The 100,749-nt window shown below is 67.2% G+C and carries 87 protein-coding genes and 4 pseudogenes; 58 read left to right on the top strand and 33 right to left on the bottom strand.

Features of this window, described 5'->3' with window-relative positions:
* Positions 1–232 precede the first annotated feature (232 nt).
* From WS89_RS29585 to WS89_RS29575, 3 genes are all read left to right on the top strand, one after another.
* Positions 233–973 carry a 3-ketoacyl-ACP reductase gene (locus tag WS89_RS29585; protein ID WP_034207422.1) on the top strand — a complete coding sequence of 247 codons (741 nt, stop codon included), beginning with the start codon at positions 233–235 and terminating at the stop codon, positions 971–973.
* Positions 974–1,092: 119 nt separating this feature from the next.
* A complete protein-coding gene (gene phaR / locus WS89_RS29580) occupies positions 1,093–1,659 on the top strand; it encodes a polyhydroxyalkanoate synthesis repressor PhaR (protein WP_006485265.1) in 567 nt (188 codons plus the stop codon).
* Between the two features lie 406 nt (positions 1,660–2,065).
* Entirely contained in the window at positions 2,066–2,914 is an 849-nt protein-coding gene (locus WS89_RS29575) for a lysozyme inhibitor LprI family protein (RefSeq protein WP_059795627.1), read from the top strand.
* 123 nt (positions 2,915–3,037) lie between these two features.
* Here WS89_RS29575 and WS89_RS29570 read toward each other — a convergent pair whose 3' ends face one another.
* Positions 3,038–3,292, bottom strand: coding sequence for a hypothetical protein (locus WS89_RS29570; RefSeq protein ID WP_059498821.1), 255 nt, complete (start codon positions 3,290–3,292; stop codon positions 3,038–3,040).
* Between the two features lie 302 nt (positions 3,293–3,594).
* Here WS89_RS29570 and rimO point away from each other — a divergent pair, with 302 nt between their 5' ends.
* From rimO to WS89_RS29550, 4 genes are all read left to right on the top strand, one after another.
* Positions 3,595–4,956: a 30S ribosomal protein S12 methylthiotransferase RimO gene (gene rimO / locus WS89_RS29565; protein ID WP_059795626.1), complete on the top strand. Its 1,362-nt coding sequence runs from the start codon at positions 3,595–3,597 to the stop codon at positions 4,954–4,956.
* A gap of 3 nt (positions 4,957–4,959) precedes the next feature.
* Positions 4,960–5,886, top strand: a complete 927-nt coding sequence (locus WS89_RS29560; RefSeq protein WP_059795624.1) for a sugar kinase — start codon at positions 4,960–4,962, stop codon at positions 5,884–5,886.
* Between the two features lie 122 nt (positions 5,887–6,008).
* Positions 6,009–6,551, top strand: a complete 543-nt coding sequence (locus WS89_RS29555; RefSeq protein WP_059498824.1) for a hypothetical protein — start codon at positions 6,009–6,011, stop codon at positions 6,549–6,551.
* Positions 6,552–6,664: 113 nt separating this feature from the next.
* Positions 6,665–7,846 carry a cystathionine beta-lyase gene (locus tag WS89_RS29550; RefSeq protein WP_059795623.1) on the top strand — a complete coding sequence of 394 codons (1,182 nt, stop codon included), beginning with the start codon at positions 6,665–6,667 and terminating at the stop codon, positions 7,844–7,846.
* An 87-nt stretch (positions 7,847–7,933) separates the two neighbouring features.
* Here the strand turns inward: WS89_RS29550 and serB are convergent, their stop codons facing one another.
* A complete protein-coding gene (gene serB, locus WS89_RS29545) occupies positions 7,934–8,779 on the bottom strand; it encodes a phosphoserine phosphatase SerB (RefSeq protein WP_059498826.1) in 846 nt (281 codons plus the stop codon).
* Between the two features lie 200 nt (positions 8,780–8,979).
* On the bottom strand, positions 8,980–9,921 hold the full coding sequence (locus WS89_RS29540; RefSeq protein ID WP_059498827.1) for a LysR family transcriptional regulator: 942 nt from the start codon (positions 9,919–9,921) through the stop codon (positions 8,980–8,982).
* Positions 9,922–10,045: 124 nt separating this feature from the next.
* Between WS89_RS29540 and WS89_RS29535 the strand changes: the two genes are divergently transcribed.
* Positions 10,046–11,062, top strand: coding sequence for a zinc-binding alcohol dehydrogenase family protein (locus WS89_RS29535; protein ID WP_059795621.1), 1,017 nt, complete (start codon positions 10,046–10,048; stop codon positions 11,060–11,062).
* 159 nt (positions 11,063–11,221) lie between these two features.
* Positions 11,222–11,773, top strand: a complete 552-nt coding sequence (locus WS89_RS29530) for a DUF6013 family protein (RefSeq protein ID WP_059499079.1) — start codon at positions 11,222–11,224, stop codon at positions 11,771–11,773.
* Positions 11,774–12,029: 256 nt separating this feature from the next.
* Here WS89_RS29530 and WS89_RS29525 read toward each other — a convergent pair whose 3' ends face one another.
* Both WS89_RS29525 and WS89_RS29520 read right to left on the bottom strand, forming a co-directional pair.
* Positions 12,030–12,833, bottom strand: a complete 804-nt coding sequence (locus WS89_RS29525; RefSeq protein ID WP_059795619.1) for an ABC transporter permease — start codon at positions 12,831–12,833, stop codon at positions 12,030–12,032.
* The gene (locus tag WS89_RS29520) at positions 12,830–13,531 is read right to left on the bottom strand and encodes an ABC transporter ATP-binding protein (RefSeq protein ID WP_059498829.1); all 702 of its coding nucleotides are present in this window, start codon (positions 13,529–13,531) and stop codon (positions 12,830–12,832) included. Before WS89_RS29520 ends, WS89_RS29525 begins: the two co-directional genes overlap by 4 nt.
* Positions 13,532–13,683: 152 nt before the next feature.
* On the opposite strand from WS89_RS29520, the gene WS89_RS29515 reads away from it, so the two are divergent.
* Entirely contained in the window at positions 13,684–15,960 is a 2,277-nt protein-coding gene (locus WS89_RS29515) for an AsmA family protein (protein WP_059795618.1), read from the top strand.
* A 6-nt stretch (positions 15,961–15,966) separates the two neighbouring features.
* On the opposite strand, the gene WS89_RS29510 is transcribed toward WS89_RS29515, so the two are convergent.
* Complete coding sequence (locus tag WS89_RS29510) at positions 15,967–16,419, bottom strand: lipocalin-like domain-containing protein (protein ID WP_059795616.1); 453 nt, start codon at positions 16,417–16,419, stop codon at positions 15,967–15,969.
* 170 nt (positions 16,420–16,589) lie between these two features.
* Between WS89_RS29510 and WS89_RS29505 the strand changes: the two genes are divergently transcribed.
* From WS89_RS29505 to WS89_RS29480, 6 genes are all read left to right on the top strand, one after another.
* Positions 16,590–18,182, top strand: coding sequence for an ABC-F family ATPase (locus tag WS89_RS29505; RefSeq protein WP_059498832.1), 1,593 nt, complete (start codon positions 16,590–16,592; stop codon positions 18,180–18,182).
* Positions 18,183–18,416: 234 nt separating this feature from the next.
* Positions 18,417–19,166: an FkbM family methyltransferase gene (locus tag WS89_RS29500; RefSeq protein ID WP_059498833.1), complete on the top strand. Its 750-nt coding sequence runs from the start codon at positions 18,417–18,419 to the stop codon at positions 19,164–19,166.
* Positions 19,167–20,165, top strand: a complete 999-nt coding sequence (locus WS89_RS29495; RefSeq protein ID WP_059795614.1) for a phosphotransferase enzyme family protein — start codon at positions 19,167–19,169, stop codon at positions 20,163–20,165.
* A 1-nt stretch (position 20,166) separates the two neighbouring features.
* The gene (locus tag WS89_RS29490) at positions 20,167–21,045 is read left to right on the top strand and encodes a 4Fe-4S cluster-binding domain-containing protein (protein ID WP_059795612.1); all 879 of its coding nucleotides are present in this window, start codon (positions 20,167–20,169) and stop codon (positions 21,043–21,045) included.
* Positions 21,042–22,109, top strand: coding sequence for an asparagine synthase-related protein (locus WS89_RS29485; RefSeq protein WP_059795610.1), 1,068 nt, complete (start codon positions 21,042–21,044; stop codon positions 22,107–22,109). The genes WS89_RS29490 and WS89_RS29485 overlap by 4 nt, the downstream gene beginning before the upstream one ends.
* Before the next feature lie 7 nt (positions 22,110–22,116).
* Entirely contained in the window at positions 22,117–23,325 is a 1,209-nt protein-coding gene (locus WS89_RS29480; RefSeq protein ID WP_059795608.1) for a glycosyltransferase, read from the top strand.
* Here WS89_RS29480 and WS89_RS29475 read toward each other — a convergent pair.
* A complete protein-coding gene (locus tag WS89_RS29475) occupies positions 23,282–23,971 on the bottom strand; it encodes a cephalosporin hydroxylase family protein (RefSeq protein ID WP_059795605.1) in 690 nt (229 codons plus the stop codon). The two genes, WS89_RS29480 and WS89_RS29475, sit on opposite strands and share 44 nt — an antisense overlap.
* A 25-nt stretch (positions 23,972–23,996) precedes the next feature.
* Here WS89_RS29475 and WS89_RS29470 point away from each other — a divergent pair, with 25 nt between their 5' ends.
* Positions 23,997–24,962, top strand: a complete 966-nt coding sequence (locus tag WS89_RS29470; RefSeq protein ID WP_059795603.1) for a phosphotransferase — start codon at positions 23,997–23,999, stop codon at positions 24,960–24,962.
* A gap of 12 nt (positions 24,963–24,974) precedes the next feature.
* On the opposite strand, the gene WS89_RS29465 is transcribed toward WS89_RS29470, so the two are convergent.
* Both WS89_RS29465 and WS89_RS29460 read right to left on the bottom strand, forming a co-directional pair.
* Positions 24,975–25,553: a polysaccharide deacetylase family protein gene (locus WS89_RS29465; RefSeq protein ID WP_059795601.1), complete on the bottom strand. Its 579-nt coding sequence runs from the start codon at positions 25,551–25,553 to the stop codon at positions 24,975–24,977.
* A 16-nt stretch (positions 25,554–25,569) separates the two neighbouring features.
* Positions 25,570–26,125, bottom strand: a pseudogene (locus WS89_RS29460) (hypothetical protein).
* A 283-nt stretch (positions 26,126–26,408) separates the two neighbouring features.
* Here WS89_RS29460 and WS89_RS29455 point away from each other — a divergent pair.
* Positions 26,409–26,891, top strand: a complete 483-nt coding sequence (locus tag WS89_RS29455; protein WP_059498841.1) for a DUF2501 domain-containing protein — start codon at positions 26,409–26,411, stop codon at positions 26,889–26,891.
* A gap of 151 nt (positions 26,892–27,042) precedes the next feature.
* Here WS89_RS29455 and WS89_RS29450 read toward each other — a convergent pair whose 3' ends face one another.
* Positions 27,043–27,408, bottom strand: coding sequence for a hypothetical protein (locus tag WS89_RS29450; protein ID WP_027784520.1), 366 nt, complete (start codon positions 27,406–27,408; stop codon positions 27,043–27,045).
* A 318-nt stretch (positions 27,409–27,726) separates the two neighbouring features.
* Between WS89_RS29450 and WS89_RS29445 the strand changes: the two genes are divergently transcribed.
* From WS89_RS29445 to WS89_RS29435, 3 genes are all read left to right on the top strand, one after another.
* Complete coding sequence (locus WS89_RS29445; protein ID WP_059795599.1) at positions 27,727–29,163, top strand: aldehyde dehydrogenase family protein; 1,437 nt, start codon at positions 27,727–27,729, stop codon at positions 29,161–29,163.
* A gap of 123 nt (positions 29,164–29,286) precedes the next feature.
* Positions 29,287–30,477, top strand: coding sequence for an NAD(P)H-dependent flavin oxidoreductase (locus WS89_RS29440; protein ID WP_059795597.1), 1,191 nt, complete (start codon positions 29,287–29,289; stop codon positions 30,475–30,477).
* Between the two features lie 65 nt (positions 30,478–30,542).
* Positions 30,543–31,184 carry an OmpW/AlkL family protein gene (locus WS89_RS29435; RefSeq protein ID WP_059498844.1) on the top strand — a complete coding sequence of 214 codons (642 nt, stop codon included), beginning with the start codon at positions 30,543–30,545 and terminating at the stop codon, positions 31,182–31,184.
* Between the two features lie 73 nt (positions 31,185–31,257).
* Here WS89_RS29435 and WS89_RS29430 read toward each other — a convergent pair whose 3' ends face one another.
* Positions 31,258–31,461 carry a DUF1289 domain-containing protein gene (locus WS89_RS29430; RefSeq protein WP_059498845.1) on the bottom strand — a complete coding sequence of 68 codons (204 nt, stop codon included), beginning with the start codon at positions 31,459–31,461 and terminating at the stop codon, positions 31,258–31,260.
* A 418-nt stretch (positions 31,462–31,879) separates the two neighbouring features.
* On the opposite strand from WS89_RS29430, the gene WS89_RS29425 reads away from it, so the two are divergent.
* From WS89_RS29425 to WS89_RS29410, 4 genes are all read left to right on the top strand, one after another.
* Entirely contained in the window at positions 31,880–32,974 is a 1,095-nt protein-coding gene (locus tag WS89_RS29425) for a polyamine ABC transporter substrate-binding protein (protein WP_059498846.1), read from the top strand.
* Positions 32,975–33,060: 86 nt separating this feature from the next.
* The gene (locus tag WS89_RS29420) at positions 33,061–34,221 is read left to right on the top strand and encodes an ABC transporter ATP-binding protein (protein ID WP_059498847.1); all 1,161 of its coding nucleotides are present in this window, start codon (positions 33,061–33,063) and stop codon (positions 34,219–34,221) included.
* The gene (locus WS89_RS29415) at positions 34,218–35,144 is read left to right on the top strand and encodes an ABC transporter permease subunit (protein ID WP_059498848.1); all 927 of its coding nucleotides are present in this window, start codon (positions 34,218–34,220) and stop codon (positions 35,142–35,144) included. Before WS89_RS29420 ends, WS89_RS29415 begins: the two co-directional genes overlap by 4 nt.
* On the top strand, positions 35,141–35,962 hold the full coding sequence (locus tag WS89_RS29410; protein WP_059498849.1) for an ABC transporter permease subunit: 822 nt from the start codon (positions 35,141–35,143) through the stop codon (positions 35,960–35,962). The genes WS89_RS29415 and WS89_RS29410 overlap by 4 nt, the downstream gene beginning before the upstream one ends.
* 103 nt (positions 35,963–36,065) lie before the next feature.
* Here WS89_RS29410 and WS89_RS29405 read toward each other — a convergent pair whose 3' ends face one another.
* The 3 genes and pseudogenes from WS89_RS29405 to WS89_RS29395 all read right to left on the bottom strand — a co-directional run bounded on the left by WS89_RS29405 (position 36,066) and on the right by WS89_RS29395 (position 39,146).
* Positions 36,066–36,872 carry a sulfite exporter TauE/SafE family protein gene (locus tag WS89_RS29405; RefSeq protein ID WP_059795595.1) on the bottom strand — a complete coding sequence of 269 codons (807 nt, stop codon included), beginning with the start codon at positions 36,870–36,872 and terminating at the stop codon, positions 36,066–36,068.
* 18 nt (positions 36,873–36,890) lie between these two features.
* Positions 36,891–38,123: pseudogene (locus tag WS89_RS29400) on the bottom strand (NAD(P)/FAD-dependent oxidoreductase); the annotation flags it as partial.
* A gap of 138 nt (positions 38,124–38,261) precedes the next feature.
* Entirely contained in the window at positions 38,262–39,146 is an 885-nt protein-coding gene (locus WS89_RS29395; RefSeq protein ID WP_059795592.1) for an MBL fold metallo-hydrolase, read from the bottom strand.
* Between the two features lie 253 nt (positions 39,147–39,399).
* Between WS89_RS29395 and WS89_RS29390 the strand changes: the two genes are divergently transcribed.
* Entirely contained in the window at positions 39,400–40,797 is a 1,398-nt protein-coding gene (locus WS89_RS29390) for a sigma-54 interaction domain-containing protein (RefSeq protein ID WP_059498853.1), read from the top strand.
* Between the two features lie 153 nt (positions 40,798–40,950).
* Here the strand turns inward: WS89_RS29390 and WS89_RS29385 are convergent, their stop codons facing one another.
* The 4 genes from WS89_RS29385 to WS89_RS29370 all read right to left on the bottom strand — a co-directional run bounded on the left by WS89_RS29385 (position 40,951) and on the right by WS89_RS29370 (position 47,913).
* Positions 40,951–41,979 (bottom strand): MerR family transcriptional regulator, encoded by a 1,029-nt coding sequence (locus WS89_RS29385; RefSeq protein WP_059795590.1) that lies wholly within the window; start codon positions 41,977–41,979, stop codon positions 40,951–40,953.
* A gap of 122 nt (positions 41,980–42,101) precedes the next feature.
* Complete coding sequence (locus WS89_RS29380; protein ID WP_059795589.1) at positions 42,102–43,655, bottom strand: efflux transporter outer membrane subunit; 1,554 nt, start codon at positions 43,653–43,655, stop codon at positions 42,102–42,104.
* A 2-nt stretch (positions 43,656–43,657) separates the two neighbouring features.
* Positions 43,658–46,807: an efflux RND transporter permease subunit gene (locus WS89_RS29375; RefSeq protein ID WP_059795587.1), complete on the bottom strand. Its 3,150-nt coding sequence runs from the start codon at positions 46,805–46,807 to the stop codon at positions 43,658–43,660.
* Positions 46,804–47,913 (bottom strand): efflux RND transporter periplasmic adaptor subunit, encoded by a 1,110-nt coding sequence (locus WS89_RS29370; RefSeq protein WP_059795585.1) that lies wholly within the window; start codon positions 47,911–47,913, stop codon positions 46,804–46,806. Before WS89_RS29370 ends, WS89_RS29375 begins: the two co-directional genes overlap by 4 nt.
* A gap of 188 nt (positions 47,914–48,101) precedes the next feature.
* Here WS89_RS29370 and WS89_RS29365 point away from each other — a divergent pair, with 188 nt between their 5' ends.
* A complete protein-coding gene (locus tag WS89_RS29365) occupies positions 48,102–48,722 on the top strand; it encodes a TetR/AcrR family transcriptional regulator (RefSeq protein WP_059498858.1) in 621 nt (206 codons plus the stop codon).
* A gap of 33 nt (positions 48,723–48,755) precedes the next feature.
* Here the strand turns inward: WS89_RS29365 and WS89_RS29360 are convergent, their stop codons facing one another.
* The 4 genes from WS89_RS29360 to WS89_RS29345 all read right to left on the bottom strand — a co-directional run bounded on the left by WS89_RS29360 (position 48,756) and on the right by WS89_RS29345 (position 54,926).
* Positions 48,756–50,675 (bottom strand): acyl-CoA dehydrogenase, encoded by a 1,920-nt coding sequence (locus WS89_RS29360; RefSeq protein WP_082742011.1) that lies wholly within the window; start codon positions 50,673–50,675, stop codon positions 48,756–48,758.
* The gene (locus tag WS89_RS29355) at positions 50,672–51,742 is read right to left on the bottom strand and encodes an ACP S-malonyltransferase (protein WP_156440625.1); all 1,071 of its coding nucleotides are present in this window, start codon (positions 51,740–51,742) and stop codon (positions 50,672–50,674) included. The genes WS89_RS29360 and WS89_RS29355 overlap by 4 nt, the downstream gene beginning before the upstream one ends.
* Positions 51,743–52,012: 270 nt before the next feature.
* The gene (locus WS89_RS29350) at positions 52,013–53,746 is read right to left on the bottom strand and encodes a ClcB-like voltage-gated chloride channel protein (protein ID WP_218919449.1); all 1,734 of its coding nucleotides are present in this window, start codon (positions 53,744–53,746) and stop codon (positions 52,013–52,015) included.
* Positions 53,747–53,849: 103 nt separating this feature from the next.
* The gene (locus WS89_RS29345) at positions 53,850–54,926 is read right to left on the bottom strand and encodes a YeiH family protein (RefSeq protein WP_059795580.1); all 1,077 of its coding nucleotides are present in this window, start codon (positions 54,924–54,926) and stop codon (positions 53,850–53,852) included.
* Positions 54,927–55,038: 112 nt separating this feature from the next.
* Here WS89_RS29345 and WS89_RS29340 point away from each other — a divergent pair, with 112 nt between their 5' ends.
* From WS89_RS29340 to WS89_RS29305, 8 genes are all read left to right on the top strand, one after another.
* On the top strand, positions 55,039–55,932 hold the full coding sequence (locus tag WS89_RS29340) for a LysR family transcriptional regulator (RefSeq protein WP_059795579.1): 894 nt from the start codon (positions 55,039–55,041) through the stop codon (positions 55,930–55,932).
* Positions 55,933–56,094: 162 nt separating this feature from the next.
* A complete protein-coding gene (locus WS89_RS29335) occupies positions 56,095–56,859 on the top strand; it encodes a sugar phosphate isomerase/epimerase family protein (RefSeq protein WP_059795578.1) in 765 nt (254 codons plus the stop codon).
* A gap of 28 nt (positions 56,860–56,887) precedes the next feature.
* Positions 56,888–57,880 (top strand): sugar kinase, encoded by a 993-nt coding sequence (locus WS89_RS29330; RefSeq protein WP_059795576.1) that lies wholly within the window; start codon positions 56,888–56,890, stop codon positions 57,878–57,880.
* Positions 57,881–57,993: 113 nt separating this feature from the next.
* Positions 57,994–59,274, top strand: coding sequence for an MFS transporter (locus WS89_RS29325; RefSeq protein WP_059795575.1), 1,281 nt, complete (start codon positions 57,994–57,996; stop codon positions 59,272–59,274).
* A gap of 4 nt (positions 59,275–59,278) precedes the next feature.
* Positions 59,279–60,244, top strand: a complete 966-nt coding sequence (locus WS89_RS29320; protein ID WP_059795631.1) for an NAD(P)-dependent oxidoreductase — start codon at positions 59,279–59,281, stop codon at positions 60,242–60,244.
* Positions 60,245–60,576: 332 nt separating this feature from the next.
* Positions 60,577–61,620 carry a LacI family DNA-binding transcriptional regulator gene (locus WS89_RS29315; RefSeq protein ID WP_059795573.1) on the top strand — a complete coding sequence of 348 codons (1,044 nt, stop codon included), beginning with the start codon at positions 60,577–60,579 and terminating at the stop codon, positions 61,618–61,620.
* A 55-nt stretch (positions 61,621–61,675) separates the two neighbouring features.
* Entirely contained in the window at positions 61,676–62,464 is a 789-nt protein-coding gene (locus tag WS89_RS29310; protein WP_059795572.1) for a YhfC family intramembrane metalloprotease, read from the top strand.
* A gap of 13 nt (positions 62,465–62,477) precedes the next feature.
* On the top strand, positions 62,478–62,840 hold the full coding sequence (locus WS89_RS29305) for a DUF3022 domain-containing protein (RefSeq protein WP_059795570.1): 363 nt from the start codon (positions 62,478–62,480) through the stop codon (positions 62,838–62,840).
* 46 nt (positions 62,841–62,886) lie between these two features.
* Here the strand turns inward: WS89_RS29305 and WS89_RS29300 are convergent, their stop codons facing one another.
* Complete coding sequence (locus WS89_RS29300; RefSeq protein WP_059795569.1) at positions 62,887–63,318, bottom strand: PGDYG domain-containing protein; 432 nt, start codon at positions 63,316–63,318, stop codon at positions 62,887–62,889.
* A gap of 135 nt (positions 63,319–63,453) precedes the next feature.
* The gene (locus WS89_RS29295) at positions 63,454–64,005 is read right to left on the bottom strand and encodes a Spy/CpxP family protein refolding chaperone (RefSeq protein ID WP_059498871.1); all 552 of its coding nucleotides are present in this window, start codon (positions 64,003–64,005) and stop codon (positions 63,454–63,456) included.
* A 249-nt stretch (positions 64,006–64,254) separates the two neighbouring features.
* On the opposite strand from WS89_RS29295, the gene WS89_RS29290 reads away from it, so the two are divergent.
* On the top strand, positions 64,255–64,719 hold the full coding sequence (locus tag WS89_RS29290) for an Lrp/AsnC family transcriptional regulator (protein ID WP_006481526.1): 465 nt from the start codon (positions 64,255–64,257) through the stop codon (positions 64,717–64,719).
* Between the two features lie 501 nt (positions 64,720–65,220).
* The gene (locus tag WS89_RS29285) at positions 65,221–66,321 is read left to right on the top strand and encodes a saccharopine dehydrogenase family protein (protein ID WP_006481527.1); all 1,101 of its coding nucleotides are present in this window, start codon (positions 65,221–65,223) and stop codon (positions 66,319–66,321) included.
* 115 nt (positions 66,322–66,436) lie between these two features.
* Here WS89_RS29285 and WS89_RS29280 read toward each other — a convergent pair whose 3' ends face one another.
* Both WS89_RS29280 and cydX read right to left on the bottom strand, forming a co-directional pair.
* Positions 66,437–67,054 (bottom strand): AAA family ATPase, encoded by a 618-nt coding sequence (locus WS89_RS29280; RefSeq protein ID WP_059498872.1) that lies wholly within the window; start codon positions 67,052–67,054, stop codon positions 66,437–66,439.
* Entirely contained in the window at positions 67,051–67,197 is a 147-nt protein-coding gene (cydX, locus tag WS89_RS33355) for a cytochrome bd-I oxidase subunit CydX (protein ID WP_082742009.1), read from the bottom strand. The genes WS89_RS29280 and cydX overlap by 4 nt, the downstream gene beginning before the upstream one ends.
* Before the next feature lie 201 nt (positions 67,198–67,398).
* On the opposite strand from cydX, the gene corA reads away from it, so the two are divergent.
* Positions 67,399–68,376, top strand: a complete 978-nt coding sequence (gene corA / locus WS89_RS29275) for a magnesium/cobalt transporter CorA (protein WP_059795567.1) — start codon at positions 67,399–67,401, stop codon at positions 68,374–68,376.
* Between the two features lie 7 nt (positions 68,377–68,383).
* Here the strand turns inward: corA and WS89_RS29270 are convergent, their stop codons facing one another.
* Entirely contained in the window at positions 68,384–68,677 is a 294-nt protein-coding gene (locus WS89_RS29270) for a YciI-like protein (protein ID WP_059498874.1), read from the bottom strand.
* A gap of 458 nt (positions 68,678–69,135) precedes the next feature.
* On the opposite strand from WS89_RS29270, the gene WS89_RS29265 reads away from it, so the two are divergent.
* The 13 genes from WS89_RS29265 to WS89_RS29205 all read left to right on the top strand — a co-directional run bounded on the left by WS89_RS29265 (position 69,136) and on the right by WS89_RS29205 (position 87,978).
* Positions 69,136–69,624, top strand: a complete 489-nt coding sequence (locus tag WS89_RS29265; RefSeq protein ID WP_059498875.1) for an aminoacyl-tRNA deacylase — start codon at positions 69,136–69,138, stop codon at positions 69,622–69,624.
* Positions 69,625–70,473: 849 nt separating this feature from the next.
* Positions 70,474–71,178 carry an energy transducer TonB gene (locus tag WS89_RS29260; protein WP_059498876.1) on the top strand — a complete coding sequence of 235 codons (705 nt, stop codon included), beginning with the start codon at positions 70,474–70,476 and terminating at the stop codon, positions 71,176–71,178.
* A gap of 86 nt (positions 71,179–71,264) precedes the next feature.
* On the top strand, positions 71,265–72,164 hold the full coding sequence (locus WS89_RS29255) for a MotA/TolQ/ExbB proton channel family protein (RefSeq protein ID WP_059795565.1): 900 nt from the start codon (positions 71,265–71,267) through the stop codon (positions 72,162–72,164).
* 20 nt (positions 72,165–72,184) lie between these two features.
* Positions 72,185–72,607, top strand: coding sequence for an ExbD/TolR family protein (locus tag WS89_RS29250; protein ID WP_034207364.1), 423 nt, complete (start codon positions 72,185–72,187; stop codon positions 72,605–72,607).
* Positions 72,608–72,688: 81 nt separating this feature from the next.
* Entirely contained in the window at positions 72,689–73,120 is a 432-nt protein-coding gene (locus WS89_RS29245; protein ID WP_059498878.1) for an ExbD/TolR family protein, read from the top strand.
* Between the two features lie 16 nt (positions 73,121–73,136).
* Entirely contained in the window at positions 73,137–74,327 is a 1,191-nt protein-coding gene (locus WS89_RS29240) for a tetratricopeptide repeat protein (protein ID WP_059795562.1), read from the top strand.
* Between the two features lie 307 nt (positions 74,328–74,634).
* Positions 74,635–75,210, top strand: a complete 576-nt coding sequence (locus tag WS89_RS29235; protein WP_059498880.1) for a helix-turn-helix domain-containing protein — start codon at positions 74,635–74,637, stop codon at positions 75,208–75,210.
* Positions 75,211–75,560: 350 nt separating this feature from the next.
* Complete coding sequence (locus WS89_RS29230; protein ID WP_059795561.1) at positions 75,561–77,429, top strand: extracellular solute-binding protein; 1,869 nt, start codon at positions 75,561–75,563, stop codon at positions 77,427–77,429.
* Between the two features lie 12 nt (positions 77,430–77,441).
* Positions 77,442–78,494, top strand: a complete 1,053-nt coding sequence (locus WS89_RS29225) for a microcin C ABC transporter permease YejB (RefSeq protein WP_059498882.1) — start codon at positions 77,442–77,444, stop codon at positions 78,492–78,494.
* A complete protein-coding gene (locus tag WS89_RS29220) occupies positions 78,448–79,563 on the top strand; it encodes an ABC transporter permease (protein ID WP_059795559.1) in 1,116 nt (371 codons plus the stop codon). Before WS89_RS29225 ends, WS89_RS29220 begins: the two co-directional genes overlap by 47 nt.
* Positions 79,560–81,203, top strand: a complete 1,644-nt coding sequence (locus WS89_RS29215; protein ID WP_059795557.1) for an ABC transporter ATP-binding protein — start codon at positions 79,560–79,562, stop codon at positions 81,201–81,203. Before WS89_RS29220 ends, WS89_RS29215 begins: the two co-directional genes overlap by 4 nt.
* Positions 81,204–81,249: 46 nt before the next feature.
* Complete coding sequence (locus tag WS89_RS29210) at positions 81,250–84,411, top strand: multidrug efflux RND transporter permease subunit (protein WP_059795555.1); 3,162 nt, start codon at positions 81,250–81,252, stop codon at positions 84,409–84,411.
* Positions 84,412–85,257: 846 nt separating this feature from the next.
* The gene (locus WS89_RS29205) at positions 85,258–87,978 is read left to right on the top strand and encodes a TonB-dependent receptor plug domain-containing protein (protein ID WP_059498886.1); all 2,721 of its coding nucleotides are present in this window, start codon (positions 85,258–85,260) and stop codon (positions 87,976–87,978) included.
* 360 nt (positions 87,979–88,338) lie between these two features.
* Here the strand turns inward: WS89_RS29205 and WS89_RS34055 are convergent.
* A pseudogene (locus WS89_RS34055) lies at positions 88,339–88,462 on the bottom strand (transposase); the annotation flags it as partial.
* 176 nt (positions 88,463–88,638) lie between these two features.
* Here WS89_RS34055 and WS89_RS29200 point away from each other — a divergent pair.
* The 7 genes and pseudogenes from WS89_RS29200 to WS89_RS29170 form a co-directional block, all read left to right on the top strand.
* Positions 88,639–89,031, top strand: a pseudogene (locus tag WS89_RS29200) (helix-turn-helix domain-containing protein); the annotation flags it as partial.
* A gap of 414 nt (positions 89,032–89,445) precedes the next feature.
* The gene (locus tag WS89_RS29195) at positions 89,446–90,588 is read left to right on the top strand and encodes an acyl-CoA dehydrogenase family protein (protein ID WP_059795554.1); all 1,143 of its coding nucleotides are present in this window, start codon (positions 89,446–89,448) and stop codon (positions 90,586–90,588) included.
* A gap of 49 nt (positions 90,589–90,637) precedes the next feature.
* The gene (locus WS89_RS29190) at positions 90,638–91,540 is read left to right on the top strand and encodes an HpcH/HpaI aldolase/citrate lyase family protein (RefSeq protein ID WP_059785824.1); all 903 of its coding nucleotides are present in this window, start codon (positions 90,638–90,640) and stop codon (positions 91,538–91,540) included.
* 8 nt (positions 91,541–91,548) lie between these two features.
* Positions 91,549–92,202 carry a pyridoxine/pyridoxamine 5'-phosphate oxidase gene (locus tag WS89_RS29185; RefSeq protein WP_059795552.1) on the top strand — a complete coding sequence of 218 codons (654 nt, stop codon included), beginning with the start codon at positions 91,549–91,551 and terminating at the stop codon, positions 92,200–92,202.
* Positions 92,202–93,431, top strand: a complete 1,230-nt coding sequence (metC, locus tag WS89_RS29180) for a cystathionine beta-lyase (protein ID WP_373558401.1) — start codon at positions 92,202–92,204, stop codon at positions 93,429–93,431. Before WS89_RS29185 ends, metC begins: the two co-directional genes overlap by 1 nt.
* Entirely contained in the window at positions 93,425–94,069 is a 645-nt protein-coding gene (locus tag WS89_RS29175; protein WP_082742012.1) for a glutathione S-transferase family protein, read from the top strand. Before metC ends, WS89_RS29175 begins: the two co-directional genes overlap by 7 nt.
* 20 nt (positions 94,070–94,089) lie before the next feature.
* Positions 94,090–94,872: a glutamine amidotransferase gene (locus tag WS89_RS29170; RefSeq protein ID WP_082742008.1), complete on the top strand. Its 783-nt coding sequence runs from the start codon at positions 94,090–94,092 to the stop codon at positions 94,870–94,872.
* Here WS89_RS29170 and WS89_RS29165 read toward each other — a convergent pair.
* The 5 genes from WS89_RS29165 to WS89_RS29145 all read right to left on the bottom strand — a co-directional run bounded on the left by WS89_RS29165 (position 94,795) and on the right by WS89_RS29145 (position 100,514).
* Positions 94,795–95,529, bottom strand: a complete 735-nt coding sequence (locus tag WS89_RS29165) for an autoinducer binding domain-containing protein (protein ID WP_059498898.1) — start codon at positions 95,527–95,529, stop codon at positions 94,795–94,797. The genes WS89_RS29170 and WS89_RS29165 overlap by 78 nt on opposite strands.
* Before the next feature lie 85 nt (positions 95,530–95,614).
* Complete coding sequence (locus tag WS89_RS29160) at positions 95,615–96,154, bottom strand: hypothetical protein (protein WP_257128258.1); 540 nt, start codon at positions 96,152–96,154, stop codon at positions 95,615–95,617.
* Complete coding sequence (locus tag WS89_RS29155) at positions 96,106–97,644, bottom strand: DHA2 family efflux MFS transporter permease subunit (protein ID WP_034207345.1); 1,539 nt, start codon at positions 97,642–97,644, stop codon at positions 96,106–96,108. Before WS89_RS29155 ends, WS89_RS29160 begins: the two co-directional genes overlap by 49 nt.
* A complete protein-coding gene (locus WS89_RS29150) occupies positions 97,641–99,005 on the bottom strand; it encodes an efflux RND transporter periplasmic adaptor subunit (RefSeq protein ID WP_059795546.1) in 1,365 nt (454 codons plus the stop codon). The genes WS89_RS29155 and WS89_RS29150 overlap by 4 nt, the downstream gene beginning before the upstream one ends.
* A gap of 9 nt (positions 99,006–99,014) precedes the next feature.
* Positions 99,015–100,514 carry an efflux transporter outer membrane subunit gene (locus WS89_RS29145; protein ID WP_059795544.1) on the bottom strand — a complete coding sequence of 500 codons (1,500 nt, stop codon included), beginning with the start codon at positions 100,512–100,514 and terminating at the stop codon, positions 99,015–99,017.
* Positions 100,515–100,749: the final 235 nt, after the last annotated feature.

Genomic DNA, 100,749 nt, shown 5'->3' with positions numbered 1-100,749 from the left:
GTCAAGCGCGATGCGAAGCGCGGGCTGGCGTCGCTGTGCATCGGCGGCGGGATGGGCGTCGCGCTCGCGGTCGAGCGTCCGTGATCGGCCAACCGTGATCGGCGGTTCGTAACCGGCCGTTCGCCACAGGCGAACCGGATCCGTGCGCCGGCCGATTGCAGCTTCGGCCGGCGTCACGTGAAGTCAGAGGGGGCCTTCGGCAGCTCTCGAAACCAAAAATGGAGTGAGATTTATGTCTCAGCGAATTGCGTACGTAACGGGCGGGATGGGCGGCATCGGCACCAGCATCTGCCAGCGCCTGTCGAAAGACGGCTTCAAGGTGGTCGCCGGGTGTGGCCCGAACTCGCCGCGCCGGGTGAAATGGCTCGAGGACCAGAAGGCGCTCGGGTACGACTTCATCGCGTCGGAAGGCAACGTCGGCGACTGGGACTCGACCAAGGAAGCGTTCGACAAGGTCAAGGCGGAAGTCGGCGAGATCGACGTGCTGGTCAACAACGCGGGCATCACGCGCGACGTCGTGTTCCGCAAGATGACGCATGAAGACTGGACCGCCGTGATCGACACCAACCTGACGAGCCTGTTCAACGTGACGAAGCAGGTGATCGACGGAATGGTCGAACGTGGCTGGGGCCGCATCATCAACATTTCGTCGGTGAACGGCCAGAAGGGGCAGTTCGGCCAGACCAACTATTCGACCGCGAAGGCCGGCATTCACGGCTTCACGATGGCGCTCGCGCAGGAAGTCGCGACGAAGGGCGTGACGGTCAATACCGTGTCGCCCGGCTACATCGGCACCGACATGGTGAAGGCGATCCGTCCGGACGTGCTCGAGAAGATCGTCGCGACGATTCCGGTGCGGCGTCTCGGCGCGCCGGAGGAAATCGGCTCGATCGTCGCGTGGCTCGCATCGAACGATTCGGGCTTCGCGACGGGCGCCGACTTCTCGTTGAACGGCGGCCTGCACATGGGCTGAGCGCCCGGGCTGCGCGGGCCGGATGGCCGCGCAGCCGGGCGTTTTCCGAAGGCCCCCGCCTCCCGGACCCGGGAGGCGGGGATTCGTCACTTGCGCTACGCTGCACTCAAAGGCGTTACATGACTACTACAAAGAAGACGGCCGAACGGCTCATCAAGAAGTACCCGAACCGCCGGCTCTACGATACCGAGACAAGCACGTACATTACGCTCACCGACGTGAAGCAGCTCGTGCTCGAGCAGGAGGATTTCAAGGTCGTCGACGCGAAATCCAACGAAGACCTGACGCGCAGCATCCTCCTGCAGATCATCCTCGAGGAGGAGAGCGGTGGCGTGCCGATGTTCTCGTCGTCGATGCTGTCGCAGATCATCCGTTTCTACGGTCATGCGATGCAGGGCATGATGGGCACGTACCTGGAAAAGAACATCCAGGCATTCATCGACATCCAGAACAAGCTCGCGGATCAATCGAAGAACCTCTACGAAGGCAACGCGATGAATCCGGAAGTCTGGTCGCAGTTCATGAACATGCAGGCGCCGATGATGCAAGGGATGATGACGAGCTACATCGAGCAGTCGAAGAACATGTTCGTGCAGATGCAGGAGCAGATGCAGAACCAGGCGAAGTCGATGTTCAGCACGTTCCCGTTCAAGCAGCCCGGCGCATCGGAGCCCGAAAAGAAGTAACGGAATCGCGGCAGGCCGGCCGGGGCGGCGCGAGCCGTCGGGGCGTCGGCGCCGCGAAGCGGGCGGCCGGTCGCTATCGTGCATTCGGCCAGGACGAAGCGTGGCTGCCGCTTGCCGGAAAAGATGGCCGACGGTCGTCCGGGATCGTCGGCACCGAATGCCCGTGCCGGGCAGGCACGGACATCGTCGTCGTCCAGTCGCTCGAGATCCCGTCCATACGAATGAAAGCCAGGTCGCACCGCGCGTGACGGTGCGCGTTCGTGCCCGCGCGGACGCTTGCCTGGCGTACCATAAGCGGCGCTGCACGGCGATGCGCGAAATGCGCTGGCGGTTCCCGCGCATGGCGAGAGGTCCGATGCCGCATCGATGCGGGCGGCCGAGAAAAACAAACCGACTGAGAGAGAGCATGCGAGGGATTCGAACGGCATCGACCGGCAGGCTGGCCGGTCTTGCTGCGATGTTCATGATGGGTGTCGGCCTGGCCGTGCCGGGCTTTGCGATGGATTGCTCGAAAGCCGTCCAGCCGATCGAGAAGCGCATTTGCGCGAGCCCGGCGCTGCGCGCGGCCGATGCGCGGATGAATGCGGCCTATGCGGGCGTGCTACAGGCCGCGCCGGACGCCGCCGTCCGCGACATGCTGGTGCGCAGCCAGCGCCGCTGGCTCGCCGCGCGCAACAAACGACTCGATACCGATTACGACGGCCATCGGCTGGCCGTCGACGAAGTGCGCAAGGCCTTCGATCGGCGCACCGCCGTGCTGGCCGACCGATCGGATGAAGGGCTGATCGCGCGCGCACTGGCCGAGCGGCAGTGGCTCGCGAAATACAGCGGCGGCCCGCTGGCCGGCTTCGATGCCAACTGCGATTTCATTCCCGACGATGCGAGCGGCGCGCATGTTTCTTATGCGTGTTTCGGCGCGATTCATGTGCAACATCATGCGCGGGTGTGCAGCCAAAGCGAGGACTGGGCGACCGGCGCGGTCTATCAGTACCGCCTGGTGAGCGCGGCCGACGGCGGGAAGGTGCATCCGGTGGCGTTCTGCGAAGCGCAAGGCACGCATGCATGCGACAGCGGCAGCGCGCAGGCGGGATGGGTGCGGGCTGCGGCGTCCGGTGGCGAGAACCGTACGCCGGCGCCGGTGGCGGGCTTGCCGCAGCTCGACGCCGAATTGTGGCCGCTCGGAGAGGGCGGCGATGCCGCGTGGTTCGATCGGTGTCTGAAGGCGCCGGTGTTTCCGGATGCGGATGCGCACTGACGCGCGGCGTTTCGAGTTCGGGCACGACCTGCCATCCGAATCGACGGGCTGGGGTGCTGCGGCGCCGGGGACTGGCGCCGCAGGGTCATCGGTGCGGGTGACCGCGACGCGTTCCGTCGTTGCTCAGTGTGCCGAACCGAAATCCTGATCGTCATCCGACGGAGGAAGGTCGAGCACGAGCTTGACGGCACTGTAGTTCGCTTTGAGCGAAAACACGCGACCGATCACGAGAAAGGTCTGGCGCGAGTTATCGAGTTCGACGAAATCGCCGGGTTGCGGCACGTGTGCACCTTGGTCGTAGGAAAAGCTGGTGCTGGTCTGCTCGCCGATGGCTTCTGCGGCGTGCTCGGTGAATTCGATCGTGATGTGGGTGGTCATGCGAGGCCCGTTGGGTCGATTGGAGAGAGCGGATGCCGCATTTTCGCATAGCGGCTGCGCTAATTCGGGGCGATTCTTGTAGGACTGCGCGCGCGCCCCTCTCCGACGTGCCGCCGATGGTAAGCAGACGGCCGGTCGGCCCGGAGTGAAAGGGACGCATCAAGCGCCCCGGCTTCGTCGGCTGTCCATCGCGCTGCATGCTCGAACTGCCGATCGACGTTGCCCGCCGGTCGCTCATTTTGGCTCGCCGCCCCTAAATCGCTGTAAACTCACGCTTTTGCTGCCACGCCCCCACATTCCAGATGTCCCAATCCCCCAAAGTAGGGTTCGTATCCCTCGGGTGCCCGAAAGCGCTCGTCGATTCCGAACAGATCATCACGCAACTGCGCGCCGAAGGTTATGAAATCTCCGGCACCTACGACGGCGCCGACCTCGTCGTCGTGAACACCTGCGGCTTCATCGACGAAGCGGTGCAGGAAAGCCTCGACGCGATCGGCGAAGCGCTGACCGAGAACGGCAAGGTGATCGTCACCGGCTGCCTCGGCGCGAAGTCGAGTGCCAGCGGCTCGAACCTGATCGAGGAAGTCCACCCGAAGGTGCTCGCCGTCACCGGCCCGCACGCGGTGGGCGAAGTGATGCAGGCCGTGCATTCGCACCTGCCGAAGCCGCACGACCCGTTCGTCGACCTCGTGCCCGCGGCCGGCATCAAGCTCACGCCGCGTCACTACGCATACCTGAAGATCTCCGAAGGCTGCAACCACCGTTGCACGTTCTGCATCATCCCGTCGATGCGCGGCGACCTCGTGTCGCGCCCGGTCGCCGAAGTGATGCTGGAAGCCGAGAACCTGTTCAAGTCGGGCGTGAAGGAACTGCTCGTGATCTCGCAGGACACGAGCGCATACGGCGTCGACGTGAAGTACCGCACGGGCTTCTGGAACGGCAAGCCGATCAAGACGCGCATGACCGACCTGGTCGCCGCGCTCGGCGAACTCGCCGCGCAGTACGGCGCGTGGGTGCGCCTGCACTACGTGTATCCGTATCCGAGCGTCGACGAAGTGATTCCGCTGATGGCCGAAGGTCCGTTCAAGGGCCACGTGCTGCCGTATCTCGACGTGCCGTTCCAGCACGCGCACCCGGAAGTGCTGAAGCGCATGAAGCGTCCGGCGAACGCCGAGAAGGTGCTCGAGCGCGTGCAGAAGTGGCGCGAGATCTGCCCGGACCTGACGATCCGCAGCACGTTCATCGCGGGCTTCCCCGGCGAGACGGAAGCGCAGTTCGAGACGCTGCTCGACTTCGTCCGCGAAGCGGAACTCGATCGCGTCGGCTGTTTCGCGTATTCGCCGGTCGAAGGCGCGACCGCGAACGACCTGGACGGCGCGTTGCCGGACGAGGTCCGCGAGGAACGTCGCGCGCGCTTCATGGAAGTGGCCGAGGAAGTGTCGGCGAACCGCATGCAGCGCAAGGTCGGCAAGACGCTCAAGGTGCTGATCGACGAAGTCGGCGAAGAAGGCGGCATCGGCCGTACGGCAGCCGATGCGCCGGAGATCGACGGTGTCGTCTATGTCGAGCCGGCGGCGAAGGCATCGAAGCGCTATAAGGTCGGCGATTTCGTGTCCGTGAAGATCACGGGCGCCGACGGCCACGATCTGTGGGGCGAGGTGTAAGCGATGGCCGCTGTATTTCCGGAGATCCTCGCGCTCGGCGAGGCGATGATCGAATTCAACCAGTCGCAGCCGGGGCGCCCTGAATTCCTGCAGGGCTTCGGCGGCGACACGTCGAACTTCTGCATCGCGGCTGCGCGCCAGGGCGCGTCGACGGGCTTCGTGTCGGCGATCGGCGACGATCCGTTCGGCCGCCTGCTGGCCGACATGTGGGCGGCGGAGCAGGTCGACACGACGTACGTACGCATCGACCGCACGGCGCCGACCGGCGTGTATTTCGTCACGCACGGCATCGATGGCCACCAGTTCGACTATCTGCGTGCGGGCTCGGCTGCGAGCCGCTATGCGGCGGGCGACCTGCCGCTCGACGCGCTCGCGGCCGCGAAGGCCGTGCACTTGTCGGGCATCAGTCTTGCGATCGGCACGGCCCCGTGCGACGCGGCATTCGCGGCGATCGACCACGCGCGTCGCCACGGCGCGAAGGTTAGCTTCGACACGAACCTGCGCCTGAAGCTGTGGCCGCTGCCGCGTGCCCGCGCGGTGATGCGCGAGGCGCTGCGCCAGACGGACATCTGTCTGCCGAGCTGGGACGACGTCACGGCGCTCACGGGCGCGAACGATCGCGACGCGATCGTCGACGCGATGCTCGAGCACGGGCCGCAGGTCGTCGCGCTGAAGCTCGGCAAGGAAGGCGCGTATGTCGCGACGCCGCATGAGCGGCGCGTCGTGCCGGGCTTCGCGGTCGATGCCGTCGACGCGACCGGCGCCGGTGACTGTTTCGGCGGCGCGTTCGTCGCGCGGATCGTCGCCGGCGACGATCCGTTCGCGGCCGCGCGTTATGCGAACGCGGCGGCGGCGCTGTCGACGACCGGTTACGGCGCGGTCGCGCCGATTCCGCACCGCGCTGCGGTGGAAAGCCTGATGCAGGGCTGACGCGAAACGCGTACGCCGACGACGCAGTCGCAGCGCAGGCTTGCGCGGCGACGCAAGAGCCGGGTTGCGACCTGGCACGGTCCGCGATGGTCGGGCGAATCTGAAGCAAGGAGCAACACAAGGTGGGTCGATATTCGGAATGGCAACGGGCGCTCGTCGTCGCGGGTGCGCTGTTAGCGGGCATCGCGATGCCGGCGGCGGTCGAAGCGCAGGGGGTTGCACCCGGCGTGCAGCAGGATGAACCGGCGCCGGCGCGGCCGCTGAAGCCGAATCCCGAGTTCGCCCGCCTGCCGCGCTACGAAGGCACGCTCGGCGACCGGCCGATCGTCGTGCATCTCGGCCCCAAGACGGACGAGGAAGGCGTGCACGGCGAATACCAGTTCGCCGACACGGGCGAGGTCGTGCTGCTCGCGGGCGACCGCGACGGCGATACGCTCGAGATCGAGGAGTCGAACGACGGCACGAACATCACCGGCGTGTGGATCGGCCGTTTCGACGCGACGGGCGACCTGAAGGCCGACCGGATGAATTCGGACGAATCGGATCCGCAACCGGTCGTGCTGCGTCTGGCGCCGGGCAAGCGCGCGGCGCTGCAGGTGCGCGACGGCCGCGTGCACGAAATCGAGACGGTGGGCGGCATCGTCAATCTGCGCACCGACGACTGAGCGCACGCTGGCTTGGTGTGCGCGGCGCGCACTGTACCGGGCCAAGCGCGCCGATTTTGGCTACTCTAGCGACATATTCCGCAACCGAACGGCCTCGTGCCCGGCCTCCAGTCATGACCGCATCCACTCCCAAGCGCGCGCTGCAAACCCGCATCGTTCAACCCGACGACGTCATTCCGGAAGGCTTTCGTTCGTTCGTGCCGCCGGTCGCGCGCGCGTCGACGGTCGTGTTCCCCGATCTCGCGACGATGCGCGCGCTGGTCTGGCACGACGACAACCAGTGGCGCTACGGGCTGCACGCGACGCCGACGTCGCTCGCGCTCGCGCAGCGGCTCGCCGAGATCGAGGGCGGCACGCACGCGCTGCTGCAGCCGTCGGGCCTCGCGGCGATCATGAACGTCTATTTCGGGATCGTGAAAGCGGGCGACGATGTGCTGATTCCGCACAATGTGTACGGCCCGAACGCCGATTTCGGCAAGTGGCTGGCGAACGACTTCGGCATCACCGCACGTTTTTACGATCCGTTGATCGGCGCCGGCATCGCCGAGCTGATCCAGCCGAACACGCGGCTGATCTGGATCGAGGCGCCGGGCTCGGTGACGATGGAAGTGCCCGACGTGCAGGCGATCACGGCGGCCGCGAAGGCGCGCGGCATCGTCACCGCGATCGACAACACCTTTTCCGCGGGCCTTGCGTTCAAGCCGTTCGAGCACGGCGTCGACATTTCGGTGCAGGCGCTGACCAAGTACCAGTCGGGCGGCAGCGACGTGCTGATGGGCGCGACGGTCACCGCGAACGCGGAGCTGCACGCAAAGCTGAAGCTCGCGCGGATGCGCTGCGGGATCGGCGTGTCGGTCGACGATTGCTCGCTCGTGCTGCGCAGCCTGCCGAGCATGCAGGTGCGCTTCGACGCGCACGGCAAGAGCGCGCTCGCGCTCGCGCAATGGCTGAAGGCGCGGCCGGAGATTGCGGCGGTGCTGCATCCGCAGATCGCCGACTGCCCGGGGCATGCGTCGTTCATGCGCGATTTCACCGGCGCGGGCGGGCTGTTCTCGGTGGTGTTCGACGCACGCTACAGCGCGGAGCAGGTCGACCGTTTCGTCGAGTCGCTCGAGCTGTTCGCGATCGGCTGGAGCTGGGGCGGCGCGTGCAGCCTCGCGATGCCTTACGACGTCGCGTCGATGCGTCCGGACTGGCCGCATCGCGGCACGCTGGTGCGTTTCTACGTCGGTCTGGAAGACGAAGCCGATTTGCGTGCGGACATCGAGCGCGCGATGCAGGTCGCACTCGGCTGATCGCCGGCCGGCAACGTCCGGCGCAAAAACGAAACGCCGGCGCGATGCCTTGTCGCGCCGGCGTTTCTCATTGACGGTGCGGCCGGATCAGAACAGTCGCAGCAGCCCGTCGAGGCCGACATGGTCGAACGCGACCGTCGCCGCATCGCGCACGACGGGCTTCGCGTGGAACGCGACCGACAGCCCGGCTTCGGCCATCATCTTCAGATCGTTCGAGCCGTCGCCCATCGCGATCGCGCGGCGCGGCTCGAGGCCGAGCGACGCGCACGTCTCGCGCAGCAGGCGCGCCTTCACGTCGGCGTTGACGATCTCGCCGAGCACCTTGCCGGTGAGCTTGCCGTCGACGATCTCGAGCGTGTTCGCATGCGCGTAGTCGATGCCGAGGCGCGCCTTCAGCCGCTCGGTGAAGAACGTGAAGCCGCCCGACACGAGCAGCGTCTTCATGCCGGCGGCCTTCACGCCGGCCAGCATCGTCTCGGCGCCCGGCGACAGTTGCAGCCGTTCTTCGTACACGCGCTCGAGCGCGTGCGCGTCGAGCCCGGCCAGCAGCGCGACGCGGCGCGTGAGGCTTTCGTTGAAATCGCGGATCTCGCCGCGCATCGACGCTTCGGTGATCTCCGCGACCTGCGTTTTCAGCCCGCAGAAATCGGCGATCTCGTCGATGCATTCGATCGTGATCAGCGTCGAATCCATGTCCATCACCGCGAGCCCGAAATCGCCGAGCGTGAGGCCGGCCTCGACGAACCCGAAGTCGAGCGCATGCGTGCCGCAGTACGCGTCGATGTCGAGGCGCTGTGCCGGGCTCGCGTTTTCGACGCGCAACGCGTGATCGTCGGTCTGCACGATGCGGGTGCCGCGCGACAGCGCGAGCAGCGGTTTGTGATGGGCGTCCGACAGCGGCGCAAGACTCTGGATGACGAGATTGTGGGTCATGACGAGTGGTTGGAAGACGAATGAATGACGTGCGCGGCCCGCGGGCGGCCGCCTGCGAACGCGGCCCCGTGCGGCTGCAGGCCGTTGCGTCGCGAACGCGCCATTGTAGCCGGTTGGCCCGGACGGGCGATCGCAGCAGGGACGAATCCTGAGGCCGGACTAGAACCGGCACGCCCGCAGCGCGAACCGGACGCCGCCGACTATCGTCCGTTCGCGCGATCCCAGTACGGCGGATCGCCGAAATGCTCGGCCAGGAATGCGATGAACGCGAGCGTTTTCAGCGGCACGTGTGCGCGGCTCGGATAGACGGCCCAGATCGCGACGTCTTCCGCGAACGGGTAATCGTCGAGCACGGTGACGAGCACGCCGTTCGCGAGCAGCGGGCCGACGTCCCAGGTCGACTTGATCGCGATCCCGAAGCCGTCGACGAGCGCTTCGCGGATCGCTTCGCCGTTGCTCGCGGCGAGCCGGCCGCCGACCCGCACCGTGAGCGGGCCTTGCGGCGTCGCGAACGACCAGTCGCGCTGGTCGCCGAGGATCACGCATTCGTGCTGCGTCAGGTCGGTCGGGTGGCGCGGCGTGCCGCGTTCGGCGAGATAGGCGGGCGAGCAGCACAGCACGCGGCGGTTGGCGGCGAGCTTGCGGGCGACGAGCGTCGAATCCTTCAGCGCGCCGAGGCGGACCGCGACGTCGTAGCCGTCGTCGACCAGATCGACGATCTCGTCGGACAGCCGCAGATCGAGCGACACGGACGGATAGCGGCGCAGGAACGCCGGAATCACCGGCGCGACGTGCTGGCGGCCGAACGACGACGACATCGACACCTTCAGCCGCCCGTACGGCTCGCTGCGGCCGCGGCCGACCGACGCACGCGCGGCATCGGCGGCCGCGAGCAGCGCGTCGGCGCGCGCCATGAAGACTTCGCCGTCCTGCGTGAGGCTGATGCGGCGCGTGGTGCGGTGCAGCAGCCGCGCACCGAGCTGGCGTTCGAGCTGCGCGATGCGTGCGCTCGCGACCGCGGCCGACACGCCGAATTCGCGCCCGGCCGCGCTGACGTTCGCGAGCAGTGCCGCGCGCACGAACAGCGCGACGTCGAGCAGGTCGAGCGGCTTGTCGGGCGCCGAAATGGGAGCAGACGTCATTATTCTGGAATTCCTGAAAATGTTTCAGGAAATATAGCGGTTTTCTCGAATGATCGGGTTGCCTACGATGGCACGCATGGAGGTTGCGCCGCAGCCTGCCGGATTCCCTGAAAGGAGTATCGAGATGAAAGCCGTTGGATTGACCCGTTATCTGCCGATCGACGACCCGCAAGCGTTGCTCGACGTCGAACTGCCGCAGCCCGTGCCGGGCCCGCGCGATCTGCTCGTGAAGGTCGAGGCGATTTCCGTGAACCCGGTCGACACCAAGGTGCGTGCGCCGAAGCCGCAGATCGAGGAGACGCCGCGCGTGCTCGGCTGGGATGCGGCCGGCACGGTCGTCACGGTCGGCGCCGACGTCACGCTGTTCCGGCCCGGCGATGAAGTGTTCTACGCGGGCAGCATCACGCGGCCCGGCGCGAACAGCGAATTTCACGCGGTCGACGAACGGATCGCCGCGCTGAAGCCGCGCACGCTCGACTTCGCGGCGGCGGCCGCGCTGCCGCTCACCGCACTGACCGCGTGGGAAGCGCTGTTCGACCGGTTGCGCGTGTCGCCGCAGGGCGCGGACGCGGGCAAGTCGGTGCTGATCATCGGCGGCGCGGGCGGTGTGGGCTCGATTGCGATCCAGCTCGCGAAGACGCTCGGCAAGCTGCACGTGATCGCGACCGCTTCGCGGCCGGCGTCGGCCGAATGGGTGCGCGCGCTGGGCGCGGACGCGGTGGTCGACCATTTCGGCGATCTGCCGGCGCAATTGCGCGAGGTCGGCCATCCGAGCGTCGACTACGTGCTGATCTTCAACGACACCGACCATCATTTCCCGGCCGCCGCGGAAGTCATCCGGCCGCAGGGCGGCATTTGCACGATCGTCGAGAACGCGAAGCCGGTGCCGGTCGAATTGCTGAAGGCGAAAAGCGCCGCGTTTCACTGGGAATTCATGTTCACGCGTGCGATGTTCGAGACGCCGGACATGATCGAGCAGCACAAGATCCTGAGCGAGGTGGCGCGGCTCGTCGACGGCGGCACGCTGCGCACGACGCTCGGCGAACAGCTCGGCACGATCAATGCCGAGAACGTGCGGCGCGCGCACCGGATGCTCGAGGGCGGGCGCGCGATCGGCAAGCTCGTATTGAGCGGGTTCTGAGCCGGCGGGACGCGTAAGGTTGCGGCGCCGCGAACGCAAGCGGGGTAACACCCGATGCGTTTGCGGCGCATTGCATCCCGCTTGGCGGTAGACTGGCAGCGCATCATGCATCGAAAACCGCGCGGCACGCGCGTGCCGCCGCATTACAAGGAGGTCAGCATGAGCCAACGCAGCTTGTCGGTTGCCGCATCGTGGTCGGTCGTGTTCGCGGCGGCGTGCGTCAGCGCGAGCGTATTCGCGGCGCCGCCGGTCAAGGGCAGCCTGAAGGGCGGCGGTACGGGACAGCTCGAATACACCGTCAAGGTCGACTCGAAGACCTTCGGCAATACGCAGGAGACCCGCAAGATCCGCTCGGGCGAGACGGACGATTTCAACTGGAAGTCGGTGCCGCCGAGCGGTGCCGTTGCGATGCCGGACGGCTGCCCGAACGCCGACAACCTGCCGCGCGACGCGAACGGCGCGATGGTGCGGCAGACCCAGGTGCGGCTCGCGCCGTCGGTCGACGCAAAGGGTGTCGCCAACGTGCAGTTGAGCTTCCAGGCGGCCGCGCCGAAGGGCACGCGCAGCGTGACGGCCGGCGGTAAGTCGCTGCAGTGCCCGGACGTCGCGTCGGTGAGCCAGGTGAAGTGGGTGTCGATTCCGACCAATGGCGGGTCGAAGTCCGTGACGATGAGCGACGGCACCAAGGTGACGGTGTCGATCAAGCATTGAGCGGCGCGCGCGGGCCGGCGTTTCGTCCGGTGCGCGCGCAACCGGTTCGACGGGCGGAACGAGCAGGGCGGCACGCGGGCAGCTCCGCCGTGCCGCCGTTGCAATGCATCCGCTGCCGGCTCCGAGGCGCGGCGCCGCGACCGTGCAACGGCGACGCGTGGCGTCATGCGGATGTCACGTCATGCTCGCGCGCATCCTGTCCGTCCGGCCATGACATCCCGGTGAAAACTTCGCATGCGCGCGCTGCCGCCGCGCGTCAGTGCGTGCGCTCTTCGAGCCGCGACGCGAGAAAGCGGTGATCGGCCGAGAACAGCCGGCGATAGGTCATCAGCACCGCGCCGACGGTGCCGAGCGCGGACGCCGCGGCGATCAGGAACATGATCACGATCTGGTAGCGCACGGCCTGCAGCGGCGACTGGCCGGCCAGCACCTGGCCCGTCATCATGCCCGGCAGGCTCACGACGCCGACCACCGCCATCTGGTTCAGCGTCGGCAGCATGCCCGCGCGCACGGCCTGGCGGGCGGCGTCCTGCGCGGCTTCCCAGCGCGTCGCGCCCAGCGCGAGCGCGGTTTCGACACGATCGCGGCGCGCGGTGAGTTCCTCCATCATCCGCTCGACGCCGAGCGAGACGCCCGTCAGCGTATTGCCGAGAATCATCCCGAGGATTGGGATCGCGTATTGCGGCGCGAACCACGGATGGATGCGGATCACGACGAACAGGCCGACCGCCGCGACGAACCAGCTGCTGAACCAGATCGACGCGATGCTGTCGATGCGTTGGCCGCAGTACGTGCGCTTGCCGCGCCCCGCGCCGGCGAAACCGGCGATCAGCGTCATCAGCGCGGTGAGCGGCAGCACGACGTACCAGTGCGGATGGCCGAACACCCAGCCGAGCACGTAGCCGATCGCGAGCAACTGCACGACGGTGCGCACCGCCGCGAGCGCGAGCTTGCGGCCGAGGCCGAGCGACAGCGCCGCCGAGATCGCGCCGTTGACGGCGACGAGCGCGGCGGCGATGCCGACGTCCACCAGACTCAGGTCCTGAAGTGCGGGGCTCATCGCGCGATCTCCGTCGGGTTGGCCGCGTGCAATACGCCGGCCTGCATCACGAGCCGTGTCGTGCCGATCCGCGCGGCTTGGGCCGGATCGTGCGAGATCCACATGTATGCGCGTGCGTCGGGCGCCGCGTCGAACCACGCGCCGACGAGCGCTTCGATCGCGCGTGCCGATTCGGGATCGAGCGCGGAGGTCGGCTCGTCGAGCAGCAGCACGTCGGGATCGAGCTGCAGCACGCGCAACAGCGCGGCGATCTGCGCCTCGCCGCCGGACAGGTCGCTCGCGCGCTTGTCGAGAAAGCCGGCGCCGCGGCCGGCCTGCGCGGCGAGCGCTTCGGCGCGCGCGCGATCGAACGCGACGTCGCGATAGATCGCGAGCGAGTACGGGTAGCGCAACTGCGACTCGACGGTGCCGTCCATTTGCGCGGGGCGCTGGCGGACATAGGCGACGCTGCGCCGGTAGCGCGGAATCGCGCTGCGCCGGATCCGGCGGCCACGCCACAGGAGGTGGCCGCCGTCGAGCGGATCGAGTAGCGCGAGGGCGCGCAGCAACACGCTCTTGCCCGATCCGGAGGGTCCGGTGACAGCAATTCGCGATCCCGCGGCGAGGCTGAGATCGGTGGGGGCGAGCAGCGTCTTGCCGCTGCTGGCGTCGCGCCGCGTGATGTGCTGCGCGTCGATGAGGCCGGTGGGGGAGGTCATGTCACAAATGAAAAAAAGCGTTAATGGCGCCGAAAGGCCGCCATGTCGTGCGTCATAATACCGATCGAAAAGCCGCAGCTGTCGTGCGCCGTTCGTCCACGCAAGCGGCCCGGCATGGTGTGGCAACACTTCAGAACAACAACGGAACCGCCATGACGCTAACCCGAGCCATCGGCAAATCGGCTGCATGGGTCGTCGGTATCGTCGCGGTGCTCATCGCGGCGGCCGGCGTCTTTCTTTTCACGTTCGACTGGAACCGCGCGAAACCGTGGGTCAACGAACAGGTGAGTGCCGCACTCGGCCGCCCGTTCGCGATCAACGGCGACCTCAAGGTCGGCTGGCGTCGCCCCGATGGCGAAACCGGCTGGCGCGCATGGGTGCCCTGGCCGAGCTTCTCCGCCACGCAACTCGAGATCGGTAATCCCGACTGGGCGAAGGCGCCCAAGTTCGTCACGCTCGATGCCGCGCACTTCGATCTCGCGATCCTGCCGCTGCTTGCGCATCAAATCGTCATCCCGTCGATCGACGTCGTGAATCCCGCCGTCGATCTCGAGCGGCGCGCGGACGGCAGCAATACGTGGACCTTCCAGTTCAAGCAATCGTCGCAGCCTTCGCGGTGGAAGGTGCGGCTCGACAGCTTCGGGTTCGCGAAGGGCACCGTCACGTATCGCGACGCGATCACGAAGGCCGATCTGACCGTCGCGATCGATACGCTCGGCCAGCCGATCCCGCTCGGCGACGTGCTGAAGGAACAGGAGCAGACGTCGCGTGCGGCGTCGGCGCAGCGCGTCGGCAAGCATGGCGCGGCGCAACTGGGCGCGAAGGCCGATGCGCAAGCCGCGTCGGGGGCGAGCGCGGCCGCGGCCTCGGGCGCGTCGGCCGCTTCCGGTTCGTCGGGGTTGCCCGCTGCGTCCGTGCCTGCCACGCCTTCCGCTTCGGCGGCCGCTGCCGCGTCCGGCGCCAGCGGCGCGACGGCGCCCGCGAAGCCGTCCGGCCCGACCTATGCCTTCGGGCTGAAGGTCGACGGCCGTTACAAGAACGTGCCGATCAGCGGCACCGGCAAGGTCGGCGGCGTGCTCGCGATCCAGGATGCGTCGCGGCCGTTCCCGCTGCAGGCCGACGTGAAGGCCGGCGATACGCGGCTCGCGATCGTCGGCACACTGACCGATCCGATGCATCTCGCGGCGCTCGACCTGCGGCTGTGGCTGCAGGGCACGTCGATGTCGCATCTTTATCAGCTCACCGGCATCACGCTGCCCGATACGCCGCCTTATGCGACCGAAGGGCGCTTGATCGGCAACTTCAAGCCGCATGCGAGCACCTTCCGCTACGAGAACTTCAACGGCCGCGTCGGCGGCAGCGACCTCGGCGGCACGCTCGTCTGGGCGCAGCGCGCGCCGCGGCCGAAGCTGTCGGGCGAACTCGTGTCGAACCTGCTGCAGTTCTCCGATCTCGCGCCGGTGATCGGTGCGGATACGGCCGCGAGCAAGGCGAAGCGCGGCGACACGACGCGCCAGCCGCCCGATCGCGTGCTGCCGGTGGAGACGTTCCGCACCGAACGCTGGAGCGCGATCGATGCGGACGTGAAGTTCACCGGCCGCAAGCTGATCAAGAGCCCGCAGTTGCCGATCACCAATCTGTACACGCACATCCTGATGCAGGACGGCGTGCTGTCGTTCGAGCCGCTGCAGTTCGGCGTCGCGGGCGGCACACTCGAGACGAACGCGCATCTCGACGGCAGTCGCACGCCGCTCAAGGGCCGCTTCAAGCTGGTCGCACGGCATCTGAAGCTCAAGCAGCTGTTCCCGACGCAGAAGGTGATGCAGACGGCGTTCGGCGAAATCAACGGCGACGCGTCGCTGTCGGCAACCGGCAATTCGCCGGCCGCGCTCGCGGCGACGTCGAACGGCGAAGTGAAGGCGCTGATCACCAACGGCCGCATCAGCCGCTTGCTGATGGAGGCGGCGGGGTTGAACGTCGCGAACGTCGTCTACGAGAAGCTGTTCGGCAACCGCGACGTCAACATCAATTGCGCGGCGATCGATTTCGTGGCGACCGACGGCATGCTCGACCCGAAGGTCTTCGCGCTCGATACCGACGATGCGCTGATCAACGTCGACGGCCCGATCAACCTGCGCGACGAATCGCTCGACCTGAAGGTCCATCCGCACACGAAGGGCTTCCGGATCTTCTCGCTGCGCTCGCCGTTGTATGCGAAGGGCACGTTCAAGAACCCGAAGGTCGGCGTCGATGCGGGCGCGCTCGCGCTGCGCGCCGGCGCGATGGTCGGGCTCGGGCTGATCAACCCGTTCGCGGCGCTGATCCCGCTGATCGCGCCGAGCAACAACCGCGACGTGCCGTGCTCGGAACTGTTCGGGCAGATGAAGGCGCAGGCGGCGCAGAGGGCGGCCAGCAAGGCCGGCAAGTGACGCGCGTCAGCGGCCCGCGCGCGCCCACAGCAACACGGCGTCGACCTCGCGGCCGTCGATCCGCACCGGCGCGACGGTGCCGAGCTGCAGACGATCGCCGTCGAGCATGACGGCCCGCTGCTGGACGTCGCCGATCCAGTTCGGGAACAGGCTGACGTCCATTTCGTGGGTCAGCGTGCCGTCGTCGGCGACCTGAAAGGGGCCGGAGTAGGCGATATAGCCGCGCGCGGCGGCCGCGCATTCGTCGTCGGTGCCGCCCTGAAGATCGCCGTTTGTGTAGCGCGGCCGGCCGGCGGCCATGAGCTGGGCCGACATGTAGCCGTCCGGCGTATAGAGGATCCAGCCGCGCACGTCGCGGCCGAGCGGATAGGCGGACGGGCTGCCGTCGCACGGGCGGATTTCGTAGGACACGAGGCGCCATGCGCCTACGAGTCGTTCGCGAAGCTGGCTGGCGAGCATGCGGGATTCCGGTGAGACGGCGGTGAGGCGCGTGCCGTCGTGTGGATGGGCCGCCGGGCGGCGAGGCGGAGGGCCTGGAAAGGGCCGCCGGGGCGGTGCGGTCGGCAGTTTCGCCGACACCTGCTAAAATACACGGTTTTCCGTCGATTTCTCTCTTAACGGGACCTGCCGTGCTTTCTACTGCCAACATCACGATGCAATTCGGGCCGAAGCCCTTGTTCGAGAATATCTCGGTCAAATTCGGCGAGGGCAACCGCTACGGTCTGATCGGCGCGAACGGCTGTGGCAAGTCGACCTTCATGAAGATCCTCGGCGGCGACCTCGAGCCGAGCGCCGGCAACGTCGCGCTGGAGCCGAACGTCCGCCTGGGCAAGCTGCGCCAGGACCAGTTCGCGTACGAAGACGTGCGCGTGCTCGACGTCGTGATGATGGGCCACACCGAGATGTGGGCCGCGATGACCGAGCGCGACGCGATCTACGCGAACCCGGAAGCGACCGACGACGACTACATGCACGCGGCCGAGCTCGAAGGCAAGTTCGCCGAATACGGCGGCTACGACGCCGAGGCGCGCGCGGGCGCGCTGCTGCTCGGCATCGGCATCGAGGAGAAGTTCCACAACGGCACGATGGCCGACGTCGCGCCGGGCTGGAAGCTGCGCGTGCTGCTCGCGCAGGCGCTGTTCTCGAAGCCGGACGTGCTGCTGCTCGACGAACCGACCAACAACCTCGACATCAACTCGATCCGTTGGCTCGAGCACACGCTCAACGAGTACAACTCGACGATGATCATCATCTCGCACGATCGTCACTTCCTGAACTCGGTGTGCACGCACATGGCCGACATGGACTACGGCACGCTGAAGGTCTGGCCGGGCAACTACGACGACTACATGCTCGCATCGGCGCAGGCGCGCGAGCGCCAGGCTGCGGCGAACGCACGTGCGAAGGAGCGCGTGGCCGAACTGCAGGATTTCGTGCGCCGCTTCTCGGCGAACAAGTCGAAGGCGCGCCAGGCCACCAGTCGCGCGAAGCAAATCGACAAGATCAAGATCGAGGAATTCAAGCCGTCGTCGCGGCAGAACCCGTTCATCCGCTTCGAGTTCGAGAAGAAGCTGCACAACGTCGCGGTGGTCGCCGAAGAGATCACGAAGAAGTACGAGCGCACGATCTTCCAGAACTTCAACCTGTCGGTGCAGCCGGGCGAGCGCATCGCGATCATCGGCGAGAACGGCGCGGGCAAGACGACGCTGCTGCGCTCGCTGCTCGGCGCGCTGCCGCTCGATCACGGCACGGTGAAGTGGTCCGAGAACGCGAACGTCGGCTACATGCCGCAGGACACGTACGAGGAATTTCCGGACGACATCACGCTGATGGACTGGATCGACCAGTACCGCAAGGACGGCGACGACGAAACGATGGTGCGCGGCACGCTGGGCCGTCTGCTGTTCTCGTCGGACGACATCAAGAAGTCGGTGAAGGTGCTGTCGGGCGGCGAGAAGGGCCGCATGATCTGGGGCAAGCTGATGCTCGGCCGCCACAACGTGCTGCTGATGGACGAGCCGACCAACCACATGGACATGGAATCGATCGAGTCGCTGCAGATCGCGCTCGAGCAGTTCGAAGGCACGCTGATTTTCGTGTCGCACGACCGCGAATTCGTGAGCGGGCTGGCGAACCGGATCATCGAAGTGCGTACGGACGGCACGCTGTTCGACTTCGGCGGGAATTACGAGGAGTTCCTGACGAGTCAGGGGCAGGAGTAAGTGTCCTGAGGTCTCGTCCGGCCGTGGGCCCAGGTTAGGAGTCGCTGCACCCGGCGAACCGCCAGAAGCGCGACAGGCCCGCATCGACAGCAATGTCGATGCGGGCTTTTTCATATCCGCTGCGGCAAAACCTGCCACGCCGCGCATTCCCGTTTCCTCTGTTCAATCGACTTCAGGTAAATTACCCACCCGACACCGCCCATCATTCCCCATTTCGCCCCGGAGCCGCTCTCGATGCAGGACCATCCTCTCCCGCTCGACCTGTCCGGCCTTGCGCCCAGCCTCTACGCGCAGGGCACCGAGGAGGGCATCCTGTCGCGTCTGATGGAGCGGATTGCGCCGACCAACCGCTTCTGCGTCGATATCGGCGCGAGCGACGGCCTGCGCAACAGCAATACCGCGCGCTTGCTGCGCGAGCAGGATTGGTCCGGCGTACTCGTGGAAGGCAGCGCATACCGGTTCGGCAAGCTTGCCGCGCACTACGCGGGCGTGGAGCGCGTTCGTCTGCATCACGATCGCGTGCAGCCCGACACGGTTGACCCACTGCTCGCCGATGCGAACGTACCGACCGACTTCGATCTGCTGTCGATCGACATCGACGGCAACGATTACTGGGTGTGGCGCGGCCTGCAATCGTTCCGGCCGCGCATCGTCGTGATCGAATACAACCCGTACTACACGCCGCCCGAGCGCTGGGTCATGTGCTTCAATCCCGATCACGAATGGGACGGTTCGACCTATTACGGCGCGAGCCTCGAATCGCTCGTTCGTCTCGGCAGGCAGAAGGGCTATGAACTCGTCTGCTGCGACGACATGGGCAACAACGCGTTCTTCGTGCGGCACGACCTGTATCCGCTGCTCGGCATCGAGAACAACGATCCGTCGGTGTTGTTCCGGCCGGCGATGTACAAGCTGCGCTACGTCGGACACAACACGTTTCTGACCGGTCATCCGTATCGGCACGGGCCGGCCGAGCACATCTGAATGGATTCGCTCGCCGTCACCTTCGACGAGATTCGCGATGCCTATGGGCTCGGTCGCGGCGGGGAGCCGACGCAGGTCAGCGAGCGGGTATGGCACCTGCCGACCAGCGGCGGCGCGGGCGTGGCAGTCAAGCTTTATGCATGCGAACACCATGCGCGTGCGGTCAAGGAAGCCGCTGTCCTCGCACATCTGCAAGCGCATGGCGATGCGCGTTTCCATGTGCAGACGCTCGAGCGCACGACGTCCGGCGCATTGCTGTGGTCGGGGCAGCATTCGCACGCGATGCTGACGCGCTGGGAAGCCGGGCAATTCAAAACCTACGATACGTTCTCGCCAACCGAATGGGACGCACTCGGCGCGAGTCTGGCCGCGTTGCACCTGAGCCTCGAATCACTGCATCTGCCGTCGCGCGATACGATCCGCGCGCGGTTGACCTCGATCGATGCGGACGCGGTGCGCCGCAGTCTGCGGGATGCACTCGATCGAGCGAAGGCGAGTGCCGCCGCCGCCGCGAACCTGCGCCGCTATGTCGATCTCGCGCTGCGCATGCTCGATCGCTACTATCCGGGCAGCATCGATGCGTTTCCGGCCGACGATCCGCAGCACCCGATCCACAACGACTACAACCAGTTCAACTATCTGTTCACCGGCACGCTGCCGCCGCTGATCCTCGACTGGGAGGCGTCGATCGGCGCGCCTCGCGAATACGAGCTGGTGCGATGCCTGAATCATTTGCCGCTGGAAGCGCCGCACCTCGCGGAAGCGTTCGTGCGCGCCTACCGGCGCGTGCGGCCGCCGAATCTGGCACACATCGCATGGGCGGTCGATGCCGCGTGCCTGCAGCACGCGCTCAAGCTGTGGATCGTGCAAGGCTGGCTCGACGATCCGTCGCGCTTCGCGTCGCACCTGAACGGTGCAGTGACGATGGCGTCGGCGATGGTGGACGCGCGCGGCCATCTGGTCGATTTCTTTTCCCGTTGCGTGGAAGCAGGAAGCTGATGTGAGTGCGAATCCGAACAAGATCCCGAATCCGCCGCACGCCGGCGAGCGACAGCACGTGTTTCCACCGCCGCTGGATCGCGATTACCGCGTCGAGGACGGGCGCGTCCAGACGCGCTCGCTGGAAGCGCATATCGTCGATCACTGCAACCTGAGCTGCGCGGAATGCTGTTCGCTGTCGCCGCTTTTGCCCGAATGGTATGCACGCCCCGAATCGATCGAGGCCGATCTGCGCAAGGCCGCGAAGGTGCTGCGCCCGCGGATGTTCAAGCTGGTCGGCGGCGAACCGTTGCTGCATCCGGCGCTCGTTGAACTCGTCGAACGCGTGCGCGGCACCGGCATCGCGCCCGTGATCTCGGTCACGACGAACGGCCTGAAGCTCGGCGAGATGCCCGACGCGTTCTGGCAAGCGGTGGATGCGCTGACGATCTCGCGCTATCCGAAGCCGGCGCTCTCCGCCGATCTGGTCGCGCACGTCGAGCACCAGGCCGCGCGCTTCGACGTGCGCCTGAACTGGAAGGTGCAGGACGTGTTCACGACGATGAACCGCGCCCAGCCCGGCACGGATCGCGACGAAGCTGGACGTCTTTATCGCGATTGCTGGATCCGCGAGCGCTGCCATATGATTCGCGACGGCATGTTCTACACGTGCACGCGTCCCGCGCATTTCCATACGCTGTACAAGGGCGAGAAGGATTTCCAGGCCGACGGCCTGCCGTTGCGCGACGATGCGGGCATGCTCGACGCGATGCTGGCCTATCTGCAACGCGAGACGCCGCTCGAAGCCTGCCTGCATTGTCAGGGCGGCAGCGCGTCGGTGGCGCCGCATCGCATCCTCAAACGCATTGAAGTGAACACCTTGAAGGCTCGTTATCCATGATCGTCGGCACGCGCGACCCGTTCGGTTTCGATCGTCTGCACTACCATCCGCGCAGCGGCGTGTCGGCGTCCGGCATCCGCGCCGTATTGCGGGCGTCGGGTCAACCGGCCGGCGCGCCGGATGCGGCCGCCATCGCGGGCTACCTGAGCGGCGAGCGCCTCGTCGGCCGCACCGTGCTGCGCGACGTGCGCGCGGTGCCGCCCGGTCATGCACTGATCCGGTCGCCGCAAGGGCTGACGGTGCAGCCGGCGCCCGAGCGGCCGCAGCATGCCGATCTCGACACCGTGCTGCGCGCGTCGCTGCAGCGCGCGCTCGACAGCGGCAAGCGCGTCGCACTGGCGCTGAGCGGCGGGCTCGATTCGGCGCTGCTGCTCGCATTGCTGCGCGAACTCGGCGCGTTGGGGCACGTGACGGCCTACATCCTCGCCACCGACATGCCCGATTACTGCGAACGCGATGCGGCGCTCGAACTGGCCGCGCTGATGCAGGCGAACGTGAAGGTCGTACGCGCGAACGAGGCCGATTTCGTCGCGGCGCTGCCGAGAACGACCCATGCGGTCGAGGAGCCGATGTTCAACCTGCATCCGGTCGCGAAGCTGCTGCTGGCCGATGCGATGGCGGCGGATGGCGTCGAGGTGGCGATTACCGGCGACGGCGCGGATCAGGTATTGCGCCGCGACCTGTCGGCCAACTATCTGCCGCTGTGCCACGCGTTGTTCGACGCCGCGTCGGTCGACCTGCATCCGCCGTTCGTCGACCCCGCCGTCGTCGCGCATTTGACGAGCGTCGCGCCCGATCCGAACAAGCAGTGCCTGCGCGATCTCGGTGCGCGCCTGAACCTGCCGGACCGTCTCGTGCATGGCCCCAAGCGCGGACGGCTCGCGCCGGCAATGGATCTCGCGACGCTGCTCGATCGCGACCGCACGCACGCGTTGGCCGACACGCTCGGCTTGGCCGTGCCCGCTTTGCAGACGGATACCGAGCGCGTGTTGTGGACGACGCTGACACTGATTCTCGATCATCTCGATCGCCTTCATCCCGATGCTGCGCATCGCCCGACCTGAGCCGCTCATGAAACGCATCCTGTTCTGCGTGGTGCCCGAGAAGGGCCACGTCAATCCCTGCATCGGCCCGGCCCAGCATCTGCGCGCCGCCGGTTGCGACGTCGCGTTCTATGCGCCGGCCGACATCAGCGAACAGCTCGACGGCGCCGGCGACTTCGCGTTCGTCGGGCCGCGCGAGACGCCCGAGCGCCACGACCTGTCGCGCGGCGCGAGTTTCGCCGCGAACATTCGCGACGCCGACTGGCTGCGGCACTGGATCCGCACACTGCTGATCGACCTCGCGCCCGCGCAGGTGGACGGCATCCGCGCGGTGCTGCGCGAATGGCAGCCCGACGTGGTCGTGATCGATCCGCTGCTCTATGCCGCGGCGATTGCCGCCGAACAGGAAGGGCTGCCGTGGGTCTCGATGTCCAATTCGCTGAATCCGGTGCTGCCGGACGATCTGGATTCGGAACTGCTGCGCACGGTGCGATGGCTGGAACCGGAACGCACACGGCTGTTCGCGCGCTACGGCCTCGACGCGCGCTTTCGCGGTTGCGACGTGCTGTCGCCGCACCTGACGCTCGCGTTCACGACCGACGCGCTGGTCGGCGCGCCGCCGCCCGGCGTCGAACTGGTCGGCCCCGCGATGCCGTCGGGCCCGCGCGGCGACGAGACGGCGTTCCCGTGGGAACGCGTCGATGCGGATCGCCCGCTCGTCTATATGTCGCTCGGCAGCCAGCTTTACTACCATCCGGCGCTGTTTGCGAAGGTGATCGAGGCGACGCGCGCGACGTCCGCGCAACTGGTGCTGTCGGTCGGCGAGCTGGCCGATTCGGATCTGCTGCCGGCCGGCGACGAACGCGTGATCGCGGTACGTTACGCGCCGCAACTGGCGCTGCTGCGACGCACGCACGCGTTCGTCAGCCACGGCGGCGCGAATTCGGTGATGGAGTCGCTCGCGTGCGGCGTGCCGATGCTGCTGTCGCCGTTCTGCAACGACCAGTTCCATTCGGCGCACTTCGTCGAGCGGGCCGGCGCGGGCTGCGTGCTCGATCTGCAGCAGGCCGGCGTCGTGGAAATCGTCGACGCGCTCGAGCGTCTGTTGCGCCCGGGATCGTTGCGCGAGCAGGCGGCGCGGATCCGCGACAGCTATGCCGCTCGCGACGGCTCCGCGCAAGCCGCCCGCCTGATCAGCGCACTCGCTTCAGGAAGCCGCCTGGCGACAGCGTCATGAGTACGCGGTCCTCGATGTCGTGATCGACGTCGAACCGGTCGTCGCGGGCCAGAAATTCGCGTGTGGCCGTGGCCGGGTTGTTGCCCCGGCCGTACGGCTTGCCGTCGAACATCGACTCGGGCAGGTATTCCATGATGGTGTCCATCACGATCGCGTAGCTGCCGGGCGTCACGAACGGCGCATAGCATTCGAGTTCGCGCAGCACGTGCGCATGCGTATGCGTGAGATCGAGGATCGCCATCACGCGTGCGCCGTCGCCGATCTGCGCGCGCACCGAGGCGAGCGTGTCGGCCGCGCACGATTCGCCTTCGATCAGCACCATGCGGTGGGCGAGCCGGTGCGCGTGCAGGCGCTGCCTGACCTCGTCGCGCAGGCGCGGTTCGATCGCGACGACGCGGCCCGGGTTGCCCGCCAGCTCGAGCATCGACGCGGTGAACACCACGCCGCCGCCCGCGGCGATGCCGGTCTGGACGATGCAGTCGGGGCGCTCGCGCCAGATCAGTTCCTGCAGCGCGAGCATGTCGCCGGGCAGATGGAAGAAGCGCTCGCCGAGCCAGCGGGTCTGGAACAGATGGCCGAATTCGGCGGCGCGCGTCAGCCATTCGACGTTGATGTCCCGCATGCGGGCCGAAGGACGCTCTGACATGGTCAATGCAACGAGTAGGAGTGACGTGAAGACGCTGGAACCGTGGCTACAGCGGTACTGGAACATCGGGCCGGCGCGCCTGCGGGCGCTGGCGTCGGGCCATACTAACAAAACGTATCTCGTCGAATGCGATGCGGGGCGCACGGTGCTGCGCGTGTCGTGGGCCGGCAAGCCGGTCGGGCAGTTACGGCGCGAGGCGTCGATACTCGGCCGTCTCGCCGATGCGCGCATGGCGTCGAAGCTGCCCGCGCTGCCTCGGCTACGGCCGACCGTCGATGCGCAAACAGGCGTGCGGACGTGCGACGGAAGCTGGCTGCATCTGTTCGAGCATATCGACGGCCGTCCCGGCTTGCCGGACGACCCGCACGCTGGGGCGACCGATGCGATGCGCACGCTCGCGCATCTGCATACGGCACTGGCCGCGATCCCCGCGAGCGAAGCGGCGCCGCTGGCGTGGCTGTCCGCACGTCATGCGCGCGTCGCGGCGCGCGCGATGCCGACGCTGCCGAGCGACCTGCGCGACGCTTACGACACGGTGATCCGGCGGATCGGCGCGCATCTCGACGCAGCGTCGTCGTGGCTCACGGGGCAGGTGCATTGGCTGCACGGCGACTATCACGCGGGCAACCTGCTGTATGTCGGCAACGCGGTGAACGGCGTGCTGGATTTCGACGATGTGGGGCAGGGGGCGCAATGGCTCGAGGCGGCCTTTGCGTCGTTCGCGCTGTCGCGCGATGCGGGCCGGGACGACTGCTTCGTATTCGACCGTGCGCGATGGGCGGCCTGCCTGCAGGTTTATGCGGCGACGCGGGCCGAGGCGGCGCCCGAATGGCTGCGCGACAACCGCGAGCCGTTGATGGCGCTGTTCTGCGCGGACCAGACGCTGATCCATCTCGAAGCCGCGCAGCGCGGCCTATGGATGCCGGGGCCGGGCATCGGATTCCTCGGCGGCTGGCGTCAGTTGCTCGACGGGGCGCGGCCCGCGGATTAGCCGGCCGTCGCGTCAGCGCTGCCGGTTCAGGAACAGCCGTACGGCTTCGACCGTGTTGGGCCGCGCGTCGCCGTGCCGCGATCCGTCGTGCAGGCAGAACAGCACGTCGCAATGCTGCGCCGCGCAGGCGTCGACGTGCGCGCACATCGCGTCGAACAGCGCCTGCGGCGATGGCGCCGGCCGCTGCCAGTCGTCCAGTATCGCGGTCCAGCCGGTGTGTTCGCGTTGCAGGCGCGCGAGCACGGCGGCGCGCTCGTCCTGCGGCAGCAATCCGTACGGAAGACGCAGCGGGATCGCGTCCGGCGCGGCGAGGCCGGCGCGGCGGTAGACGTCGCGAATCAGCCCATCGGTCGTGTGGATTTCATCGATCAGTGCGACGTCCGCGAGCGCTCCCGGCCGCGCATGCGAATGGGTGTGATTGCCGAGCCGATGGCCTTCGCGCGCGATTCTCGTCGCGACGTCGAGCGCGCCCGCCAGATGCTTGCCGAGCACGAAGAAGGTCGCCGCGCACGATGCATCGCGCAGCACGTCGAGCAACGCGGGCGTAGACGGGCCGGGGCCGTCGTCGAAACTGAGGTGAATGGAGGTCATCGGTCGCCGGGGCCGCTTACCGAGCCGGCTCGATGGCCAGCGGGCACGTGCCGACCGGACGCAGTCGGGTGCCGGTCCATTCGTGGAAGAACCGGGCAGCGTTCGCGTTGCCGTCGCCGCAATCGTCGTCGAAGCAGCCGGCGACGATCAACGGCTTGCTGCCGGCACGGAAGTCGACGCGCTCCTCGTCGTTGCCCATCACGCCCGAGACCGGCCTTAACGCCGGGCGTCGTGTACGTCGCGCTAGTGTCCTCGTCGACGATCGCGACATTTCGGCAATCCGTTCCGCAATCCCGGATCGCGATGCGGTCGTGACCGGCAAAATTGGCCGGTTGCGCGAATTCGTCACGGATGACGGTGCGATACAGGTGCGCTTCGTCGCAGGCGAACCGGGGCGACGCGGCCGGTTTGCGCGGCGCGCGGGCGGCGGCCGGTGCCGGATAGCGGTCGAACGAAGGCGACGCGCAGGCCGCGGCCGCCGTGGCTGCGGATGCGGTACCGGCGGTACCGGCGCCGGCCATCAGCGCGCTCGATGCGCCGGCGATCGGCAGAAGTCGATGGGCAAGCGCCACGCGAGTGTTCTTCATGTGCGAGGTTGATGTCGGGTCGCAGCGGCCGAACGGTCGGCGACGACGATTCTATGACGCTTCGCGCGGGCCGGCGAGACGGAATGGCGGTCGCACGCCTGTCGAGCCGGCGAGGCCGCGCGCAATCGCGCGTCAAGCATTGTCAAATCGCCGCGATATCACGATGCCTGACGTTTCATGCGGCTCCGGAGGCTGTCATGCCCCGGTCGATTGAGTATCCTTGGATGCGAATCGCGGTACTCACGCAGTCACAACCGGGAGGCTTTACATGAATGCACGTCTTTACCGCGCGACCGTTGCCGGCGCGCTGATCGGATTGCTCGCGCCGTTTTCGGTCGCGCATGCGCAACTGGGCGACGTCCTGAAGCAGGTCGGCGGTGGCGGCGATTCGGGCGGCAGCGCGGGCGGGGCGCTGGGCAACCTCGGCGGACTCGGTGGCGCGCTGACGGGCGGCGGCGGTGCGTCGCTGATGCCGGGCAGCACCGGCAACGTCGCGGGCCTGCTGCAGTTCTGCATCCAGAACAACTATCTCGGCGGCGCAACAGGCGGCGGCGCGGCGTCGGTGAAGGACGCGCTGATGGGCAAGCTCGGCGGCAACGCGTCGTCCGACAGCGGCTATACGAGCGGCGCGAGCGGGATCCTCGACGCAGGCAACGGCAGCAAGCTCGACCTGAGCGGCGGCGGCCTGAAGCAGCAGGTGACCAAGCAGGTTTGCGACAAGGTGCTGACGCAGGCCAAGTCGCTGCTGTAAACGCATCGGCACGCATCGCGCGTGTCGGCGCCGGGGGCGGTGCGCACGCACCGAACCCCGGCGATCATTCCGGCCGTGACGTTCGTCGCGGCGAAAAGCGCGTCGCGCTCGGCGATGCCGCGCCCCGTCGCACGGGCGGCCCTCGTGCGGCTCAATCGGCCAGCCGCTTGTCCGCGAGCGCCTTGCAGCAGTCCTCGTACACCCATTGCACGAGTTTGGCCCGATAGTCGAGATCGTCGGTATCGACGATTTCCTCGACCGCGTCGCGCGCCCACGACGCGTCGACGAACCCGGCATGCCGCTTCGCGATGTCCTGCGCGAGCGCTGCGAGCCGGGCGACCGCGAGCCAGTCGGCCTGGCGGTGATGACGGTCGAGCCAGCGGTGCGCGGCCTGGACCTGGAACGCGGCGTCCGGCCATGATTCGTTGAGGTAAAACGCGCCGAGGTTGCCGCAGGTGAGCCAGCAAAGCAGCTCCAGGCGGTCTTGCGAGCCGAGGGTATGGGATGCGTCGGACATGGCAGCGCTCACGAAGTGCGTCGATTCCGGGCGGCGCCGGCCGCAACGGGCCGATGCCGATAATAAAAACATAGCACGATGCAGGCCCGGCCGCGCACCCTGGCGGATGCCGACGTGGCGGCGACCCGACGAATGCGTTGCCGGCCACGCGCGGCGAGCGGCGAGCGGCGGACAGCGGACAGCGGACGGCGGACGGCGGAGCACCGGCGTGACGGCGCTCCGACGCGACGGCGCGCGGTCCTTTCGAACGGCTGTCATTCGTCACACCAGTCACCGGAACGCTCGCTAGAATGTCGGCTTCCCTGGAGGCGGAACACGATGAAAATCTACGACCAGTTCTACATCGACGGCGCATGGCGCAAACCGGCCGGCACCGGCACGATCGACGTGATCGATTCGGGCACCGAAGCCGTGATCGGCCGGATTCCCGAGGGCGTCGCGTCCGACGCGCAGGACGCGATCCGCGCGGCGCGCGCGGCCTTCGACGCATGGGCGGCCACGCCGGCCGCGACGCGCGCGGGTTACCTGCGCAAGATCGTCGAGCATCTGCAGGCGCGCAGCGAGGAACTCGCGCAGTCGATCACCGGCGAAGTCGGCATGCCGATCAAGCTGTCGCGCGCGATCCAGGTCGGCGGCCCGATCTACAACTGGAAGGCGTACGCGAAGCTCGCCGAATCGTTCGAATTCGAGGCGCAGGTCGGCAATTCGCTGGTGGTGCGCGAGCCGGTCGGCGTCGTCGCGGCGATCACGCCGTGGAACTACCCGCTCAACCAGATCACGCTGAAGGTCGCGCCGGCACTCGCGGCCGGCTGCACGGTCGTGCTGAAGCCATCCGAAGTCGCGCCGCTCAACGCGTTCATGCTCGCCGAAGCGATCCACGCGGCCGGGCTGCCGGCCGGCGTGTTCAACCTCGTGTGCGGGTACGGCCCGGTCGTCGGCGAGGTGCTGGCGACCGATCCGGACGTCGACATGGTGTCGTTCACCGGCTCGACGCGCGCGGGCAAGCGCGTGGCCGAGCTGGCGGCCGCGGGCGTCAAGCGCGTCGCGCTGGAGCTGGGCGGCAAGTCGGCGTCGGTGATCCTCGACGATGCCGATTTCGCGACGGCGGTGAAGGGCACGGTCAACGCGTGCTACCTGAACGCCGGCCAGACCTGCTCGGCGCATACGCGGATGCTGGTGCCGGAAGCCCGCTACGACGAAGCGCGCGAGATCGCGAAGGCCGCGGCCGAAACGTACGTCGCGGGCGACCCGCGGCAGGAGACGACGCGCCTCGGCGCGCTGGCGTCGGCCGCGCAGCAGCAGCGCGTGCAGGCGTACATCCAGCGCGGGATCGACGAAGGCGCGGAACTCGTGACGGGCGGCACCGGTTTGCCGGAAGGGCTCGCGAAAGGCTTCTTCGTGAAGCCGACCGTGTTCGGCCGCGTCGATCCGAAATCGACGATCGCGCAGGAAGAGATCTTCGGGCCGGTGCTGTCGATCATCACGTATCGCGATGAAGACGAGGCCGTGCGGATCGCGAACGATTCGCCGTACGGGCTCGGCGGCGCGGTGTGGGCCGGCAGCGACGAACGCGCGATGCGCGTCGCGCGCCGCATCCGCACGGGGCAGGTGGACATCAACGGCGGTACGTGGAACGGCGCCGCGCCGTTCGGCGGCTTCAAGCAGTCGGGGCACGGCCGCGAGAACGGCGTGTACGGGCTCGAAGAGTATCTCGAATACAAGTCGATGCAACTGAAGCAGGCGAAGCCGGCCTGAGCGCCGCTCGCGGCCCGAACCGGAAAACGGCACGTTCGCGTGCCGTTTTTTATTGACGGCCGTCAAGGTGCGCGGCGGTGGATCGTCGATCATCGCGATTCCGATGTTCCGACGAGGTTTCAGATGACCGTACGCACTTCCTTTCCGCCGCTGACGATTCGCGGCCGCACCTTGCTGCCCGTCGTGCAGGGCGGCATGGGCGTCGGCATCTCCGCGCACCGGCTGGCGGGCAGCGTCGCGCGCGAAGGCGCGGTCGGCACGATCGCGAGCATCGACCTGCGGCACCATCATGCGGATCTGCTCGCGCGTTGCCGCGCGCAACCCGATCGCGCGACGCTCGAAGCGGCGAACCTCGACGCGCTCGCGCGCGAGATCCGTCTCGCGAAGACCTACGGCGAAGGGCGCGGGATGATCGCGGTCAACGTGATGAAGGCGGTGAGCGCGCATGTGGATTACGTGCGGGTCGCGTGCGACGAGGGCGCGGACGCGATCGTGATGGGCGCGGGCCTGCCGCTCGATCTGCCCGACCTCACGCAAGGGTGCGACATCGCGCTGATTCCGATCCTGTCGGACAGCCGCGGGGTCGCGCTGGTGCTGAAGAAATGGATGAAGAAGGGGCGCCTGCCCGATGCGATCGTGATCGAGCATCCGGCGCACGCGGGCGGGCACCTCGGCGTCACGCAGATCGACGACATGCATGACGGCCGTTTCGATTTCGCGCGCGTGCTCGACGAAACCGCACAGGTGATGGCGTCGCTCGGTCTCGCCCGCGACACGATCCCGCTGATCGTGGCCGGCGGGATCAACAGTCACGACACGGTGCGCGCGGCGTTCGCGGCCGGCGCGAACGGCGTGCAGGTCGGGACGCCGTTCGCGGTGACGGAAGAGGGCGATGCGCATCCGCAATTCAAGCGCGTGCTCGCCGATGCGACGCCCGACGACATCGTCGAATTCGTCAGCGTGACGGGGCTGCCGGCACGTGCGGTGAAGACGCCGTGGCTCGATCGTTACCTGCGCAACGAGACGCGCATTCGCGACAAGCTCGGCGCGCTGAAGCAGCGCTGTCCGACCGCGCTCGAATGCCTGAGCGTATGCGGGCTGCGCGATGGCATCGAGAAATTCGGCCACTTCTGCATCGATACGCGGCTCGCGGCCGCACTGCGCGGCGACGTCGCGAACGGACTGTTCTTCCGCGGCCGCGAAGCGTTGCCGTTCGGTCGTGCGATCCGCAGCGTGCGCGATCTGCTCGAGCTGCTGCTGACGGGCAGTGCGATCGAGCCTGCGGCAAACCGTCCCACGTTTACGCTGGCTTGACCAATATCAAGATGGCGAAAAGACCCTATTGGGAGAATGGTAACCATTCTTTGGGGGTCCGTACCATGCATAAAACGATTCGAACTTGTGTCACCGCAGCCGCCGTCTTGGCCGGCATCGTCGCGATGCCGTCGCTGTCGCACGCGGCGTCGCCGGGCGACGGCATCAACCAGGGCGACGTACTGGTCCGGCTGCGCGCGATCAGCATCCAGCCGAACGAGCGCGCGAGCGATACGCTCGGCGCAATCAACACGGGCGTGAACAACGCAATCGTGCCCGAGCTCGACTTCACGTACATGATCCGCGACTACCTCGGCGTCGAGCTGATCCTCGGCACGTCGCGGCATCAACTGACGTCGAGCCTCGGCAATCTCGGCGGCGTGGGCGTGCTGCCGCCGACGCTGCTGCTGCAGTATCACTTCAACCATGCGGGCAAGGTGCGGCCGTACGTCGGCGCCGGGTTGAACTACACGTACTTCTACAACAACGGGCTCAACGTCGGCGGAGAGGGCGTATCGATCAACAAGAGCAGCTTCGGCCCCGCGCTGCAGTTCGGCGTGGACGTGCAGCTGACGAAGAAGGTGTTCATGAACGTCGACGTGAAGAAGATCTGGATGAGCACCGATGCGACGCTCGGCGACAAGGGCATCGGCACGCTGCACATCGATCCGCTGATCGTCGGCGTGGGCGTCGGGATGAAGTTCTAGACGCGACGGAAAGAACAGAGTTGGGGTTGGCGGCATGGCGGTCGGCATGCCGCTCTTTTTTTGCGCGGCGGATTTACAGCTTGTCGTACTGGAAGCGCATCGCGGTGCCTTCGCGCGCGATGCGCTCCCATACCGCGCGCTTTTCGTCGTCGCTCAGGAACACCCAGTTCGAGACTTCGGCGGCCGTGCGGCCGCAGCCCTTGCAGACTTCGTCGAAGAGCGTCGAGCACACGCCGATGCAGGGGCTGTCGGGGAGATCGTGAAGATTGGATGCCATCGGGAGGGTTCGCGCAGTTGAATCGTCAGCCGCCATTTTAATGCATCGCGGCGGCCCGGCCGGCCGCGGGCGCCGGCCGGTTGTCCCGGCGCGGGAGCGGGACGGTCGGCCGGGCGTCGGGCGCGGTCGCCGGGCGGGCGCACCCGCCATGCGGACGAAGGTTCGTCACCGTCCGTTTTTCCCGGTGGACAGCCGCCGATTACCCGATAGAATTCCCCCGGAACGCCCCGCCGCACGGGCAGTCCGATCGGCCGGCAGCGGGAATCTGTTCCGTTTGCGCGACACCGGCATGATTTTTTTGTGACGGGGCGCGAATGATGGTAGTTTTCGGGGTTTTCGAGGGGCGGCGCGCCAGAATGCGCCGCCATGACGAGGCAGACGGCAGCCGGGCAACGCGTCCGGCCGAAGGGAGAACGGGATGAAAGCAAAGGTAGTGGGCCGGTTCGCGGCGCTCGCGCTGTGCGTGGGTGCATCGGCGGCAGCGGCGAAGGATACGCAGCTCAATATCTATAACTGGTCGGACTACATTGCGAAGGACACGATCCCGAACTTCGAGAAGCAGGCGGGCGTCAAGGTCCGCTACGACAACTACGACAGCGACGACACGCTGCAGGCGAAGCTGCTGACGGGCAGCTCGGGCTACGACATCGTCGTGCCGACCAGCAACTACGCGGGCAAGCAGATCGCCGCCGGCATCTTCGCGCCGCTCGACAAGTCGAAGCTGCCGAACCTCAAGTACCTCGATCCGCAACTGATGGCGCTCGTCGCCGGCGCGGATCCGGGCAACAAGTACTCGGTGCCCTGGGCATACGGCACGACCGGTCTCGCGTACAACCTGACGAAGGCGCAGCAGGCGCTCGGCAAGGTGCCGCTCGACAACTGGGACATCCTGTTCAAGCCGGAAAACCTCTCGAAGCTGAAGACCTGCGGCGTGTCGGTGCTCGACGCGCCCGACCAGATGTTCGCGGCGGCGCTGCACTACATCGGCAAGGATCCGATGAGCACGAACCCGGCCGACTACAAGGCCGCGATGGACGTGCTGAAGAAGATCCGTCCGTACATCACGCAATTCAACTCGTCGGGCTACATCAACGACCTGGTCGGCGGCGACATCTGCTTCGCGTTCGGCTGGTCGGGCGACGTCGTGATCGCGAAGCATCGCGCGATCGAGGCGAAGAAGCCGTACAAGATCGAGTACTACATTCCGAAGGGCGGTGCGCCGGTGTGGTTCGACGTGATGGCGATCCCGAAGGATGCGAAGAACAAGGAAGCCGCGCTGCAGTGGATCAACTACATCGAGGATCCGAAGGTGCACGCGGCGATCACCAACGCGGTGTACTACCCGAGCGCCAACGCGGAGGCACGCAAGTACGTGCGCCCCGACGTCGCGAACGACCCGGCGGTCTACCCGCCGGCCGACGTCGTGAAGACACTGTTCCTGCTCAAGCCGCTGCCGCCTGAAATCCAGCGTCTGCAGACGCGTCTGTGGACCGAGCTGAAGTCGGGCCGCTGACGCGAGCCGAAGTGAACCCGCAGTCATGAAGCCCCTGGTGCCCCCGGGGGCTTTGTTCGTCTAACGCAGGAGAGAAGCAGCACATCATGAATAGCCAGTCGGGCGCGCCGGTCGCGGGCGCGCCGTTCTCCGTTCCTTCCTCCGGCGCCGATGCGCGCGCCGAGAACTTTGTCCAGATCGTCGACGTCGTCAAGAAATTCGGCGACACCGAAGCCGTGCGCAGCGTCAACCTGACCGTGCGCCAGGGCGAGCTGTTCGCGCTGCTCGGCAGCTCGGGCTGCGGCAAGTCGACGTTGCTGCGGATGCTCGCGGGCCTCGAGACGGTCACGTCGGGCAAGATCCTGATCGACGGCGAGGACCTCGCGCAGATGCCGCCGTACAAGCGGCCCGTGAACATGATGTTCCAGTCGTATGCGCTGTTCCCGCACATGTCGGTCGAGTCGAACGTCGCGTTCGGGCTCAAGCAGGAAGGCACGCCGAAGGCCGAGCTGAAGGCGCGCGTCGCTTCCGCGCTCGAGCTCGTGCAGATGGGCAAGTATGCGAAGCGCAAGCCGCACCAGTTGTCCGGCGGCCAGCAGCAGCGCGTCGCGCTCGCGCGTTCGCTCGTCAAGCGTCCGAAACTGCTGCTGCTCGACGAGCCGATGTCGGCGCTCGACAAGCAGATCCGCCAGCGCACGCAGATCGAGCTCGTCAACATCCTGAACAAGGTCGGCGTCACCTGCATCATGGTCACGCACGACCAGGAAGAGGCGATGACGATGGCGAACCGCATCGCCGTGATGAGCGAAGGCCAGATCGTGCAGATCGGCTCGCCGAACGAAGTGTACGAATATCCGAACAGCCGCTTCTCGGCCGAATTCATCGGCTCGACGAACCTGTTCGACGGCGTGACGGTCGAGGACGAACCCGATCACGTGTACATCGAATCGCCGGAACTGCCGAGCCGGCTGTACGTGAGTCACGGGATCTCGGGCCCGCTCGGCATGCCGGTCACGGTGTCGGTGCGTCCCGAGCGGATCGCGCTCACGCGCAAGCCGCCCGAAGGCGCATTCAACTGGGCGCGCGGCCGGATCGGCAACGTTGCGTACATGGGCGGCTATTCGCTGTATCACGTGAAGCTCGACGCGGGCAAGACGGTGATCGCGAACGTGTCGAGCCTCGCGATTTCCGAACTCGACACGCCGGCGCTCGGCGACGAGATCTACGTGCGCTGGAGCGCGACCGCCGGCGTGGTGCTGACGTCATGAACGCGTTCAAGTCCCTGCTCGAGTGGCCGGTGCGGCGCTTCAACCTGACGGGCGCCACGGCGGTCGTCGCCGGGCCGTTCACGTGGCTCGTGCTGTTCTTCCTCGTGCCGTTCGTGCTGGTCGTGAAGATCAGCTTCGCGGAGCTGCAGCTCGGCATCCCGCCGTATACGGAGCTCGCGTCGTACGCGGACGGCGTCGTGCACATCGCGCTGAACCTGTCGCACTACGCGTTCCTGCTCACGGACAGCCTGTATTTCGCGACCTACGTGAATTCGGTGTGGGTCGCCGCGATCACGACGCTGCTGTGCCTGCTGCTCGGCTATCCGATGGCGTACTACATCGCGCGCTCGAACCCGGCTACCCGCAACCTGCTGATGATGGGGGTGATGCTGCCGTTCTGGACGTCGTTCCTGATTCGCGTGTACGCATGGATCGGGATCCTGAAGAACAACGGGCTCCTGAACAACTTCCTGATGTGGATCGGGCTCACCCATACGCCGATCGAGCTGTACCGCACGAACTACGCGGTGTATATCGGGATGGTGTATTCGTACCTGCCGTTCCTCGTGATGCCGCTCTACGCGCACCTCGTGAAGATGGACCTGCGCCTGCTCGAAGCCGCGTACGACCTCGGCGCGAAGCCGTGGAAAGCGTTCGTGCAGATCACGCTGCCGCTGTCGAAGAACGGGATCATCGCGGGCTGCCTGCTGGTGTTCATCCCGGCGGTCGGCGAGTACGTGATTCCGGAGCTGCTCGGCGGCGCGAATACGCTGATGATCGGCCGCGTGATGTGGAACGAGTTCTTCAACAACGCGGACTGGCCGATGGCGTCGGCCGTGACCTGCGCGATGGTGTTGCTGCTGCTCGTGCCGATGGCGATGTTCCAGCACTTCCAGGCGAAGGAACAAGGAGGCCGTCGATGAAACCGAATCGCTACCTGCAGTTCGCGGCGCTGTTCGTCGGCTTCGCCTTCCTGTACATCCCGATCATCAGCCTGATCGTCTATTCGTTCAACGAGTCGAAGCTCGTCACCGTGTGGTCGGGCTTCTCGTTCCGCTGGTATGCGGCGCTCGTCGAGGACGACGAGCTGCTGGCGGCCGCATGGCTGTCGCTGAAGATCGGCGTGCTGACCGCGTTCGCGTCGGTGTTCATCGGCACGTGGGCCGGCTTCGTGCTCGCGCGGATGGGGCGTTTTCGCGGCTTCGCGCTGTTCAGCGGGATGATCAACGCGCCGCTCGTGATTCCCGAGGTGATCCAGGGGATCTCGCTGCTGCTGCTGTTCATCGAGCTCGCGAAGTGGATCGGCTGGCCGGCCGAGCGCGGCGTGTTCACGATCTGGCTCGGCCACGTGATGCTGTGCATTTCGTACGTCGCGATCATCGTGCAGTCGCGCGTGCGCGAGCTGAATCCGTCGCTGGAAGAAGCCGCGCTCGATCTCGGCGCGACGCCGCTGAAGGTGTTCTTCACGATCACGCTGCCGCTGATCTCGCAGGCGCTGATCGCGGGCTGGCTGCTGTCGTTCACGCTGTCGATCGACGACCTCGTGCTGTCGGCGTTCCTGTCGGGCCCCGGCTCGACGACGCTGCCGCTCGTCGTGTTCTCGCGCGTACGCCTCGGCCTGAACCCGGAGATGAACGCGCTCGCGACGCTGTTCATCATCGCGGTGACGGCCGGCGTCGTGATCGCGAACTTCGTGATGCTGCGTCAGGAACGCAAGCGGATGGCGGGGTTCGCGGCCTGACGGGCCGGCGGCTGCCGCCGTGAAAAACGCCCGGTGCCGACGACGCGTCGGGCCGGGCGTTTCGTTTGGCGGCGCGTGACGATCGCCGGCCCGTCGTCGGCGTTCACGCGCCGAAGGCCGCCTTGGCCAGCAACCCCAGCGCGACGCACACGAGCACGGCCGCGAAGCCGGCCTGCACATGCCGCGCGGCGAGGCGGCGCGACGCGCCGCGGCCGGCGGCCATGCCGAGCGCGGTCGCGACGGTGAACCACAGCGTCACGTCGAGCGGCGCGCGCGTGCCCGATGCGAGCGTCGCGAGCACGCCGCCGGTGCCGACCAGCGCGATCACCATCAGCGACGTCGCGACCACCCCATGCATCGACACGTTCGTGAACTTGCGCAGCATCGGCACGATCACGAAGCCGCCGCCGACGCCGAGCAACCCGGTCATCAAGCCCGTGACCGCGCCGGTCGACGCCAGCGCGATACCCACGGGCCACGACCACACGAGCCGACCCGTATCGGGATTCACGCGGCCGACGCACAGCGGCGACGCCTCCGCATCGGCCGCCTGCCGTCGCAGCGCCTGTCGCAGCAGGCGGCCGGCGACGACGAGCATCGTCAGCGCGAACAGCGTGAGCAGCAGGCGCTGCGGCAGCACGTGCGCGAGCCGGACGCCGAGCGTAGTCAGCGGCACGCCGGCCACGGCCATCAGCAGCGCCGCGCGATAGCGCACGAGCCCGCGGCGGAAGCCTTCGAGCGTGCCGAGTGCGGCACTGCCCGCGACCGCGACGAGTGCGACGGGGGTGGCCTGCTGCATCGGCCAGCTCATCCCGACGACGAGCGCGGGCACCGCGAGAATGCCGCCGCCGGCGCCGGTCAGGCCGAGCACGGCGCCGACGAAGCCGCCCAGTACGAGGGAAATCAGCATGACGTCATCGCGCTCCGGTCAACGTGCGATCGCGGGCTTCGCGAGCCATTCGCGGCCCTTGAGCATCGCCTTCCAGTAGAGCGGCGGCAGCACGCGTTCCTTGAGCAGCCACGCGAGCCGCGACGGCCGCTTGCCGTCGATCAGCCATGCGGGGAAGGTCGGGGCGATCTTGCCGCCGTACAGGAATTCGGCGAGCACGATCTTGCCGCGCTCGACGGTGAGCGGGCACGAGCCGTAGCCGTCGTATGCGGCGTCGCCCCGTGCGAGGCCGAGCGATGCGAGCAGGTTGTGCGCGACGACGGGCGCCTGCTTGCGGGCGGCCGCGGCCGTTTTCGCGTTGGTCGTGTTGGTGACGTCGCCGAGCGCGTAGATGTCCGGAAACCGTTTGTGCCGCAGCGTCGCCGGATCGACGTCGATCCAGCCGGCCGCGTCGGCGAGCGGGCTCGCGCGCACGAAGTCGGGCGCCTTCTGCGGCGGCACGACGTGGATCATGTCGAACGAACGCTCGACGGTTTCCTTGCCGCCGTCCGGCCGCGCGCGCGAGAACGTCGCCCGGCGCGCGGGCCCGTCGATCGCGACGAGGTCGTGGCCGAACGACAGCGCGATGTCGTAGCTTTTCACGTACTCCATCAGCGCGGGCACGTAATCGGCGACGCCGAACAGCGCGCCGCCGGCATTCAGGAATTCGACGTTCGCGGCGTCGAGGCGCCCGGTGCGTCGCCAGTGGTCGCACGACAGGTACATCGCCTTTTGCGGTGCGCCCGCACACTTGATCGGCATCGGCGGCTGCGTGAACAGCGCATTGCCGCCGCGGAACGCGCGCACGAGCTCCCACGTGTACGGCGCGAGATCGTAGCGGTAGTTCGACGTGACGCCGTTGCGGCCGAGCGTGTCGGCGAGGCCGTCGATGGCGTGCCAGTCGAGCTTGAGCCCCGGGCACACGACGAGCCTGCGATAGCCGATGCGTCGGCCGCCGTCGAGCACGACCGCGTGCGCATCGGGCTCGAAGCCCGCGACTGCGGCCCGGATTCGCTGCACGCCGCGCGGCAGCACGTCGGTCATCGGCTGCGCGGTGGTGCCGGGCTGGAACACGCCTGCGCCGACCATCGTCCAGCCGGGCTGGTAATAGTGAACGTCGGCGGGATCGATCGCCGCGATGTCGAGCGACGCGGCGCGCGCGAGCAGGCTCGACGCGACCGCGATGCCGGCCGCACCGGCGCCGACGATCACGATGTCGTGCCGCGCATCCACGGCCGGCGCCGGCTTGCGGATGCCCGCCGCGTGAAGCGCGGGCACGTCGGCCGCCGCGATCTGCGGCGCAACCGATTGCGCGTCGGTCAGCTTGCGAATGGTCATGTCGGGGTTCTCCGGATGGGCGGCGCGCGCGGCTCAGATCGCGTCGAGCGGGATCTTCAGGTAGCGCACGCCGTTGTTCTCGGGCTCGGGCAGGTGGCCGGCGCGCATGTTGACCTGCACGGACGGCAGCATCAGCACGGGCATGTCGAGCGTCGCGTCGCGCGCGGTGCGCATCGCGACGAAATCGTCCTCGGTCACGCCGTCCTTCACGTGCACGTTCGCGCGGCGCTGCTCGGCGACGGTCGTCACGAACTGCACGTCGCGGCCGCCCGGCTGGTAGTCGTGGCACAGGTACAGGCGCGTGTCGGGCGGCAGCGCGAGTACACGCGCGATCGAGCGGTACAGCGTGCGCGCGTCGCCGCCCGGGAAGTCGCAGCGGGCCGTGCCGTAGTCGGGCATGAACAGCGTGTCGCCGACGAACGCCGCGCGCTGCGTCGCGTCGTCCACGCAGTAGGTCATGCACGCGGGCGTGTGGCCCGGCGTGTGCAGCGCGCGGATCGTCAATGCGCCGAGCGCGAGCGTGTCGCCGTCGTCGACGAGCCGGTCGAACTGACGGCCGTCTTCCGCGAAGCCGGGGCCCGCGTTGAACAGCGTGCCGAACACGTGCTGCACGCGGCGCACGTGCGAGCCGATCGCGATCTGGCCGCCGACCTGCGTTTTCAGGTACGGTGCGGCCGACAGGTGGTCGGCGTGCACATGCGTTTCCAACAGCCAGTGCACGGTCGCGCCGAGCTCGGCGACGCGCGCGATCAGCCGGTCGGCGTTGGCGGTGCGGGTGCGGCCGGATTTCGGGTCGTAGTCGAGCACGCTGTCGATCAGCGCGCACACGCGGCTCGCCTTATCGAGCAGGAGATAGCTGACGGTGTGGGTCGCCGGGTCGAAAAAGCCTTCGACCGACAGGGCGGGGGCGTTGCTCACGGGGTGTCCTCGATCGGGTTCAGCATCTGCAATCGCGATCTTCACTTCAAGAAGCGTGCCAGCGTGCGGCGCGGCACCGGCCGATGCGACAGGGACTTGATTCGGCTCGGGTTTTCGGTGCGCCGGCGGTCTCGCGCGGGTGGCGGCGACATGCGGTGGCGGACCGGGACTGCCACTACTGGCAGTGTCGTGGCAGAATTGGCAGTCAGCCTGGCAGTCCGTCCGGGCGCCTCTTCGCCGAGCGAGCCTCCGCATGAATCCGCACGACACCATTCCGATCGTTCCTGCCCAGCGCCGCGACGCGATGCCGGATGTCCGCGCGCTCGTCGCGTATCTCGAGCAGGACCCGCAGCCAACGATCGTGGTCGATCCCGCTTACCGCATCCTCGCGGCGAACGATGCGTACCGGCGCCAGTTCGGCGTGGCCGGCGTCGAGCATGTGGGTCGGCACTGTTTCCAGGTGTCGCATCACTACGACGTGCCGTGCGATCAGGCCGGCGAGCATTGCCCGATGAAGCAGGCGCTCGAATCGCGCGGGCTGAACCGTGTGCTGCACATCCACCACACGCCGCGCGGCCCCGAGCATGTCGACGTCGAGCTGCGGCCGATCTTCGACGCGGACGGCAACGTGATCGCGTACGTCGAGCGGCTGACGACGGTGCGCAGCGCGTCCGCGCAGCCCAGCGCGGAAGGGCTCGTCGGCGGCGCCGACGCGTTCAACGCGGCGCTCGGCGCGCTGCAGCGCGTCGCGCCGTCGACGCTGCCGGTGCTGCTGCTCGGCGAATCGGGCACCGGCAAGGAGCTGTTCGCCCGCGCGCTGCACGAGGCGAGCGATCGCGCGATGGGGCCGTTCGTCGTCGTCGATTGCTCGGGGATCGCCGAGACGCTGTTCGAGAGCGAACTGTTCGGCTACGAGAAGGGCGCGTTCACGGGCGCGAACCAGCGCAAGCCGGGCCTCGTCGAAACCGCGCAGGGCGGCACGCTGTTTCTCGACGAGATCGGCGACGTGCCGCTGCCGATGCAGGTGAAGCTGCTGCGGCTGATCGAATCGGGCACGTTCCGGCGCGTCGGCGGCGTCGAGGCGCTGCGCGCCGATTTCCGGCTCGTCGCGGCCACGCACAAGCCGCTGCGCGAGATGATCGAAGACGGCCGGTTCCGGCAGGACCTCTACTACCGGATCAACGCGTTTCCGATTCCGCTGCCGGCGCTGCGCGAACGGCGCGGCGACATCGCGCTGCTGGCCGAATCGATCCTGCGGCGGATCGCGAACGCGCGCGGCAACGCGGGCGACCCGAATGCGCGACCATTCGCGGCCCGACCATTCGTGCTGACCGAGCGTGCGCGGGCGTGCCTCGACGCGTATGCGTGGCCCGGCAACATCCGCGAGCTGCGCAACGTGCTCGAACGCGCGTGCCTGTTCGCCGACGACGGGACGATTCGCGTCGAACATCTGCCGGCCGAGCTCGTCGCGGCAGCGGCGGCGCCGCACGCGCAGGCGGTGGACGCGCGTGGCGTGTCGGATGCGGAGCTGGTCCGTATCGCGCGCGCGTTCGACGGCACGCGCAAGGCGCTCGCCGAGCAGCTCGGATTGAGCGAACGGACACTGTACCGGCGGATGAAGGCGCTCGGCCTCGGCTCGCGCGAGCGCTGAGCGGGCCTGTCGCGCGCGGCACGCAGCGGCACGCGGCTTTGCCGATCATGGCGCGTTCGTCTCCGGACACGCAGGGTACGTTGGCGGTACCGGCTGCCGATGGTGAAACGGGCGACAAGCAGGAAACCCGCTTGCCGCCCGCGCATCATGCGATCAGCGCACCGGCGCCAGCTGCGCCATCGCTTCGCGCACGAAACCGATCAGCGTGTCGTCGGCCCACGAATCCTTCGACAGCGCCGGCTCGTTCGCCAGCGCTTGACGAAATTTCGCGTGCGTGGCCGGATCGTGGCCCGCATAGCTGCAGAACAGCTCGAGCCAGCGCTGCGCGAGCGCACGGCCTTGCGGCGAATCGGGCTGCACGCCCGATTCGACCGCGTCGCGCACGTCGGCCATCAGTTGGGGCCATTCCATCGAGCGTTCGCGGTAGTGCGCCCGCATGAAGCGAATCTCGTCCGGCTCGAGGTACTTCTCGAAGAGCCGCATCTTCGTTTCCGATGAAGCGCGCAGCACGTAGTCGCGCAACGCGGTCGAAATGCCGATCTTCGACTGCATCGACGGTTCTTGCTCGTGCATCAGGTTCAGCTTCGCGAGCAAGCGCGGATCGTTGTTCGTGTCGCGTACCAGCAGCGCCATCCAGCGCGCGGCGAGCGCACGGACGCGCTCGTCCTCGGCGGGCACGCCCGCTTCGTGCAGCGCCCGCACTTCGGCAACGAGCGCGATCCATTCGGCGTCGCCGGCCTGGCTCTTCTGGTACATCGGCAGGCGAGCGAGTTCTTCCTCGGAAAAATATTTGTCGTACACGGTCATCAACTCCAGTGTGGTGAGCCAATCGGTCAGTTCCGGCTCGGCGCCCGCCGCGAGCTGAGCATGCAGGCTCGCGAGCCGCTCGCGCAGCTGCGCGGTCTGCGCGAGCTGGCGGTCGAGCGATGCGATCTGTTTTGCGACGAGATCGACGAGCGGGGTGCCTGGCCGGTTCAGGTAATCGCCGATTTCGGCGAGCGACAGTCCGAAGCGACGCAGGGCCTGGATCTGGTGGAGCCGGGCGATGTCGTCGCGGTCGTACAGCCGGTAGCCGTTGTCGGCGCGCGCCGAAGGCGTCAGCAGACCGATTGCGTGATAGTGATGAAGCGTGCGGACGGTCAGCCCGGTGCGTTTCGCCAGTTCTCCCACTTTCAGCCGCATTGGTTCCTCCGTTCTATGCGCACACTGGAGTCTCGAACGTTACGCTACGTGAGGGTCAAGCGGAAGATCGGCGATCGGACGGCCGCGGCGGGGCGCCGCATGCACGTCCGATCGAAAGAGGCTTATTGCGCCGATGGGGCGGATTCGGGCGTGGCGGCGGCGCGCGCGTCCTTGCCGGCGGCGCCGGCGGTTTTACGGGATCCGTCGCCGTTGCCGGCCGGCGGCGTGCCCATCGCCTGGTAAAGCCGCGCAGTATCCGCGAACCGTGCGCCGGTCGCGCGAATCTCGTCGAGCCGCGCGTTGCGGTACTGCAACTCGCTCGCACGCGCGGCCGACGGCGGCAGCGCGCCGAGCCGCACGCGGGCGACCGCGTCGTCGTAGGCGCCACGCGCGGACAGCGCGGCGCGCGACGACGCATCGAGCGCCTGCGCGTCATGCTCGAGCGCCGCGAGCGAATCGGCGACGTTCTGGAACGCGCCGAGCACCGCCTGCTTGTACTGGTCGACCGCGGCCTCGTAGGTCGCCTTCGCCGCGCGGCGCTGGGCGAGCAGCGCGCCGCCGTGGAAGATCGGCTGGCTCAGCGACGCGCCGACGTTCCAGATCGCGCCGGCGCCCGACAGCATCGTCGGCCAGCTGAAGCCGCCTTTGCCCATCGCCGCCGACAGCGACAGTTGCGGAAACATCTGCGCGGTCGCGAGGCCCACTTCGGCGGCGGCGGCCTTCAGCCCCGCGTCGGCGGCCTGGATGTCCGGGCGGCTTTGCAGCAGGTCCGACGGCACGACGACGGGCACCTGTTCGGGCAGGTGCAGATCGGCGAGCGCGAGATCGGCCGGCGGCCGGTCGGGCGTGCGGCCGACCAACACCGCGAGCGCATGCCTCGCCGAGTCGCGCTGCTGGCGCAGCGCGGGCAGGCTCGCCGCGAACGTGTCGGCGCTTTGCCGGGCATTGAGCGCGTCGCTGCGCGAAGCCGAACCGAGCGCATGGCGGCGCTCGGCGTCGTGCGCCTGGTCGTTCGCGAGCGCGACGAGCCGCTCGGTCGTCTCGATCTGCGCATCGAGCACCGCCACGGTGATCGACGCGGTCACGATGTTCGCGGCCAGCGCGCGCCGCGCGGATTCGAGCTGGAACGCGCTGACGTCGACGCGCTTCGCGAGCGCGCGGTTCGCGAAGCGCGACACGCCGAACAGGTCGACCGTGTAGCTCGCCTGCAGTTGCCCGACGAACGTGTCGTACAACAGCGTCTGCGCGCCGAGCGCGGGAATCGGTACGCCGAGCGCTCGCTGGCGTGCGGCCTGGCCGACCGCGTCGATCGACGGCAGCATCGAACTGCCGATCTGCCCGCGCAACTGTTCGCGCGCGGCATCCAGCGAATGCGACGCCGCACTCAGCGTCGGGCTGTTGCGCAGCCCTTCGTCGACGAGCGCGTTCAGCGCATCGGAACGGTACTGCTTCCACCAGTCCGGCACCGGCTGCGCGCCGACCTCGAACTGCTGCGCGACACCCAGCGCGGACACGGTCTGCTCGACTTGCGGCGCCGCGCCGTAGTGCGCGGGCGACGGCATCGCGGGCGGCTCGCCGCTCGGCGCGAACCACGCGCAGCCCGCGAGCGGGCCGGCGATGCTCGCCATCGCGAGCGCCCGCACGGCTTTGGTTTTCAGGGTCATCGATCGATCCATGGTCAGGCTCCCGACGGCGCGGCCGGCGTGCTGCCGCCTGGCGGCGGGCCGTCGTGCGGGTCGCGTTCGTCGCGCTTCACGCGGAACCACGTCGCGTACAGCGCAGGCAGGTAGAACAGCGTCAGCACGGTCGCGCTCGTGATGCCGCCCATCAGCGCAGTCGCCATCGGCCCGAAGAAGTTCGAGCGCAACAGCGGGATCAGCGCAAGCACGGCGGCCGCGGCCGTCAGCGTGATCGGCCGGAAGCGCCGCACGGTCGCGCCGATGATCGCGTCGACGCGTCCGTGACCGACCGCGATGTCCTGCTCGATCTGATCGACGAGGATCACCGAGTTGCGCATGATGATCCCGAACATCGCGATCACGCCGAGCATCGCGACGAAGCCGAACGGCTGGCCGAACAGCAGCAGCGTCGCGACCACGCCGATCAGCCCGAGCGGCGCGGTCAGCACGACCATCAGCACGCGCGAGAAGCTCTGCAGCTGGATCATCAGCAGCGTGAACACGGCGATCGCCATCAGCGGCATCTGCGCGTTGATCGACGTCTGCGCCTTCGCGCTTTCCTCGACCGAACCGCCGATGTCGATCCGATAGCCGACCGGCAACTGCGCGCGCAGTGCGTTCAGCTTCGCGTCGACCGCATGCGTGACGTCGATGCCCTGTGCGCCGGCGCGCACGTCCGACTGCACGGTGATGGTCGGCTGGCGATCGCGCTCCCATACGACGCCGTATTCGAGCGTCGGCGTGAAGCGGCCGAGCGAGCCGAGCGGCACGGGGCCGTTCGGCGTCGGCAGCGCGAGGCCCGCGAGTTTCGCCGGATCGACGCGATCGGCCTGCGGCGCGCGCAGGTCGACGGCGATCAGCTTGTCGCGCTCGCGATACTGCGTGACGGTCGTGCCGGACAGCGTCATCGCGAGGAAGCTCGACACGTCCTGCGACGTGACGTTCAGCTCGCGCGCCTTCTTCTGGTCGAGCTCGAAGCGCACCGAGCGTTCGGCCGGCTCGTCCCAGTCGAACTGCACGTTGACCGTGCGCGCATCGCCGCGCATCGTCGCCGCGACCTTCTCGGCGATCGAGCGGACCGTCGCGATGCTGTCGCCGCTCACGCGGAACTGCACCGGATAGCCGACCGGTGGCCCGTTCTCGAGCCGCGACAGCCGCCAGCGCACCGCAGGAAACCTGTCGCGCAGCGTGGTTTCGAGCCAGGTCGCGAGCTTCTCGCGATCCTCGACCGATTTCGCGGTGATCACGAACTGCGCGAAGTTCGGCAGTTGCAGCTGCTGGTCGAGCGGCAGGTAGAAGCGCGGCGCGCCGCTGCCGACGAAGTTCACCGAATGATCGATCTCGGGGCGCTTGTCGAGCGCTTTCTCGAGACGCTCGGTCTCGCGCAGCGTCGCCGCGAACGACGCGCCTTCGGGCAACCGCAGGTCGACCAGCAGCTCGGGCCGGTCGGAGCTCGGGAAGAACTGCTGCGGCACCAGCGAGAAGCCCATCATCGCCACGACGAAGAGGACGCCCGTGATCAGCAGCACGACGAAGCGCCGCTCGATGCACCAGTCGATCCAGCCGCGCAGCCGCCGGTAGAAGCGGGTGTCGTAGATGTCGTGCTCGTGATCGTCGGGCAGATGCGCCTCGTGCGCGTGCCGCTTGCGCTCGGGCAGCATGTGGAAGCCCAGCAGCGGGATCAGCACGACGGCCGCGAACCACGACGCGATCAGCGCGATCGCCGACACCTCGAAGATCGAGCGCGTGTATTCGCCGGTACTCGATTTCGCGAGCGCGATCGGCAGGAAGCCCGATACCGTGACGAGCGTGCCCGTCAGCATCGGGAAGGCGGTGCTGGTGTACGCGAACGCGGCGGCGCGCGCGCGGCTGTAGCCCTGTTCGAGCTTCACGGCCATCATCTCGACCGCGATGATCGCGTCGTCGACGAGCAGCCCGAGCGCGAGTACGAGCGTGCCGAGCGACACCTTGTGCAGCCCGATGTCGAACAGGTACATGAAGAGGGCCGTCACCGCGAGCACGACCGGGATCGAGATCACGACGACCATCCCGGTGCGCAGCCCGAGCGACACGAGGCTCACGACCAGTACGATCGCGACCGCTTCGGCGACGGCTTCGAGGAAGTCGTCGACCGAATGCGAGACCGCGTGCGGCATGCTCGACACCTCGGTCAGCTTGAGGCCGGCCGGCAGTTGCGCCTGCAGATCCTTCGATTCGGCGTCGAGCGCCTTGCCGAGCCGGATCACGTCGCCGCCCGGCTGCATCGTGACGCCGATGCCGAGCACGGCCTTGCCGTTGCTGCGCATCTGCGTGACGACCGGATCGTCGTAGCCGCGCCTGACGGTGGCGAGATCGCCGAGCCGGAACGTGCGGCCGTTGATGCGAAGCAGCGTATCGGCGATCGCGCCGACGTTGTCGAACTGGCCGCTTGGCCGCACGAACACGCGATCGTCGGCGGTCGTCAGCACGCCGGCCGAAGAAACGTCGTTCTGCGCGTTGATCGCCTGCCCGAGCTGCTGCGGCGAGATGCCGAGGCGCGTGAGCTGCGCGTTGTTGACCTCGATGAAGATCCGCTGATCGGGGTCGCCGAAATAGTCGACCTTGCCGACGCCCGGCACGCGCAGCAGCACGGTGCGCAACTGGTCCGCGTAGTCGTGCAGTTGCGCGGGCGTGAAGCCGTCGCCCTCGAGCGTCCAGATGTTGGTGTAGACGTCGCCGAATTCGTCGTTGAAGAACGGGCCCTGTACGCCGGGCGGCAGCGTATAGCCGATGTCGCCTACCTTCTTGCGGATCTGGTACCAGGTCTCGGGCACGTCCTTCACCGGCGCCGAATCCTTCATCGTGAAGAAGATCAGCGATTCGCCGGGACGCGAATAGCTGCGCAGGAAGTCGATGGCCGGCGTTTCCTGCAGCTTGCGGCCGATCCGGTCGGTCACCTGTTCCTGTACCTGCCGCGCGCTCGCGCCGGGCCAGAAAGTGCGGATCACCATCACGCGGAACGTGAACGGCGGGTCTTCGGATTGCGCGAGCCGCGTGTACGCGAGGATGCCGGCGAGCGTCGCGAGCGCGATCAGGTAGACGACCAGCGCCTGGTGGCGCAGCGCCCATGCGGACAGGTTGAACCGGCCTTCTTCGTGGGAGACGCTCACGATGCGAAGTCCTCCGGGTGCAGCGGCGCGATCGCGCGCACCTTCTCGCCCGCGCTGACCGTATGCACGCCCTGCAGCACGACGCGCTCGCCCGGTTGCAGCCCGTGCGACACGGTGACGGTGCGCTCGTTGAAGCGTGCGACGTCGACGCGGCGCAGTTCGAGCGTGTCGTCCTTCGTGCGCACGACCCAGACGGCCGGTTGCGCGCCGTCGTGGAACAGCGCGGTCGCGGGCAGCGTGATCGGCTGCGTATCGGCGGCGGCCGGCGCGCCGTCGAACGCGACGTCCGCGGTCATCCCGAGCCGGATCGCCGGATCGGGCGCGCCGAGCGTGAGTTTCACGCGATAGGTGCGGCTTTGCGGATCGGCGGCCGGCGCGATTTCGCGCACCTTCGCGGCGAACCGGCGGCCCGGCAGCGACGGCAGCGTGACGGTGGCCGTATGACCGGGCGCGAGCGAGGCGAGCGCGGCTTCGGGCACGTCGCTGACCACGTCGACGTCGCCCGACCACGCGAGCTGGTAGACCGGCTGGCCGGCCGACACGTTCTGTCCGGTATCGGCCTGTTCGGCGGTGATGATGCCCGCATGATCGGCGACGAGCGTCGCGTAGCGGAGCTGGTTCTTCGCGAGCGCGAACTGCTGCTGCGCCTGGTCGCGTTGCGCGAGCGCCGACGCGTAGCTGTTCTGGGTCTGTTCGAGCTGTGCGGTCGCGATCAGGTTTTCGCGGGCCTGCGCGCGATCGCGGTCGAGCTGCTGCTTCGCGAAGGCGAGGGTGTGCGTCGCGGCATCGAGTTGCGCCTGCGCGCTCGCGGCATTCTTCTCGGCGTCGGACGGATCGAGCAGCGCAACGACCTGGCCGACCTTCACCGTATCGCCGAGCCGGACCCGGCGCTCGATGATCTTGCCGGCGATGCGGAACGACAGCGGGGTGGCGTAGCGCGGCTGGATGTCGCCGGGCAGCGTGCGCGCGGCCGCGAGCGTGTCGGCCCGTGCGGGCAGCGCGACGACGGGGCGCGGGGCGGGCGGTGCGGATTCTTTCGGATGACAGGCGGCAAGGACGAGCGCGGCGCCGATCAGCAGCGCGGCGCGGGAACCGGAGCGATTCACGAAACCCCCAGGTGAGGTGGAGCGGTACGAAGCCGGCAAGCGCGGCAGGCGCTTGCCCCGAGCGGCGCCGGCACCGGCGCACGCGGACAGACGAACGACATCTTCGGAAACTGTGGCGAATTCTAATACACACCTGTATTTGAATGCAAAGATGAATCTGAAAGGGAGGGGATGCTAGACTGCGCGTCATGAAACCACAGCGCTTAACTCGCGAGCAGAGCAGGGACCAGACGCGCGAACGTCTGCTGAAAGCCGCGCATCGAATTTTTCTGAAGAAAGGCTATGTGGCCGCGAGCGTCGAGGACGTCGCGGCGGCGGCCGGCTATACGCGCGGTGCGTTCTACTCGAATTTCCGCAGCAAGTCCGACCTGTTGCTGGAATTGCTGGAGCGCAATCACGCGGAGGTGCAGGCCGACTTCGAGGCGATTTTCGAAGGGGGCGGCACGCGCGAGCAGATGGAATCAATGGCGCTCGCGTATTACCGGACGCTGTTTCGCGACGACGAATACTCGCTGCTGTGGGGCGAGGCGAAGCTGCAGGCCGCGCGCGACGCGAAGTTCCGCGTGCGCTTCAACCAGTTCCTGCACGGCAAGCGCGTGCAGATGGCCGAATTCATCCAGCGCTTCGCCGAGCGGTCGGGCACGCCGCTGCTGCTGCCGGCCGACACGCTCGCGTTCGGGCTGATGTGCCTGTGCGACGGCGTGCAGTCGTACTACACGGCCGATCCGCAGCACGTGTCGGTCGACGCGGCGGAAGCGGTGCTCGCGGGATTCTTCGCGCGGGTGGTGCTGGGGCGTGCGCCGGACTGACGGCCGGCGCACGCCTGTCGCGATCTGCGGTGTTCAGTGCGGGGCGCCGGGCGGCACACGCAGCATGCGGGCCAGCGACGCCGCATAGTCGTGCGTCGGGTCCGAGATCGGCGACCGAACGACCGGGTGCGGATGCCCGAATGCTTCGACGAAGGTGTCGACGTGCGGAACGAGGCGCGCGCACAACGCGTCGGTTGCCGCATCGAGTTGCCGGTAGCCTGACGGGTCCATCACGCCTTCGCTGATCAGCCAGCCGCCGTGCCGCTGCGCACGATCGATCGCGAACAGCGCGGCGAGATCCCGCAGCAATGCGCGCGCCGGCTCGCTCGCGACCGCATCGGCCGCGGCCAGCGCGGCATCCAGCGCGAGATTCAGCCCGTAGGCCTCCGCCGCATCGCGCGCACGCGGCAACAGCGGATTCCAGACGTCCAGCGAATCGACGCCGCTTGCGGTCCGGTCGTCGACCTGATCGGCGAGCGAGCGGATCAGTCGGCGTTCGCGCGCCCGCAGTGCGGCGATTGCATCACGCGCTGCCTCGGGCCAGTTGTTTCCGCCTTCATCCGATCCGGCCGACGCGGCAGGCGCCGCCGCGAGCGTGCGCGCCGTGTCGAGCAGAATCAGGAAGTTGTTGCCGCCCGCGTCGTTGAACACGTGGCCGAGCCCCTGATAGTCGAGATACCGGTTGACGAGCAGATCGCCGGCCACCCCGCAACGCAGCCGGCATTCGGCGGCCACTTCCTCGGCGGCCCACGCGGTCAGCGCCTTGACGAGCGCGAGCTTGCGATTGGTGGAACTCCACGGCGCCCACATCATGAACGACGAAGCCGTGCGATCCGGCTGCGCGCGACCATGCAGCGCCAGCGCCCATTCGCGCGCGGCTTCGTTCGCGAAGCAGGTCATCACGTACGACGTCGCGAGCGCGCGCAGCAGCGCACGCTGCTGCGTGCTGTAGCGCATGAGAGACGTTTCGGGCGCGATGCGGGCCATGCTCGAGCGATGCGTCGAGTAACGCAGCGCCTGGGCGACGCAGGTGCGCGATACGGCGGCCAGCCCGATCGCGCCCATCGCCCACACGTTTTCCGGCGCGGTCAGCGTGCGGACGAGACGGCCGTTCGGGTCACCGAGCGGATCGTGGAACCGTCCGTCGGTGTCGATCGACGCGCCGTCGGCCAGCCACGCATCGAACGGGACTCGCACGCGGTCGAAGCCGGCCAGGCCGTAATCGAACGGCACCAGCGGGATTTCGGCTGGCGCGGACAGGCGCACACCCGGCAGCGGGCCCTCGCGGGTGGACAAGTCCACCGCGAACGCGAAAACCCCGCAGTCGCGTTCGTCGACGATGACGCGTGCGCAGACGATACCGAGCTTGTCGAGATCGTTGACGCCGACGTTGGTGAACTTCAGCGCGCCATCGTCCGGCGTGTGCAGCACGAAGCTCCGGCTGGCGGCGTCGAAGCGCGCTTCGACGCGGGCGGCGAGCTGGCTGTTGCCGCCGCCGATTTCGGTGATCATGAACGCGCCGACCTTGCGGCCCGCCGCCAGTTCGCTCGCGTATTCCTGCGCACGGGCGTTGCCCTTGCCGAGTTCGACGAGTGAACCGATGCAGAGCCCGTAGTGGATCAGCGCGGCGATGCATAGCGACGGATCGTTGACGGCCGTCCATTCGGCGATCGCCGACAGCAGCGACGGGTCGGACAGGTTGCCGGCCGCGGCCGGCAACCTGCCGGCGAGCTTGACGAGGCGATCGTAGGTCGAGCGATGCAGGTCGACCGAATGCCGATCGAGCGGCTTGTCGAAGTCCGCGCTCGACAGCAACTGGATCAGCAGACGGCGATGGTCTGGCGTCGTGAGACCGGAAAGCGTATCGCGGATTTCATCGATTTCGGGTGCGATAGTCGGTCGGGCCGACGGTGATCCGGATATTCCGCCATTTTCCAGTTGGTATGCATTCATTGCAGGGCCCCCGTATGATTTAAATTGAATGGGAATGAATCGGTTTCGCGAGTCGGTGAATAAGTTCGCGCATCCGGCAGCGCGGCTTTAATGCTGCGATTCATGATGCCGGTCATGCTCAGGTCGATATAGATCGAATCCCGCCCGACCTGGCTGTGCTCGAGCACGGCCGGCATGTAATACGGTTTGGTGAAGCAGTCCGCCAGCGCGCGGGCGATATCGTCGGTATCCGTGTAGCGCCGACACGCGACGGCCGAATAGACCGGTACACGGAAGCGGTTGCGCGGCAATCGCACGATCGCATCGTGGAACCGATCCGCGGCCGTCCACAGCGCGGGATGGTGAGCCGGATACGGAATCGGCAGCGAGTGCAGCTTGATACCTCGGCGGCTCGCAAATGCGGTCAACGTGTCGAGCGCCGTATGCGGGCCGCTGACGACCGTCTGTCGCGGCGCGTTGACGCACGCAAGCACCAGCCGCTCGTGGGCAATTTCGTCGAGGAGCGCCCGCGTATCGGTTTCCGACGCCGCGACCGCGGTCATGCCGCCGCGTCCCGCGAACGGCCGGAACGCGTCGTTGAGCGCGAGGACGGCACGCACGCCGTCGGCTACGGACCATACGCCCGAGCAGACGAGCGAGCCGATTTCGCCGAGGCTCTGGCCGATGATCGCAACAGGCCGCACGTGCTGCCGTTCGAGGAAGCGGTGCACGCAGACCGCGGTGGCGAATGCCGACAGTTGCGGGATGCCGACGGGAACGGCGGCCGAGGCATTTCCAAGCAGCACGTTTCGCAGCAGCCGCGGCTCGTGATCGTAGGGCTCCTCGCGCAGTATGGCTTCGATGTCGTCGAGCGTCTCGTCGATGCATTCGCGGGCCGGCGGACTTCGCTCGTAAAGCGATTTCAACGCGGCGGACGGACTATCTCCCTGGCCCGGAATCACATAGATTGCGGGCGTGCTTGAATAGCTGGAACTGGTTTCCATTTTTCCCTCGTAACGGTTTTGAATCGATTGTTTTGCAGCGGAAGTTTGATTTTTGTAATTTTTAAATGCCTGACTGGTTTTCAAGCGCTGCAACGACGAAGGATAGGTAATTTATTTTTTATTTTCTGGGTAGTCGACTCTATTGATTCGGGTGAAATGAAACAATGGAGCGTTGATTTTCCGTGCAGGATTTTCCGGGCGAGAAAACGAAAATTCCGCTCGTGCAAATATTTTGAAACACGTGCGGCGGGAGAGGCGGCGCGACGTCGGCGCGCGCCGGCCGAAACGAACGAGAAAAGGAGGGAAGCGTTGCGCGGGACGAGGGGACGAGGGGACGAAGCGCGCGGCCGCCGGTCAGCGCTCGCCGGTCATCCGCCGGTACGCGTCGAGCAGCGACGTCTTGTAGACGACGCCCGCGAGCGTCGGCTCGGCTTCGCTCTCGATCACCGGCAGCCGTTCGCCCTGGAACGCCATGAAGCGCTCGAGCGCGGTCGCGAGCGGCATGTCGGGCGTGAGCAGCGGAAACGGCGTATGCGCGTAGTGCGCGGCCGTCTTGTCGGTCGTGTCGCGCTTGTCGAGCAGGTCCGACGTGATGTCCTTCAGCGCGACCGCGCCGCGAAAGCGCCCGGCGTCGTCGGTCACGTACAGGTACTTCACCGGATATTCGAGAAACACGCGCGTCATGTCGGCGACGCTCGCGGTGAGCGGCACGACCGTCTGCGCGGGCTGGATCAGCTCGCGCATCTGCGTGGTGCGCAGGCGCTGCCGTTCCTGCGCGTCCTGGTAGTGGTGCAGCGTGATCTCGTACATCGACGTCGTGCCCGTCGCGCGCGCGACGAAATACGCGAACACGCACGACACCAGCAGCGGCAGCACGACCTGATAGCTCAGCGTCATCTCGAAGATCATCAGGATCGCCATCAGCGGCGCCTGCGTGGCGCCCGCCATGAACGCGCCCATCCCGACGATCGCGTACGCGAAATACGCGGACGTATGGCCCGGCCACAGCGCGTCCATCGCGAGCCCGAACAGCGAGCCGAACACGGCGCCGACGAACAGCGTCGGCGTGAACACGCCGCCGATCGCGCCCGAGCCGGCCGTCGCGGCGGTCGCGATCACCTTGAACACGAGTACCGCGACGAGCGCCTGCCAGGTCCACGGCGAATGGAGGATGTGGTTCACGACGCTGTAGCCGTTGCCCCACACGTCCGGAATCCACACCGAGATCACGCCGACGACGAGGCCGCCGAGCGCGAGCCGCACGGGCAGCGGTACAGGCAGCCGCTTGAACTGCGCTTTCGACGCATCGAGCAGATGCAGAAACTGCGGCGCCAGCACGCCGCATAGCGTGCCGAGCACGACGAACAGCAGCACCTCGGGGCCCGTCACGGCCGGAAACACCGGCATCTCGTACGGCGGCCGGTAGCCGGCGAATTCGCGCATCACGATGTTCGCGACGACCGACGCGACGACCATCGGCCCGAAGCTCTCCATCGCGATCGTGCCGAGCACGATTTCCGACACGAAGAACGCGCCGGCGATCGGTGCGTTGTAAGCGGACGTGATGCCGGCCGCCGCGCCGCAAGCGACCAGCAGGCGCAGGCGCGGCGGGTCGAAGTGCGCGAAGCGGCCGACGAGCGACGCGGCGAGTGCCGCGAGCTGCACCATCGGCCCTTCGCGGCCGATCGAGCCGCCGCTGCCGATCGTCAGCAGCGACGACAGGCTGCGCCACAGGCTCTGCCGCACCGGTACGACGCCGTTGCCGAGCGCGACCGATTCCATGTAGTCGGTCTTGGCGGCCTGCCGGTCGCCGCGCGTCGCGAGCAGCAGCACGCAGCCGGCGAGGAAGCCGCCCGCGGCCGGCATCCAGAACCGCACGTACCACGGCAGGCGCTTCGCCATCTGCACGAAGCTGCCGCTGTGCCCCGAGATCAGGTGCTGCATCAGGTCGATGCCTTCGCGGAACGCCATCGTGGCAAAGGCGCCGCCGACGCCGACGATGGCCGACCAGATCAGCATCGTATGGGCGTCCGACAGGCGGAACAGCGTTTGGGCGCGAGTGCGCAGCTTCAGCAGAAACGAGAGCACGGCTGAAAGGGGGCGATGGAAAACGACGCGAAGCATAGCACTGCGCCGCGCCCGCGGGACCTTCCCGTCGGGCGCGGCGCGCGAACCGTCACGGACGTGCGGCTCAGCCAAGCCAGTGCTGCACGGCCCAGGTGATCCCGTAGCCGCCGGCGATCAGCCACACGTACAGGATCAGGCCGGTCATCAGCGCACGCGGGCCGGCCGCGCGGATCTGTGCGACACGCGTTTCGATGCCGAGTGCGGTCATGGCCATCGTCAGCGCGAAGGTGTCGAGCACGTTCAGCGTATGCGTGACGTCCGCAGGCAGCACGTTCAGCGAATTGACGATCACGAAGCCGAGGAAGCCGAGCGCGAACCAGGGAACCGCCACCTTGCGCCTGGCTTGCGCGCCGCCGGCCGCGTCGCGGGCCGAGCGCGCCGAACGGGCGAGCCACCAGCCGAGCGCGAGCAGCACCGGCACCAGCAGCATCACGCGCGTCATTTTCACGATCGTCGCGACGTGCGCGACCTGCGGGCTGATGTCGCTCGCCGCGCCGACCACCTGCGCGACTTCGTGGATCGTGCCGCCGAAGAACAGGCCGAGGCCGGCCGGATCGAGGTTCAGCAAGCCGGCGTGATAGGCGACCGGGTACAGGAACATCGACAGCGTGCCGAACAGCACGACGCTGCCCACGGCCATCGCGCTCTGGTGCGGCTTCGACTGCAGCGTCGACTCGAACGCGAGCACGGCGGCCGCGCCGCAGATCGCGCTGCCGGCGGCGGTCAGCAGCGCGGCGTCGCGATCGAGCTTCATCAGCTTCATGCCGACCCAGGTGCCGATCGCGAGCGTGCTGACGACGATCAGCACCGACACCGCGAGGCCCGGCAGCCCGACCTGCGCGATTTCCTGCAGGCTCACGCGCAACCCGAAGAACGCGACCGCGATGCGCAGCAGCTTGCGTGCGGAGAAATCGACACCGGCCGCCCAGCTGGCCGGCATGCCGTCGCGCAGGCCGTTGCCGTACAACGCCCCGGCGACGATGCCGACGATCAGCGGCGACAGGCCGAGCCCCTCGATCGCGGGAAGCTGGGACAGGCTCGTGACGGCGGCGGCGAACAGCGCGACGAACAGCACGCCGTTCAACTGGCCGCGCATCGACGGCGCGGCATGGCTGAGATGGGGAGTCGGGGCAGTGGACATGGAGGCACCGTGATGGAGCGTGTGGCGATGGTGTAATCCTAATTTCGTTATATCGATATGAAAAATTGTGATTTGTGACGTAAACTATCTGGAAAGCCGATAATTCATCCTCATGACCCCGGATCAACTGATAACGTTCGCCGCCGTCGCCGAGCATCTGAACATCAGCCGCGCCGCCGTGGCGCTGCATCTGTCGCAGCCGGCCGTGTCGGGCCAGTTGCGGCTGCTGCAGGACGAGTTCGGCGAGCCGCTGTACCAGCGCGACGGCCGCGGCGTCCGCCTGACGCCGGTCGGCGAGCAACTCGCGCAATACGCGAGGGCGCAGCGCGACACGTTTGCGCAGGCGCGTGCGTTTCGAGACGCAATACGCGGGCTGGAGGCCGGCACGCTGCGCATCGGCGCGAGCACGACGCCCGCGAGCTACCTGCTGCCGTATCTGATCGCGGCGTTCCAGCCGCGCGCGCCGCGCGTGTCGATCCAGACGATGAGCGGCAATACGGCCGACGTGGTCGCGGCGCTGCCGTCGCTCGACATCGCGCTGATCGAAGGGCCGCCCGGCGAGGCGTTGCCGCCGGGCACGGCCGTGCACGCGTGGCACGAGGACGAGATCGTCGCGATCGTGCCGGCCGGCCATCCGCTCGCGGCGCCCGGCTACGACGCCGGCGTGACGCTCGACGCGCTCGCAGCGCATCCGCTCGTGCTGCGCGAGGCGGGTTCCGCCGTGCGGCAGCTCGTCGAGCGCGCGTTCGCGCATGGCGGCGCGCCGATGCGCGTCGCGTTCGAGATCGCGGGGGTCGAGGCGGTGAAGGAGGCCGTGCGCGCAGGGATGGGCGTCGGGTTCGTGTCCGCGATGTCGCTGCGTCACGAAGACGCCGCGCTCGTGCCGCGCTCGCTGGCGCCCGCGCCGCTCACGCGGCATTTCTCCATCCTCGTGCCGCATGGCGGCGCACCGTCGCGGGTCGCCGCGCAATTCCTCGAAATGAGTCTCGCGCAGGACCTCGCGTAGGCGCTCGCAGTCGCGCCGGGAACACGCGTTGCATACGGTTGCGCGCGCATTCGCGCGGCGAAACGGCCTTAGGGATTTCCTCTATGGCGTGGGTCCGACGCGAGGCGCACCATCCGTCTCAAGCAAATGGAACCGGTTCCATTCCGGTTGAAAAAGGGCAACATGGCAGACATCGTGATCGTGGCGAGCGCATTCGGGATGGACCGGGTGCGCCAGGAGGGCCACAGTGCATTCATCGCCACCGTGGCGGCATCCGGGGCGGCCGGTTTCGAGGTGCGGCGCGAGTTGTTCGCGTCGGACGACGACACGGCGCCCGGCGCGCTGGCCGTGCTCGGTGCGCAGATCGCCGGCCACGGGCTATGGTCGGTCTATTCGACCCCGGACTCGCTGTACACCGAAACGGGGGCGCTCGATGCCAACGCATTGCGCGACGCGCTCGCGCAAGCCGACGCGCTCGGCGCGCGCATCGTGAAATTCCAGCTCGGCGGCTTCGCCGGCGACGCGCATGCGGCCGAGATCGTCGCGCTGTCGCGCGGCGCGCGGGCCCGCGTGGTGGTCGAGAACGGCCAGCTCGAGGTCGGCGGCGCGTTCGCGCAGTTCCGCGGGCTGTTCGACGCGTTGTCCGACGCCGGCATGCCCGATGCGCTCGGCATGACGTTCGACATCGGCAACTGGCAGTGGCGCGGCGAAGCGCCGCTCGATTGCGCGCAGGTGCTCGCGCCGCATGTGGAATACATTCACTGCAAGACCATCGAAGGCGAGGGCGCGCGTCGGTTCGCCGCCGCGCCGGCGCCGAACGATCCGCTCGTGACCAGCGTACTCGCCGCGCTGCCGCAGCACGCACCGCGCGGCATCGAGTTCCCGTTCGACGCGGCCGACCTGGCCGGCGATGCCTGCCGGCGCGTCGCGTGGCTTGCGACCGCGTGACGGCGGAAGGATCCTGAGGAGTTCAGTCATGAAAACAGCACTCGATGTCGTGACCTACGGCGAAGCGATGGCGATGTTCGTCGCGACGGAGCCGGGCCATCTCGCGCACGCCGGGCAATTCGCGAAGCGGATCGCGGGCGCCGATCTCAACGTCGCGATCGGCCTGTCGCGGCTCGGCTTCCGGGTTGGCTGGATGAGCCGGGTCGGCCGCGATTCGTTCGGCCGCTACGTGCTCGACACGCTGGCGCGCGAGGGAATCGACGCGTCGTGCGTGACCGTCGATCCGCGCTACCCGACCGGCTTCCAGCTGAAGTCGCGCAACGACGACGGCAGCGATCCGACGGTCGAATATTTCCGCAAGGGCTCGGCGGCGAGCCATCTGTCGTGCGACGACTACGTGGCCGACTACGTGCTCGGCGCGCGTCATCTGCACCTGACGGGCGTCGCGCCGGCGATTTCGGCGACATCGTGCGAACTTGCGTTCCGGCTGGCGCGCGAGATGCGTGCGGCCGGCAAGACGATCTCGTTCGACCCGAACCTGCGCCCGACGCTGTGGCCGTCCGCCGACGTGATGGCGAAGACGCTGAATGCCCTCGCGACGCTCGCCGACTGGGTGCTGCCGGGCCTCGCCGAAGGTCGGCAATTGACCGGGCACGACACGCCGGCCGACATCGCAGGCTTCTATCTCGCGCAGGGCGCGCGCGGCGTCGTGATCAAGCTGGGCGAGCAAGGCGCGTATTTCCGCACGGCCGACGGCCGCGAAGGCACCATTGCCGGCGAGCGCGTCGAGCGCGTCGTCGATACGGTCGGCGCCGGCGACGGCTTCGCGGTCGGCGTGGTCAGCGCGCTGCTCGAAGGCCGCAGCGTCGAGCAGGCGGTCGCGCGCGGCAACCGGATCGGTGCGCTCGCGATCCAGGTGATCGGCGATTCGGAAGGGTTGCCGACGCGCGACGCGCTCGACCGTCTCGAAAGTGTCGACGATCGCGCCGATCGCTTAGAGGAAACCGTCACCGCGCAATGAGAGGCCGGACACGGCACAATCCGCGGATCCATTTCGTGCGCGACGCACGGTAGTTTTGTTCGAGGCCGGGCGGGCGCTGGCGCCCACTGCGGTCCATATACGGAGACATTCTCATGGCAGCCAATCTCGCAGCCCGTCGGTGGTGGACGATCATGCCGATCGTCTTCATCACGTACAGCCTCGCTTACCTCGATCGCGCGAACTACGGGTTCGCGGCGGCGGCCGGCATCAACCAGGATCTCGGGATCAGCAAGGGCCTGTCGTCGCTGATCGGTGCACTGTTCTTCCTCGGCTACTTCTTCTTCCAGATCCCCGGCGCGATCTACGCGGAACGCCGCAGCGTGAAGAAGCTCGTATTCGTCAGTCTCGTGCTGTGGGGCGGCTGCGCGGCCCTGACCGGCGTGGTCAGCAACATCCCGTCGCTGATGGCGATCCGCTTCGTGCTGGGCGTCGTCGAGGCGGCCGTGATGCCGGCGATGCTGATCTACATCAGCAACTGGTTCACGAAGAACGAGCGCTCGCGCGCGAATACGTTCCTGATCCTCGGCAATCCGGTCACCGTGCTGTGGATGTCGATCGTGTCCGGTTATCTCGTGCATGAATTCGGCTGGCGCCACATGTTCATCGCCGAAGGCGTTCCGGCCGTCATCTGGGCCGTGTGCTGGTGGCTCCTCGTGCAGGACAAGCCGGCCGATTCGCCGTGGCTCAGCGCGCAGGAAAAGCGCGACCTCGACGCCGCGCTCGCAGCCGAGCAGGCCGCGATCAAGCCGGTCCGCAACTATGGCGAGGCGTTCCGCTCGCCGGCCGTGATCAAGCTGTGCGCGCAGTATTTCTGCTGGAGCATCGGCGTGTACGGCTTCGTGCTGTGGCTGCCGTCGATCGTGAAGAACGGTTCCGATCTCGGGATGGTCGCGACCGGCTGGCTGTCCGCGCTTCCGTACCTGGCCGCGACGGTCGCGATGCTCGCCGCGTCGTGGGCGTCCGACAAGGTCGGTTCGCGCCGCGGCTTCGTGTGGCCGTTCCTGCTGGTCGGCGCGGCCGCCTTCGCTGCGTCGTACGCGCTCGGTTCGTCGCATTTCTGGATCTCGTATGCGCTGCTGGTCGTCGCGGGCGCCGCGATGTATGCACCGTACGGCCCGTTTTTCGCGATCGTGCCGGAACTGCTGCCGAAGAACGTCGCCGGCGGCGCGATGGCGCTGATCAACAGCATGGGCGCGCTCGGCTCGTTCGTCGGCTCGTATTTCGTCGGCTACCTGAACGGTGCGACCGGGTCGCCCGTCGCGTCGTACGCGTTCATGAGCGCCGCGCTCGTCGCCGCGGTGATCCTCACGCTGTCCGTCAAACCCCAGGCGCGCGATGCGCATCCGCTCGCCGCGCCGCTGCAAGGAAAATGAAACGATGAAGCCCCGTATCGTCGCGTACAAGCCGCTGCCCGATGACGTTCTCGCGTACCTGCGCGAGCATGCGGAGGTCGTGCAGGCCGACGGCGCCGACGCGCTCGCCGCTGCGCTCGGCGACGCGGACGGCGCGATCGGCGCGAGCCTGAAGGTCACGCCGCAAATGCTCGACCGCGCGCCGCGGCTGAAGGCGTGGTCGACGATCTCGGTCGGCTACGACAACTTCGACGTCGCCGATCTCACGCGGCGAGGCATCGTGCTCGCGCATACGCCGGACGTGCTGACCGAGTCGACGGCCGATACGGTGTTTTCGCTGATCCTGGCCTCCGCACGGCGCGTGGTCGAACTGGCCGAATGGGTGAAGGCCGGCCACTGGCATCGCAGCATCGGCCCGGACCTGTACGGCACCGACGTGCAGGGCAAGACGCTCGGCATCGTCGGGCTCGGGCGGATCGGCGGCGCGGTCGCGCGGCGCGCGGCGCTCGGCTTCCGGATGCAGGTGCTGTACGCGAACCGGTCCGCGCATGCCGAGGCCGAGACGCAGTACGGCGCCCGGCGCGTGACGCTCGACGCGCTGCTCGCGCAGTCGGATTTCGTGTGTCTGCAGGTGCCGCTGTCGCCCGACACGCGCCACCTGATCGGCGCGCCCGAATTCGCGAAGATGAAGCGCAGTGCGATCCTGATCAACGCGTCGCGCGGGCCCGTCGTCGACGAAGCCGCGCTGATCGACGCGCTGCGCGCGGGGACGATCCGCGGCGCGGGGCTCGACGTGTTCGAGAAGGAGCCGCTGCCGGCGGATTCGCCGCTGCTGCAGATGAAGAACGTCGTCGCGCTGCCGCATATCGGCTCGGCGACGCACGAGACGCGCCATGCGATGGCGCGCTGCGCCGCGGAAAACCTGGTCGGCGCGCTGGCCGGTACGCTGCGCACGAATCTCGTCAATCCGGATGCGCTGGCGCACGCCTGAACTGCCTCCGGCAACCGGCTGGCGCGGCGCCGGCGCCGTTAGAGTCGATGGTCTTGGTGCCGGCGGGCCGGCTGCGTTATGATCGCCCGCTCTCGTCGCATCGACGGCCGGCCGTGCGGCCGGCGGCGTCGGGCGACGGGCATCCGCGCCGGCTCCGGTGCGGCCGACTGCCGTAGCACGCGACTGGCGGGCGCTGCGCGAGCGCGAAGCACCGGGCCGGCGCAGGCGCCGATGCGCCAGGACAGGGGAGGCCGCCGGTTGGCTTACGTTTCCAACAACAATGGTCCGTCTGCTCACGAAGCGGCGCGGATCGTACGTCGCGAGGCACGACAGTGACCGATTCGCAACCTTCCACGACGCGTCCGGCGACGATCAGCGACGTCGCGCGCGAGGCCGGCACGGGCAAGACCAGCGTTTCGCGCTACCTGAACGGCGAGACGCATGTGCTGTCCGTCGATCTGCGCCAGCGGATCGAAGCGGCCATCGCGCGGCTCAACTACCGGCCGAACCAGATGGCGCGCGGGCTCAAGCGCGGCCGCAACCGGCTGCTCGGCATGCTCGCGGCCGACCTGACCAATCCTTACACCGTCGAAGTGCTGCAGGGCGTCGAGGCCGCGTGCCATGCGCTCGGCTACATGCCGCTCATCTGTCACGCGGCGAACGAAGTCGAGATGGAGCGCCGCTTCCTGCAACTGCTCACGACCTACCGCGTCGAAGGGCTGATCGTCAACGCGCTCGGCGCCGACGAAGACGTGCTGCGCCCGTTGCGCGGCGCGGGCATTCCGGCCGTGCTCGTCGATCGCACGGTCGAGGGCTTCGAGGCCGACCTGATCGGCCTCGACAACGACGACGCGATCGAGACGGCGCTCGCGCATCTGGTTGAACGCGGTTTCGACGCGATCCATTTCGTCGTGCAGCCGTTCGAGCGCGTCAGCTCGCGGCGCGTGCGCGAGGCCGCGTTCCGCGCGGCGCTGGCGGCGCGCGGGCTGGCGGTGCCGTCGACGGTCGTGCTCGACCTGAACGCCCCCGACGCGGCTGCGGCGGCGCTCGCCGACGTCGATGCCCGCATCGATCACGCGGCCCGGCGCGGCGTGCGCGCGGCGCTGTTCGCCGCGAATGCGCCGGTCGCGCTGGCGATCGCGCGCCACCTGCGCGCGCGCTTCGGCGCCGCGTGGCAGCAGCAGGCGGCGCTGCTGTCGATCGACGATCCGGAGTGGGCCGAGCTGATCGGCATCACGACGATCCGCCAGCCCACCTACGAAATCGGCTACAAGGCCGTCGAATTCGTGCACGAGCGGATCGACGGCGCGGCGGGCGACGTGCGCGTCGCGATGCTGCCCGGCGAGCTGATTGCGCGCGCGTCGACCGCAAGCTGAGTATCATTCGGGGCACGCGGCGCATCGGGTGCGCTGCCTCGAACCAAGGAAATACATGACTGTCGCTCCCGTCACGCTGGCGGCGCTGATCGCCGCCACGCTGATCATCGCGCTGCTGCCGCTCGTCCTCTACCGCATCCTGCGCAAGCCGCTTGCGCTCAATCGCCGCGACACGATCGTCGGCGTCGCCGTCTTCACGCTGTTTGCCATGATCCTCGAGCGCGCGTTCCATGGGCTCGTGCTGAGCCACACGCCCGAGGACGGCTGGCTCACGCAGCCGCTCGCGTTCGTCGCGTACAGCGTGTTCGCGACCGCCGTGTTCGAGGAAGTCGGCCGCTATCTCGGGATGCGTGTCCTGAACCGCCGCTATGGCGCATCGGACGGCGATGGGCGCGGCATCGGCTACGGGATCGGCCACGGCGGCGCCGAAGCGTGGTTCGTCGGCGTGCTCGTGTGGGGCCAGTGGTCGTATCTCGGGTGGCTCGCGAGCCGCGGCCAGCTCGAGGCGCAATTGTCCGACCTGCCGATCGACACCGTCGTGCGGCTGCACATGATGCTCGCGACGCTGTCGGTCCAGTCGATCCTGCTGTTGCTGCTCGAACGCTGCGCGGCGTTCGCGGTGCAACTGGCGCTGTCGGTGCTGGTGTGGCGCGGCGTGCGGGCAGGCCGAATGGCCGTGTTGCCGCTCGCGATCGTGCTGCATGCGCTCGCGGCGACGCCGGCGCTGCTGTACCAGGTGCGCGTGCTGCCGGCCGCGTGGGTCGAGGCCGCGTATGTCGTGCTGGCCGCGATCCTGGCGATCGTGCTGGTGAAGGCGTGCCGGCCGTCGCGTGCGGCGGCCTGACGGGAGAGACGGAGTGGACGACTATCTGATCGAATGCCGGAGCGCGGAATTCGACGCACTCGCGCGCGTGATCTGCGATCTGTTTCCGGAGCAGACGCGCTTCGCCGAAAGCAGCGACGCGCGCGGGCGCTTCCTGTCCGTGCACTGGCTGGCGATGCGTTTCGGCGCGACGCCGAAGCGGATGACGCTCGACATCCGGATCGTGCCGGCCGCGCTCGCGCGCTACCTGGCGCTCAAGCCGATGCAGCGCGCGCGCAGCCATGCGGTGCTGCATGCATATACGGAAGCGATGCTCGGATCGCTCGAAGAGCGGCACGCGGCCGGCGAGCCCGTCGAACGCGAGGCGGAACTCGAACTCGACGAAGACTTTGCGTGAGCAGCGGCGCCGGCCTCGGGCCGGCGCGGTGCATTACGCGGGTGCATTACGCGTCGCGATAGACCTGAGCGAAGCGCTGCGCCTGCACGACGCCGTAGTCGCCCTGCGCGTATTGCATCACCCAGTCGCCGGCGACGCCGCGCAGCGTGTCGCCGTTCTCCGAGCGGGCGATCGTAAACGGTTCGTCCATCCGGCGTGCGAGCACGACGGCCGGCCGATTGCGGTAAGCGCCCGGCGCGCCGTGCGCGAGCGCCGGATCGGCGGGCAGGTATTTGGCGTCGAAGCGCGCGCGCGACACGACCCAGCGGTCGCCGGTCGAGCCGGTGATCAGCGCGTCGCCCACACCATAACGGTTCGGGCCTTCGAGGCTCATCAGTTCGCCGTCCGCCTCCGCGAAGGACACGGCGACGGTTTCGTCCTTGACGACGCGACGGGCCTGCGGATCGGTACGCAGATCGAGTTGCTTGAGTTCGAGCATGGCGGGGAAGGGCGGGAAAGCGGGAAAAGCCGGGAGCTTATCCCGAATTCGGCGCGGCGTGTGACGCGCCGATGCCGCCGGCGGCGCGGCGCCGTTCGGCCCGGACCAGCCGGCACGGCGCCGACGGGGAGGGCGTCAGGGCTGCGCGGGTGCGCTCGCGGCCGGCGCGGCGGCTGCGCTGCCTTCCTTGCCCTTCGTCTTCCCCTTGCCGCGGTGCTCGCCGCCGTGGTGCAGCCAGTTGCGGAAGGTCGTGTCGGCCAGCGCCTTCTGCTCGGCCGGGAAGCTCTCGTAGAGCGGCGCGAAGGCGTCGGCGAGCTTCTTTGCGCCGTCGGCGTTCGCCTGCGATAGTTCCGCGTATTGCTTCATGTCGTCGAGCGCGGACACGTCGTGCTTGGCCATCCGTTCGCCGTAGAGGCGGCCCATCGTTGCGCCGTTGTCGCGCATCGTATCGGCGAACGTCTTCCATTGCGGCTCCTGCGCCGACGTGATCTTCAACTGGTCGTGCAGGTACTTGATGCGCTGCTCGATGCGCGCTTCGTGGCGTGCCGCGCGCTGTTCGGCGCTCGGGGCCGACGCGGCGGCCGTCGTGGCCGGCGCCTGGGCGGGCGCTTGCGGCTGCGCCGGGGTTTGCGCGAACGCGCTGGCTGCAACGACGAGCGTAGCGAGGGTGAGCGAGATTTTCTTCATGGTTGGCTCTCCGGGGTGGTGTCTTGCGAGCGGGCGCGGCGGCCATCGCCGCCGGCGCGCATCTCGCGTCGCCCGCTATTAGTAGCACGTTGCATGCAGTGCGGCAGCGAATGCGACACTTGCTTACATCCGATACGAATCGAAATCGAAAGGTTCGAATCCGGGCCATGCCGGTTGGGCGCGCCGGCGTTCGGCGCTATCATCCCGTCACTTTCCACTCTGCCGGCACATGCGTACCGGCCCAGCGTCATGCGTCCACCTCGCCTCGACCAACTCGACGATCTCGACCGGCAACTCGTCGCGCTGCTGCAAGCCGATGCGCGCGCCAGCGTCGCGGATCTCGCGCGCCAGCTCGACGTGGCGCGCACGACGGTCGTCGCACGGATCGCGCGTCTCGAACGCACCAACGTGATCGCCGGGTACAGCGTGCGACTGGGGCAGGACGTGCTCGACGCCAGCATCTATGCGTACGTCGGCATCATCCTCACGCCGAAGTTCGGCAAGGACGTATTGCGCAAGCTCGACCGCATGCCGGAAGTCCAACTGCTGTGCGCGGTGAGCGGCGAGTACGACTATGTTGCGTGGCTGCGCGCCGATTCGCCCGAACGGCTCAACGATCTGCTCGACCAGATCGGCACGCTCGAAGGCGTCGAACGCACGACGACGTCGATCATCCTGTCGCGCAAGATCGATCGCGGGACGATCGGCGGCTGACCGGTCGCATGCCGCGCCGCGCACGACCGCGCGAGCGTGGTGCGGATTGGGTGGCGTCGCGGGCGCCAGGCCTGGCGTCGGGTGCATGCCCGCGCGCATTCGTCTTGACCTTCGCTGTACGTCGTGATCGGCACGGGTTTCCGCCATCATCCTTTCGCGCACTTCGCGCATCTCTCCCGAATCTCCTTTCGCATTCCGCTTCGACCGGCGCGCCGCATCCGACGCATGGGCTGTTCGTGTGTCCGGTGCCACGCCGTGCGTCCTCGTCTTCGTCGTTGCAACGTGCAACCGCTAACGACCGGTTTGCGACAGCACCGCTACGCCTTTTTTAGGCGCTTCTTGAATGAGTATGTCATTTCGGCGAAATACATCGCCATAACGTCGAAATTATCGGTCGTTTCGCATCATTCTTCGTCTTGGAACTGATTTTGAGCGTCCCTACACTGTGTGCATGGCTCGACGCCGTCCACAACACCAAACCCATCATCAGGAGATAAGCGCATGAAAATCGCCATCGTCGGCGCAGGTCTGATCGGCCACACCATTGCTCACATGCTGCGTGAAACGGGGGACTACGAAGTCGTCGCGTTCGACCGCGACGCGGATGCGCTCGCGAAGCTGTCGCGCGAAGGCATCGCGACGCAGCGGGTCGATTCGGCCGACGCGAATGCGATTCGCGAAGCAGTGAAGGGTTTCGATGCGCTCGTCAACGCGCTGCCGTACTATCTCGCGGTCAACGTGGCCGCCGCCGCGAAGGCTGCCGGCGTTCACTACTTCGACCTGACCGAGGACGTGCGCGCCACGCACGCGATCCGCGAACTGGCCGACGGCTCCGATCGCGCGTTCATGCCGCAGTGCGGCCTCGCGCCGGGCTTCATCGGCATCGCCGCGCACGAGCTCGTGAACGGCTTCAGCGAAGTGCGCGACGTGAAGATGCGCGTCGGCGCGCTGCCCGAATATCCGACCAACGCGCTGAAGTACAACCTCACGTGGAGCGTCGACGGCCTGATCAACGAATACTGCCAGCCGTGTGAAGCGATCCGCGACGGCCGCAAGCAATGGGTGCAGCCGCTCGAAGGCCTCGAACACTTCTCGCTCGACGGCACCGAATACGAAGCGTTCAACACGTCGGGCGGCCTCGGCACGCTGTGCGAAACGCTGTCGGGCAAGGTCGAGACGCTCGACTACAAGTCGGTGCGCTATCCGGGCCACCGCGAGCTCGTCCAGTTCCTGCTGGAAGACCTGCGCCTGTCGACCGACCGCGACACGCTGAAGTCGATCATGCGCCGCGCGGTGCCGTCGACGAAGCAGGACGTCGTGCTCGTATTCGTCACGGTGACGGGCGTGAAGGATGGCCAACTGGTGCAGGACGTGTTCACGCGCAAGATCTTCGCGAAGGACGTGTGCGGGATGCACATGAGCGCGATCCAGATCACGACGGCCGGCGCGATGTGCGCGGTGCTGGATCTGTTCCGCGAAAAGAAGCTGCCGCAGAGCGGTTTCATCCCGCAGGAAAAGGTGTCGCTGAAGGCGTTCCTGTCGAACCGCTTCGGCAAGCTGTACGACGGCGGCACGATGGAGCGCGTGCACGCGGTCGCCTGACCGAGGTTGCGGGACCATTCGCCAGTCTCTGGCACGAGGGCCGTACGACGCCGGAAGCGCAGCAGCGCTTCCGGCGTTGTTTTTCGAGGAATCGGGAAGGGCTCTGACGGCGCGATCAGGCCGGCAGCGGCGGCACGATCGTCGCCGGTTGCGGCGGCGGCACGATGCGGTACAGCAGCGCGTCGATGTCCGCGTCGGACGGCGCGGTGTTGTCGAACATCACGATGCCGTCGCATTCACGGCCGGTCGGCACAAAGCGGCGTTGCCTGTATTCGTCCCAGTGCGCGAGCTTGTACGCATCGTTCGGGTTGCCGCGCGCGACGATCCGCTGGTGCGCGACGTCTTCCGACGTGTGAACCCAGACGACCGTCAGCGCGACGTCGGGCGCGATGCCGAGCCACGCGCGATCGAGGATGCGCCGGTCGCGCACTTCACGCGACAGCGGGCCGACGACGAGCACGCCGATACCGAGTGCGAGATTTTCACGGGCCGTATCGAGCAGGCCCTGGTATTCGGGATCGCGAAGATGTTTGAGGTAGAGCGGGCTGTCGCGGTCGTTCGGATCGTCCGTGAGCGCGCCCATCGCGGCCGCGCTGTAGCGGCCGTACAGCGTGTCCTTGTCGAGCAGGCAGAACGCCTCGCCGGTCGCGCGCATCAGCGGCCCGATGAGCCGCTTCGCGAGCGTGGTCTTGCCGGTGCCGGCGTGACCGCAGAAGAACACGAGATGCGTCACGAATACCGGCTCCCCGCTTTCCGGCGCGACGTGTCGCCGCGCGCGTCGCCGCGCGAGAACACTTCCGCTTCCAGCCACATCGCGTTGATGATGCCGAAGCCGAGTGCCACGCCGATGCCGAGTATCCACGAGAAATACCACATAGGTTTGTCTCCTTGACGGTGCGGCCGCACGGCCGTTGTGCATCGCGCAACGCAGGCCCGGCGGGCCTGTCGACGCGCCCCGACGCGCGTGCTGCGGCGCACGCAGCACGATCATGACCAATATTGGCGTGCCGCGCAAGCCGGGCCGTCCGTGCGGCAAACCGGTAAACTGATGGGCAAACTGCAACATCGTGGGACAACATGCTGATCAACTGTGCTGCTTACCAGGACGGCCGCAAGCTGGCCGATATCGACATCGCCGCCATCAGCGATTACGTGTCGAAGCCCGAATGCTTCGTGTGGGTCGCGCTGAAGGATCCGACGCCCGAGGAAATCGATCTGATGGGCGAGGAGTTCGGTTTGCACGAGCTGGCGCTGGAGGATGCCCGCAAGGGTCATCAGCGGCCGAAGATCGAGGAATACGGCGATTCGCTGTTCGCGGTGCTGCATACGGTCGAACTCGACGAGGACGACGAATTCAAGGTCGGCGAACTGAACGTGTTCGTCGGCCCGAATTACGTGCTGTCGATCCGCAACCATACCGAGCAGGATTTCCGCGACGTGCGCAAGCGCTGCGAGCGCGAACCGCATCTGCTGCGCGAGGGGTCGGCGTTCGTGTTCTACGCGTTGATGGACCAGGTCGTCGACCGGTATTTCCCGATCCTCGAAACGCTCGGAACCGAGCTCGAGGAACTCGAGGATCGCATCTTCGCGAAGGCGACGCCCGCGTCGTCGCGCGCGATCATCGAGGATCTCTATTCGCTGAAACGCCGGCTCGTGATGCTGTACCAGCACACGGCGCCGCTGATGGAGCCGCTCGCGAAGCTCACCGGCGGGCGCATTCCGGAGGTCTGCAGCGGGATGGCGGCCTACTTCCGCGACGTGTACGACCATCTGCAGCGGATCGTGAAGACGATCGAAGGGCGCCGCGAGATGGTCGTGACCGCGATCCAGGTCAACCTCGGAATGATTTCGCTCGCGGAGAACGAGGTGACCAAGCGGCTCGGCTCGTTCGCCGCGCTGTTCGCGATACCGACGATGATCGCCGGCATCTACGGGATGAACTTTGCGAACATGCCCGAGCTGCACCTGAAATACGGGTTCTACGGCTGTATCGCGGTGATGGCCGTCGCCGACCTCGCGCTGTGGTGGCGCTTCAAGCGGGCAGGGTGGCTGTAGCCCGATTTCACGCCGGACGCGGCGCGTGCTTGCCGACCACGACGCGCCACGGCCGCACGCGCCACGATTTCACGAGGCCATTCTGCACGTACGGATCGGCGCGCGCGAACGATTCGGCCGCTTCCGGCGAATCGCCTTCGAACACGAGCACGGCCTGGTCGGCCGGGTCCGCCAGCGCGCCCGCGAGCACGAGTTCGCCGCGCTCGGTCGCGGCCTGCGCGAGTGCGAGATGCTGCGCACGGAACGCGTCGCGCCGCGACAGGTAATCGTCGACGAGTTCGTAGATCAACTGGTAATGCATGATGGCTCCAGGAGTCGGTTTCCGCCGGGAGATTGGGGGCGGCCGGCTCAGTATAGGGCACCGGGAAAGCTGTTGGCGGCATGGCGTGCCGGCGTGACGGCGGGCATTCGCGGGTTCGCTTTTTTGAACGGCGCATCCCCGGCAGTATCCCGTTGTTTTTCGTAAAAATGCAACTAACGGTCCGGTTTCCCGACATCGGCAAATTGCCGACGCGCTCGCGTGTACGTAGCACTACCTAAAATTCGTCTACAGAGACGAGGGGCTTTCCAGGCCCGTTCCGGGTCTCGATCTCGCATGCCGGCGAGGGCGGGCGCACAGATGAAAAATGACGGGAACGGGCTGCCGGGGCATCGGGGCCGGCGTCGCGCGAGGGCGTTTCCATTGAGCACGAATGCGACCTATGCTGAACGAATCCGGAGCGAACGCCGTTCGCCCGATTCACCCAGACGAGGTGTGCCATGCCGGTCTCAGCCACCCTGCAGGATTGCCTGCGCCAGAAGTCATCGCGGTACGAAATCGTGTACCACCCCTATAGTCATACGAGCATGGAGACGGCCGCCGCCGCGCATATTCCCGGCGACCGGCTCGCGAAAACGGTGCTCCTCGAGGACGCCGAGGGCTACGTCGCCGCCGTATTGCCGACGACGCACGCCGTGCGCCTGTCGGATCTCTGGGTGAAGACGGGACGCCATCTCGTGCTCGCCCGGGAGGTCGAATTGCGCGAGTTGTTCAAGGATTGCGACATGGGCGCGCTGCCGCCGGTCTGCATGGCGTACGGAATGAAGACGTTCCTCGAGGAACGCCTCGCGCAGCAGCCGGAAGTCTATTTCGAGGCCGGCGATCACGAAGCGCTGATTCACATGACGCAGGACGAATTCCTGATGCTGATGGAGACTGCCGAGCGGGCGCATTTCTCGCACCGGATGCAGGGGATGATGCTGTCCTGAGCGATGCCAGTCGTGCATCGACGAAGCATGCACGCGCATTGTCTCATCGGGCTCGGTGAAGTGGATGTGCCAGTGCGCGCAAAGTGGCGGGCAACGCATTCACGCTGATGCAGCGGTTTCCGGCATCGGAAAGCAGATTCGGTGTGCAGATCATCGTATAGATCAGATCGGTGGAAAAGCATTCCTCTTTTTATTTGAAATCCTTATAAATAAGCGAAGGGTGTCCCGTCAGAACATCGCGTGAACAAGCCCGGCCCGCATGACGACGGCCAATCGGCTTCCATCCGTGCATGTGACATGCGAAGCGCATCCGGCGAGCTCATTACAGACGCGCCGATTCGGTGCTTCGCACTAAATTGGTGATTATTTTTTAGAGGCACTTTATTGGTGCGATAACCATACAAAGTAATTACCAAATCGATGGAAAATGTTTACTGAATCGTTATTCGAGCAAGGCCTCCAAACTTTGTATTCGAGTATCAAATAAAGTTTGACGCCAAAATTTTTTCCTTGCTATCTTCTGCACCCAAGACGAACGGCCCGGCTGACACCAGTGTGTAACGAAGATCCAGTCGTCACGCGAGAAAAGTGCCGGTGTCGACGCAGCAGCTGACAATTGCCTGAATGCGCTGGTTCGGAATAGACGCCGGATAGGGCGGCTATCCCGTTGCGGTTGAAACGATTCCTTGAGATTGAGTAAATCGGGATCCGAAATCGATTCTTTCGATTTGGATCGCTAATTGCATTGAAAGTGAAATTTCGGGGTGAGGCGGAGACGGAACCGACCCGGTTCCGGGGCCAGCCATCGTCGCGAAACTGGGCGATTCGCTTGGGGGATGGATAGTGGGCATGAAAGTCGAAGAGCATCTGGTTGCTTCGAACAGCGGACTGGCCACGCTAGGGCGTCCGCGGGAATTCGGCAAGAAGCAGCAGAATCCGGTGCGCCGTTTCGGCGGCATCGCAGTCGTCCTCCTGTTGCATGCAGTGCTGATCTACGCATTGCTCAACGGCCTCGCGACGAAAGTCGTGCAGGTGATCCAGCATCCGATCGAAACCCGCATCATCGAGCCGGTGAAGCCCCCGCCACCCCCGCCGATGCCGGTCGTCAAGCTTCCGCCGCCCAAGTTCGCGCCTCCGCCGCCGCCGTTCGTGCCGCCGCCGGAAGTGCCGGTGCAGGCGCCGCCGCAGGCGACGATCACGCACCAATCTGCACCGGTGCCGTCCGCGCCGGCCGTGCAGGCGCCCGTCATCGCACCGCCCGCGCCCGCGCCCGCGAAGCCGGTCAGCCACGAAGTGGGTGTCGTCTGCCCGAATTCGGACACGATTCGCGCATCGATGCAGTATCCGAAGGAAGCGCAGGAAAACAACATCACGGGTGACGTGACGATCGAGTTCGTCGTGGATGCGGACGGGAACATCACGAACGAACGCGTGGCCCAGTCGGCCGACCCCGTGCTCGATCGTGCGGCCTACAACACCGTGAAGCGGTTCAAATGCGTGGCGCAAGGCCAGGCGGTAAGGGTGCAGGTGCCGTTCTCGTTCAACCTGAATTGATGCAGTGGGCGGCCCGGCGAGAGCCGGGCCGGGGAAAACCGGCTTGAACCTTAATCGTAAGTTCAACGAAAGAATTGGAGTGGGGTATGACCAAGCGTTCTCTGGCCGCACTGGCGGCAAGCCTGTTGATGTCCGTCGCTGCAATCGACGGGCTCGTAGCACCGCAATTCGCTTACGCGCAGGCGAGCGGATCCACGGCGGCGCCCGACGCGTCGACACAAGCCGCTGCGCCCGCGCCGTCCGCCGCCGAGCCGGCCCCGCCGCCGGCGCCGGCCGCGACCGAAGCAGTCGAGAATCCGTACGGGCTGGGGGCACTCTGGAAGAACGGCGACTTCGTCGCGCGCTTCGTGCTGATCCTGCTCGTGATCATGTCGATGGGTAGCTGGTACATCATGGTCACGAAGTTCGTCGAGCAGTTGCGGGCGAACCGCCGCGCGAAGCTTGCGGACGCGCAACTCTGGAGCGCGCCGTCGCTGGCCGAGGGCGCGAAGCTGCTCGACGAGGCATCGCCGTTCCGCTTCATCGCCGAAACGGCGATCGAGGCGGGCGAGCATCACGACGAGGCATTGCTCGAAGCCGTGGACCGCAACACGTGGATCGACGTGTCCGTCGAGCGCTCGATCACGAACGTGTCGAACCGCATGCAGGACGGACTCGCGTTCCTGGCGACGGTCGGTTCGACCGCGCCGTTCGTCGGGCTGTTCGGCACGGTGTGGGGGATCTATCACGCGCTGACGGCGATCGGGATCGCGGGCCAGGCGTCGATCGACAAGGTCGCGGGCCCGGTGGGCGAGGCACTGATCATGACGGCGATCGGTCTGGCGGTCGCGGTGCCTGCCGTACTCGGCTACAACTTCCTCGTCCGGCGCAACAAGTCGGTGATGGAGCGGGTCCGCAACTTCGGCGCCCAGCTGCATACCGTGCTGCTGGCCGGCAGCAAGCGTGCCGCTCGCGCGCCGTCGCCTGCCGCGTCGCTCGTGAACTGACCGGCTGACGGAGGCGCGCGATGGGCATGAACGTCGGGCAGGACGAAAGCGACGAGGTGATCGCGAACATCAACACGACGCCGCTCGTCGACGTGATGTTGGTGCTGCTGATCATCTTCCTGATCACGATTCCGGTCGTCACGCACACGATCCAGCTGCAGCTGCCGAAGGAGGTCGTGCAGCCGCTGCAGACCACGCCGAAGAGCGTCGAGATCGCGGTGAATCGCGACGGCGATTTCTTCTGGGGTGAACAACGGGTGGATGCGTCGACGTTGCTCGCGAAGCTGAAGGGCGTGTCGCAGCAGCAGCCGCAGCCGAGCGTGCACGTGCGCGGTGACCAGAACACGCGCTACGAGTTCATCGGCCGGGTCGTCACGATGTGCGAGCGGGCAGGCATCGCGAAGGTGTCGTTCATTACGGAACCGCCGGCGCGGGGTGGTTAGCCTTGCACGGGGACGGCACGCGCGTCGATTCCGATTGACGGCGACGCATGGGATCAGAGCAAGCATCGACAGGAGCAGACGATGGGAATGAACGTGCCTTCGGGCGGCGGCGGCGCCGAGCCGGACGTGATGGTCGACATCAACACCACGCCGCTGATCGACGTGATGCTGGTGCTGTTGATCATGCTGATCATCACGATCCCGATCCAGATGCATTCGGTGAAGATGGACCTGCCGGTGGGCAACCCACCGCCGCCCGCCACACCGCCGGAGGTCGTGCAGATCGATATCGACTTCGACGGTACGACGACGTGGAACGGCGCGCGGGTGCCGGATCGCGCGGCACTCGAGGCGAAACTGACGGCGATCGCGCACGAGCCCGTGCAGGCGGAGATCCATCTGCGGGCGAACAAGCTGGCGCCGTACAAGGACGTGGCGGCCGTACTGGCGTCCGCGCAGCGTGTGGGCGCGACGAAGATCGGCCTGATCGGCAACGAGCAGTTCATGCAATGACGGGACAGGCCAACCGATGAGCCAGCGACGATGGAAATGGATGATGGCGCTGACGGCGCTCGGTGCGGCCTGCGTGCTCGGCGGGCCGGCGTGGACGGCCGACGCGTTGCGGCCCGATGTGGCGAAGCCGCTGGCGGCCGCGCAGGACCTGTATCGCGCGCACAGGTATCGCGACGCGCTCGGCAAGATTGCGCAGGCGGCCGCCGTGCCCAACCGCACGCCGTATGAAACCTACATGGTGGAAGCGACGCGCGGCGCGGCGGCGATGGCGGCCGGCGATACCGGTGTGGCCGCGCAGGCCTACGAAACCGTCCTGAACTCGGGGCGCCTGTCGGGCGAGGACGAGCAGAGGACGACGGCGGCGCTCGCGGGGATCTACTTCCAGCAGAAGAACTATCCGCAGGCGATCCGCATCGCGCAGCGCTACTTGAAGGCGGGGGGCACGGATCCCGAAATGCGCACGCTGCTCACGCAGTCGTATTACCTGTCGAACGATTGCGGCCAGGTCGTGAGCCAGCTGAAGGCAAGCGCGGACGCACAGGTGAAGGCCGGCCACGCGCCGGACGAAGGGCAGTTGCAGATGCTGGCGGACTGTGCGCAAAAGAGCAAGGATGCCGGTGCGTATCGCAGCGCGCTCGGCATGCTGGTGGCTTATCATCCGAACCCCGCGTACTGGGAGGAAATGATCTCGGCGATTCGCGGCAGCCCCGGTTACCTGTCGTCGCTCGACCTCGACATATACCGGCTGCGCAGAGCGACGGGCTCGCTGACGACGGCCGGCGCCTATATGGAGATGACGCAGCTCGCGCTGGTGGCGGGCACGCCGGCCGAAGGCCGGCAGGTGATCGACCAGGGTTTCGCGTCCGGCGTGCTCGGCAAGGATGCGCAGGCGGACCGCGAGAAACGGCTGCAGGCGCTGGCCGCGAGGCGCGCGCAGTCGGGCGCGGACACTGCCGATCCGGTGGCACCGATCGACGCAGGCATGAATCTGGTGTTCGCGGGCCACGCGGCGCAAGGGCTGTCGATGATGGAGCAGGTCATCGCGAAAGGCGGGCTCGAGCATCCCGATGCGGCGCGGCTGCGGCTCGGCGAGGCGTACTACGTGGCGGGCCAGAAGGCGCATGCGGTCCAGGTGCTGCGCACGGTGAAGGGTAACGACGGATCGGGGGATCTGGCGAAGCTGTGGACGGTCGTCGCGTCGCGGTAAGGCGACGCTGGGGGATGCAGCGGCCGAATGCGGGATGGGCGCCGTACCGCATGCACGTGCCATTGCGGCCACCTGAAGGCGGAGAAGTCTGACTGGGCGAGGAAAAGGGGCAGCCGTGTTAATTAGTAAACCGAATGAAATGAGCGCGAATCGCGCGATCGCGAAGCGGGACTCCCGTTTCGCTTCGCGTGAGACGTGCGCGCGGCGGCGACGGGCAGCGGAGCCTCGCACCGTGGCGGCAGCTTCATGGCATCGGGCAAGGCCTGCCGACATCAAATCGATTGCGATTGAGAGGGTCCGTTCTTCCATGGTCTTGCCTCCCGATGAATCGGTGCTCGTCGCGGTTTCGCTCGGCAACAAGATCCGCGCGCTTCGGCAGCGGTTGAAACTCACGCTCGACGAAGCGGCCACGACGGCAGGGATCTCGAAGCCATTCCTGTCGCAGGTCGAGCGTGGGCGCGCGACGCCGTCGATCACGTCGCTGGTCCGGATTGCGAAGGCGCTCGGCGTGACGATGCAGTACTTCATCGACACGCCGACCGAGGCGCGCTCGGTGTGCCGCGGCGACGCACTGCAGTATTTCCAGTTCACGAACTCGGCGAGTTCATTTGCCAGGCTGACGAATCTCGTGGACGGTCGCAAGCTCGACGCGATCCTCGTCAGGATACCGGCGGGCCAGTCGCCGTCGGAAGTGACGACGCATGCAGGGGAGGAGTTCCTCTACGTGATGCGCGGAAGGGTCGCGCTCACGCTGGAGGATTGCACGTTCGTGTTGAGCCCTGGCGACACCGCGCACTACGAGTCGACGATGCCGCATGCGTGGCACAACACGGCCGACGAAGAGGCGGTGATCGTCTGGGTCGGTACGCCGCGGCTGTTCTAGCCCGTCGGACCAGCATTATCTAAACGGAAAGCAAGCAGTGCGCTCAGTGCAAGTAATCAGTTTCGGCGTGCCCGGCACGCTGAGCCAGAGCGGGTACGACACGTCGGTGTATTCGTACATCGGCCGCTTCGCGCAAGTCGGCACGACGTACAAGTTCTGACGGCGACACGCGCAAGACTGGACAGCTTGGACGGGCCGCTCCACGTCCACTACCCCAAATTAGGAGCGGCCTTTTTTTAACCAGGCGCGATGACGGTACAGCCGGATCCGACCGGCATCGACGACGTATGAATCGACAGACATTGATCGCGTGCGGGCATCGGGCCGGCACGCAACCGGGTTGACTGAACATGAGACTGTTGAAATGGCGGCGGATGCCCGCGCTGATCGCATGCGTGGCGCTGATTGCATACGCCACGGCCATGCCGCTGGTCGCGCGTGCGGTGCCCGCCATCGCGCAATACGACCAGCCGAAATATCCGCCGGGCTTCACGCATTTCGACTATGCGGATCCGCAGGCGCCGGACACCGGCGCGCTCAATTTCGAAAACTACGACGAAGCGCAGAGCTACGACTCGCTGAACCCGTTTCTCGTGCGTGGCTCGCCCGCGCCGGACATCAAGAACCTGATGTTCGACACGCTGATGCAGCGCAGTTGGGACGAGCTCGCGTCCGAATACGCGTTGATCGCCGACGACGTCGAGGTGGCGCCCGACGGGCTGTCGGCGACGTTCCACATCAACGCGGCCGCGCGCTTCTCGAACGGCGACGCGATCACCGCGGCCGACGTCAAGTATTCGTTCGATACGCTGACGAGCCCGCAGGCGTCGCCGCTGTACAACGCGCAGTTCTCGATCATCCGGCGCGCGGTGGTCGTCGACAGTCACACGATCCGCTTCGAATTCAAGCATGCGGAGCGCGACGCCCCGCTGATCGCAGGCGACCTGCCGGTGTTCTCGCCGAAGTGGGGGCAGCGCGCGGACGGTACGCGACCGCCGTTCGACCAGATCGCGAACGTGCCGCCGATCGCGAGCGGCGCGTACCTGATCGAGCAGCGCAGGAACGACAAGCAGATCACGTACGTGCGCAACCCGCACTACTGGGCCGCGAACCTGCCGTCGCGGCGCGGGATGTTCCGTTTCGCACGCGTGTCGTTCAAGCTGTACCTCGACCAGTACACGGCGCTCGAGGCGCTCAAGGCCGGCGACGTGGACGCGCGGATGGAATACAGCTCGACGCAGTGGGCGCGCAAGTACGTCGGCAAGAACTTTCGCAACGGACTGCTGAAGAAAGGCGAATTCCCGGACGGCCCCGCGCAGATGCAGGGTTTCCTGATGAACCTGCGCAAGCCGATGTTCCAGGACGTACGCGTGCGGCATGCGCTCGCGCTGGCATTCGACTTCGACTGGATGAGCCGGATGATGTTCTACGGGCAGTACCGCCGCACCAACAGCTTCTGGGACGCGAGCCCGTTCGCCGCGTCCGGCATGCCGAGCGCGAAGGAGCTCGCGCTGCTCGAACCGTACCGGTCGACGCTGCCGCCGGAGGTGTTCGGCCCGATGAGCAAGCAGCCGTCGACGCTGCCGCCGGGCTCGCTGCGCGCGAACCTCAAGCAAGCGCGCGACCTGCTCGCGCAGGCCGGCTGGCACTACCGCGACGGCGCGTTGCGCGACGCGAACGGCACGCCGATGACGATCGAGATCATCGACGACCAGCCCGGCATGGATCGGCTGATCCTGCCGTACACGCAGGCGCTCGCGACGCTCGGCATCCATGCGTACCTGCACGAGATCGATAGCGCGCTCTACCAGAAGCGGCTCGACAATTTCGAGTACGACATGACGACGTATATCTACTCGCCCGTGACGATCCCCGGCGCGGAGCTGACACGCCGTTTCGGCAGCGCGGCCGCGTCGCAGCCCGGCTCGGAGAACTATCCGGGCGTGAAGTCGAAGGCCGTCGACGCACTGATCCGCGCGGCGCTCGCGGCCAATACGCTCGAGGATCTCGAGACGGCCACGCACGCCCTCGACCGCGTGCTGATCAACCTGTACGTGCTGGTCCCGCAGTACTACATGCCGAACGCGCGGATCGCGTACAAGACGACGCTCGGCCATCCGGCGGTCGTGCCGGCTTCCTATCAGTACGAGGACTGGATCATCGACTACTGGTACGAGAAGAAGCCGGCCGCACGGCCACAACCCGCTCCGGCGGCCTGACGGGGAGCAACGATGCTGGCATACATATTGAGGCGGCTGCTGCTGATGATTCCGACGCTGATCGGGGTGGTGACGATCACGTTCGCGGTCACGCAGTTCGTGCCGGGTGGTCCGGTGGAGCAGGTGCTCGCGCAGTTGCGCCACGGCAGCACGCGGGGAGGCGAGGCGGGCGGAGGCGGGGGCGGCTACCACGGCAGCCAGGGCGTCGATCCGCAGCAGATCGAGCAGATCCGCAAGCAGTTCGGTTTCGACAAGCCGCCACTGGAGCGCTATCTGCTGATGCTGAAAAGCTATGCGACGTTCGACCTCGGCCAGTCCTACTTCGCGCACCGCAGCGTGTGGACGGTCATCCGCTCCAAGCTGCCGGTGTCGATCACGCTCGGGCTGTGGACGGTGATCCTCACGTATCTGGTGTCGGTGCCGCTCGGCATCGCGAAGGCGGTGCGCAACGGCTCGCGGTTCGACACCGTGACGAGCGTGCTGGTGCTGACCGGCTACGCGGTGCCGGGCTTCGTGCTCGGCGTGCTGCTGCTGATGCTGTTCGGCGGCGGCACGTTCTGGCAGGTCTTTCCGATGCGCGGGCTCACGTCGGACAACTTCGACGACCTGACGCTGGTCGGCAAGACCCTCGACTATCTGTGGCATGTCGCGTTGCCGGTGACGGCCTCGGTGGTCGGCAATTTCGCGATCGTCACGATCCTCACGAAGAACACGTTTCTCGACGAAATCGGCCGGCAATACGTGCTGACCGCGCGTGCGAAGGGCGCGCCGGAGCGCGACGTGCTGTGGAAGCACGTGCTGCGCAACGCGGCGATTCCGCTGCTCACCGGGTTGCCGGCCGCGTTCGTCGGCGCGTTCCTGAACGGCAACCTGTTGATCGAGACGCTGTTCTCGCTCGACGGGATGGGGCAACTGTCGTACGACTCGGTGATCCGCCGCGACTATCCGGTCGTGCTCGGCTCGCTGTTCCTGTTCACCCTGATCGGTCTGCTGACCAAGCTTATCGCGGATATCTGCTATGTCCTCGTCGACCCCCGTATCCAGTTCAGCCGCCTGGACCACTGATCCGGCCGCCGTCGCGTGCGCGGCGTCGCCGTCGCCGTGGCGACGCACGTGGCTGCGGTTTCGCGCGCAGCGACTTGGCTACTGGAGCCTCGTGATCTTTGCCACGCTGTTCGCGCTCAGCCTGCTGGCCGACGGATTGTCGAACGACCGGCCGCTGCTCGTGCGCTACGACGGACACTATTATTTCCCGATCGCGAAGGATTATCCGGAGACGCAGTTCGGCGGCGATTTTCCGGCGAAGACCAACTATCTCGATCCGTACATCCGCGCGAAACTCGAGTCGCACGGCAACTTCGCGATCTATCCGCCGAACCGCTACCGTTACGACACGATCGACTACTTCGCGTCGCGGCCGTATCCGGCGCCGCCGTCCGCGAGCAACTGGCTCGGCACCGACCAGTTCGGCCGCGACGTGCTCGCGCGATTGCTGTACGGGTTTCGGCTGTCGGTGCTGATGGCGTTGGCGCTGACGGTGTCGGGTGTCGCGCTCGGCGTGCTGACGGGGGCGCTGCAGGGCTTCTACGGCGGGCGCACCGATCTCGTCGGGCAGCGCCTGATCGAGGTCTGGAGCGCGCTGCCCGACCTGTACCTGCTGATCATCTTCGCGTCGATCTTCGAGCCGTCGCTGTGGCTGCTGTTCGTGCTGCTGTCGATGTTCGGCTGGGTCGTGCTGTCCGACTACGTGCGCGCGGAGTTCCTGCGCAACCGTGCGCTCGACTACGTGAAGGCCGCGCGCACGATGGGGCTGTCGAACCGGCAGATCATGTGGCGACATGTGCTGCCGAACAGCCTGACGCCGGTGATCACGTTCCTGCCGTTCCGGATGAGCGCGGCGATCCTGTCGCTGACGAGCCTCGACTTCCTCGGCCTCGGCGTGCAGCCACCGACGCCGAGCCTCGGCGAACTGCTGCAGGAAGGCAAGAACTACCTCGACGCGTGGTGGATCTCGATCTCCGCGTTCTCGGCGCTGGTCGTCACGCTGCTGCTGCTCACGTTCATGGGCGACGCGCTGCGCAACGCACTCGACATGCGCGCGCGCGGCTCGGCCTTCGGCGGGGAGCAACGATGACGACGCCCTTGCTGGACATCCGGCGGTTCTCCGCGCACTTCGGCGAGAAAGCCGCCGTGCAGGATCTGAGCCTCTCGGTCGGACGCGGCGAGCGCGTCGCGCTCGTCGGCGAATCGGGCTCGGGCAAGAGCGTGACGGCGCTGTCGATTCTGCGGCTCGCACAGCAGGCGACGCTGTCGGGACAGATGCTGTTCGACGGCGAGGATCTGCTCGCGAAGACCGAGCAACAGATGCGCGGCATCCGCGGCGCCGATATCGCGATGGTGTTCCAGGAGCCGATGACGGCGCTCAATCCGCTGTATACGATCGGCAAGCAGATCGCCGAGAGTCTGCGGTTGCACGAGGGCCTGCGAGCGGGCGAGGCGCGCGAGCGCGGCATCGCGCTGCTGCGGCGCACCGGGATTCCCGAGCCGGAACGGCGCATCGACAGTTTCCCGCACCAGTTGTCGGGCGGGCAGCGGCAACGCGCGATGATCGCGATGGCGCTCGCGTGCCGGCCGCGGCTGTTGCTCGCCGACGAGCCGACGACGGCGCTCGACGTGACGGTGCGCCAGCAGATCGTCGACCTGCTGATCGAACTGCAGGAGCAGGAGGCGGCCGCGCGCGGCATGGCCGTGCTGCTGATCACGCACGACCTGAATCTCGTGCGGCGCTTCGCGCAGCGCGTGGCCGTGATGGAGCAGGGCGTGCTCGTCGAGACGAACGCGACCGCCGCGCTGTTCGCCGCGCCGCAGCACGCGTACACGCGCCGGCTGCTGGACAGCGCGCCGCAACGCGCCGTCCGGCCGGTCGCGGCTGGCGCGCAGACGATCCTCGACGTGCAGCAGCTCGCCGTCGATTACCGCATCGCTGCGAAGGGCTGGCGCGCGGTGTTCGGCAAGACGGCGTTCCGGGCCGTGCACGACGTGAAGCTGAGCCTGCGGCGCGGCGAGACGCTCGGCATCGTCGGCGAATCGGGATCGGGAAAATCGACGCTGGCGGCGGCCGTGCTCGGCCTGCAGCGGCCGGCGTCGGGCGGCATCGAGATCGACGGCATGCCGCTGGCGTTGCTGCGCACGACCCGCGGCCGGCGCGCACTGTACGGCCGCATGCAGGTCGTGTTCCAGGATCCGTTCGGCTCGCTGTCGCCGCGCATGACGGTCGAGCAGATCGTCGGCGAGGGGCTCGCCGTGCACCGGCCGCAGGTGGCCGGCGCTGCGCGGCGCGCTCGGATTGCAGCCCTGCTGCAGGAGGTCGGCCTGCCGGCCGAAGCTATGATGCGCTATCCGCATGAATTTTCCGGCGGCCAGCGCCAGCGCATCGCGATCGCACGCGCGCTGGCGGTCGAGCCGGAACTGCTGGTGCTGGACGAGCCGACGAGTGCGCTCGACGTGTCGATCCAGAAGCAGGTCCTGAATCTGCTGACGAATCTGCAAAAGAAGTACGCACTGAGCTACCTGTTCATCACGCACGATCTCGCGGTGATGCGCGCGATGGCTCACCGGGTCATCGTGATGAAGGCGGGGCGCGTGGTCGAGGAGGGCGATACGCTCGACGTGTTGCACGCGCCGTCCCACCCGTATACGCAGGCGCTGCTCGCTTCGTCGATGCTCGAGCCGGAACCGGGCCCGCTGCAGAAGGAAGGGGGCGCGGATGATTGACGTGAACCGGGCGCGGTGCGCCCGTGCCGTTCGCTGACGCATCGCGATGCCGTCGTTCTTCATCGACCGCCCGGTGTTTGCGTGGATCGTCGCGCTCGCGATCGTCGTCGCGGGTGTGCTCGCCATTCCGCAATTGCCGATCGCGCAGTATCCGCGCCTTGCGCCGCCGCGCGTCGTGATCACCGCGACCTATCCGGGCGCGTCGACCGAGACGGTCGACGGCGACGTCGGCAGCATCATCGAGGAGAGCCTCGACGGCGCCGACGGGCTGCAGTACTACGAGACGAGCAGCGACGGTCACGGCAACCTCGAGATCGACGTGACGTTCGCGCCCGGCACCAATCCGGACATCGCGCTCGTCGACGTCAACAACCGGCTGAAGCAGGTCGAGCCGCGGCTGCCGCAGCAGGTCGTGCAGCAGGGCATCGGCGTGTTCAAGGCCGCCAACACGTTCCTGATGCTCGTCACGCTGACGTCGACCGACGGCACGCGCGACTCCGCGCAACTCGGCGACTATCTGAACCGCTACGTGCTGCGCGAACTGAAACGTGCGCCGGGCGTCGGCGCGGCCGAGCTGTGGGACGCCGACGAGGCGCTGCGGGTCTGGCTCGATCCGAACAAGTTGCGCGAATACGACCTCGGCGCCGACGACGTGATCGCGGCGATCGGCGTGCAGAACGCGACGGTGACGGCCGGCGCGATCGGCGATGCGCCGTTCGTGCACGGCCAGCAGCTCACCGCGACGATCGTCGTCAAGGGGCAGTTGACGTCGCCGGAGGAGTTCGGCCGGATCGTGCTGAAGTCGAAGCTGGGCGGTTCGGTGGTGCGCGTCGCCGACGTCGCCCGCGTCGAAATCGGCCGCGACGACTATTCGTTCTATTCGCGGCTGAACGGCCGTCCGGCGGCCACCGTCGGCATCCAGCTCGGCCCGCGCGGCAACGCGCTCGAAACGTCCGACGCGATTCGCGCGCGGCTTGCCGAGCTGTCGAAGACGCTGCCGCCGGGCGTCGCGGTCGAGATTCCGTTCGACGGTGCGCATTTCGTGAAGATCGCCATCCGCGAAGTCGTGCTGACGCTCGCCGAGGCCGTCGTGCTGGTGTTCTGCGTGATGTGGCTGTTCCTGCGCGAGCTGCGCTACACGCTCGTGCCGACGGTGGTGATTCCCGTCACGCTGATGGGCGCGTTCGTCGCGATGTGGGCGTTCGGGCTGTCGATCAACGTGTTCACGATGTTCGGCCTCGTGCTGGCGATCGGCATCCTCGTCGACGATGCGATCGTCGTGGTCGAGAGCGTGCATCGCGTGATGGAGGAGGGCGTGTCGCCGCGCGATGCGACGCGCCGCGCGATGAAGCGGATCGGCGGGGCGATCGTCGGCGTGACGGCGGTGCTGACCGCCGTGTTCGTGCCGATGGCGTTCTTTCCGGGCAGCGTCGGCGGCATCTACCGGCAGTTCGCGGTGTCGATGATCGCGTCGATACTCGTGTCGTCGTTCATGGCACTGTCGCTCACGCCGGCGTTGTGCGCGAACCTGCTGAAACCGGTCGGCCGTCACGAAGGCGGTGGCGGACGCGTGCCGCGACGCAGCCTCGGCGCGCGCCTGGCCGACCGCTTCGGCGTCGGATTCGCGCGCGCGGAGGCCGGCTATCGGCGCATGACCGTGACGGCGGTACGCCGCACGGGCGCGGTCGCGGGCATCTACGTCGCACTCGTGGCCGTGTGCGGGCTGCTGTCCTGGATGATGCCGGGCGGTTTTCTGCCGACCGAGGACCAGGGGCAACTGCAGGTGATGATCCAGTTGCCGGCTGGCGCCACACAGGCGCGCACGGCCGCGGTCGTCCAGCGTGTCGAGGCGATCCTGCAGGCGGAGCCGGCCGTCGCGAACGTGACGAGCGTGATCGGCTGGAGTTTCGCGGGCAGCGGGCAGAACGTCGGGATGGCATTCGTCGAGCTGAAGGACTGGTCGCAGCGCGACGTCGATGCGATGACGTTGCGCGATCGGCTCAACCGGCGTTTCGATGCGATTCTCGACGGCGACGTACAGGCAACGCTGCCGCCATCGGTGCCCGGCCTCGGTCACGCGGACGGCTTCACGTTCCGTCTCGAGGATCGTGGCGGGGTCGGGCTCGACGTGCTGAAGGCCGCTCGCGAGCAACTGGCCGTGCGCGCGAAGGCGGACCCGGCGCTCGCGTCCGTGCATTTCGAGGACTTGCCGGATGCGCCGCGAATCGAGCTCGACGTCGATCGCGCGAAGGCGTATGCGCTTGGCGTGCCGTTCGAGCGCATCGCGGGGCTGCTCGGCGGCACGTTCGGCTCGAACTACGTCAACGATTTTCCGGCGTCGGGCCGGATGCGCCGCGTGATCATCGAGGCCGATCCGGGCGCGCGTGCGACCGACGCGCAACTGATGGCGCTGTCGGTGCCGAACCGGACGGGGGACATGGTGCCGCTGTCGGCTATTGCCGCGCGGCACTGGACGGTCGGACCCGTGATGCTGAATCGCTACGACGGCTACCCGTCGCTCGACGTCAGCGGCCGGGCGGCGACCCACACCAGTTCGGGCGCGGCGATGGCGGAGATGGAGCGGCTGGCCGCCATGCTGCCGGCCGGGATCGGTTACGACTGGGTCAACGCGGCGCGCGAGGAACGGATCGCCGAGCGGCAGACGCCGCTGCTGGTCGGGTTGTCGGTGCTCGCGGTATTCATGGCGCTCGCCGCGCTGTATGAGAGCTGGACGATTCCGCTGTCGGTGCTGACGATCGTGCCGCTCGGCATCGTGGGCGCGTTGGCGGCGGCACTCGCGCGCGGGATGCCGAACGACGTGTACTTCAAGGTCGGGATGATTACGGTGATCGGGTTGTCGGCGAAGAATGCGATTCTGATCGTGCAGTTCGCGCGCGAACTCGTCGCACGCGGCGTGCCGCTGCGGCAGGCGGTGGTGGAGGCGGCGGCCGCACGGTTTCGGCCGATCGTGATGACGTCGATGGCGTTTCTGCTCGGCGTCGTGCCATTGGTGCTGGCGACCGGCGCGGGCGCGGAAAGCCGGCGTTCGATCGGGACCGGCGCGTTCGGGGGCGTGCTGGCGGCGACGATGTTCGGGCTGGTGTTCGCGCCGGTGGCGTTTCGGATAGTCGTGTCCATAGGCCGACGCGGGCGGCATGCGGCGGTGACGAAGCGCATGGAAACGGCTGGGAATCTGGAGATCGATTGATGTGCGCGACGAGGTGTTGCGGTGGGATCAAGGGGCGACGACGTGTGAATATCACACGAAAGCCGTCAATTCGGCGGTGCACGACGCCACGCACATGTTCGAGGGGCCGATCTATCAGGAATCCTATCCGATATTCGAGGAACACCATCCGGACCCGACCGAAAAATCCCGTTCCAGGGGGTGCCCGTGTCGGCTAAACAAAACAGTTCGGACCGGCGAATGCCTGCCGTGTGCTCCATTGCGGCGCATTCACGAGCGGGGAAAAAAAGCAGCCGAACAAGGAAGAAAGGCAACGGTGGCGATTGATGAACCATATCGATTTTCATTCGGCACCAACCGAGTGCATTCAATGCACCTAAACAAAGTTATGTGCTATCAAATATTTTTTGACGCGTCGATTCTGTCCTGATATGTTCGCGTCCAGCGTAAAGCCTGGTAGTGAACGGTAATGAAGATTCCGTGCATTAAGACTTTCAAAGTGAATACGTAAAGCAGCTCTTCAACGGGTGACTGCCTTTCCTGGTAGCGCGTACGCTCTGGTTGATGAGACGCCACGGCACGAATGTGCCAAGTGCCGTTAGTAGTACGGCTTGCACAGGGCCGTTCGATACATGGATAGATCGATCCACGTAATTAGAGATACTAATTTTGTGGATATTTTATTTCTTGAATTTCAGATTGGTTATTCCTGTAAGCGGAATAAATAAAGTTGAAAGAAATAAGCAGTTGGACGGAATGGTTGTGAGCACCAGATGACGAATCAGGAACGCGGGGCAACGCTATTTAAAGGCCGGCGAATCTCCGTGCATACAAAAAGGTCAGGCCTTGCGACGACAAAGGGGTGTTATGAAACCAACGGCTTTGGGATCGGCAATACGCAGCATCGCATGGGCTGAAGTCGCGTTGACGGCGGCTTTGGGTACCTCCGCTTACGCGCAGACAACGCCTGTCGACGGGGGCGTCGCCACCGAGCAAACCGGCAGCACCGCCGCCGCCGCGCCCGCGCCGGCGTCGGGCACTGCCGCGGGCGGGCAGACCGTGAAAAAGCTCGACAAGTTCGAGGTGACGGGTTCGCTGATCCGCACATCCGACAAGGTCGGCCACACCGAAGTGCAGGTCATCACCGCGAAGGAAATCCAGCAAAGCGGATACACGACGGTCGCCGATTTCCTGCGTTCGACCTCGGCCAATTCCGCCAGCAGCTGGGGCCAGACGACAATGAACAGCTCGGCCCCCGGCGGCGCCGGCATGGCGTTGCGAGGGCTCAGCGAGAAATACACGCTCGTGCTCGTCGATGGCCAGCGCGTCGCGAACTATGCGCAGTCGGTGAACTTCACCGACACGTTCTTCGATGTCAACGCGATTCCGCTGAACATGGTGGAGCGCGTCGAGATCGTCAAGACCGGCGCGGTGTCCGTCTACGGGTCGGACGCGATCGCGGGCGTCGTCAACATCATTACGAAGAAGAACTTTCAGGGCCTGCAGATCGACGGCCAACTCGGCAAGGCGCAGCATCCGGGCGACGGGCAAGGCAACTTCAGCGTACTGGCCGGCTTCGGCGATCTGAATTCGGATCGCTTCAACGTCACCGCGGCCGCCAGCTATTACCGCGATTCGGGCTCGACGCTCGGCGATCGCGACATGACGTCGGCGCAAGACTTCACGCAATATCCCGGCGGGCTGGCCGCGCCGCTCGGGCCGAACCAGCAGTCGTACTGGTCGCTGGCGGACGGCTCGAAGGTGCCGCTTTCGCCGTGCCCGCCGGGCAGCAAGACGAGCGCGACCAATTGCACGTACAACCCGGCCGCCTCGACATCGCTCGTTCCGTCCACGACGCGCCTGAACGCGAAGGTGCGGGCCACGTTCAAGATCGACGACAACACGCAGGCCTATGCGGGCTTCTGGGTGAGCCGCGATGAAACCGTCCAGTCGCAGGGGCCGGCCTCGATCTCGAGCACGACGAACATCTACAACCCTTCGACCGGATCCGTTTCGCCGTTGCCGCGCACGGTACCGGTGAGCAATCCCTATAACCCGTTCGGCGTGCCGACGGCGATCAACCTGACCTTCCCGGGCAACGTCGTGGGGGCGGATACGGTATCGACGTTCTGGATGGCGAATACGGGCGTCAAAGGCGCGTTCGACGCGGGCAGGTTCGGCGCGTGGGACTGGTCGGCCGATTACGGCCACTCGCAGAGCACCGTCGATACGACGTATAGCAACCGGATCAACGTCGCGGGCCTCGAGAACATGCTCGCCAACGGCACCTACAACTTCTCGAACCCGGCCTCCACGCCGAACGGCCTGAAGGGTGTTTTCACGGACGACGATCAGCAGGCCATCTCGAAGGTCGACAGCGTGACGGCCAAGGCCTCGACGTCGAATCTGTTCACGCTGCCCGGGGGACCCGTCGGCCTGGGCCTGGGCACCGAGTTCCGCCACGAATCGTCGACGATCAACCCGCAGACGCTCGCGTCGCAAGGCGTATCAGCGCCCGCGAACGTGCAGACGGTGGAGGGTTCGCGCAACGTCGCCGCCGCGTTCTACCAGGTCGACATTCCGATCCTGCGCAACCTGACGTTCACGCAGGCGGGCCGCTACGATCACTACAGCGACTTCGGCGGGGCGTTTTCGCCGAGCTTTGCGCTGCGTTTCCAGCCCGTGCAAATGCTGACGACGTATGCATCGTATAGTCGCGGCTTCCGCGCGCCGACCCTCGTCGAAAACTCGCAGGCCGTCTATCTCTCTCACCAGAACCTCGTCGATCCGAACGATCCGAGCGGTGTGCCGACGAAGCACTTCACGACGGAGCAAGTCGCGGGCAATCCGAATCTTCAGCCCGAGCACACGAAGAACTACAACATCGGCTTCCAGCTTTCGCCCGACGCGATGACCGATATCGGCGCGGCGTTCTACAAGGTCCGCATCGACGGAGTCATCGGCACCGACGATCCGAACGCGGTGCTCGTCGCCAACGATCCTTCCCGCGTCGTGCGCAACGCCGACGGGTCGGTGCGTTACCTTGTTCAGCATTTCGTGAACCTCGGCGCGCTCGACACCGACGGTTTCGATCTCAACTTCCGCAAGGCGCTACGCACCAAGTACGGCACCTTCACGCTCTCGGGCGACTGGGCTTATGTGTGGCACTTCAAGCTGCACAGCCCCGGAACCGCGCCGCAGGACTTCGCCGGCAACAACCTTGCGCTGCTGCAGCCGTTCGGCGCGAGCAACCCGCGCTGGAAGGGCAATACGAGCCTGAGCTGGGACTACCGGCAACTGACCACCACGCTGACCTGGCAATACACGGGGCCCTATACGAACGCCGTGGCCGCGGAATTCGGCGATGGCGGCACGGGCTCGGTGGCGTCGTACAGCCAGTTCAACCTGATGTTCAACTACCGCGGCTTCAAGCACTGGACGATTTACGGCGGCATCACGAACCTCTTCGACAAGAAGCCGCCGTTCGACGTCGAGTGGCAAGCCGTGCCCGACATCACGGGCTATGACCAGTCGCTCTACACGGACCTCGGCCGCTTCTTCCAGGTCGGGGCGACGTATCGGTTCTGACGGCGATGAGGCCGCCAGGCGGCAACCGGTCCCGGCGCGCGGCGCGCGCCGGGACGACGAAGGATGCGCGCGGACCGGATCGGCTGCATCGAGCAGAAGTATGGTGGAGAGATACACGTTCGATCCGCTCTTGCGGCGCACGTTGCAGGCGCCTTCGTGAGATTCCTTCTGGATTGGCAACCAGCCTCACTCGAGGTCAAGTGCAGTGGTGTAAGGTCTGAACGCGAGGACGCGCGATCCCGGAATTGCGACTGAGAAGGGTAGCGAACGTGTGGTATTTCTAACGCAATTCGACGCACGTGTGACCGGACCATGCGGCGTCGGCCGACCGAATGCCGGTCGTGCGGGCTTCACCTCCCGATGACGTCGATTCCAGACGCCCGCGTGCTGCCAATCGCGTAGCCTGCGCCAGCAGCCCATGCCTGAATCACAGCCGCATTTTGTGCGGAAGCATTTCCCAGGGAATACTGGATTGCCGCACGAAAGACCGGTGGCCAGCAGCATCTTCTCCCGCATCTTAAATTTGACATAATCAACATTATCGATAGTTTGTGTTGTAGCAGCTAAGTTCAAATGTCCGCTTCCGGCTAAGTTCAGATGTCCGTTTTTCGGCCCGTCGTAAGCTGACCGACCGCTGGCAATCCAGCGCCGGAGGCTGCGATGGCTGCAACGGAACGGATCACGATGACGATGCGCGAGCCGGACCGATTCAAGGTCATTCAGGACGTAGCCGACGGCAAGCTCAAACCATGGCGTGCGGCGGAACGGTTGGAACTGACGACCCGGCAGGTTCGCCGACTGGTCGCCAGATTGCGGGAACACGGACCTCAAGGTCTTGTGTCGGGACGGTATGCGAAGCCCAGCAACAACCGGCTGGACGCGGTAATTGTGGACCGGGCGCTGTCGATCATCCGCGATCGCTACGCCGATTTCGGGCCGACGTTGGCCTGCGAGAAGCTCTGGGAGTGTCACGGCATTCGGCCGGCCAAGGAGGCGGTCAGGAAGCTGATGACGGAGGCTGGGTTATGGATTCCGCGTCGGCAACGACCGCCGAGCCGACCGTCTGGCTGAAATCACTTTTAAATCGCCGGCAGGCGGACATCTGACGGACATCTGAATCCGGGTATGGCACGCGTTATCAAACCCGGATTCAGGCGATGCGAAACACGGAATTGCATCGTAATCCAAATTGTTTAAGTGTCGACCATCCTCTGCGCGATCGCATCGCGCTCGACCGCACGCACGCTGGCGGCCGCCGTGCTCTTTGCCGCATCGATACGCCGGATGTCCAGCGTCGGTGAATCGATCAGCCTCGTATCCCGGGCCGTCGCGACCCCCCCCTGAACCGTCCATTCACCCTGCAACTACCACTACTGCCAGTACCTGCGCTGTCCGTGGCCTCTTAATCTTGTCGTCACCACTGGCGCGCCGTCGAAGGCCGCGCCGCTTCGACTGGAGACACGAAAGATGCCATTTGACTGGACGCAGGAGCAGCACGCGACGCGTACGCGGTTTCGCGATATCGGCGCGGGGATCGCCGCTGCCGTCGAACACGACGGCAACGCGCCCGCCGGGTTCGACGAAGCCGGCTGGACGCGGCTCGGGCACGAAGGACTGTGGGACATGATCGTGCCGGAGACGTATGGAGGCGACGGTCACGGCTGGTGGCATTTTTCCGCGGCGCTGGAAGGGCTTGCATCGTCGATCCGCCGTCCGGCGCTGCTGCTGTCGGTGATCGCGCAGGCCGGCATGGTGCGCGCGCTCGAGCGATATGGCACGGCGGCGCAGCAGGACCGCTATTTCGGCGCGATCCTGCGTGGCGAACTGAGCGCGACCGCGATTGCCGAGCCGGGCACCGGCACCGACGTGCGCAGTATCGCGACGACGCTCGTCGAGCACGGCGACGGCTACCGACTGACCGGCAGCAAATTCAATATCGCGCATGCACCGCTTGCGCGTTTCATCCTCGTCGTCACGCGCATCGAAACGCCGGGTCGGCGCAACACCGCGCTCGTGATCGTCGATCGCGACCAGCCGGGCATGACGGTGGCCCCGCCCGACCGCAAGCTCGGCCTCGACGACCTGCCCACCGGCGCGCTGCATTTCGACGACTGTCCGATCATGCGCGGCCAACTGCTCGGCGAACCGGGTGCCGGGCTCGGCAACCTGATCGACATCATCTCGCTCGGCCGTCTCTATTACGGTCTCGTCGCCGCCCAGGTGACGGCGCCCTATCTGCACGATGCGATCGACTATTGCCGCGAGCGACGCAGCTTCGACAGCACGATCGACACGCATCAGTACGTGCAGCGCCGCCTCGTGGACCTGCAGATCGGCATCGAGCGCGGCACGTGGCTCGCGCGCGGCGCGCTCGCGCAGTTGCTGACGGATCATCCGCAAGCGTTGATGACGTGCTCGATCGCGAAGCTGGTCGGCGCGCAGGATCTCGTCGACAGCGCGCTCGGCCTCGTGCGGCTGTACGGCAGCCTCGGCTACCAGGACGGGCCGGTGGCCGCGTTCGCCTCGGACGCGCTGGGCTTCATGAGCGTCGGCGGCACCGAGGAAATGCATCGCAAGAACATCTTCAACCAGATGATGCGCGCCGGCTGATCGCCCGCGCCATCGCCACGCGTACCACGCGCCCTACAGGAAACCACGCATGACACCGACGAACCGACGCCCTTCCCGCCTGCGCCGCTCCTGGCTGTTTCTCGCCGGCGCCGATCACGATGCGCTCGTTGACGGCACCGCGAGCGGTGCGGACGTCCTGATCCAGGAACTGGAAACCTTTACTCCTCCCGACCGGCGCCCGGCCGCACGCGAACTGAGCGAGCGGGTGCTCGCGGGCTGGCGCGATGCCGGCGTGCTGGCGTCCGTGCGCGTGAATCCGCTCGACGCGGGCGGCATCGACGACCTGCGCGCCGCGATGCGCGGGCGCCCGGACATCGTGATGATGTCGTACGTCGCGACGCCCGAGCAGGTCGTCGCGCTCGACGAAGCCGTCACACGTTTCGAGCGCGAGTACGGCATCGCGCCGGGCTCGACCGAGCTCGTGCCGAACGTCGAGACGACGCTCGGTCTCGTGAACACGATGGCGATCGCGCGCTCGAGCCCGCGTGTGTCGGCCGTGCTCGTCGCAACCGAGGACATGGTGGCCGACATGGGCGCCGAGCGCACCCGTGCGGGGCGCGAGCTCGACTACGTGCGCTCGCGCTTTCGCGTCGAATGCGCGGCGGTCGGCGTGACCGCGATCGACTGCCCGTACAGCTATGCCGACAACGAAGGTGCTGAACTCGACATGCGCGTGTCGCGTGGCCTTGGCTACCAGGCGAAAGCGATCGTCAACGCGCAGTTCGTGCCGGTCGTCAATCGCGTACTGACGCCGACGGCCGATGAAGTCGCCCTCGCCCGCCGCGTGATCGACGCGTTCGATCACGCGCGGCGCGCCTCCGGTGGCCGTCGCGTTGCCGCCGCCGTCGTCGACGGCTTCCTCGCGGAGGTCCCCGACTATCTCGCCGCGCATCGGTTGATCGCCCGCGCGACGCAATTCGGCATCGCATGAGTGTCGCCATGGATACGATCGCAACGCGCCTGAAGGCGCTAAAAACCCTCGCCCACGCTGCGCCGCACGTGGCGACCGACAACTGGGCCGGCACGCCGCACGCGCAGTTCGAACGCTGGCTCGACGAGGCCGTGAGCGCCGGCGCACTCGAACCGCAGGTGACGACGCTGTCGACGGTCCACCCGGACGGACGGCCCGATGCACGGTCCGTCGTGCTGCTGAATGTGGACGCTCGCGGCTGGCATTTCGCGGCGAACGCGTGCAGTCCCAAGGGGCGCCAGCTCGCGAACCGGCCGTTCGCGGCGCTGACTTTCTACTGGCCCGTGATCGCGAGCCAGATCCGGCTGAGCGGCCCGGTCGAGCGGTTGCCGGCCGCCGAAGGCCACGCCGATTTCGCGGGCCGCCCCGAGCGGTCGCGCGCGAGCATTCTGGCCGGACGGCAAAGCGAACGACTCGACGATCCCGCCGACCTGACGCGCGCGATCGACGCGCAGCTCGAGCGTCTGGCCGCCGACCCCGCGCTCGTGTCGGAGGACTGGCACCTGTATGCGCTGGCGCCCGACGAAGTCGAGTTCTGGCGGGCCGACAGTTCGCGCCGTTTCGCGCGCCAGGCTTACCGTCGCGCCGGCGCGCGCTGGGAGCGGTGTGCGCTATGGCCGTGATGTCCGCCGAAGCGCCGTCGCTGCCGCGCGACGGCATGCATGACCGCCTGCACGACGACACGCGGCTCGCGCACGCGGGCCGCGACAGCGCCGCGTGGCACGGCTTCGTCAATCCGCCCGTCTACCATGCGTCGACCGTGCTCAGCCCGACGGTGTCGGATCTGTTGAACCGCACGCAGCCGTATATCTACGGCCGTCGCGGCACGCCGACGACGGAAGCGCTCGAGCGCGCGGTGACGAGCCTCGAGGGGGGAGCCGGCGCGGTGCTGTGCCCGTCGGGCCTGTCCGCGTGCACGCTCGCGCTGCTGTCGTGCCTGAAGCCTGGCGACCATCTACTGATGACCGCATCGGTCTACGGCCCGGTGCGTCACGCATGCGAAGGCGTGCTTGCGCGGCTCGGCGTCGAGACGACGTGGTACGACGGCAGCACGCCCGTCGCAGCCGCGTTTCGTCCGAACACGCGCGCGCTGTACGTCGAAGTACCCGGGTCCTACACGTTCGACATGCATGACATCCCTGCCCTCGTGCGGCTCGCGCACGCACACGGCGCCCAGGTCATCGCGGACAACAGTTGGGCCACGCCGCTGTTCTTTCAGCCGCATGCGTTCGGGATCGACCTGTCGATCCAGGCCGCCACCAAGTATCTGGTCGGGCACTCGGATGCGATGCTCGGCACGGTGTCGGCCAGCGCGCGCGCGTGGCCCGCGTTGAAGCAACTGCATGGCGATCTCGGACTGTGCGCGGGCCCCGACGACGTGTATCTCGCGCTGCGCGGGTTGCGCACCCTCGGCGTGCGGTTACGGCAGCACCAGCGCAACGCGCTCGCGGTCGCGAGCTGGCTCGACGGGCGTCCCGAGGTGCAGCGCGTGCTGTATCCGGCCTTGCCGGGCGACGACGGGCACGCGCTGTGGCGCCGCGATTTCCGTGGCGCGTCGGGGCTGTTCTCGGTCGTGCTGCAGCCGGCTCCCGCGCATGCGATCGACGCGTTTCTCGATCACCTGACGCTGTTCGGGCTCGGCTATTCGTGGGGCGGCTACGAGAGCCTCGCGCTGCCGTTCGAGCTGGATGCGCACGGCCTCGCGGCGCGCTGGCCGTCCGGCAGCCGCGGCGTGCGCCTGCACATCGGGCTCGAGGATCCGGACGACCTGATCGCCGACCTGGCGGCTGGCCTCGATCGCTACGCGGCATGCGCGTCGATCGCCGCCTGCGAGGATGCGTCGCGATGCTGACCGTCTGGGGCCGCCGCACGTCGTTCAACGTGCAGAAGGTGTTGTGGCTGATCGCCGAGCTCGGCCTGCCCTACCGGCATATTCCGGTCGGCGGCGAGCACGGTTCGCTGCAGACGCCCGCATTCGCGGCGCTGAATCCGACCTGCCGGATTCCGGTGATCGACTGGGACGGCGACGTCGTATGGGAGTCGCACACGATCCTGCGCTATCTGGCCGCGCGGGTGCCGAACAATCTGTTCTGGTGTCGCGACACGTTCGCACGTTCGCGCGCGGAGCGCTGGATGGACTGGTCGCAGACCGCGCTCGAACCCGACGTGATGACCGGACTGTTCTGGGCACTCGTGCGAACGCCACCGGAGCGGCGCGACGATGAGATCGTGCGCGACAAGGCCGCGCGCAGCGCCATGCATTACCGGCTGCTCGACCGGCTGCTGTCGACCCAGCCGTTTCTCGGCGGCGCGACGCCGGGCCTGGCCGACATTCCGGCCGGCGCGACGCTGTTCCGCTATTTCTCGCTCGACGTCGAGCGGCCGCCGCTGCCGCACGTCGAAGCCTGGTACGCCCGCCTGTGCCGACGGCCCGCCTACCGCGAACAGGTGATGGTGTCGTTCGACGCGTTGCGCGGCCAGCCGGGCTGATCTTCTACCGACTACACGACATGACGCACTTCGCACTTCGTCCGATCCTGATCGTGCTGCATCGCGAACAGTCGAGCCCCGGCCGGATCGGCCGGCTGCTCGCCGCGCGCGGCCATCCGCTCGACATCCGCCGTCCGCCGCTCGGCGATCCGTTGCCGGCGACGCTCGCCGACCATGCCGGCGCCGTCGTGTTCGGCGGCCCGATGAGCGCCAATGACGGCGATCGCTGGATCCGCGACGAGATCGACTGGATCGGTGTGCCGCTGCGCGAGGCGGCGCCGTTTCTCGGCGTCTGCCTCGGCGCGCAGATGATGATCCGCCATCTGGGCGGTCGCGTGAGCGCGCATCGGGACGGGCGCGCGGAAATCGGCTACTGGCCGATCGCCGCGACGCCGGCCGGCCGGCGGCTCGGTTCATGGCCGTCGCACGTGTACCAGTGGCATCGCGAGGGCTTCGAGCGCGTTGCCGGGCTCGAGATTCTCGCGACCGGCGAGCATTTCGAGAACCAGGCCGTCCGTTACGGGCCGTGCGCGTACGGTGTCCAGTTCCATCCGGAAGTGAGCTATCCGATGATGCGGCGCTGGAGCACGGCCGCCGCGCACAAGCTCGCGGCACCCGGCGCGCAGGACCTCGCGACGCAGGCGAGCGAAGGCTGCCGCCACGACCGCTCGACGGCCGCGTGGCTCAGCGCGTTTCTCGACCGCTGGCTCGACGAGACGCCGGCATCAGGTCGGCACCGTCACGTCGGAGATGCTGATCAGCCCCCACTCGACCGCGCGCAGCACGGCTTCGTGCCGACGTGACACGTTGAACTTGCGGCGAATGTTCATGAAGTGGAAGTTGATGCACGACTCGGTCACGTTCAGGATGTGGCCGATTTCCCACGAGGTCTTGCCGGCCGCATGCCAGCGCAGGCACTCGACCTCCCGCCGGCTGAGGCGCGGCACGCTGTCGGGCGGTGCGTGGTAGCGCGTGCCGGCGATCGCTTCGCATGCGATGTCGCGCAACAGCGTGAGCGCGGCCAGATGCCGGTCGCAGCGCTCGCGCGTGGCGGCGAGATCGTCCGCGCTCGCGCACGACAGCATGCCGACCTCCCCCTTCGGGCCGTGCACGGGCAGCACGACGCCGCTGCGCATGCCGTACGCGGCCGCCGCTTCGTAGCACGGCCGTTGCCCGGGCAATTCGTACAGCGCGTCGTCCCAGACGAGCGGCAGCGCCGAACGAAAGCAATGCTGCAGCATCGGGTCGATGCGGTCGAACTGCCGCTGCCGGTACAGCGCCGTCCAGCCCGGCACGCCGCTGCTCCACTTGCGCGCGAGATCGAACGATGCGCCGGTAAACGGCAACACGATCAGCACGACCTTGTCGAATCCCATGCCGGCGGCCGCGTCGGTCATCCGCTGCCATGACGCGTCCGTGTCGCCGGGTACCAACCATTTCAGACAATCCAGTCCTTTCATACAAGCCACCCCGTTTATTCGTTGAAATCTTCAATCAGGCGGACTTGCGCAACCGGTTCGAGGCGTTGCGCGCGAACGGGCCGCGCTAAACCGCCTCGGTCAGTCGTCGCCGACCCGCCTGCTTCGCGTCATCCAGCGAAGCCGCGACGTCGAACGGAATCCCGAACGCCTTTTCGATGCCGGCCGCGTTGGCAATGGCCGCTTCACGCTCGTTCGGATCCGGTTCGACCGACACGAGCGCGCGGCAGACCGCGGCAAGCGCGGCGCGGTTCTGCTTGAGCCACATGCCGCGCTCCTTGCGGTCGTCGTGCGGCTCGTCGGGGCGGGCCGGCGGAAAGATCATGACAAACGGCTCGCCGTGCCGCATCAGCGCATGCATGTCGTCGAGCCAGCGTTGTGCGTAGCCGGGGGATGCGATTGCATCGTTGCGCACGACGACGAGCGGAAATTCCGCGACGTCGAATACGGCGAGCGTCGCCAGTGCGGGCGGCGTGTTTCCGGCGTGGTGGGTAGGCATCGGGTCAATCTCCATCGAATTGAACAGCATGGGTCGGAACGGGCCGCGCAGCACTCGCTTCATCGTTTGGCGGCGGCCCCGGGGCCGAACGGCGGGCGGGCGAGCCACACCACCGCGATCACGGCGAGATACACGCAGCCGAGCGCGAACGACACGTCGTTGAACGAAATCTGGTACGCCTGCGCATCGACCAGGTTGCCGAGCAGCGCCGCCGCGCGTTGCGGATCGCCGCCGCCGAGCTGCGCGAGCTCCGCGCGAACGGCCGGATCGAACTTGCTCACGTGTTCGCTGAGCTGCGCGTGATGCAGGATCGCGCGCCGGTCCCACAGGAACGACGTGATCGACACGGCGAAGCTCGCGCCGAGCGTACGCAGGAACGTCGACAGGCCGGAGCCGGCGGCGATCTCGTCCGGCTTCAGGTCGGACAGCAGGATGCTGTTGATCGGCATGATGAACAGCGCGAGGCCGAGGCCCTGCAGCAACTGGATCAGCGCGATGTGCGTGAAGTCGACGTCGGGCACGAAACCCGCGCGCAGGAACGACGACGTACCGAGGATCGCGAACGCGCAGCACACGAGCACGCGCATGTTGAAGCGCGGCGCGTACTTGCCCATGAACGGCGTCATCAGCACGGGTATCACGCCCATCGGCGCGACAGCCAGCCCGGCCCAGAACGCCGTATAGCCGAGCGTGCGCTGCAGCCACTGCGGCACGATCACGTTGACCGCGAAGAACGCCGAGTACGCGAGCACGAGCGTCAGCGTGCCGGCCGCGAAGTTGCGATGCGCGAACAGCCGCAGGTTCACGATCGGGTTCGGCTCGTTGAGCTCCCAGATCAGGAACAGCAGGATCCCGAACGCGGCGACCACGGACATCACGACGATGAACGTCGAGTTGAACCAGTCGGCCTCGTTACCCTTGTCCAGCACGATCTGCAGCGCGCCGACGCCGACGACGAGCGCGGCGAGACCGACGTAGTCGACGCGCGCGGCGACCGTCGTCTCGACGCGCGCGCGCATCTGCGCGAACACGCACATCGCGGCGAACACGCCGATCGGAAGATTGATCAGGAACGCCCAGCGCCACGAGTAATGTTCCGTCACCCAGCCGCCGAACACGGGGCCGGCGATCGGCGCGACGACGGTGACCATCGCGATCATCGACAGCGCGAAGCCGCGCCGCTGCGGCGGGTAGATCGACAGCATCAGCGCCTGGGTGGTCGGGATCATCGGACCGGCCACGAGGCCCTGCAGCGCGCGGAACGCGACGAGCTGCGGCAGGTTCTGCGCGAGGCCGCACAGCAGCGACGCGAACGTGAACGCCAGCGTCGCCCACACGAACAACCGCACTTGTCCGACGCGCTTGACGAGAAACCCGGTCAACGGCAATGCGATCGCATTGCTGACCGAGAACGTCGTGACGACCCATGCGCTCTGCGTCGTGCTGACGCCGAAGTTCCCGGCGATCGTCGGCAGCGAGACGTTCGCCACGGTGCCGTCGAGCACCTGCATGAACACCGCGAGCGCGAGGCCGAACGTCGTCAACGCAACGCTCGACGGACGAAAGCCGGCGTCCGCGGCCGGCATCGGGCCGCTCATCGCACACGCTCCGCACGCACCGCCGCCGGCAGGTTCGCATGCACGATGTCCGCGATCAGGCTGTCGGCGCGCGCGAGCTCGTCGCGGTACACGTCGGTCCGAAACACCGGCGAATCCTGCTCGCGACGCGACAGCATCGCGCCGCTACGGTCGTGCTGGTCGACGCGCGCATGCATCGACAGGCCGATGCGCAGCGGATGCGCGTCGAGTTGCGACGGATCCGTCAGTTCGATGCGCACCGGCAATCGCTGCACGATCTTGATCCAGTTGCCGGTCGCGTTCTGCGCGGGCAGCAGCGAGAACGCGCTGCCGGTGCCGACGCCGAGGCTCTGCACGCGGCCCGTATACCGCACGGCGTTGCCGTACAGGTCGGCCGTCAGTTCGACCGGTTGCCCGATCCGCATGTGCTCGAGCTGTTTTTCGGTGAAGTTCGCGTCGACCCACAGCTCGCGCAGCGGTACGACCGCGAGCAGCGGCACGCCGGGCGACACGCGCTGCCCGACCTGCACCGTGCGCTTGGCGACGTAGCCGGTGACGGGCGCGACGATGTCGGTGCGCGCACGGGCAAGATAGGCGGCGCGCAGCCGCGACGCCGCAGCTTGCACGTCGGGATGCGACGCGACCGCGGTGTCGTCGACGAGCGCCTTGCTCGTCTGGTGCTGTTCGCTCAAGGTCGCGAGCGCGCTTTGCGCGGCGGCGTACGCGCTTTGCGCGGACGTCAGCGTGTCGAGCGCATGGGCGAGCTCCTCGCGGGAGATCGCGCCGGAGCGGCCGAGATCCTCGCGGCGCCGGTAGTCGGCCCTTGCCTTGTCGAGCGCGGTGCGCCGCGCGTCCAGGTCGGCGCGCGCGCCGTCGATGCTGTTCGCGAGCCCGCGCTCGTTGCTGTACAGGCCGCGCACCTTGCGCACGGTGGCCGCGAGATCGGCCTGCGCGGCCGCGAGCGCGATCTGCGCGTCGCTCGCGTCGAGACGGACGAGCGGCGTGCCGGCGCGGACGAGGTCGCCGTCGTCCGCGTCGATCGACACGACGGTGCCCGTCACCTGCGGCGTCAGCTCGACGACGTTGCCTTGCGCGTACGCGTTGTCGGTGGACTCGTACCAGCGGCCGACGATTCCGTACCAGATACCCCACCCGGCGATGCCGACCGCGAACGCGGCGACGAGCGCACGTACGAGGTGCTTGCGTCTGGCGGGCGGCGGCGTGGCCGGTGCGGCGCCGCCCGGTACCGGTTGCGTGCGGGCGTCCGCCCCACTTGGGGCGCGTGGCGCACCGGTGTGGTCGGCCGACGGGTGCTGGCGGGCACTGGCGGGATCGGCGGCTGCGGGCCGCGCGGGAGTCTGCAGGGTGTTGTCGCTGCTCATGGTTCGATGTCAAGGACGGTTGGAAGGCGTGGCGGCAAGCGCAACGTCGTCGGGCTCGGCGCGAAAGCCGCCGCCGAGGGCAGCAACGAGCTGCAGCGACTGGTCCGCGCGCTGGGCGCGCAACGCGGCGACTTCGCGACTCGCGATCAAGAGCTGCTGGCGCACGACGAGCGCGTCGAGGTAACTGCCGACGCCGGCCCGGTAGCGCGCGTCCGCGAGCCGCCATGCATCGGTGGCGGCATCGAACGCGCGCTGCTGGGCATCGGCCTGCACGGCGAGCGCATGCAGCCGGTGCAGATCGTCGGCCACCTCGCCGATCGCGCCGATCAGCGTCTTGTTGTAGCTCGCGACCGCGACGTCGTATTGCGCGTCGCGCTTGCGCAGCACGCCGCGCCGTTCGCCGCCGTCGAAGATCGGCAGGCTCACGGCCGGGCTGACGTTGTAGGTGCGCGAGGCGGCCTGGAACAGCGACGCGCCGCCGCGTGTTGCAAGACCGATCAGCGCGGTGAGACTCACGTCGGGCAGGAAGTCCGCGCGGGCGGCCGCGACGTTGCGGCTCGCGGCCTCCACCCGCCAGCGTGCGGCGACGAGATCGGCGCGCCGGCCGAGCAGCGCGGCCGGCAGGTCGGCCGGCACCGCGAGCGCGGCGGCGGGCAGCGGCGCAGGCCGCGCGAGCGCGAGGCCGCGATCGGGGCCTGCGCCGAGCAGGATCGCGAGCGCGATGCGCGCGCTGTCGACCGCCTGCGCCGCGCGTGCCTGCTCGCGCATCGCGGTCGCGACTTCGCTTTCCGCCTGGCGCTGCTGCGCGACGTTGTCGATGCCTTTCATGACACGCTGTCGCGTCAACGACAACGCTTCGTCGGCGCGGTCGTATTCGGCCTGCGCGACGTCCTGCTGATCGAACGCATAGGCGAGATTCACGTAGGCACGCGCGACGTTGACGGACAGCAGCACGCGCGCGGCCCGCGCATCGATCCGTGCGGCCCGCGCTTCGCCGAGCGCGGCTTCCCACGCCGCGCGGCGGCCGCCCCACAAATCGAGATCCCAGCTCAGGCCGAGATTGATCTCGCGCGTGTGGCTGAAGAAACCACCGCCCTCACCCGCCGAGAATTGCGTGCCGGACGTTCGCTCGCCTTTCGCGCTTGCACGGCCGACGACGTGCGGCAGTCGGGCGGCCTGCGCTTCGATCACGAGCGCCTGCGCCTCGCGCGCACGCGCATCGGCGGTCGCGAGATCGGGATTGCCGGCAAGCGCTTCGTCGATCAGCGCATTCAGTTGCGCATCGTTCAGCGCAACCCACCAGTCGGCGGCCGGCCAGTCGCCGGCCGGCGCATGCGCGAGGCTGCGCGATGCGGCGAGCGTATCGGCGCCGCGCAGCGTACCGGCGGGCGCGAGCCCGTCGCGGCTCGCGCAGGCGCCTAGCAAGGCGAGCGCCACGGCGACGGCCATGCGCGACAGCGTGCGCAGCGTGACGGCATCGCGTGGCGAGGGAGCAAGTGCTGCATGCATCGCGTTCCTCTGCTTCGTTTGGGTTTGAACACGACTCGCATTGTTGGACGCTCGCGGGCAAAGCTGATAATGTTGTTTAGACAAAAAATAATGAATTCCGGCCATGCCCATCCGAGACGCTTCTCCCGCCCGCGCAGTGCAGCGCGCCAACGCCGATCCGAGCGAACGCGCGGACGGCCCGTCACTGATCGCCGTCTGGGGCGAGGACGACGGCAGCAACGCCTACCAGCTCGGC

Origin of the sequence: Burkholderia sp. MSMB1072 (assembly GCF_001524725.1) — a bacterium.
Taxonomy (GTDB): Bacteria; Pseudomonadota; Gammaproteobacteria; order Burkholderiales; family Burkholderiaceae; genus Burkholderia.
Note: the sequence above shows the minus strand (reverse complement) of the source record. Positions and strands in the feature narration are given on the sequence as shown.

What these genes read in the sequence shown, in the direction of transcription:
- WS89_RS29585 (WP_034207422.1), top strand. Translation starts at nt 233, where the DNA reads ATGTCTCAGCGAATTGCGTACGTAACGGGCGGGATGGGCGGCATCGGC.
- phaR (WP_006485265.1), top strand. Translation starts at nt 1,093, where the DNA reads ATGACTACTACAAAGAAGACGGCCGAACGGCTCATCAAGAAGTACCCG.
- WS89_RS29575 (WP_059795627.1), top strand. Translation starts at nt 2,066, where the DNA reads ATGCGAGGGATTCGAACGGCATCGACCGGCAGGCTGGCCGGTCTTGCT.
- WS89_RS29570 (WP_059498821.1), bottom strand. Translation starts at nt 3,292, where the DNA reads ATGACCACCCACATCACGATCGAATTCACCGAGCACGCCGCAGAAGCC.
- rimO (WP_059795626.1), top strand. Translation starts at nt 3,595, where the DNA reads ATGTCCCAATCCCCCAAAGTAGGGTTCGTATCCCTCGGGTGCCCGAAA.
- WS89_RS29560 (WP_059795624.1), top strand. Translation starts at nt 4,960, where the DNA reads ATGGCCGCTGTATTTCCGGAGATCCTCGCGCTCGGCGAGGCGATGATC.
- WS89_RS29550 (WP_059795623.1), top strand. Translation starts at nt 6,665, where the DNA reads ATGACCGCATCCACTCCCAAGCGCGCGCTGCAAACCCGCATCGTTCAA.
- serB (WP_059498826.1), bottom strand. Translation starts at nt 8,779, where the DNA reads ATGACCCACAATCTCGTCATCCAGAGTCTTGCGCCGCTGTCGGACGCC.
- WS89_RS29540 (WP_059498827.1), bottom strand. Translation starts at nt 9,921, where the DNA reads ATGACGTCTGCTCCCATTTCGGCGCCCGACAAGCCGCTCGACCTGCTC.
- WS89_RS29535 (WP_059795621.1), top strand. Translation starts at nt 10,046, where the DNA reads ATGAAAGCCGTTGGATTGACCCGTTATCTGCCGATCGACGACCCGCAA.
- WS89_RS29530 (WP_059499079.1), top strand. Translation starts at nt 11,222, where the DNA reads ATGAGCCAACGCAGCTTGTCGGTTGCCGCATCGTGGTCGGTCGTGTTC.
- WS89_RS29525 (WP_059795619.1), bottom strand. Translation starts at nt 12,833, where the DNA reads ATGAGCCCCGCACTTCAGGACCTGAGTCTGGTGGACGTCGGCATCGCC.
- WS89_RS29520 (WP_059498829.1), bottom strand. Translation starts at nt 13,531, where the DNA reads ATGACCTCCCCCACCGGCCTCATCGACGCGCAGCACATCACGCGGCGC.
- WS89_RS29515 (WP_059795618.1), top strand. Translation starts at nt 13,684, where the DNA reads ATGACGCTAACCCGAGCCATCGGCAAATCGGCTGCATGGGTCGTCGGT.
- WS89_RS29510 (WP_059795616.1), bottom strand. Translation starts at nt 16,419, where the DNA reads ATGCTCGCCAGCCAGCTTCGCGAACGACTCGTAGGCGCATGGCGCCTC.
- WS89_RS29500 (WP_059498833.1), top strand. Translation starts at nt 18,417, where the DNA reads ATGCAGGACCATCCTCTCCCGCTCGACCTGTCCGGCCTTGCGCCCAGC.
- WS89_RS29495 (WP_059795614.1), top strand. Translation starts at nt 19,167, where the DNA reads ATGGATTCGCTCGCCGTCACCTTCGACGAGATTCGCGATGCCTATGGG.
- WS89_RS29485 (WP_059795610.1), top strand. Translation starts at nt 21,042, where the DNA reads ATGATCGTCGGCACGCGCGACCCGTTCGGTTTCGATCGTCTGCACTAC.
- WS89_RS29480 (WP_059795608.1), top strand. Translation starts at nt 22,117, where the DNA reads ATGAAACGCATCCTGTTCTGCGTGGTGCCCGAGAAGGGCCACGTCAAT.
- WS89_RS29475 (WP_059795605.1), bottom strand. Translation starts at nt 23,971, where the DNA reads ATGTCAGAGCGTCCTTCGGCCCGCATGCGGGACATCAACGTCGAATGG.
- WS89_RS29465 (WP_059795601.1), bottom strand. Translation starts at nt 25,553, where the DNA reads ATGACCTCCATTCACCTCAGTTTCGACGACGGCCCCGGCCCGTCTACG.
- WS89_RS29455 (WP_059498841.1), top strand. Translation starts at nt 26,409, where the DNA reads ATGAATGCACGTCTTTACCGCGCGACCGTTGCCGGCGCGCTGATCGGA.
- WS89_RS29450 (WP_027784520.1), bottom strand. Translation starts at nt 27,408, where the DNA reads ATGTCCGACGCATCCCATACCCTCGGCTCGCAAGACCGCCTGGAGCTG.
- WS89_RS29445 (WP_059795599.1), top strand. Translation starts at nt 27,727, where the DNA reads ATGAAAATCTACGACCAGTTCTACATCGACGGCGCATGGCGCAAACCG.
- WS89_RS29440 (WP_059795597.1), top strand. Translation starts at nt 29,287, where the DNA reads ATGACCGTACGCACTTCCTTTCCGCCGCTGACGATTCGCGGCCGCACC.
- WS89_RS29435 (WP_059498844.1), top strand. Translation starts at nt 30,543, where the DNA reads ATGCATAAAACGATTCGAACTTGTGTCACCGCAGCCGCCGTCTTGGCC.
- WS89_RS29430 (WP_059498845.1), bottom strand. Translation starts at nt 31,461, where the DNA reads ATGGCATCCAATCTTCACGATCTCCCCGACAGCCCCTGCATCGGCGTG.
- WS89_RS29425 (WP_059498846.1), top strand. Translation starts at nt 31,880, where the DNA reads ATGAAAGCAAAGGTAGTGGGCCGGTTCGCGGCGCTCGCGCTGTGCGTG.
- WS89_RS29420 (WP_059498847.1), top strand. Translation starts at nt 33,061, where the DNA reads ATGAATAGCCAGTCGGGCGCGCCGGTCGCGGGCGCGCCGTTCTCCGTT.
- WS89_RS29415 (WP_059498848.1), top strand. Translation starts at nt 34,218, where the DNA reads ATGAACGCGTTCAAGTCCCTGCTCGAGTGGCCGGTGCGGCGCTTCAAC.
- WS89_RS29410 (WP_059498849.1), top strand. Translation starts at nt 35,141, where the DNA reads ATGAAACCGAATCGCTACCTGCAGTTCGCGGCGCTGTTCGTCGGCTTC.
- WS89_RS29405 (WP_059795595.1), bottom strand. Translation starts at nt 36,872, where the DNA reads ATGCTGATTTCCCTCGTACTGGGCGGCTTCGTCGGCGCCGTGCTCGGC.
- WS89_RS29390 (WP_059498853.1), top strand. Translation starts at nt 39,400, where the DNA reads ATGAATCCGCACGACACCATTCCGATCGTTCCTGCCCAGCGCCGCGAC.
- WS89_RS29385 (WP_059795590.1), bottom strand. Translation starts at nt 41,979, where the DNA reads ATGCGGCTGAAAGTGGGAGAACTGGCGAAACGCACCGGGCTGACCGTC.
- WS89_RS29380 (WP_059795589.1), bottom strand. Translation starts at nt 43,655, where the DNA reads ATGGATCGATCGATGACCCTGAAAACCAAAGCCGTGCGGGCGCTCGCG.
- WS89_RS29365 (WP_059498858.1), top strand. Translation starts at nt 48,102, where the DNA reads ATGAAACCACAGCGCTTAACTCGCGAGCAGAGCAGGGACCAGACGCGC.
- WS89_RS29360 (WP_082742011.1), bottom strand. Translation starts at nt 50,675, where the DNA reads ATGAATGCATACCAACTGGAAAATGGCGGAATATCCGGATCACCGTCG.
- WS89_RS29345 (WP_059795580.1), bottom strand. Translation starts at nt 54,926, where the DNA reads ATGTCCACTGCCCCGACTCCCCATCTCAGCCATGCCGCGCCGTCGATG.
- WS89_RS29340 (WP_059795579.1), top strand. Translation starts at nt 55,039, where the DNA reads ATGACCCCGGATCAACTGATAACGTTCGCCGCCGTCGCCGAGCATCTG.
- WS89_RS29335 (WP_059795578.1), top strand. Translation starts at nt 56,095, where the DNA reads ATGGCAGACATCGTGATCGTGGCGAGCGCATTCGGGATGGACCGGGTG.
- WS89_RS29330 (WP_059795576.1), top strand. Translation starts at nt 56,888, where the DNA reads ATGAAAACAGCACTCGATGTCGTGACCTACGGCGAAGCGATGGCGATG.
- WS89_RS29325 (WP_059795575.1), top strand. Translation starts at nt 57,994, where the DNA reads ATGGCAGCCAATCTCGCAGCCCGTCGGTGGTGGACGATCATGCCGATC.
- WS89_RS29320 (WP_059795631.1), top strand. Translation starts at nt 59,279, where the DNA reads ATGAAGCCCCGTATCGTCGCGTACAAGCCGCTGCCCGATGACGTTCTC.
- WS89_RS29310 (WP_059795572.1), top strand. Translation starts at nt 61,676, where the DNA reads ATGACTGTCGCTCCCGTCACGCTGGCGGCGCTGATCGCCGCCACGCTG.
- WS89_RS29300 (WP_059795569.1), bottom strand. Translation starts at nt 63,318, where the DNA reads ATGCTCGAACTCAAGCAACTCGATCTGCGTACCGATCCGCAGGCCCGT.
- WS89_RS29295 (WP_059498871.1), bottom strand. Translation starts at nt 64,005, where the DNA reads ATGAAGAAAATCTCGCTCACCCTCGCTACGCTCGTCGTTGCAGCCAGC.
- WS89_RS29290 (WP_006481526.1), top strand. Translation starts at nt 64,255, where the DNA reads ATGCGTCCACCTCGCCTCGACCAACTCGACGATCTCGACCGGCAACTC.
- WS89_RS29285 (WP_006481527.1), top strand. Translation starts at nt 65,221, where the DNA reads ATGAAAATCGCCATCGTCGGCGCAGGTCTGATCGGCCACACCATTGCT.
- cydX (WP_082742009.1), bottom strand. Translation starts at nt 67,197, where the DNA reads ATGTGGTATTTCTCGTGGATACTCGGCATCGGCGTGGCACTCGGCTTC.
- corA (WP_059795567.1), top strand. Translation starts at nt 67,399, where the DNA reads ATGCTGATCAACTGTGCTGCTTACCAGGACGGCCGCAAGCTGGCCGAT.
- WS89_RS29270 (WP_059498874.1), bottom strand. Translation starts at nt 68,677, where the DNA reads ATGCATTACCAGTTGATCTACGAACTCGTCGACGATTACCTGTCGCGG.
- WS89_RS29265 (WP_059498875.1), top strand. Translation starts at nt 69,136, where the DNA reads ATGCCGGTCTCAGCCACCCTGCAGGATTGCCTGCGCCAGAAGTCATCG.
- WS89_RS29260 (WP_059498876.1), top strand. Translation starts at nt 70,474, where the DNA reads ATGAAAGTCGAAGAGCATCTGGTTGCTTCGAACAGCGGACTGGCCACG.
- WS89_RS29255 (WP_059795565.1), top strand. Translation starts at nt 71,265, where the DNA reads ATGACCAAGCGTTCTCTGGCCGCACTGGCGGCAAGCCTGTTGATGTCC.
- WS89_RS29250 (WP_034207364.1), top strand. Translation starts at nt 72,185, where the DNA reads ATGGGCATGAACGTCGGGCAGGACGAAAGCGACGAGGTGATCGCGAAC.
- WS89_RS29245 (WP_059498878.1), top strand. Translation starts at nt 72,689, where the DNA reads ATGGGAATGAACGTGCCTTCGGGCGGCGGCGGCGCCGAGCCGGACGTG.
- WS89_RS29240 (WP_059795562.1), top strand. Translation starts at nt 73,137, where the DNA reads ATGAGCCAGCGACGATGGAAATGGATGATGGCGCTGACGGCGCTCGGT.
- WS89_RS29235 (WP_059498880.1), top strand. Translation starts at nt 74,635, where the DNA reads ATGGTCTTGCCTCCCGATGAATCGGTGCTCGTCGCGGTTTCGCTCGGC.
- WS89_RS29230 (WP_059795561.1), top strand. Translation starts at nt 75,561, where the DNA reads ATGAGACTGTTGAAATGGCGGCGGATGCCCGCGCTGATCGCATGCGTG.
- WS89_RS29225 (WP_059498882.1), top strand. Translation starts at nt 77,442, where the DNA reads ATGCTGGCATACATATTGAGGCGGCTGCTGCTGATGATTCCGACGCTG.
- WS89_RS29220 (WP_059795559.1), top strand. Translation starts at nt 78,448, where the DNA reads ATGTCCTCGTCGACCCCCGTATCCAGTTCAGCCGCCTGGACCACTGAT.
- WS89_RS29215 (WP_059795557.1), top strand. Translation starts at nt 79,560, where the DNA reads ATGACGACGCCCTTGCTGGACATCCGGCGGTTCTCCGCGCACTTCGGC.
- WS89_RS29210 (WP_059795555.1), top strand. Translation starts at nt 81,250, where the DNA reads ATGCCGTCGTTCTTCATCGACCGCCCGGTGTTTGCGTGGATCGTCGCG.
- WS89_RS29205 (WP_059498886.1), top strand. Translation starts at nt 85,258, where the DNA reads ATGAAACCAACGGCTTTGGGATCGGCAATACGCAGCATCGCATGGGCT.
- WS89_RS29195 (WP_059795554.1), top strand. Translation starts at nt 89,446, where the DNA reads ATGCCATTTGACTGGACGCAGGAGCAGCACGCGACGCGTACGCGGTTT.
- WS89_RS29190 (WP_059785824.1), top strand. Translation starts at nt 90,638, where the DNA reads ATGACACCGACGAACCGACGCCCTTCCCGCCTGCGCCGCTCCTGGCTG.
- WS89_RS29185 (WP_059795552.1), top strand. Translation starts at nt 91,549, where the DNA reads ATGGATACGATCGCAACGCGCCTGAAGGCGCTAAAAACCCTCGCCCAC.
- metC (WP_373558401.1), top strand. Translation starts at nt 92,202, where the DNA reads ATGTCCGCCGAAGCGCCGTCGCTGCCGCGCGACGGCATGCATGACCGC.
- WS89_RS29175 (WP_082742012.1), top strand. Translation starts at nt 93,425, where the DNA reads ATGCTGACCGTCTGGGGCCGCCGCACGTCGTTCAACGTGCAGAAGGTG.
- WS89_RS29170 (WP_082742008.1), top strand. Translation starts at nt 94,090, where the DNA reads ATGACGCACTTCGCACTTCGTCCGATCCTGATCGTGCTGCATCGCGAA.
- WS89_RS29165 (WP_059498898.1), bottom strand. Translation starts at nt 95,529, where the DNA reads ATGAAAGGACTGGATTGTCTGAAATGGTTGGTACCCGGCGACACGGAC.
- WS89_RS29155 (WP_034207345.1), bottom strand. Translation starts at nt 97,644, where the DNA reads ATGAGCGGCCCGATGCCGGCCGCGGACGCCGGCTTTCGTCCGTCGAGC.
- WS89_RS29150 (WP_059795546.1), bottom strand. Translation starts at nt 99,005, where the DNA reads ATGAGCAGCGACAACACCCTGCAGACTCCCGCGCGGCCCGCAGCCGCC.
- WS89_RS29145 (WP_059795544.1), bottom strand. Translation starts at nt 100,514, where the DNA reads ATGCATGCAGCACTTGCTCCCTCGCCACGCGATGCCGTCACGCTGCGC.